This window comes from Bradyrhizobium sp. SZCCHNRI20481 (genome assembly GCF_032485055.1).
Lineage (GTDB): Bacteria > Pseudomonadota > Alphaproteobacteria > Rhizobiales > Xanthobacteraceae > Bradyrhizobium.
This window is the reverse complement of record NZ_JAUEUE010000004.1, coordinates 169,487-282,881: the sequence shown is the minus strand read 5'-3', so window position 1 is coordinate 282,881 and position 113,395 is coordinate 169,487. Positions and strand designations below refer to the sequence as shown.

General features: G+C 66.0%; 103 protein-coding genes, 2 tRNA genes and 1 pseudogene (2 of these 106 cut by a window edge). 53 read left to right on the top strand and 53 right to left on the bottom strand.

The window, feature by feature from the left end; translation table 11 throughout:
• Nucleotides 1-1,738, bottom strand: the 5' portion of a protein-coding gene (locus QX132_RS08115; RefSeq protein WP_316160681.1) for a PAS domain-containing sensor histidine kinase. It extends 1,610 nt beyond the left edge of the window; the window shows 1,738 of its 3,348 coding nt (coding positions 1-1,738); its start codon is at nt 1,736-1,738; the stop codon falls past the left edge of the window.
• A 224-nt stretch (nt 1,739-1,962) separates the two neighbouring features.
• Here QX132_RS08115 and QX132_RS08110 point away from each other — a divergent pair.
• The 5 genes and pseudogenes from QX132_RS08110 to QX132_RS08090 form a co-directional block, all read left to right on the top strand.
• Nucleotides 1,963-2,238, top strand: a pseudogene (locus QX132_RS08110) (phasin family protein); the annotation flags it as partial.
• Nucleotides 2,239-2,443: 205 nt separating this feature from the next.
• Entirely contained in the window at nt 2,444-2,878 is a 435-nt protein-coding gene (locus tag QX132_RS08105) for a phasin (RefSeq protein WP_315777729.1), read from the top strand.
• Between the two features lie 260 nt (nt 2,879-3,138).
• Nucleotides 3,139-3,215, top strand: a tRNA-His gene (locus QX132_RS08100).
• A gap of 297 nt (nt 3,216-3,512) precedes the next feature.
• Nucleotides 3,513-3,863: a hypothetical protein gene (locus tag QX132_RS08095; RefSeq protein WP_315736366.1), complete on the top strand. Its 351-nt coding sequence runs from the start codon at nt 3,513-3,515 to the stop codon at nt 3,861-3,863.
• A gap of 274 nt (nt 3,864-4,137) precedes the next feature.
• Nucleotides 4,138-4,815: a ParA family protein gene (locus QX132_RS08090; protein WP_315736367.1), complete on the top strand. Its 678-nt coding sequence runs from the start codon at nt 4,138-4,140 to the stop codon at nt 4,813-4,815.
• A gap of 111 nt (nt 4,816-4,926) precedes the next feature.
• Here the strand turns inward: QX132_RS08090 and QX132_RS08085 are convergent, their stop codons facing one another.
• The 4 genes from QX132_RS08085 to trxB all read right to left on the bottom strand — a co-directional run bounded on the left by QX132_RS08085 (nt 4,927) and on the right by trxB (nt 8,521).
• Nucleotides 4,927-5,097: a hypothetical protein gene (locus tag QX132_RS08085; RefSeq protein WP_315777727.1), complete on the bottom strand. Its 171-nt coding sequence runs from the start codon at nt 5,095-5,097 to the stop codon at nt 4,927-4,929.
• Nucleotides 5,098-5,257: 160 nt separating this feature from the next.
• Complete coding sequence (locus QX132_RS08080; RefSeq protein WP_316160677.1) at nt 5,258-6,181, bottom strand: 4-hydroxy-tetrahydrodipicolinate synthase; 924 nt, start codon at nt 6,179-6,181, stop codon at nt 5,258-5,260.
• 443 nt (nt 6,182-6,624) lie between these two features.
• Complete coding sequence (locus QX132_RS08075) at nt 6,625-7,548, bottom strand: LysR family transcriptional regulator (protein ID WP_315717522.1); 924 nt, start codon at nt 7,546-7,548, stop codon at nt 6,625-6,627.
• A gap of 7 nt (nt 7,549-7,555) precedes the next feature.
• A complete protein-coding gene (trxB, locus tag QX132_RS08070; RefSeq protein ID WP_316160675.1) occupies nt 7,556-8,521 on the bottom strand; it encodes a thioredoxin-disulfide reductase in 966 nt (321 codons plus the stop codon).
• 288 nt (nt 8,522-8,809) lie between these two features.
• Here trxB and QX132_RS08065 point away from each other — a divergent pair, with 288 nt between their 5' ends.
• A complete protein-coding gene (locus tag QX132_RS08065) occupies nt 8,810-9,289 on the top strand; it encodes an Lrp/AsnC family transcriptional regulator (RefSeq protein WP_015664493.1) in 480 nt (159 codons plus the stop codon).
• 83 nt (nt 9,290-9,372) lie between these two features.
• Here QX132_RS08065 and QX132_RS08060 read toward each other — a convergent pair whose 3' ends face one another.
• From QX132_RS08060 to QX132_RS08040, 5 genes are all read right to left on the bottom strand, one after another.
• Nucleotides 9,373-9,771: a DoxX family protein gene (locus QX132_RS08060; protein WP_315777725.1), complete on the bottom strand. Its 399-nt coding sequence runs from the start codon at nt 9,769-9,771 to the stop codon at nt 9,373-9,375.
• 256 nt (nt 9,772-10,027) lie between these two features.
• Nucleotides 10,028-10,504 carry a transcription elongation factor GreA gene (greA, locus tag QX132_RS08055; protein WP_316160673.1) on the bottom strand — a complete coding sequence of 159 codons (477 nt, stop codon included), beginning with the start codon at nt 10,502-10,504 and terminating at the stop codon, nt 10,028-10,030.
• Between the two features lie 207 nt (nt 10,505-10,711).
• Nucleotides 10,712-14,176, bottom strand: coding sequence for a carbamoyl-phosphate synthase large subunit (gene carB, locus QX132_RS08050; RefSeq protein WP_316160671.1), 3,465 nt, complete (start codon nt 14,174-14,176; stop codon nt 10,712-10,714).
• A 235-nt stretch (nt 14,177-14,411) separates the two neighbouring features.
• A tRNA-OTHER gene (locus QX132_RS08045) sits at nt 14,412-14,488 on the bottom strand.
• A 107-nt stretch (nt 14,489-14,595) separates the two neighbouring features.
• A complete protein-coding gene (locus tag QX132_RS08040; RefSeq protein ID WP_315736374.1) occupies nt 14,596-15,300 on the bottom strand; it encodes a class I SAM-dependent methyltransferase in 705 nt (234 codons plus the stop codon).
• Nucleotides 15,301-15,408: 108 nt separating this feature from the next.
• On the opposite strand from QX132_RS08040, the gene QX132_RS08035 reads away from it, so the two are divergent.
• Nucleotides 15,409-15,936: a DNA starvation/stationary phase protection protein gene (locus QX132_RS08035; protein WP_316160669.1), complete on the top strand. Its 528-nt coding sequence runs from the start codon at nt 15,409-15,411 to the stop codon at nt 15,934-15,936.
• Nucleotides 15,937-16,030: 94 nt separating this feature from the next.
• Here QX132_RS08035 and QX132_RS08030 read toward each other — a convergent pair whose 3' ends face one another.
• The 4 genes from QX132_RS08030 to QX132_RS08015 all read right to left on the bottom strand — a co-directional run bounded on the left by QX132_RS08030 (nt 16,031) and on the right by QX132_RS08015 (nt 18,717).
• Nucleotides 16,031-16,825: a sulfite exporter TauE/SafE family protein gene (locus tag QX132_RS08030; RefSeq protein ID WP_315795819.1), complete on the bottom strand. Its 795-nt coding sequence runs from the start codon at nt 16,823-16,825 to the stop codon at nt 16,031-16,033.
• A gap of 105 nt (nt 16,826-16,930) precedes the next feature.
• The gene (locus tag QX132_RS08025; RefSeq protein ID WP_315772347.1) at nt 16,931-17,824 is read right to left on the bottom strand and encodes an MBL fold metallo-hydrolase; all 894 of its coding nucleotides are present in this window, start codon (nt 17,822-17,824) and stop codon (nt 16,931-16,933) included.
• 11 nt (nt 17,825-17,835) lie between these two features.
• Nucleotides 17,836-18,288, bottom strand: a complete 453-nt coding sequence (locus tag QX132_RS08020) for a DUF6691 family protein (protein WP_316160668.1) — start codon at nt 18,286-18,288, stop codon at nt 17,836-17,838.
• A 6-nt stretch (nt 18,289-18,294) separates the two neighbouring features.
• On the bottom strand, nt 18,295-18,717 hold the full coding sequence (locus QX132_RS08015; protein WP_315736379.1) for a YeeE/YedE family protein: 423 nt from the start codon (nt 18,715-18,717) through the stop codon (nt 18,295-18,297).
• 89 nt (nt 18,718-18,806) lie between these two features.
• Here QX132_RS08015 and QX132_RS08010 point away from each other — a divergent pair, with 89 nt between their 5' ends.
• Complete coding sequence (locus tag QX132_RS08010) at nt 18,807-19,133, top strand: metalloregulator ArsR/SmtB family transcription factor (protein WP_315758820.1); 327 nt, start codon at nt 18,807-18,809, stop codon at nt 19,131-19,133.
• Here the strand turns inward: QX132_RS08010 and QX132_RS08005 are convergent, their stop codons facing one another.
• The 3 genes from QX132_RS08005 to carA form a co-directional block, all read right to left on the bottom strand.
• On the bottom strand, nt 19,134-19,676 hold the full coding sequence (locus QX132_RS08005) for a cupin domain-containing protein (RefSeq protein WP_316160666.1): 543 nt from the start codon (nt 19,674-19,676) through the stop codon (nt 19,134-19,136).
• 66 nt (nt 19,677-19,742) lie between these two features.
• A complete protein-coding gene (locus QX132_RS08000; protein WP_315758791.1) occupies nt 19,743-20,234 on the bottom strand; it encodes a PaaI family thioesterase in 492 nt (163 codons plus the stop codon).
• A 147-nt stretch (nt 20,235-20,381) separates the two neighbouring features.
• The gene (carA, locus tag QX132_RS07995; RefSeq protein WP_315777717.1) at nt 20,382-21,578 is read right to left on the bottom strand and encodes a glutamine-hydrolyzing carbamoyl-phosphate synthase small subunit; all 1,197 of its coding nucleotides are present in this window, start codon (nt 21,576-21,578) and stop codon (nt 20,382-20,384) included.
• A 181-nt stretch (nt 21,579-21,759) separates the two neighbouring features.
• On the opposite strand from carA, the gene QX132_RS07990 reads away from it, so the two are divergent.
• The 4 genes from QX132_RS07990 (at nt 21,760) to QX132_RS07975 (ending at nt 25,563) form a co-directional block, all read left to right on the top strand.
• Complete coding sequence (locus QX132_RS07990; RefSeq protein ID WP_315736383.1) at nt 21,760-22,215, top strand: GatB/YqeY domain-containing protein; 456 nt, start codon at nt 21,760-21,762, stop codon at nt 22,213-22,215.
• Between the two features lie 170 nt (nt 22,216-22,385).
• Entirely contained in the window at nt 22,386-23,993 is a 1,608-nt protein-coding gene (locus tag QX132_RS07985; RefSeq protein WP_316160663.1) for an acyl-CoA synthetase, read from the top strand.
• 284 nt (nt 23,994-24,277) lie between these two features.
• The gene (locus QX132_RS07980) at nt 24,278-25,054 is read left to right on the top strand and encodes a DUF2189 domain-containing protein (RefSeq protein WP_315736385.1); all 777 of its coding nucleotides are present in this window, start codon (nt 24,278-24,280) and stop codon (nt 25,052-25,054) included.
• A gap of 86 nt (nt 25,055-25,140) precedes the next feature.
• On the top strand, nt 25,141-25,563 hold the full coding sequence (locus QX132_RS07975; RefSeq protein WP_316160659.1) for a hypothetical protein: 423 nt from the start codon (nt 25,141-25,143) through the stop codon (nt 25,561-25,563).
• 13 nt (nt 25,564-25,576) lie between these two features.
• Here the strand turns inward: QX132_RS07975 and QX132_RS07970 are convergent, their stop codons facing one another.
• The 3 genes from QX132_RS07970 to QX132_RS07960 are packed head-to-tail and all read right to left on the bottom strand — an operon-like array spanning nt 25,577 to nt 26,861.
• Nucleotides 25,577-26,089, bottom strand: coding sequence for an SRPBCC family protein (locus QX132_RS07970; protein ID WP_316160657.1), 513 nt, complete (start codon nt 26,087-26,089; stop codon nt 25,577-25,579).
• Between the two features lie 3 nt (nt 26,090-26,092).
• On the bottom strand, nt 26,093-26,554 hold the full coding sequence (locus tag QX132_RS07965; protein ID WP_315758785.1) for an SRPBCC family protein: 462 nt from the start codon (nt 26,552-26,554) through the stop codon (nt 26,093-26,095).
• Nucleotides 26,547-26,861 carry a helix-turn-helix domain-containing protein gene (locus QX132_RS07960; RefSeq protein ID WP_315717502.1) on the bottom strand — a complete coding sequence of 105 codons (315 nt, stop codon included), beginning with the start codon at nt 26,859-26,861 and terminating at the stop codon, nt 26,547-26,549. Before QX132_RS07960 ends, QX132_RS07965 begins: the two co-directional genes overlap by 8 nt.
• A gap of 132 nt (nt 26,862-26,993) precedes the next feature.
• On the opposite strand from QX132_RS07960, the gene QX132_RS07955 reads away from it, so the two are divergent.
• Entirely contained in the window at nt 26,994-27,614 is a 621-nt protein-coding gene (locus QX132_RS07955) for a LysE family translocator (RefSeq protein ID WP_315736389.1), read from the top strand.
• A gap of 45 nt (nt 27,615-27,659) precedes the next feature.
• Here QX132_RS07955 and QX132_RS07950 read toward each other — a convergent pair whose 3' ends face one another.
• On the bottom strand, nt 27,660-28,496 hold the full coding sequence (locus QX132_RS07950; RefSeq protein ID WP_315812908.1) for a PhzF family phenazine biosynthesis protein: 837 nt from the start codon (nt 28,494-28,496) through the stop codon (nt 27,660-27,662).
• 25 nt (nt 28,497-28,521) lie between these two features.
• Nucleotides 28,522-28,725, bottom strand: coding sequence for a hypothetical protein (locus tag QX132_RS07945; protein ID WP_315758782.1), 204 nt, complete (start codon nt 28,723-28,725; stop codon nt 28,522-28,524).
• A gap of 26 nt (nt 28,726-28,751) precedes the next feature.
• Here QX132_RS07945 and QX132_RS07940 point away from each other — a divergent pair, with 26 nt between their 5' ends.
• Entirely contained in the window at nt 28,752-30,161 is a 1,410-nt protein-coding gene (locus QX132_RS07940; RefSeq protein ID WP_316160656.1) for a PLP-dependent aminotransferase family protein, read from the top strand.
• Between the two features lie 132 nt (nt 30,162-30,293).
• Here QX132_RS07940 and QX132_RS07935 read toward each other — a convergent pair whose 3' ends face one another.
• Nucleotides 30,294-31,097 carry an N-formylglutamate amidohydrolase gene (locus tag QX132_RS07935; protein WP_315777710.1) on the bottom strand — a complete coding sequence of 268 codons (804 nt, stop codon included), beginning with the start codon at nt 31,095-31,097 and terminating at the stop codon, nt 30,294-30,296.
• 203 nt (nt 31,098-31,300) lie between these two features.
• Here QX132_RS07935 and QX132_RS07930 point away from each other — a divergent pair, with 203 nt between their 5' ends.
• The 4 genes from QX132_RS07930 (at nt 31,301) to rpoD (ending at nt 37,264) form a co-directional block, all read left to right on the top strand.
• Nucleotides 31,301-32,113 carry a transglutaminase family protein gene (locus tag QX132_RS07930; RefSeq protein WP_315736393.1) on the top strand — a complete coding sequence of 271 codons (813 nt, stop codon included), beginning with the start codon at nt 31,301-31,303 and terminating at the stop codon, nt 32,111-32,113.
• Between the two features lie 59 nt (nt 32,114-32,172).
• Complete coding sequence (locus tag QX132_RS07925; RefSeq protein ID WP_316160654.1) at nt 32,173-32,571, top strand: gamma-glutamylcyclotransferase family protein; 399 nt, start codon at nt 32,173-32,175, stop codon at nt 32,569-32,571.
• A gap of 165 nt (nt 32,572-32,736) precedes the next feature.
• Entirely contained in the window at nt 32,737-34,743 is a 2,007-nt protein-coding gene (gene dnaG / locus QX132_RS07920) for a DNA primase (protein ID WP_316160653.1), read from the top strand.
• Nucleotides 34,744-35,155: 412 nt separating this feature from the next.
• Entirely contained in the window at nt 35,156-37,264 is a 2,109-nt protein-coding gene (gene rpoD / locus QX132_RS07915; protein WP_315736396.1) for an RNA polymerase sigma factor RpoD, read from the top strand.
• 146 nt (nt 37,265-37,410) lie between these two features.
• Here rpoD and QX132_RS07910 read toward each other — a convergent pair whose 3' ends face one another.
• Nucleotides 37,411-37,701 carry a DUF6881 domain-containing protein gene (locus QX132_RS07910; RefSeq protein ID WP_315810606.1) on the bottom strand — a complete coding sequence of 97 codons (291 nt, stop codon included), beginning with the start codon at nt 37,699-37,701 and terminating at the stop codon, nt 37,411-37,413.
• A 369-nt stretch (nt 37,702-38,070) separates the two neighbouring features.
• On the opposite strand from QX132_RS07910, the gene QX132_RS07905 reads away from it, so the two are divergent.
• Nucleotides 38,071-39,012 carry a DUF817 domain-containing protein gene (locus QX132_RS07905; protein WP_316160652.1) on the top strand — a complete coding sequence of 314 codons (942 nt, stop codon included), beginning with the start codon at nt 38,071-38,073 and terminating at the stop codon, nt 39,010-39,012.
• 146 nt (nt 39,013-39,158) lie between these two features.
• Here QX132_RS07905 and QX132_RS07900 read toward each other — a convergent pair whose 3' ends face one another.
• Nucleotides 39,159-39,395 (bottom strand): hypothetical protein, encoded by a 237-nt coding sequence (locus QX132_RS07900; protein ID WP_315777706.1) that lies wholly within the window; start codon nt 39,393-39,395, stop codon nt 39,159-39,161.
• A 219-nt stretch (nt 39,396-39,614) separates the two neighbouring features.
• On the opposite strand from QX132_RS07900, the gene QX132_RS07895 reads away from it, so the two are divergent.
• Nucleotides 39,615-39,989, top strand: a complete 375-nt coding sequence (locus QX132_RS07895) for a thiol-disulfide oxidoreductase DCC family protein (protein ID WP_315758818.1) — start codon at nt 39,615-39,617, stop codon at nt 39,987-39,989.
• Nucleotides 39,990-40,086: 97 nt separating this feature from the next.
• Here the strand turns inward: QX132_RS07895 and QX132_RS07890 are convergent, their stop codons facing one another.
• Both QX132_RS07890 and QX132_RS07885 read right to left on the bottom strand, forming a co-directional pair.
• Nucleotides 40,087-40,407 carry a hypothetical protein gene (locus tag QX132_RS07890; RefSeq protein ID WP_315736399.1) on the bottom strand — a complete coding sequence of 107 codons (321 nt, stop codon included), beginning with the start codon at nt 40,405-40,407 and terminating at the stop codon, nt 40,087-40,089.
• A gap of 451 nt (nt 40,408-40,858) precedes the next feature.
• Nucleotides 40,859-41,371: a hypothetical protein gene (locus QX132_RS07885; RefSeq protein WP_315777704.1), complete on the bottom strand. Its 513-nt coding sequence runs from the start codon at nt 41,369-41,371 to the stop codon at nt 40,859-40,861.
• A 277-nt stretch (nt 41,372-41,648) separates the two neighbouring features.
• Here QX132_RS07885 and QX132_RS07880 point away from each other — a divergent pair, with 277 nt between their 5' ends.
• From QX132_RS07880 to QX132_RS07870, 3 genes are all read left to right on the top strand, one after another.
• Nucleotides 41,649-42,467, top strand: a complete 819-nt coding sequence (locus tag QX132_RS07880; RefSeq protein WP_316160651.1) for a lytic murein transglycosylase — start codon at nt 41,649-41,651, stop codon at nt 42,465-42,467.
• 79 nt (nt 42,468-42,546) lie between these two features.
• Nucleotides 42,547-46,200, top strand: a complete 3,654-nt coding sequence (gene putA / locus QX132_RS07875) for a trifunctional transcriptional regulator/proline dehydrogenase/L-glutamate gamma-semialdehyde dehydrogenase (RefSeq protein WP_316160649.1) — start codon at nt 42,547-42,549, stop codon at nt 46,198-46,200.
• Between the two features lie 119 nt (nt 46,201-46,319).
• Nucleotides 46,320-47,567, top strand: coding sequence for an amidohydrolase family protein (locus QX132_RS07870; protein ID WP_316160647.1), 1,248 nt, complete (start codon nt 46,320-46,322; stop codon nt 47,565-47,567).
• Nucleotides 47,568-48,668: 1,101 nt separating this feature from the next.
• Here the strand turns inward: QX132_RS07870 and QX132_RS07865 are convergent.
• The 3 genes from QX132_RS07865 to QX132_RS07855 form a co-directional block, all read right to left on the bottom strand.
• Nucleotides 48,669-49,439 carry a hypothetical protein gene (locus QX132_RS07865; RefSeq protein ID WP_315779237.1) on the bottom strand — a complete coding sequence of 257 codons (771 nt, stop codon included), beginning with the start codon at nt 49,437-49,439 and terminating at the stop codon, nt 48,669-48,671.
• Nucleotides 49,440-49,760: 321 nt separating this feature from the next.
• Nucleotides 49,761-52,913, bottom strand: a complete 3,153-nt coding sequence (locus tag QX132_RS07860) for an efflux RND transporter permease subunit (protein WP_316160645.1) — start codon at nt 52,911-52,913, stop codon at nt 49,761-49,763.
• Entirely contained in the window at nt 52,906-53,913 is a 1,008-nt protein-coding gene (locus tag QX132_RS07855; protein WP_409999037.1) for an efflux RND transporter periplasmic adaptor subunit, read from the bottom strand. Before QX132_RS07855 ends, QX132_RS07860 begins: the two co-directional genes overlap by 8 nt.
• A 743-nt stretch (nt 53,914-54,656) precedes the next feature.
• On the opposite strand from QX132_RS07855, the gene QX132_RS07850 reads away from it, so the two are divergent.
• The 8 genes from QX132_RS07850 to QX132_RS07815 all read left to right on the top strand — a co-directional run bounded on the left by QX132_RS07850 (nt 54,657) and on the right by QX132_RS07815 (nt 67,066).
• On the top strand, nt 54,657-59,954 hold the full coding sequence (locus QX132_RS07850) for an AAA family ATPase (RefSeq protein ID WP_316160644.1): 5,298 nt from the start codon (nt 54,657-54,659) through the stop codon (nt 59,952-59,954).
• A gap of 32 nt (nt 59,955-59,986) precedes the next feature.
• Nucleotides 59,987-61,459 carry a formylglycine-generating enzyme family protein gene (locus tag QX132_RS07845; RefSeq protein WP_316160642.1) on the top strand — a complete coding sequence of 491 codons (1,473 nt, stop codon included), beginning with the start codon at nt 59,987-59,989 and terminating at the stop codon, nt 61,457-61,459.
• Between the two features lie 9 nt (nt 61,460-61,468).
• Nucleotides 61,469-62,077 carry a DUF4399 domain-containing protein gene (locus QX132_RS07840; RefSeq protein WP_316160641.1) on the top strand — a complete coding sequence of 203 codons (609 nt, stop codon included), beginning with the start codon at nt 61,469-61,471 and terminating at the stop codon, nt 62,075-62,077.
• Between the two features lie 173 nt (nt 62,078-62,250).
• Nucleotides 62,251-62,481: a hypothetical protein gene (locus tag QX132_RS07835; RefSeq protein WP_315736409.1), complete on the top strand. Its 231-nt coding sequence runs from the start codon at nt 62,251-62,253 to the stop codon at nt 62,479-62,481.
• Nucleotides 62,482-63,073: 592 nt separating this feature from the next.
• A complete protein-coding gene (locus tag QX132_RS07830) occupies nt 63,074-63,352 on the top strand; it encodes a PepSY domain-containing protein (RefSeq protein WP_315736410.1) in 279 nt (92 codons plus the stop codon).
• A 10-nt stretch (nt 63,353-63,362) separates the two neighbouring features.
• On the top strand, nt 63,363-64,136 hold the full coding sequence (locus tag QX132_RS07825) for a cytochrome b/b6 domain-containing protein (RefSeq protein ID WP_316160786.1): 774 nt from the start codon (nt 63,363-63,365) through the stop codon (nt 64,134-64,136).
• 625 nt (nt 64,137-64,761) lie between these two features.
• Nucleotides 64,762-65,103 carry a cupredoxin domain-containing protein gene (locus tag QX132_RS07820; RefSeq protein WP_315736411.1) on the top strand — a complete coding sequence of 114 codons (342 nt, stop codon included), beginning with the start codon at nt 64,762-64,764 and terminating at the stop codon, nt 65,101-65,103.
• 103 nt (nt 65,104-65,206) lie between these two features.
• A complete protein-coding gene (locus QX132_RS07815; protein ID WP_315795866.1) occupies nt 65,207-67,066 on the top strand; it encodes an outer membrane beta-barrel protein in 1,860 nt (619 codons plus the stop codon).
• A gap of 274 nt (nt 67,067-67,340) precedes the next feature.
• On the opposite strand, the gene QX132_RS07810 is transcribed toward QX132_RS07815, so the two are convergent.
• The 7 genes from QX132_RS07810 to QX132_RS07780 form a co-directional block, all read right to left on the bottom strand.
• On the bottom strand, nt 67,341-68,129 hold the full coding sequence (locus QX132_RS07810; RefSeq protein ID WP_315736413.1) for a TonB family protein: 789 nt from the start codon (nt 68,127-68,129) through the stop codon (nt 67,341-67,343).
• 26 nt (nt 68,130-68,155) lie between these two features.
• A complete protein-coding gene (gene exbD / locus QX132_RS07805) occupies nt 68,156-68,605 on the bottom strand; it encodes a TonB system transport protein ExbD (protein WP_315779223.1) in 450 nt (149 codons plus the stop codon).
• Between the two features lie 3 nt (nt 68,606-68,608).
• Entirely contained in the window at nt 68,609-69,925 is a 1,317-nt protein-coding gene (gene exbB / locus QX132_RS07800; protein ID WP_316160640.1) for a tonB-system energizer ExbB, read from the bottom strand.
• Between the two features lie 767 nt (nt 69,926-70,692).
• Nucleotides 70,693-71,382 (bottom strand): Fe2+-dependent dioxygenase, encoded by a 690-nt coding sequence (locus QX132_RS07795; protein WP_315758759.1) that lies wholly within the window; start codon nt 71,380-71,382, stop codon nt 70,693-70,695.
• Nucleotides 71,383-71,425: 43 nt separating this feature from the next.
• The gene (locus QX132_RS07790; RefSeq protein WP_316160639.1) at nt 71,426-73,957 is read right to left on the bottom strand and encodes a TonB-dependent receptor; all 2,532 of its coding nucleotides are present in this window, start codon (nt 73,955-73,957) and stop codon (nt 71,426-71,428) included.
• A gap of 86 nt (nt 73,958-74,043) precedes the next feature.
• On the bottom strand, nt 74,044-74,226 hold the full coding sequence (locus tag QX132_RS07785; protein ID WP_316160637.1) for a hypothetical protein: 183 nt from the start codon (nt 74,224-74,226) through the stop codon (nt 74,044-74,046).
• Nucleotides 74,227-74,416: 190 nt separating this feature from the next.
• Nucleotides 74,417-75,535 carry a ring-opening amidohydrolase gene (locus QX132_RS07780; RefSeq protein WP_315736418.1) on the bottom strand — a complete coding sequence of 373 codons (1,119 nt, stop codon included), beginning with the start codon at nt 75,533-75,535 and terminating at the stop codon, nt 74,417-74,419.
• Between the two features lie 118 nt (nt 75,536-75,653).
• On the opposite strand from QX132_RS07780, the gene QX132_RS07775 reads away from it, so the two are divergent.
• The 3 genes from QX132_RS07775 to QX132_RS07765 all read left to right on the top strand — a co-directional run bounded on the left by QX132_RS07775 (nt 75,654) and on the right by QX132_RS07765 (nt 78,538).
• Entirely contained in the window at nt 75,654-76,457 is an 804-nt protein-coding gene (locus tag QX132_RS07775) for an MBL fold metallo-hydrolase (RefSeq protein WP_315736419.1), read from the top strand.
• Nucleotides 76,458-76,583: 126 nt separating this feature from the next.
• On the top strand, nt 76,584-78,284 hold the full coding sequence (locus tag QX132_RS07770) for a hypothetical protein (protein WP_316160636.1): 1,701 nt from the start codon (nt 76,584-76,586) through the stop codon (nt 78,282-78,284).
• Between the two features lie 80 nt (nt 78,285-78,364).
• Nucleotides 78,365-78,538, top strand: coding sequence for a hypothetical protein (locus tag QX132_RS07765; protein WP_315736421.1), 174 nt, complete (start codon nt 78,365-78,367; stop codon nt 78,536-78,538).
• A gap of 719 nt (nt 78,539-79,257) precedes the next feature.
• Here QX132_RS07765 and QX132_RS07760 read toward each other — a convergent pair.
• The 5 genes from QX132_RS07760 to QX132_RS07740 form a co-directional block, all read right to left on the bottom strand.
• Nucleotides 79,258-79,668 carry a hypothetical protein gene (locus QX132_RS07760; RefSeq protein ID WP_315736422.1) on the bottom strand — a complete coding sequence of 137 codons (411 nt, stop codon included), beginning with the start codon at nt 79,666-79,668 and terminating at the stop codon, nt 79,258-79,260.
• Between the two features lie 126 nt (nt 79,669-79,794).
• Nucleotides 79,795-80,445, bottom strand: coding sequence for an Mpo1-like protein (locus tag QX132_RS07755; RefSeq protein WP_316160634.1), 651 nt, complete (start codon nt 80,443-80,445; stop codon nt 79,795-79,797).
• Between the two features lie 247 nt (nt 80,446-80,692).
• Complete coding sequence (locus QX132_RS07750) at nt 80,693-80,887, bottom strand: DUF2783 domain-containing protein (RefSeq protein ID WP_315736424.1); 195 nt, start codon at nt 80,885-80,887, stop codon at nt 80,693-80,695.
• Nucleotides 80,884-82,521 carry an FAD-dependent oxidoreductase gene (locus QX132_RS07745; RefSeq protein ID WP_316160633.1) on the bottom strand — a complete coding sequence of 546 codons (1,638 nt, stop codon included), beginning with the start codon at nt 82,519-82,521 and terminating at the stop codon, nt 80,884-80,886. Before QX132_RS07745 ends, QX132_RS07750 begins: the two co-directional genes overlap by 4 nt.
• A gap of 51 nt (nt 82,522-82,572) precedes the next feature.
• Nucleotides 82,573-83,115, bottom strand: a complete 543-nt coding sequence (locus tag QX132_RS07740) for a VOC family protein (protein ID WP_316160632.1) — start codon at nt 83,113-83,115, stop codon at nt 82,573-82,575.
• 139 nt (nt 83,116-83,254) lie between these two features.
• Between QX132_RS07740 and QX132_RS07735 the strand changes: the two genes are divergently transcribed.
• A complete protein-coding gene (locus tag QX132_RS07735; RefSeq protein WP_315812920.1) occupies nt 83,255-83,773 on the top strand; it encodes a MarR family winged helix-turn-helix transcriptional regulator in 519 nt (172 codons plus the stop codon).
• A gap of 68 nt (nt 83,774-83,841) precedes the next feature.
• On the top strand, nt 83,842-85,713 hold the full coding sequence (gene htpG, locus QX132_RS07730; protein WP_316160631.1) for a molecular chaperone HtpG: 1,872 nt from the start codon (nt 83,842-83,844) through the stop codon (nt 85,711-85,713).
• Nucleotides 85,714-85,738: 25 nt separating this feature from the next.
• Here htpG and QX132_RS07725 read toward each other — a convergent pair whose 3' ends face one another.
• Nucleotides 85,739-86,725 carry a tripartite tricarboxylate transporter substrate binding protein gene (locus QX132_RS07725; RefSeq protein ID WP_316160629.1) on the bottom strand — a complete coding sequence of 329 codons (987 nt, stop codon included), beginning with the start codon at nt 86,723-86,725 and terminating at the stop codon, nt 85,739-85,741.
• Between the two features lie 176 nt (nt 86,726-86,901).
• Between QX132_RS07725 and QX132_RS07720 the strand changes: the two genes are divergently transcribed.
• The 5 genes from QX132_RS07720 to QX132_RS07700 all read left to right on the top strand — a co-directional run bounded on the left by QX132_RS07720 (nt 86,902) and on the right by QX132_RS07700 (nt 93,573).
• Nucleotides 86,902-88,707 carry a long-chain-acyl-CoA synthetase gene (locus tag QX132_RS07720; protein ID WP_316160627.1) on the top strand — a complete coding sequence of 602 codons (1,806 nt, stop codon included), beginning with the start codon at nt 86,902-86,904 and terminating at the stop codon, nt 88,705-88,707.
• Nucleotides 88,708-88,834: 127 nt separating this feature from the next.
• Nucleotides 88,835-89,080 carry an acyl carrier protein gene (locus tag QX132_RS07715; RefSeq protein WP_315716519.1) on the top strand — a complete coding sequence of 82 codons (246 nt, stop codon included), beginning with the start codon at nt 88,835-88,837 and terminating at the stop codon, nt 89,078-89,080.
• Nucleotides 89,067-90,455 (top strand): AMP-binding protein, encoded by a 1,389-nt coding sequence (locus QX132_RS07710; RefSeq protein WP_315795892.1) that lies wholly within the window; start codon nt 89,067-89,069, stop codon nt 90,453-90,455. Before QX132_RS07715 ends, QX132_RS07710 begins: the two co-directional genes overlap by 14 nt.
• Entirely contained in the window at nt 90,448-91,179 is a 732-nt protein-coding gene (locus QX132_RS07705) for an SDR family NAD(P)-dependent oxidoreductase (protein ID WP_315736432.1), read from the top strand. Before QX132_RS07710 ends, QX132_RS07705 begins: the two co-directional genes overlap by 8 nt.
• Before the next feature lie 99 nt (nt 91,180-91,278).
• Nucleotides 91,279-93,573, top strand: a complete 2,295-nt coding sequence (locus QX132_RS07700) for a heavy metal translocating P-type ATPase (RefSeq protein ID WP_316160625.1) — start codon at nt 91,279-91,281, stop codon at nt 93,571-93,573.
• A gap of 10 nt (nt 93,574-93,583) precedes the next feature.
• Here QX132_RS07700 and QX132_RS07695 read toward each other — a convergent pair whose 3' ends face one another.
• Nucleotides 93,584-93,991, bottom strand: coding sequence for a hypothetical protein (locus QX132_RS07695; protein WP_315736434.1), 408 nt, complete (start codon nt 93,989-93,991; stop codon nt 93,584-93,586).
• Nucleotides 93,992-94,147: 156 nt separating this feature from the next.
• Between QX132_RS07695 and QX132_RS07690 the strand changes: the two genes are divergently transcribed.
• Nucleotides 94,148-94,864, top strand: coding sequence for an MgtC/SapB family protein (locus tag QX132_RS07690; RefSeq protein WP_315736435.1), 717 nt, complete (start codon nt 94,148-94,150; stop codon nt 94,862-94,864).
• 213 nt (nt 94,865-95,077) lie between these two features.
• Here the strand turns inward: QX132_RS07690 and QX132_RS07685 are convergent, their stop codons facing one another.
• On the bottom strand, nt 95,078-95,878 hold the full coding sequence (locus QX132_RS07685; protein WP_315777672.1) for an RMD1 family protein: 801 nt from the start codon (nt 95,876-95,878) through the stop codon (nt 95,078-95,080).
• A 155-nt stretch (nt 95,879-96,033) separates the two neighbouring features.
• Here QX132_RS07685 and QX132_RS07680 point away from each other — a divergent pair, with 155 nt between their 5' ends.
• Nucleotides 96,034-97,182: a DUF3095 domain-containing protein gene (locus tag QX132_RS07680; protein ID WP_316160623.1), complete on the top strand. Its 1,149-nt coding sequence runs from the start codon at nt 96,034-96,036 to the stop codon at nt 97,180-97,182.
• Between the two features lie 7 nt (nt 97,183-97,189).
• On the opposite strand, the gene QX132_RS07675 is transcribed toward QX132_RS07680, so the two are convergent.
• Nucleotides 97,190-97,624 carry a DUF2147 domain-containing protein gene (locus tag QX132_RS07675; protein WP_315736438.1) on the bottom strand — a complete coding sequence of 145 codons (435 nt, stop codon included), beginning with the start codon at nt 97,622-97,624 and terminating at the stop codon, nt 97,190-97,192.
• Between the two features lie 1,037 nt (nt 97,625-98,661).
• Nucleotides 98,662-99,195, bottom strand: a complete 534-nt coding sequence (locus QX132_RS07670; protein ID WP_316160622.1) for a GNAT family N-acetyltransferase — start codon at nt 99,193-99,195, stop codon at nt 98,662-98,664.
• A 105-nt stretch (nt 99,196-99,300) separates the two neighbouring features.
• Between QX132_RS07670 and QX132_RS07665 the strand changes: the two genes are divergently transcribed.
• From QX132_RS07665 to QX132_RS07625, 9 genes are all read left to right on the top strand, one after another.
• The gene (locus QX132_RS07665) at nt 99,301-99,900 is read left to right on the top strand and encodes a superoxide dismutase (RefSeq protein WP_315753699.1); all 600 of its coding nucleotides are present in this window, start codon (nt 99,301-99,303) and stop codon (nt 99,898-99,900) included.
• Nucleotides 99,901-100,077: 177 nt separating this feature from the next.
• Nucleotides 100,078-100,464 (top strand): fluoride efflux transporter CrcB, encoded by a 387-nt coding sequence (crcB, locus tag QX132_RS07660; protein WP_316160621.1) that lies wholly within the window; start codon nt 100,078-100,080, stop codon nt 100,462-100,464.
• Between the two features lie 309 nt (nt 100,465-100,773).
• A complete protein-coding gene (locus QX132_RS07655) occupies nt 100,774-100,968 on the top strand; it encodes a hypothetical protein (RefSeq protein ID WP_315795906.1) in 195 nt (64 codons plus the stop codon).
• Nucleotides 100,968-101,729, top strand: coding sequence for an ABC transporter ATP-binding protein (locus tag QX132_RS07650; protein WP_315795908.1), 762 nt, complete (start codon nt 100,968-100,970; stop codon nt 101,727-101,729). The genes QX132_RS07655 and QX132_RS07650 overlap by 1 nt, the downstream gene beginning before the upstream one ends.
• Nucleotides 101,726-102,598, top strand: a complete 873-nt coding sequence (locus QX132_RS07645) for a metal ABC transporter permease (RefSeq protein ID WP_409999051.1) — start codon at nt 101,726-101,728, stop codon at nt 102,596-102,598. Before QX132_RS07650 ends, QX132_RS07645 begins: the two co-directional genes overlap by 4 nt.
• 11 nt (nt 102,599-102,609) lie before the next feature.
• Complete coding sequence (locus tag QX132_RS07640; RefSeq protein ID WP_315777667.1) at nt 102,610-103,485, top strand: metal ABC transporter substrate-binding protein; 876 nt, start codon at nt 102,610-102,612, stop codon at nt 103,483-103,485.
• Nucleotides 103,486-103,556: 71 nt separating this feature from the next.
• Nucleotides 103,557-104,597 (top strand): CobW family GTP-binding protein, encoded by a 1,041-nt coding sequence (locus QX132_RS07635; protein ID WP_409998878.1) that lies wholly within the window; start codon nt 103,557-103,559, stop codon nt 104,595-104,597.
• Nucleotides 104,597-105,616, top strand: coding sequence for a WD40 repeat domain-containing protein (locus QX132_RS07630; protein WP_316160619.1), 1,020 nt, complete (start codon nt 104,597-104,599; stop codon nt 105,614-105,616). Before QX132_RS07635 ends, QX132_RS07630 begins: the two co-directional genes overlap by 1 nt.
• Nucleotides 105,617-105,700: 84 nt before the next feature.
• A complete protein-coding gene (locus tag QX132_RS07625) occupies nt 105,701-106,021 on the top strand; it encodes a hypothetical protein (protein WP_316160618.1) in 321 nt (106 codons plus the stop codon).
• A gap of 191 nt (nt 106,022-106,212) precedes the next feature.
• On the opposite strand, the gene QX132_RS07620 is transcribed toward QX132_RS07625, so the two are convergent.
• The 6 genes from QX132_RS07620 to QX132_RS07595 all read right to left on the bottom strand — a co-directional run bounded on the left by QX132_RS07620 (nt 106,213) and on the right by QX132_RS07595 (nt 111,195).
• The gene (locus QX132_RS07620) at nt 106,213-107,637 is read right to left on the bottom strand and encodes a homospermidine synthase (RefSeq protein WP_316160617.1); all 1,425 of its coding nucleotides are present in this window, start codon (nt 107,635-107,637) and stop codon (nt 106,213-106,215) included.
• Nucleotides 107,638-107,711: 74 nt separating this feature from the next.
• On the bottom strand, nt 107,712-108,101 hold the full coding sequence (locus QX132_RS07615) for a RidA family protein (protein WP_316160616.1): 390 nt from the start codon (nt 108,099-108,101) through the stop codon (nt 107,712-107,714).
• Nucleotides 108,102-108,196: 95 nt separating this feature from the next.
• Nucleotides 108,197-108,358: a hypothetical protein gene (locus QX132_RS07610; RefSeq protein WP_316160614.1), complete on the bottom strand. Its 162-nt coding sequence runs from the start codon at nt 108,356-108,358 to the stop codon at nt 108,197-108,199.
• Nucleotides 108,346-108,939, bottom strand: a complete 594-nt coding sequence (locus tag QX132_RS07605; RefSeq protein ID WP_316160613.1) for an N-acetyltransferase — start codon at nt 108,937-108,939, stop codon at nt 108,346-108,348. Before QX132_RS07605 ends, QX132_RS07610 begins: the two co-directional genes overlap by 13 nt.
• 179 nt (nt 108,940-109,118) lie before the next feature.
• On the bottom strand, nt 109,119-110,261 hold the full coding sequence (locus QX132_RS07600; RefSeq protein ID WP_315777663.1) for a type III PLP-dependent enzyme: 1,143 nt from the start codon (nt 110,259-110,261) through the stop codon (nt 109,119-109,121).
• A gap of 673 nt (nt 110,262-110,934) precedes the next feature.
• Entirely contained in the window at nt 110,935-111,195 is a 261-nt protein-coding gene (locus QX132_RS07595; RefSeq protein ID WP_315777662.1) for a hypothetical protein, read from the bottom strand.
• A 132-nt stretch (nt 111,196-111,327) separates the two neighbouring features.
• On the opposite strand from QX132_RS07595, the gene QX132_RS07590 reads away from it, so the two are divergent.
• Nucleotides 111,328-113,395: the 5' portion of a M3 family metallopeptidase gene (locus tag QX132_RS07590; protein WP_315777661.1), read on the top strand. It continues 14 nt past the right edge of the window; 2,068 of the gene's 2,082 nt are visible here — the first part of the coding sequence; the start codon lies at nt 111,328-111,330; its stop codon lies beyond the right edge, outside the window.

Below are 113,395 nucleotides of genomic sequence, written 5' to 3'. Positions count from 1 at the left end.
CATGATCGGTCGCCGTCTCCGTCGCCGATGGGGTCTGCTGCTGCGGCGGGACCAACGGATCGCTCACGCGCGATCCCGGCTCGAACGCCGCACTCGCGACGTCCGCGGCTGAGTTGCGGATCTCGCCTTCGAGCCGGGCCGACAGCTGACGCGCGAGTTCATGAAACGCACTGTTCTCCACCGGCGTGAGCACCGGATGCTTGGACTCGCCCGGAGCGCGGAACGGGACCACGTTCCCGGTCGTTTCGAGCCCGATGCCGTCGATGTGGTGTACGTCCGCCGCAATGGAAGCCTCACGCGATGACGCAGTGACGTTCTCCTGCTGCGGCGGCACATCTGCGGCCTGCACATGGTCGGATTGGGCAGGATCGGTTTCGTCGGCGTCCGGAGCATCGGCCGCGTCTGCATCGGCCAATGCGGGGCGACGCAGTGCGGCCAGCCGGTCCAGAGCGTCGAGGTCGCGACAGACGCCGAAGCCGCGATAGCCGGCATGGGTCCTGTCCTCCGTCAGGACAGGCAGTCCCGACAATTCGACCGCAAGCCGCTCGCCGTCCGCGGGCCAACTGACGACGAGCCCGCTCCAGGTCTCTTTCGTTTCGATCGCCGCACCGACCCGCCCGTCTGGATCGAGGCCTAGCGATGCAGTGAGCTCACGCCAGGGACGGCCGAGCTTGGCGGCGCTGTGCCGCCCGATCAGGCGGGTGAATTCGTCGGAGCCGATCGAGAACCGTCCCTCGGCATCCATCTGCCAGGAAAATCGGAGTGGGTGGCGGCGGCCGACTGAAGGCTCCGCCGCGCCGGACTCGGCAGGATGCGTCTCATCCGTCGTTTGCGGCACCGGCACCGGCGCCTCGAACAGGTCGGCCTTGGCCTGATCGTCGATCAGCAGGAACTCGGCCGGCGCTTCGTTCGACAGCGCGGGGGATTCGTAATCGGTTCGGCGTTCAGTCATTGCATCCACCGGAAGAGGAGGCGAAATCACGACCACGGGCCCAGCGGCAATGTGCACGGGGGCTGGTGATGCGGGGGCGGCATCTGCGGTTGGCTCTGATGTCTGCGCCAAGCCTGGCGCCTCCATCCCGTCGGCTAGGGCCGGCATCGGGACGGCCACCAGCCCGACCTGGTTGCCGCTGCCGATGCGGTAGAGCGCTGCGCGCTCGGTGCCGAACGTCACCTCGGCCATGCCGTCGATAAGCGCCGCTCTGCGGATCTCGGCGAAATCCGGCTCGCTCAGGTCGCGCGTGCCAAACAGGCGCTGTCCGGCTGCACTGATGCCGGCGAACTGGCCATCCTGGGTGAATGCGATCAGCGCATGTCCGCTGGCTTCCACGAGCCGCTTCAGGCGTTCCGCCAGCGGGACGCTGCGTCCGCCCCCGTCGGTGCTGGTGATCAGCACCGCGCGCGTGCCATCCGGCAGATCGATCCTGGTGCAGCCGCAGGTCGCGAGCGTGCCGAGCGGCGCGCCGAAGCCACGGAGGCGTTCGAGACGCAAGTTGCCGTTCTCGGGCAGACGCCGTCCCAATTGAGCGACCTGGCGGCGATGCGCGTCGGCGGGGCCGAGCGCCTTCGCGATCAGCGCCGTTGCGCTCGCCGCGCCGAGGGCGCGTGCACCGGCCGCATTGGCCCACAACACACGGCTGCCATCGGCCGACCATAGCCAAGCCGGCAGACTGCCGGCGGCGTGGACAGCCAGCCGGGGGTCGCTGAGGGCCTGCAATTCGAGATCGGCGTAGGTCATGGGCGACGACGGCGAACGGCTCTTGTGATGTTGATCGGCGGCCGGAACTGGTGGCGTTAAGAATTCGTTACTATCGCGCGTTTTGAGGGCCAAGGTCCACGGCGGGGCCGTACCCCTGTCCTGCTAAAGCTTGGATAACCTTAATGTGTTCCTCGTGAGCGCAGCGCACGGAATTGCGGCGAACCCGGGCATGGCTCGTTGCAATCCCCCCGTTGGGGACCACGGCGGAGGCGACGGCCGGTTCGCTCGAACAGCGCAGCGCGACGGTGCGGGCCGGGGCCAAGGACATCGGCGCCAAGGTCTTGTCCTATGCCGAAAGGAACGTTCAATCATCGCTCGACTACGCCCAATCGCTGGTGCACGCCAAGGACCTGCCCGAGGTGCTGCGGCTTCACAGCGAATTTGTTCAGGGCCAGATGCGGTCGCTCACCGAACAGGCAAGCGAAATGGGCCAGGCCATCGGCAAGGCTGCGATCGACACCACCAAGCCCAAGGCCTGAGGGGATGTTCTCCGCTCCCGTAAATTCTGGAAGCGGGCGCGACAAAGAGTTCCTGATAATGGAATTTCCATTGCGTTGCACAAAAACGACACGATATAGCTCTACGCGAGGTTGTTACCTCCCAGGGGCGGTTCCTCTGCGTGATCCGAAGTGACTTCCCGATTGCCGGGACGGTCCAGTCTCAATGTTTCGAAGGATACATGCCATGACCAATGCCACCGATCCGTTCTCCGCGTCCATCATCCCGTTTGAGGTTCCCGAGCAGGTGCGCGCGCTCGCCGAAAAAGGCGTGTCGCAGGCCCGTGAGAACTACGCCAAGTTCAAGGACGCTGCGGAAACGCACAATTCGGCCATCGAGGCCTTCTTCGCCAACGCCAGCAAGGGCGCCGGCGTCTACTCGTCCAAGGTCATGGAATTTACGAAGGCCAATACGACGGCTTCGCTCGACTTCGCCCAGGAGCTGTTCGGCGTGAAGTCGCCGTCGGAGGCGATGGAGCTGTGGACCGGTTTCGCGCGCAGGCAGTTCGAGACCTTCACGTCCCAGGCCAAGGAGCTCGGCGAGCTCGGCCAGAAGGTTGCGGCCGAGACGGTCGAGCCGATCAAGGAAAGCGCCAGCAAGCTGTTCAAGACGGCGGCCTGAGGCCGGCCTGATTCGAGCCAGGTGCGCGATACGGTCGTGCGCCGGTGAGGCTAGCGGAAGATCCAGGACCCGGACGCGTTGCGGCCGGGTTCGATGCTTTCTGGGCTCCCGCTTGAACGGGGGCTCACTCGGGCCGAAACGGCGTCAAAAAACGCCGGCATGGCCGGGGACTTTATCCGTTCTCGGCCTTGCCAAATTGGCCCGTTGCACCTAGTTTCCGGCCCGTTCGGACGCCCCCTCGCGGGCAGTCCATGGCGGATGCAGTTGTAGCTCAGTTGGTTAGAGCGCCTGTCTGTGGAACAGGAGGTCGGTGGTTCGAGCCCACCCAACTGTACCATGGCCAGGACCATCGCTGTGCCGTTCGCTGGCTCACCTCTATACGTGCTCCGCGCCCCATTGATCGTGCGCCGTGACTTGTAGCCCTGTCGCGACCTCTCGCGTACGGCTGTAGACTGGGCGTGTGCGCAGAGCTGTGCGGAAGCCTGAGCCCGGTCTCCGTATTTCGACGGATATATCGCCGGGGCGTGCCCTCGCTTGCGGTTTGCTGCGCCGGATCAGAAGCACGGCGTGGCGCTGTTGCTTGCGAATCCTGTCTCCTTCAATCACACTTTGCGGCAACGAGGGGGAGGGGACGATGAGAGGGATTGATCTCGATCCATGCATCTCTGCCGTACTGATCGTAGTAGCCGCGCTGTTAGTCCCCGTAACCGCACGGGCCTATACCCCCGAGCAGGAGCAGGCGTGCACGGGCGATGCGTTCCGGCTTTGTAGTTCCGACATTCCCGACGTCGATCGTGTCACCGCCTGCATGGTCCGCCGCAAGGCCGAGCTGTCGCCGCCATGCCGCGCCCAATTCGGGCCACCGCAGCGCCAGGCAGCGTCATCTGGCCGCGCGGAACGGCCGATGAGCATTCGTCCTGTCACCAAGCCGGTCACTGCGCGCGCCGGCAAAGCGAAGAAGTGGACGCGACCGGACGCGACTTGAGCGATGCCGATGGCCGCATTTGGCGGCACTCGGAATGACCGAGGTCCCTGGATGCGCACCTCGATGCGCAGCCTCAACATGTAAATGCGATGGGGCATGACCGGATGTTGTCGAACATCGCGGCCGGATCTGCTGTTTTGCCTGCTTTGGTGTGACTCAAAAACCAATCCGTTTCGGCAATCAGGAGTTACGTCTTATTAATCGCTAAATTTTTCTTCCGCGAATCAGTCCGCTGATTCATTTTCGCTGCCGGGGTCAATCTGGAGGCCAAGGTATGAACGTCATTGTTTTCGCATCGCGTAAGGGCGGCTCAGGCAAGAGCACCCTGGCCGCCCATCTCGCTGCGCAGATCAAGTCGAGCAAGTCTAGTCTGCTCATCGATGCGGACCCTCAGGGGTCGCTGACGCTTTGGCACAAGCTGCGCGGCACCAACGAGCCGCCGATCAAGACGGCCGTGAACTCGGTGAGCGCGATCGTGTCCGCCGCCCGCCGTGACGGCGTCGAGTGGGTGCTGATCGATACGCCGCCGACCATCTCGGCCGTCGTCGAGGATGCGATCAAGAACGCGACCATGGTGATCATCCCGGCCCGCCCCGGCGTGTTCGACGTCAACGCGGTGCAGGAGACGATCCAGACCTGCCGCGCCGCGCGCAAGCCCTACGCGGTCGTTCTCAATGGCGCACCGGCGCGCCGCGACGATGCCGAAAGCCCGATCGTGACCATCGCCCGGGAGGCGCTGGCGAAGTTCAAGGCGCCGGTGTGGGGCGGCCAGATCACCAACCGCGCCGATCTGCTGATGGCGCTGGGCCAGGGCGAAGGCGTGCGTGAATATTATGCGGAAGGGCGCGCCGCAGCCGAGATCGCGCGCCTCTGGGCTGCGATTGAGCGCTCGGTCCGGGCGATTCGCGGGACCGTGTCGGCTAACGGCGCCATGCACAAGCAGGCGGCCTGATCGCGGCATCAGATGAGGCATCGACGCGCGGTCTTCCGCGCGTTTTTTGCGTCGGGTCACACGATCTCGCGTGAGTGCCGATTTCGCGCCGCGCGAGAGGGCGCGGCGAGGTCAGGCGACCATCAGGAAATAGAAGGCGATAGCCGGCGTCAGGGTCAGGATCACGGACCAGATCCCGACCGCCCAGAGAATGTCTTCGACGCTGAATCCCTGATGCTCAGGGTATGGATGATCCTGCAAAGCCACGACGCCCCCGCGCTCTTTGACGTTTTCAACATCCATAGCGGAACATCTTTAAACACGAGGTTGCGGACTGCGCCGCTTTTGATCGCGTTTGTTAGCTCGGATTAACCACGGAGGTGTCGGCCTCCGTGGTCTCCGATGTGGCCCGCGGCCGCGCTGCGGCTTCGTCTCTCGGTCCGACGATTGTTTCGGGGAGCGCTCAGGCGACGCAGCTCTGCGTCCTTGTCGTCGTGCGGCGCTCGATCTCCTGGTCGAGGCGTACGGCAAGGCTGGCACCGATCTCCACCATCGGTAGTCGCACGTCGGGGCTCGCGATGATGCCGGTCCGCGCCAGCCAGTACTTGGCCGGGGCCGGGCTCGGCTCCGTGAACAGCAGCCGCGTGAGATCCTCGACCTGCGCCCAGCACGCTGCTGCCGCGTCGTGACGGCCGGCCTTCACGTGCTGCAGGATTGCGGCAAACGTCTCGGTCTCCAGATGCGCCGAGAGCAGGATGGCGCCGTCGGCACCGGCCTGCAGCGCATCGAAGCTCTGGGCGTCCTCGCCGGTGAGGATGCGAAATCCGGGCGGTCGGCGTGCGATCAAGTCGCGCGTCTGCATGCGATTGGCGCAGCAATCCTTGAGGCCTGCGACGGCCGGATGTTGTGCGAGCCGCAGCAGCGTCTCGTTGTCGAGGCCGACCGCCGAGCGATAGGGAATGTTGTAGAGCACGATCGGATGGGTGGTGCGGTCAGCCAATGCGGTGAAATGCGCCAGCAGGCCGCGCTGCGACGGGCGCACGTAAGGCGGACTCGAGATCAGATAGAAGTCGATCGGCCATTCCGCGGTTCGGTCGAGCGATTCGCTCACCTCGGCCGTCGCCACGCCGCCGACACCGAGACAGATCGGCAGCGACCGGCCGGTGGCGTCGAGCTCGTCCCGGACCACGCTGATCAGGCGGGCGCGCTCGTCCCAAGACAGCGCCAGTCCTTCGCCTGACGTGGCACCGAGCACCAGTCCATCGATCGGCTTGGCGGCGTAGTGCCGAACCAGATTGCGTAAGGATGGCTCGTCGAGCGCGCCATCGCGGAACGGCGTGATCAGGGGCAGCCAGAGGCCCTGCAGTCGGGTCGTAATGTTGGTCATGGTCCATCTCCTTGGGTGGCAGGAGCCGGAGACGGGACACGCAAAAAAGCCCCGTCCTCGCGGCGGGGCTGGTGATGCGGCGGTGAATTCGAGAGATTCTAGCGCGCGCGTCCACGTGTCCCCGGGAGGGGAGCTTTTTTCGACGACAGCTTGGCGTGCGAAGACGTGAACATGCGATCTAGATGCGCGGTGCAGGCGATGCTGTCAACGCCGCATCGGGCACGACACGGAAACATTCGGCAAAAAAATAGCCGGGCCCAAATGAGCCCGGCTGGAGGTACTGGCCAACGAGGCCGACACAATCACCTTCCAAGAGGGATTTCTGAACGCTCGCGCCACTGGAGGAGGGGGACAATGCGCAACGCCAACGCTCAGCACAACTTTAGTATGGGCTCAATGGCGTCGCAGCAACCATGCAAGCCGCATGTCAGACATGCACAATCTCACGCCGGCCAGCGCTGCGCTTTGCTCACGACGAAGTCACGGAACACTTGAACGCGTGCGACCGTTTTCAATTCCTCGGGATACACGAAGTAGGTGTCGAGCTGGATCGAATCCGACTCTCCGAACAATTGCACGAGACGGCTGTTTTCCTCGACGAGGTAGTCCGGCAGCGCGGCGATGCCGAGGCCTTGCTGGCAGGCGCGGACCAGGCCGAGGATGTTGTTGACCCTGAAATAGGCCTCGCGCGGACCGGACCCGTTGCGGCCGGCATCGACCAGCCAGCTGCGGTTCTGGAGATGCGGGGCGACTTGGCCGTCGGCCAGCATGATGATGCGATGATCATCGAGCTCGTCGAGTGTGCGCGGTGTGCCGAAGCGCTTGACATATTCCGGCGAGCAATAGGCGTGGAAGCTGATCGCGAACAGCTTGCGCTGGATCAGATCGGGCTGTGTCGGCTTGCGGGTGCGGATCGCCACGTCGGCCTCGCGCATCGACAGATCGAGCTCCTCGTCGGTGACGATCAGCGAGATCCGGATCTCCGGATAGAGCGCGGTGAATTCGCCGAGTCGCGGGATCAGCCAGTTGATGCCGACGCCCGGCGTGGTCGTGATCTTCAGGTCGCCGCTCGGGCGCTCCCGGCTGTCGGTCAGCTTGGCCCGCGCCGCCTGCAGCTGCATGAAGACGTCATGCGCGGTTCGGAACAGCAGGTCGCCTTGCTCCGTCAGGATCAGTCCGCGGGCGTGGCGGTGGAACAGCGAGACTGCGAGCTCCTGCTCGAGCGCGCTGACCTGGCGCGACACCGCCGATTGCGACAGCCCGAGCTGCTCCCCGGCATGCGTGAAGCTGCCTGCTTCCGCCGCTGCGTGAAACACCTTCAGCTTGTCCCAATCCATATCCGTAAATCCATCCCGTGATCGTGGCATCGTCAGTTCATTCCGCCGCGGCGCGTTCGCTCGCGGCGTGGGCGAGGAAGCGTTCGGCCTCCAGGGCGGCCATGCAGCCCATGCCGGCTGCGGTGATCGCCTGCCGATAGGTTTCATCGGCAACGTCGCCGGCTGCAAACACGCCGGGAACGGAGGTCGCGGTCGAGCCCGGCACCACCTCGACATAACCGGACGGTTTCAGTTTCAGTTGCCCCGCAACCAGCTCGGTTGCCGGCGCGTGGCCGATCGCGACGAAGACGCCGTCGGCGGGCAGCTCGGTGAGCGCGCCGGTCTTGACGTTCTTGAGTCGGACATGCGTGACCTTGGATGGCGAGCTGGCGCCGCAGATCTCATCGAGGGCGCTGTCCCAGACGACCTTGATCTTGGGATGCTTGAACAGCCGCTCCTGCAGGATGCGCTCGGCGCGGAAATGGTCGCGCCGGTGCACGACGGTGACGGTCGAGGCGAAATTGGTCAGGAACAGCGCTTCCTCGACCGCGGTGTTGCCGCCGCCGACGACGATGACTTCCTTGCCGCGATAGAAGAAGCCGTCACAGGTCGCGCAGGCCGAGACACCGAAGCCCTTGAAGGTCTCCTCCGACGGCAGCCCGAGCCAGCGCGCCTGGGCGCCGGTCGCCAGGATGACGGTCTCGGCGAGGTAGACGTCACCGGAGTCGCAGGTCAGGCGGAACGGACGCTGTCCCAACTCCAGCTTGGTCACGAGGTCTGTCTTGATCTGGGCCCCGACATGCGTCGCCTGCTTCTCCATCTGCTCCATCAGCCAGGGACCCTGGATGACGTCGGCAAATCCCGGATAGTTTTCCACGTCGGTGGTGATGGTGAGCTGGCCGCCGGGCTGGATGCCCTGGATCAGCACCGGCTCCAGCATAGCTCGTGCCGCGTAGATCGCCGCCGTATAGCCGGCAGGGCCGGAACCGATGATGACGACTTTGGCATGGATCGGAGCTTGCATGTGGCCGAAGACTCGCTGGAAAAGGGAGGATTGACGACGCAGCGAGCGGAATGCGCGGAAGAAACGCTCCGAAGCCCCATCGAAAATGTCAAATCCAAGTCTAAGCCATCTGGCAAGCTATGCAAGAATTGCAACGCATCTCGGCGAATTTTCCCTTCACGACCCGGTCAACAGGGGAAATCTAAAGTAATAAAATTGCGCGAATTGACCGGCTTGCGCTAAGAGAGTTGCCCATCGTCTCCCCGGCGCCCTGCGCCTCCTCCTGTTCCGCCAGAGCCCACAATCCCCGTGTCCAAGAATCTTGATGAGATCGATCTCAAAATCCTGAGCGAAATTCAGGCCGACGGCAGGATCACCAATGTCGAGCTTGCCAAGCGGGTCGGCATCTCGCCGCCGCCTTGCTTGCGCCGCGTGCGGACGCTGGAGGAGGAGGGCTACATCACCGGCTACCGGGGCCTGCTCGACCCGCGCAAGCTCGGCTTCGACGTGACCGTGTTCGCCTCGGTCCACCTGTCGAGCCAGGCGGACGCCGACCTGAAGGCGTTCGAAGAGTTCGTGCGGTCCGAGCCGCTGGTGCGGGAATGCTGGATGCTGTCCGGCGAGGTGGACTTCATCCTGAAATGCGTAGCGCCGGACATGGCGACCTTCCAGGAGTTCGTCACGCACCTCACGGCGGCACCTCACGTCCGCAACGTGCGGACGTCCCTGGTGCTGCACAACTCGAAATACGAGGCGGCGGTGCCGCTCGAGGTCAAGGGGCGCAGCTAGGCCCGGCTGTCCTTCCGGGCCAGCCTCGCCAAGGCTGAACCCGGAAGCTCGGAGGTCGCGAAGCGAACAGGACGCGAGAGAGTTCAGTTCTTTTTGCGCAGCAGCGCGTCCAGACTGATCGAACCCCCGCCCGAGGTCGTCAGATAGAGGCAGGCAAAGCAGAGCGCGATCGCCAGCGAGCCGTTGTTGACGACCGGGAAGAAACCTCTCGGGAAGTGGCCAATGAAATAGGCGAAGGCCATCTCGCCGGACAGGATAAAGGCGACCGGGCGCGTGAACAGCCCAAGGATCAGCAATCCGCCGAGCACCAGTTCGAGCGAGCCGGCCGCACCGTACAGCGACAGCAGCTCAACTTTGGCAAACATGTCCACGGCCGGAAACTTGAAGATCTTCGCCACGCCATATTGAAACAACAACAGGCCCGTGACGAAGCGAAACAGGCTGAGCACAGCCGGTTGCCATTTCGAGAACATCTGCTCCATGTCGATCATCCCCCAATCAAAGCCATCATGATGCGACGGACCGGACCCATCCTCCCGGCACGGCTCGTCGGTTCTGCACTAGCTCATTCCTGAAAGCCCGTCACCGGCGTGTGGCCTGCAGTCCGATGAATTGACCGTGTGCTGCCGAATGCCATTGTGCCGCAGTGCGGCCGGCCAAACGACGAAGGGCCGCGCCTTCGCGCAGCCCTTGGTTTCGTCCGAACGGTCACAGGCACCGCTCCGATGCCTCGGGTCCTCAGCGCCACTCGACCTTGGCGATCTCGTAGGACTTGGCGCCGCCGGGCGCCATGACCTCGACGGTGGTGCCCATCTTCTTGCCGATCAGCGCGCGCGCCAGCGGCGAGGTGATCGAGATCTTGCCCTTCTTGGCATCCGCCTCGACCTCGCCGACGATCTGCCAGACCGCCTTCTTCTCGGTGTCCTCGTCGATCAGGGTCACCGTCGCGCCGAACTTGATCGTGTCGCCGGAGAGCTTGGTCACATCGATGATGTCGGCGCGCGCGAGCTTGTCCTCGAGCTCGGCGATGCGGCCCTCGTTGTGAGACTGCTCTTCCTTGGCGGCGTGATATTCCGCGTTCTCGGACAGGTCGCCATGCGAACGCGCTTCCGCGATATGTTCGATGATGCGCGGACGGTCCACCGATTGGCGCTGCTTGAGCTCGTTCTCCAGCGCGGCATAGCCCAACGACGTCATCGGAACCTTCTCGACCATATCTTCTCGTCCTTCAGTCGTGCGGGCGGGGGCGCGCACGATCAGCAGCTTCAGAATAGGCCTTTGCGGCTCAAAGCAAAGCCTGAAGGCCCGGCAAGACCGTCCCGTCAAAGGCCGGTACAACATCGAACGGGGCGGCGGGTTCCTGAAAGCTTCTATTGCCGATTGTTGCCAACCGCTTAGCGGGCGTTCGCCCGCGCGCTGCGATTAGTTTTCGGAAAAGTAACTCTGCAGGGTGCGGACCTCAAGGTCTCCCCCGAGATAGGCACGGATGCCTTGCGCGGCCGCCACGGCACCCGAAAGAGTGGTGTAATACGGCACTTTATGCAAGAGGGCAGCGCGCCGCAGCGAACGGCTGTCGGCCAGCGCCTGCGGGCCTTCGGTGGTGTTGAAGACCAGCTGGATGTCACCGTTGGTGATGGCGTCCACGATGTGCGGCCGTCCCTCCAGCACCTTGTTGATCTTCTCGGTCGGCACGCCCTGGTCGGTCAGGAAGCGCTGGGTCCCGGACGTCGCCACCACCTTGAAGCCGAGCTCGTACAGCATCCGCACCACCTCGGTGATGCGCGCCTTGTCGCTTTCACGTACTGACACGAACACCGTGCCTTTGCGCGGCACGCGTGTGCCGCCGCCGAGCTGGCTCTTGGCGAACGCCACGGCGAACGAGCGGTCGATGCCCATCACCTCGCCGGTCGAGCGCATCTCCGGGCCGAGCACCGTGTCGACGCCCGGGAAACGGGCGAACGGGAAGACCGATTCCTTGACGCCGACATGCTTGAGCGCGCGCTTCTTCAGGCCGAAATCGGCGAGCTTCTCGCCGGCCATGATTCGGGCGGCGATCTTGGCGACCGGCGTGCCGACCACCTTGGCGACGAAGGGCACCGTGCGCGAGGCACGCGGATTGACCTCGAGCACGTAGATCGTGCCGTCCTTGATCGCATATTGCACGTTCATCAGGCCGACGACGTCGAGCCCGAGCGCCAGCTCGCGGGTCTGCCGCTCCAGCTCGGCGATGGTCGCCTCGTCGAGCGAATGCGGCGGCAGCGAGCAGGCCGAATCGCCGGAGTGGATGCCGGCCTCCTCGATGTGCTCCATGATGCCGACGATGAAGGTGTCCTTGCCGTCGGAAAGGCAGTCCACGTCGATCTCGGTCGCGTCCGACAGATAGCGATCGAACAGCAGCGGGTTCTTGCCCAGCACCGTGTTGATCTGGCCGGTCTTGTCGTTCGGGTAGCGCGCCTTGACGTCGGCCGGCACCAGCTCGGGCAGGGTGCCGAGCAGGTAGTCGCTGAGCTGGTTGTCCTCGCGAATGATCTGCATCGCGCGGCCGCCGAGCACGTAGGACGGGCGCACCACCAGCGGCAGCCCGAGATCGGCAGCCACCAGGCGGGCCTGCTCGACCGAATAGGCGATGCCGTTCTTCGGCTGCTTCAGATGCAGCTTGTCGAGGACGCGCTTGAAGCGGTCGCGGTCCTCGGCGAGGTCGATGGCCTCCGGCGAGGTGCCGAGGATCGGCACGTCGGCCGCCTCCAGCGCACGCGCCAGCTTCAGCGGCGTCTGGCCGCCGAACTGCACGATGACGCCATGCACCGTGCCGTTCTTGCGCTCGGTCGCGATGATCTCCAGCACGTCCTCGGAGGTCAGCGGCTCGAAATAGAGCCTGTCGGCGGTGTCGTAGTCGGTCGAGACCGTCTCCGGATTGCAGTTGACCATGATGGTCTCAAAGCCGGCGTCGGACAGCGCGAAACAGGCGTGGCAGCAGCAATAGTCGAACTCGATGCCCTGGCCGATCCGGTTCGGACCGCCGCCGAGAATGATCACCTTCTTCTTGTCGGACGGCGCGCTCTCGTCGGCGAGTTGGCCTGCGAACAGCGTTTCGTAGCTCGAATACATGTAGGCGGTGGGCGAAGCGAACTCCGCCGCGCAGGTATCGATGCGCTTGAACGCCGGACGGACGCCCAGCGCCTGCCGCTTGGCCGCGACGTCGGCTTCGGTGGTGTTGGTCAGCACCGCGAGCCGTGCATCCGAGAAGCCCATCGCCTTCAGCGTGCGCATGCCGCTCGCGTTCGGCGGCAGGCCGTGCCGGCGGACCTTGTCCTCCATCTCGACGATGCCGCGCATCTGCGCCAGGAACCACGGGTCGATCTTGCAGGAGTTGAAGATGTCCTCGTTCGACCAGCCCAGCCGCATCGCCTGCGCGACCTGCAGGAGACGGTTCGGCGTGGGCGTGCCGAGCGCAGCCCGGATCGCGTTCTTGTCGTCGCCGCGCCCGAGACCTTCGATCTCGATCTCGTCGAGGCCGGTGAGACCGGTCTCGAGACCGCGCAGCGCCTTCTGCAGGCTCTCCTGGAAGGTGCGCCCGATCGCCATGACCTCGCCGACAGATTTCATCGAGGTCGTCAGCGTGGTCGAAGCCCCCGGGAATTTCTCGAATGCAAAGCGCGGGATCTTGGTGACGACGTAGTCGATGGTTGGCTCGAACGAGGCCGGGGTCGCGCCGCCGGTGATGTCGTTGGCGATCTCGTCCAGCGTGTAGCCGACCGCGAGCTTGGCCGCGACCTTGGCGATCGGGAAGCCGGTCGCCTTGGAGGCCAGCGCCGAGGAGCGCGACACGCGCGGATTCATCTCGATCACGACCATGCGGCCGTCGGCCGGGTTGACGCCGAACTGCACGTTGGAGCCGCCGGTCTCGACGCCGATCTCGCGCAGCACCGCCAGCGAGGCGTCGCGCATGATCTGGTATTCCTTGTCGGTCAGCGTCAGCGCCGGCGCGACGGTGATCGAGTCGCCGGTGTGCACGCCCATCGGATCGAGGTTCTCGATCGAGCAGACGATGATGCAGTTGTCCTTCTTGTCGCGGACCACCTCCATCTCGTACTCCTTCCACCCGAGCACCGATTCCTCGATCAGCACTTCGTTGGTGGGGGAGGCGTCGAGACCGCGCTCGATGATGTCGAGATATTCTTCCTTGTTGTAGGCGATGCCGCCACCGGTGCCGCCCATCGTGAAGGAGGGACGGATGATCGCGGGCAGGCCGATCTCGGACAGCGCCATCAGCGCCTGGCCGAGCGCATGCTCCTGGTAGCGCTTGCGGCGCTCGTTCTCGCCGAGCGTCCATTGCCGGTCGAGCTCGTCGCGCGCGGCGCCCGTCAGCGTCTCGCGCTCGGCCAAGTATTTGTCGCGATACTGCTTCTTCAGCGCCGACGCATTGGCGAGCCGCGACTTCGGCGTCTGCAGCCCGATCTTCTCCATCGCGTTGCGGAACAGCTGGCGGTCCTCGGCCTTGTCGATCGCATCAGCCGTGGCGCCGATCATCTCGACGTCGAACTTCTCCAGTGTCCCCTGCCGGCGCAACGACAGCGCGCAGTTCAGCGCGGTCTGCCCGCCCATGGTCGGCAGCAGTGCGAAGCCGCCGGGGATGACGTGGCGTTCCTTCTCGATGATCTTGGCGACGATCTCGGGCGTGATCGGCTCGATATAGGTCGCATCGGCCAGCTCCGGATCGGTCATGATCGTGGCCGGATTGGAGTTGACGAGGACGACGCGATAGCCCTCCTCCTTCAGCGCCTTCACCGCCTGCGTACCGGAATAGTCGAATTCGCAGGCCTGGCCGATCACGATCGGACCGGCGCCAATGATCAGGATGGTCGAGATGTCGGTTCGTTTCGGCATTCAAGCTCACGGGCAAGGAACGGGCAGGAATTGGGCACAAAAAAAGGGCGCGCGTATCGCGCGTCCCCGTAAGGCCCAGGCGCGACCAGTGCTCGCGCGCGAGCGGTCTTTAGACCAGTTTCCTCTGAGCGAAAAGGGTTTTGGGCCGAAATCAACGGCCAATTTGGCGGAGAGGGGCGGAGGGGCGCCCTGCCGTCGCTGGCTCGCCGAGCCGAAGCTGCGCAGCAGCGAAGGCTGGAGGCCCGGCCTGGACTTGAACCAGGTTCAAGAGCGTTGCACCGCTCTTCGCGTCGTAGCTTCCGCCACCGGGCCGAGGGTGATCTTACCTCTCACGGCCGCGTGAGCCAGCCCGTGTTTCAGTTAACCCTAATCCAGTTGCTTGATGTTGGCAGTTGCGGCGGGCTGGTCGGCCCACGCGGTCACCCGGTTCCCGTCATCGGCCGAGCCACGAAGGTCATCCGCCAGGGATTGTGGCCGATATTCTTGGGCGCCCGGACGGCGCTGAGGTCGGCCTTCTTCAGTCTCGCCAGGATCTCGGCCTCGCTGTAGTGCTGCAGGCCGACCTTGGTGCGCAGTTGCCGGTAATCCGACAGCGCCGTGGCGACCAGCCCGACCAGGGCATCCTTGAGGAAGCCGTCCCGTGCGGCGAACATCAGCAGCGCGAGCACGTCACGGCCCATGCCAACGTCCGGACGCAGGACGTCGCCGAGGATGAACTTTCCCGACGGCTTCAGCAGCCGCCTGATCACGGCCAGGGCCGCGTCGAATTCCGCCTCGCTCATGTACTGCGCCACGGAGTTCATGACGACGAGGTCGATCGAGCCTTCCTGCATGTTGCGCAGCTCGTCCAGCGACCGCACGCGGATCTTGGTGTTGGGCGCGAAACGCGCGATCAACCGGCCGCGCACGCCCGGCGCCGGCTCGGCCAGGATCAGCGTCATGCATGCGTCGGCGACCTTGGCGGCTGATAAGGCCTCGCCGCAGGAATAGTCGAGAACGACCGCGTCGGGCGAGGGAATATACCCGACGATGTCACGCGCAATCCCCTGGAAGTGCAGGTCGCGATGCAGCTTGCTCGCATAGATCGTGTGCGTGGAATCGTAATAGTCGATCCAGTCGTCCATGGCGTGTTCCGGCAAACACAGTTCCTTGATCGGAACTGGAGGGGTCAGCGAGCGTTAACGGGTCCGATCACCCGTGTCCATCGCTGCTTCTAACAGGAAGGTTAGGCCGTGAGTAAAGCAAAGACCGACAAGACCGCCCCCGAGCTCGATACCCCGACCGATCTGTCGCCGGACGCCGTAAACAAGATCTCGACAGCTTTGAACACGCTGCTTGCCGACGCCTTTGCGCTCTATCTGAAGACCAAGAACTTCCACTGGCACGTCAGCGGACGGCATTTCCATGACTACCATGAGATGCTGGACGAGCAGTCGGACGCGATCTTTGCCACCACGGACCAACTGGCCGAGCGGGTGCGGAAGCTCGGCGGCACGACGCTGAAATCGATCAGCCAGATCAGCAAGCTGCAGACCATCAAGGACAACAACGAGGAGTATGTGCCGCCGCGCGAGATGCTGCGGGAGTTGATGGAGGACAACAAGCACATCGCGGCTGCGATGCGGAAGGCGCACGGGCTGTGCGACGACAATGACGATCCGGCCACCGCGGGATTGCTGGAGACCTTCATCGACGAGACCGAACGCCGCACCTGGTTCTTGTTCGAAGCGAGCCGCCAGGAAGGCAGCAACGCGGCATAAGCGGGCCCGCGTTGAGTTGAGCTCCGGGCGAGCTGCGAGGACGTGGGGCGCCCGTCCGGCCTCGATGCCGGCTCCGGCTCATATCCACGCCGCACTATCCGGAGTGGCCGAGTGCCGACCAACTCCGATAGATCATGTAAGCCGCCACCACGAACACCACGGTGGCAAACACCTTGTTCAGGGTGCCGCGCGTACCGGACAGGCGAGCGGCCAGCTTCGCACCGACCAGGCCACCGGCGATGCCGGCGACGAGAAAGGTCGCCGCCAGCGCCCAGTCGACCAGTCCCGACAGCGCGTAGTTCGCTGCGGTCGTCAGTCCGAACGCCGTGACGGACACGAGCGAGGAGCCGATCGCGTAGAGGATCGGCATGCCTGTCGCAAACATCAGAGCCGGAACGATCAGGAAGCCGCCGCCGATGCCGAAGAAGCCGGACAGCATTCCCGTGCCGAAGCCGAATGCCAATAGCGGCAATAGATTGTCGCGTGAAAGCTTGACGTCCAGCTGGCTGTCCGTGCCGCGCTTGCGCAGCATCAAGAGGCCGATCACGATCATGACCAGGGCGAACAGCAGCAGCAGCTTCTGGCCGTCAACCATCTTGCCGAGCGTCGAGCCCGCGAAGGCGCCGACCACGCCCGTTGCAGCAAATACCAGCGCGCAACGCCATTTGACGTTGCCGGAGCGGGCATGATTGGCGAGATTGGCCGCCGCGTTGATCGCCACGGCGACCGCGCTCGTGCCGATCGCCACGTGGGGATTGCCGACGCCCACCAGATACACCATGAGCGGCACGGCCAGCACCGATCCGCCCCCGCCGATCAGGCCGAGCGTGAATCCGACGAAAGAGCCGGACAGCGAGCCGAGCGCAAGCTCGGCAGCGGACAGCGTCATCCTGTGATGCTCCGGAGTGGCATGCCGCGCCGGTGCGCGGACGCTGCCAAATGGGAAAGCCGAGCCGCGACGTCTGCCGCGTGCTCGGCGGGGCGGAGGGGGGTCTTAGAGCGTGTTGAGCGGCACTTTCAGGAAGCGCCGGCCGTCCTGATCGGGCGTCGGCAGCCGTCCCGCCTTCATGTTCACCTGCAACGACGGGATGATCAGCTTGGGCATGTCCAAGGTGCGGTCGCGCGCCTCGCGGGCGGCGACGAACTGATCCTCGGTGATGCCGTCGCGGACGTGGATGTTGTGCGCGCGCTGCTCGGCCACTGTCGTTTCCCAGCGAATGTCGCGGCCGTTCGGACCGTAGTCGTGGCACATGAACAGCCGCGTCGCGTCAGGCAGCTCCAGCACCCGGCGGATCGAGCGATACAGCGTGCGGGCGTCGCCGCCGGGAAAGTCGGCACGTGCCGAGCCGCCGTCCGGCATGAACAGCGTGTCGCCGACGAAGGCGGCGTCTCCGATCACATGAGTCATGCAGGCCGGCGTGTGCCCCGGCGTATGCATGGCGAAGGCGGTCATTGCGCCGATCCGGTAGGTATCGCCATCATGGAACAGGCGGTCGAACTGGCTGCCGTCGCGCTGAAATTCGGTGCCTTCGTTGAAGATCTTGCCGAACGTCTCCTGCACCATCCTGATGTTGGCGCCGATGCCGATCCTGCCGCCCAGCCTTGACTGGATGTAGGGCGCCGCCGACAGATGGTCGGCATGGACATGGGTCTCGATCAGCCAGTCCAGTTGCCAGCCGCGATCCTCGATCAGGCGAATGATCTTGTCGGCGGAATGGGGCGCGATGCGACCCGAGGCATAGTCGATGTCCATGACCGAATCAATCACGGCGCAGGCCCGCGAGCCTGGGTCCTTGACCACGTAGCTGACGGTGTTGGTGGCGGGATCGAAGAACGGTGTGACCTCGGGTTTCACCGACAGGTCGACCGGATGTGGAATGCCGGACATTCAAGCCTCCCTCATTCTGAAGCGACCGCGGCGAGCGAGGGCCGGCGGCTCGCGAGAATGCGGGCTGCGGCCATTCCGATCATCATGGCCGTGACAAACAGGACGATGGTAGGCGAGCCGTAGCCGAGCGCTACGAAGGCCGGGCCCGGGCAGATGCCGGCGAGGCCCCAGCCGATGCCAAAGACGGCAGGGCCGGTTGCGATCCGCCAATCCAGCGTCTGCGAGGATGGCAGGTGGAATTGGTCACCGAGGACGGGACGCCGGCGCCGGAAAACCAATCGAAAGCCGGCGAAGGTGACCCCGACCGCTCCAGCCATCACGAGGATCAGGCTCGGATCCCAGCCGCCGGAGCGGATCGCCGCGAAATCGAGGAAGTTGAGCACCTTCTCCGGATTGGACATGCCCGAGAGCAGCAGCCCGAGTCCGAAGATGAGGCCGACGGTGAACTGGACGAAAATGATCATGGTGCCTCACAGCACGTGGCGAACGAGGAAGGTGGTCGCGACCGCGGTGGCCATGAATATCAGCGTGGCGACGATCGAGCGCGGCGACAGGCTGGCGATGCCGCAGACGCCATGACCCGAGGTGCAGCCGTTGCCCCAGACCGCCCCGAAGCCGACCAGCAGCCCGGCTGCAACCATATCGATCGGACCGACCTCCAGCTTCAGCGGCGGCAGGCTCCCGCTGACGATGCGGACTGCAAGGGCGGCCGCGACCAGGCCTCCTATGAAGGCGAGCCGGCCAGCGAGCGCGCCGTCCCAGGGCGGCAGCAGCCGCGCGGCAATGCCGCTGACGCCGGCGATGCGGCCGGTCAGGCCCATCAGCATGACGGCTGCAGCGCCGATGAGGGCGCCGCCTGCGAGCGCCGTGACCGCTGTATACTCCGTGATCATATCGTCCCTTGATTCCCTCGTCGGGCGCATGTTGCAATCGGCTATCATGTGCATTATTGCATATATACGAAATTGAAGAAGTAACAATGATGACAACACAGGCCAGGCGCAAAACCCGCGAGACCATGGTGGCGGCGCTCGACGACAAGGCGGAGGAGGCGGCCGGCCTGCTCGCTGCCATGGCGAATTCGAAGCGCCTCATGGTGCTCTGCAACCTCATCGACGGCGAGCGCGCAGTCGGCGATCTCGCCGAGCAGGTCGGGTTGCGACAGGCGGCGCTGTCGCAACATCTCGCGAAGATGCGCGCGCTCGATCTCGTCGCCACCCGGCGCGATGGCCAGACCATCTACTATCGGCTGGCGAGCCGGGAGGTCCGCGAGATCCTGCAGACGCTGTATCGGCTGTATTGCGCCTGATCAGCGCGCCTGCTGCCACAGGCGCGTGAGTAGGCCACCCGCGCCGAGCACGGGATCGGTCGCGGGCATCGGCACCTCCGGAATGGTTTTCGATGCGCGGGCGTGGTTCTCCGGCGTCGGCCGCGTGATCTGCATCTTCGGTCCGGGCGGATAGGCGCCGACGATGCAGAAATCGCTGCTGGCAGCGATGCATTGATGTCCGGTGCCGGCCGGCAGGATGGCGACGTCACCGGGCCTGAGCTCCAGCTCCCGACCGCGATCGCCGCCGAAGCGGACACGCGCGGTTCCGCTGGCAACCCCCAGCGCCTCGTGCACCGTCGCATGATAGTGCAGATAGTCGTAGACGCCGTTGCGCCACATGCTGCCCCAGCCACTGGCGGCGAACACGCGCTCGATGTCGGCCGCCGGATCGGCGCCGTCCAGATCGATGACGGCCTTGTAGACCAGGAACGGCATCGGATTATTGGGCACCAGGCCGTCATCCGCGAACACGATGCTGAGCGGTTCGATCGACTTGACGCGGGGCGAGGGGGCGGCAGGCATGGCGACCTCGGAACAAAGGATGGGGCCTCGCCCTATCAACCGGCCTGCGCGGCCGCCGTTCCAGGCTCAAGCCTTGGGCAGTTCGAACACCAGGCAAGTCGTGGTGGCGTGCGCCAGCAGTCGCCCTTGCGAATCGGCGATGCGTGCCTCGGCGGTCGCGGCGCGGCGTCCGAACGACAGCGTCCTGCCCTCCGTTCTCACGATGCCGGTGGTCTCGGTCATTGCCTTGATGAAGGAGACCTTGAATTCCAGCGTGGTGTAACCGCTGCCCTGCGGGCACATCGTGTGGACGGCGAGCCCCATCGCGGAATCCAGCAGGATCGCGGCGTAGCCGCCATGCACCGAGCCGATCGGGTTGTAGTGCCGCAAGGCCGGCACGCTGTGCATGACGACCTGGCCGGGCTCGGCGCTGCAGTCGAACGGCGCGACCGTCTGCATGATCGGCGGCTGCGGCAAGGTCCCGGCAAAGATGCCGCGCACGAAATCGAGCCCGGGCATCGAGGCCAGCACCGCCAGGGGCACCACGCCGAATTCACCGCGCAGATCCGTCTCGCTCATATCGCCGATCTCCAATGTATGATGATCATCATATGAATGTGGTGCGAAAAGATCGAGGGCAAAACAGATGCCGGCGATCACAAGATTGCGGACAGAAAAATGCCCGGGACCAGCCCGGGCATTTCGAATCGTGTCCAGCTGCCGACCTCAGGCCGCGCTGCGCTTCTTCTCGCGCATCAGCTCGGCGAAGCGCTGAAACAGATAGTGCGAGTCGCGCGGGCCGGGCGACGCTTCCGGGTGGTACTGCACGGAGAACACCGGCTTGCCCTCGAGCTGGATGCCGCAATTCGAGCCGTCGAACAGCGAGATGTGGGTCTGCGTCGCGCCCGATGGCAGCGTGTCCTGGTCGACCGCGAAGCCATGGTTCATCGAGGTGATCTCGACCTTGCCGGTGGTCTCGTCCTTGACCGGATGATTGGCGCCGTGATGGCCCTGATGCATCTTCTTGGTCTTGGCGCCGACCGCAAGCCCGAGCATCTGATGGCCGAGGCAGATGCCGAAGGTCGGCGTGCCCGACGAAATCACTTGCTGAATGACCGGCACGGCATATTTGCCGGTCGCCGCGGGATCACCCGGTCCGTTCGACAGGAACACGCCGTCCGGCTTCATCGCGAGGATGTCCTCGGCGGGCGTCGTCGCCGGCACCACGGTCACCTTGCAGCCGACGCCGGCGAGCAGGCGCAGGATGTTGCGCTTGATGCCGTAGTCGATCGCGACGACGTTGAATTCCGGATTGGTCTGTTGGCCGAAACCCACGTTCCACACCCAGGGGGTCTCGTCCCAGGTGAAGCGCTGGGCGGAGGTCACCATCGGCACCAGGTCCATGCCCTCCAGCCCCGGCCACTCCCGCGCTTCCTTCTTCAGGGCGTCGAGGTCGAAATTGCCGTCCCTGGCATGCGCGATCACAGCGTTCGGCATGCCCTTGGAGCGGATCAGCGCAGTCAGCGCCCTTGTGTCGATGCCGGACAGCCCGATGATGCCGCGCGCGCGCAGCCACTGGTCGAGATGGCGCGTCGCGCGATAATTTGAGGGGTCGGTGATCGCGGTGCGCAGGATCACCCCGCGCGCGCCCGGCGTCGCCGCCATGTTCACCGTCTCGATATCCTCGTCGTTGGTGCCGACATTGCCGATATGCGGGAAAGTGAAGGTGATGAGCTGGCCGGCATAGGAAGGATCGGTGAGGATCTCCTCGTAGCCGGTCATTGCGGTGTTGAAGCAGACCTCGCCCACGGCGTGGCCTTCGGCGCCGAGGCCGTAGCCTTCCAGCACCGTTCCATCGGCGAGCACGAGGAGCGCGGTCGGTTTATGGTCCGGCCAGGCGGCGTCAGTATCGATGTGTGTCATGAGGCCTCTACATAGTGCCCCTGGCGCGCGGCGTCAAAGCGGGAAGCGGCCGATTCACACGCGATATCGGTCAATTTGGCTGGAGTTTCGAGGCATCCGACCGGAACGGATGCGGAACCGTGTTGTTTCGGGTGGGCGAACCGCCTAGACCAGCGCCAATGGATTTTGAGAGGGCGAGATCATGCTGCGTGACGACATCAACAATGCGGTCAAGGAGGCGATGAAGGCCAAGGACGAGCGCAAGCTGTCCACCCTTCGCATGGTGAACTCGACCTTGAAGAATGCCGACATCGCGGCGCGCGGCGAAGGCAAGCCGCCCTTGACCGACGCCGACGTGCTCGCCGTGCTGCAGAAGATGATCAAGCAGCGTCAGGAGTCGGTCGAGCTGTATGAAAAGGGCGGCCGCGCCGAACTCGCCGCGGGCGAGCGCGAGGAGATCGCGGTCATCTCGGCCTATCTGCCGAAGCAGATGAGCGACGATGAGGTGAAGTCGGCCATCTCCTCCGCCGTCGCTGAGACCGGCGCCGCCGGCATGAAGGACATGGGCAAGGTGATCGGCGTGCTGAAGGCGAAGTACACGGGACAGATGGATTTTGCCAAGGCGAGCGCGCTGGTGAAGGCGGCGCTGTCGGGCTAGGCCGCGCGAAGCGCCGAGCCGCCCCACATCGTCGTGCCCGGGCTTGTCCCGGGCATCCACGTCTTTAAGACTATCATCAAGAGTAAAGACGTGGATGGCCGGGCCGTCGCCGCGCCGAAGGGGCTTCGGCCCCGCAGGCGGGTCTTCGCTCGGCCATGACGGAGAGAACAATGCTCAAGGAAACGTCCGACTACGACCAGCTCACTCGCGACTTCCGCTGGGACATTCCGGCGCAGTTCAACATCGCGGTCGCGACCTGCGATCGCCACGCCGACGGCTCCGCCCGCCTCGCGCTGGTCGTCGTCGAGGAGGACGGCGCCGCCCGGCGCGTCTCATTCGATGAGCTGCGCGATTACTCCTGTCGCTTCGCCAACGTATTGAAGGCCGATGGTCTCGCGCAGGGCGACCGCGTCGCGGTGTTCCTGTCGCAGTCGCTGGAGCTGCCGATCGTCCATCTGGCGGCGTTCCGCGCCGGTCTCGTCTCCGTGCCGCTGTTCATGCTGTTCGGCGAGGACGCGCTGCAATTCCGGCTGCAGAATTCCGGCGCCAAGGTCGTCGTCACCGACGCCACGGGCCTTGCGAAGCTTGCGCGCATTCGCGACCACCTGCCGGAGCTCAAGACGATCTATGTCACTGACGGCGACGGCCTCGGCGCCCGAGCCTTCTGGCCGACGCTGGAGCGCGCCTCGGATCAATTCCCGACCGTCGCCACGTCGAGCGACGACCCTGCCATCATCATCTACACGTCGGGTACGACCGGAAATCCCAAGGGCGCGCTGCACGCCCATCGCGTACTGCTCGGCCACCTGCCCAATGTCGAGATGGTGCACGGCTTCCTGCCGAAGCCCGGCGACGTCATGTGGACGCCGGCGGATTGGGCGTGGATCGGCGGCCTGTTCGACGCGCTGTTTCCCGCATGGTATCACGCGATCCCGGTGATCGGTTATCGCGCCAGGAAATTCGAGCCGCAGGCCGCAATGCAACTGATGGCGGACTACGGCGTCCGCAACGTGTTCCTGCCCCCGACCGCGCTGAAGTTGATGCGCCAGGCCAATGTCAAGCACGAGGGCGTCAAGCTGCGCAGCATCCTCACCGGCGGCGAGTCGCTCGGCGCCGAGCTGCTCGACTGGGTGCGCGCGACATTCGGCATCGACGCGCACGAGATCTACGGCCAGACCGAATGCAATCTCGTCGTCGGCAACAATGCAAAGCTGTTTCCGATCCGGCCGGGCTCGATGGGCAAGGCGACGCCGGGCTTCCAGGTGCTGATCGTCAACGACAAGGGCGAGGAGCTGCCGCGCGGAGAGAGGGGCATCATCGGCGTGCGCCAGCCCAATCCCTGTACCATGATCGAATATTGGCGCAATCCGGAGGCGACGCAGAAGAAGTTCGCTCGTGACGTGCTGCTGACCGGCGATCTCGGCACCCAGGATGACGACGGCTATTTCTGGTATGCGAGCCGCGAGGACGACGTCATCACGTCGGCCGGCTATCGCATCGGCCCGGCCGAGATCGAGGACACGCTGCTCAAGCACCCGGCAGTCGCGTTGGCGGCCGTCGTCGGCATTCCCGACCCGGTGCGCACCGAGGCCATCAAGGCGTGGATCGTGCTGCGGCCCGGCTTCGTTGCAAATGACACTCTGTCGCGAGACATCCAGGACTTCGTCAAGGTCAAGCTCGCTGCGCATGAATACCCGCGCCACGTTGAATTCACCGACACCCTGCCGATGACGGCGACCGGCAAGGTGCTGAGGCGCGAGTTGCGGGCGCGGGGGTAGGGCGAGCTTGCTGCCGTGCGAGCCCGATGGCGCGGCTTGCGAGGCTCCCCCCCGCTCGGTGACGAGCACGAGTCCAACAACATGCGTCGGATGTGGCCGCGCCTGATCCCAGCTCTCGCCCGGTAAGGACGGGGGAGAGGACCTGCGGCGCCGCGCGGCTTCGCATCTCGCCTCACGGGACGCCACGGCTTAGACCCTGTCCGCTGCCTACAAGTTGAAATTGAAATCCTCGCCCTACCGCTGTTAGCATCATCGCCAACAAGAACAGTCAGGAGGGCACGCCGATGACCGCATCCGTCTCGGGACGATCCGATCCCGTGGTGCGCCGCATCACGACGGCCGATATCGCCGAAGCCTTGACGCAAGGCCTCCGTGATTTTCAGGCTCAGCCCATGTTCGGCCTTGCTTTCGGGCTGATCTACGTGCTCGGCGGCATCAGCATCGTGCTGTGCGTCACCGCGTTCGGCATGGTCTACCTGGCCTATCCGCTGGCCGCGGGCTTTGCGCTGATCGGCCCGTTCGTCGCGATCGGTCTCTACGAGGTCAGTCGCCGCCGCGAGCTCGGCCAGCCGATCACCTATGGCGCGATCTGGCGCACGATAACGTCACGCGGCGAGATTGCCTGGATGGCGTTCGTGACGCTATTTTTCTTCATTATCTGGATGTACCAGGTGCGCCTCCTGATCGCGCTGCTGCTCGGGCTCAATGCCTCGTTCTCCAGCATCAAGGAGTTCATGACGGTGGTGCTGACGACCAACGAGGGTCTGCTCTTCCTGGCGATCGGCAATCTCGACGGCGCCGCCCTGTCGCTGGTGCTGTTCTCGCTCACGGTCGTATCGTTTCCGCTGCTGCTGGAGCGCGACGTCGATTTCGTGACGGCGATGATCACCAGCGTGCGCGCGGTCGTGACCAGTCCCGGCCCGATGATCGGCTGGGCCGCCGTCATCACCGTGCTGCTGATCATCTCGGCATTGCCGTACTTCCTGGGGCTGCTGGTCACTGTGCCGGTGCTGGGCCATGCGAGCTGGCATCTGTACCGCCGGATCGTAGCTCCGGCGTAAGGCCAGGACTGCCGCGACGATCGCACGGGTTTGGTTCGAACCGCGGCTCGCCAATGGTCGGCCGGTCCCAATGTCGGAGAAGGATGATGCCGGATAACGTCGCCTTGTTTGCCGCGATCGTCCTATTGCTGCCGATGTTCTATCTGCTGCTGGCCGCGCCGGCGTTCCTGCTGGTGCGGCTCGACATCGTGCCGGTCACCCGGCTCCTGCGCGGCATGTTCGACTCCTACTTCGTGGCGCTTTCGATCGCTGGCGGCATCGGCGCGCTCGCCGTGCTGGCCGACGGCCGTCCCGTTCTGGCGCTGGGCATTGGCTTGATCGCGGCGTTCGCGCTGGTCTCGCGCCGCTGGTTTCTGCAGCAGATGGACGCGCGCATCCGCGACAGGGATTCCGGCGATACGACGGCCGTGCGCCGGCTGCGGTGGCTGCATTGGGGTGGCATGCTGGGCAATGCGGTCCAGGTCGGCGCCGTCCTCGCCAGCATCCCACAGATCGCCGCGGTGTCGTAGCAGGCCTTGTCGTTTAAGGCACTGCAATCCCCATCGCCTTCAGGGCCGCCAGCATGCGCGTCGGCGGTGTCATCTTCACCGCGAGCGGCTTGCCCGTCTCGAGCACGCTCTTGAGGCTCGACAGGATGGCCGGCCAGCCCTGGCGTCCGCCGGACAGGATGTCGTCGGAGAGCGGCCGCTCGTGCGCTTCAGTCATCGTGAGACGGACGGCGTCGCCGGCCGGTTCGATCTCATAGGTCACGAGCGTGCGGCCCAGTGCCTCGACGAGGCCGGGCCAGTTGACGTCCCACGTGACGATCAGCCGGTGCGGCGGCTCGCAGACGATCACCTGGCCGCTGATGTGTTCGGAGCCGTCCGGCGCGCGCACGATGAAGGCGCCGCCCGCCCTCAGTTCGGCTTCAACGGCGAAGCCGAAGAAATATTGCCGGCTGAAATCGGCGGAGGTCAGCGCCTGCCACACTTTCTCAGGGCTGGCGGCGATGTAGATCGTGTAGACGGTGGCGGGCTTGAACTTTGCAAGATCCATCGCTCAGCCTCCTTTGCCGAGCGCTGACATCGGGATCGCCAGCGCGGTTCCGGTCTCCAGCAGACTTTTTAGGCCGGACATGATCGCGGGCCAGCCGTTGGAAACCGCATCGAGCAATCTCCCCGCCCCTTCGAAGCCTTCATGTGTCAGGGTCAGCTTGACGGAGTTGCCGTGCTGTTCGATCGCGAACACGACCTTGGTCGGCTGCTCGTTGCGAAACTCGTCTTTCAGGACGTGCTGGAAAGTGTAGGAGAGCCGGCGTGGCGGATCGAACTCCAGAATCTGGCCGACATCCGTTGTCATCCCGTCGGTCACCAGCGCGAACGGCGAGCCGACGCGCCAGTCGGAATGCAGTTCGGTGCCGAACCAGTAGCGCTTCGCGAATTCGTTTGATGTCAGCGCTTCCCACAATTTCTCGGGCGTCGTCGCGATATACGTGACGTAGACGAATTCGGGCTTACTCATCGCGCTCCTCCAATTGCCGCTTCAACTCGCTGAGCGCGGCGAGCTTGCCGCGCTCGAATTTCTTGATCCAACGCTCCCCGATGTGATGGATCGGCACCGGATTGAGATAGTGCAGCTTCTCGCGGCCATGCCGGATCGTCGCGACCAGATTGGCCGCTTCCAGAATGGCAAGGTGTTTGGTCACGGCCTGTCGCGTCATCGCGAGGCCGTCGCAGAGTTCGGTCAGGGTTTGCCCGTTCCGCGCGTGGAGCCTGTCGAGCAGGGCGCGTCGTGAGCCGTCCGCAAGCGCCTTGAAGACATCATCCATGATCTCGAGAATAGGCAACCAAATGGTTGCGTGTCAAGCCAGCAGTATTCGGCTTCTATGGTGCTGGAGCGGGGCTTCCATCGGTCGACATGTCGTGCATTAGTGAGCGCCTCATTCGCATCGAGGCGCCTCATGTCCCTGCAAGTCTATCTCGCCTTCGTCGCCGCCTGCATCGGGCTCGCGCTGCTGCCGGGTCCCGTCGTGACGCTGCTGATCGCCAACGGTCTGCGCCACGGGACCCGCGCCGCGCTCATCAATATCGCCGGCGTGCAGACCGGGCTGGCGATCGCGATCGGCATCGTCGCTGTCGGCCTAACGTCGCTGATGGCCACGATGGGCTATTGGTTCGAATGGGTGCGGCTGATCGGTGCGGCCTATCTGGTGTGGCTCGGCATTCAGCTCATCCGCTCGCCGATCGAGGGGATCTCTGCAGGCGAGGCGCCGCCACCGCCGCCGCGCGGCGGCTTTTTCCTGCAGGGGCTGCTGGTGCTGCTCTCGAACCCGAAGGTGATGGTGTTCTTCGGCGCGTTCCTGCCGCAGTTCATGGACATGAGCCGGGATCACGTGCCGCAGGTCGGTTTGCTCGGCGTCACCTTCATGTTGATTGCGGGTCTCACCGACGCGATCTATGCGCTGCTCGCGGGCCGTGCGCGAAAACTGTTCTCGGCCAGGCGGACGCGGCTGGTGTCGCGCATCTCCGGCGGTTTCATGATCGGCGGCGGCGTGTGGCTGGCGCTGACGCGAGCACGGTGAGCACGCGTTTGGCCCCGCGGCCGCATCGCGGTCTGCTGACGCGCGTTACGGGCTGATCGTTCCCTTCACCACCGGCGCGACGTCGCCGCCGATCCAGATCGTCTCGCCGTCCTGCGCGACATGGACGCGGCCGGCGCGGCCGAGAACCGTGCCCTGGGAGGCGACATATTGCTTCGGAGCAATTCCGGCTCCGATCAGCCATTGCGCCAGACTTGCATTGAGGCTGCCCGTCACCGGGTCCTCGCCGCCGCCCCACATGAAGCCGCGGACCTCGTAGTCGGCCTCCGGGCCATCCTGCGCCCGATCCCATGGCGCAACCACGCCGATCGGCTGTTGCGGCAGCGCCGCCGGATTGAAGCGGATGTCGAGCAGCGCGCGGCGCGAGTCGATCAGCACGCCGATCCAGCCCGGGCCGTTGTCGACCCACTGCACGGCGCGCACCGTGCTCGATTGGATGCCGAGCGCTGCTGCGATCTTGCTCGTCAGCTCGGCATCGACGGTGCCGGAGCGCTTGAGCGGCGGGGCTGCGAAGGCGAGCCGGTCTCCGTCACGCTTGATGCGCACGAGACCCGCGCCGCATTCCTGCACCACATGCTCGCCCTTCGGCCTGCCGCCGAGCGCGAGCCATACGTGGCACGAGCCGAGCGTCGGATGGCCTGCAAAAGGCAGCTCGCGCTGCGGGGTGAAGATGCGCACGCGATAATCAGCGCCCGGATTCTGAGCGCGTGACAGGAAGGTCGTCTCGGACAGATTGGTCCAGTTGGCGATCGCCCGCATCGCCGCATCGTCGAGGCCGTCGGCCTCGGCGATCACGGCAAGCGGGTTGCCCTTGAAGGCGACCTTGGAGAACACGTCGACTTGATGGAACGGAAGCATCGGCATGGCTGTGTCCTCCCAGGTCTCGTTGTCAGTCGCGCCAGAACGGCTTGTTGGCCTCTTCCTGGACGATCGCCGGATCAAGGCCGCAATCACGCATCTGTTCGCGATCGAGCATCGCCAGTTCGGACCGCCAGAACAGGCGCTGCAGCCAGAGTTGCGGCACCCCGAGCAAATTGCTCTTTCCATGGGCAACTTGCGGAGTTGCCCAACGCTGCGCCAGGGAATATGCCATGAGTCACCTATTGCTCTTCAATTGCGTTGTTCGAAGAGCAATCGCGCAGTACATATCTCGGTGCAATCGAAACATTGCTCTCGGTGCAATATAGCATGAATGCTTCGTATACGGTCCTGGTGGACGACATCGCCGAGGACATCGCCAACGGCAGGCTGAAGGCCGGCGACCGGCTGCCGCCGCAGCGCCAGTTCGCCTACGAGCGAGGAATTGCCGCCTCCACGGCAGCCCGTGTCTATGCCGAATTGTTGCGCAGGGGCCTGGTCGTGGGCGAGGTCGGGCGCGGCACTTTCGTCGCAGGAGAGGCGGTGCCGGTGCCGTCCTCGCTGCGGCTGGAGCCGTTCGACGGCCGCATCGATCTCGAGTTCAATTTTCCGACACTGCCCGACCAGGCGGCCATGATCGCGAAATCGATGGCGGTCTGGCAGCGGCCGGAGAAGCTCGCGCCGGTGCTGGCGCCGATCACGCAGCGCCGGCTGGCCGAGGCCGGGCGCACCGCCGCGGCCTTCTTCGCGAGCGAGCGCTGGCGCCCGCGCGCGGAGAACTTTGTCTTCGCCGGCAGCGGACGGCAGTCGCTGGCTGCGGCGATCTCAGCGCTGGTGCCGGTCGGTGGCCGGCTCGGCGTCGAGGCCGTGACCTATCCGATGATCAAGGGCATCGCGGCGCGGCTCGGCGTGACCCTGGTGCCGCTCGCGATGGACGGCGAGGGCGTCCGCCCGGACGCGCTGACCAAGGCGCATCGCAGCAGTGCGCTCAACGCGATCTACATCCAGCCGGTGATGCAGAATCCGCTCGGCCTGACGATGAGCGAGGCGAGGCGCGAGGAGATCGTGCGTCTGGTGCGCAAGCACGAGCTGATGATCATCGAGGATCTGGTCTACGGCTTCCTCAGCGATCAGGTCTCGCTGGCGACGCAGGCCGAGGAGCGCGTCGTCGTGGTCGACAGCCTTGCCAAGCGGCTGGCGCCGGGCATCGCCGTCGGCTTCCTGTACGTCCCCTCGACCATGCGCGAAAAATTCGCCGCCACGGTGCGCACCGGGGCGTGGTCGGTGACGTCGCTGGCGCTGGCCGCCGGCATGGGGCTGCTCGCCGACGGCACGGCGGCCGAGATCACCAGGCGCAAGCGTGCCGATGCGCTGGTGCGGCAGGCGATCGTGGCCGAGTGCCTCGCCGGTCATCACATCGAGGCTGATCCGCGCTCCTACCATGTCTGGCTGCATCTGCCGGAGGGCTGGCGCGCCGAGGCCTTGACGGCCGCTGCGGCCCGCGCCGGCATCGCGATCACGCCGGCGAGCGCGTTCGCGGTGGCGCACGGTCATTCGCCGAATGCGGTGCGGCTCGCGCTCGGCCTGCCGAGCCATGACGATCTGCGGACGGCGCTGTGGCGGCTTGCCGGCCTGCTCGCGCATCACGACGCCTCCGACATGACGGAGTAGCGAGCTAGAGCATGATCCGGAAAAGTGGAAACCGGTTTTCCCTCGCGACAAACGCCGAAGGCGTTTGCGCGGAGATCATGCTCAAACAAAGAGATGAGATCATGATGCGATTCCGTGGAATCGCATCATGATCTACGCGAGACCCTTGCTGCGCAGCTCGACCTCGATCTCGCCGAGAATGCGGATCAGCCGCTCGGCCCAGCGCTGCTGGCCCTCGGGCTCGGCGATCTCGTTCTGACGAATCTCGATGCCGGAGTTGATCAGCCCGCGCGCCTCGCCATGCACGGGGATGGTGTAGTCGGTGCCGTCGCCGACCGCATAGGGCTGGTTGTCGCCCACCACGAGATCGGGCTCGGCCCGCAGCGCCTTCAACAGCAGCGGCGGCAGCACGCGGTCGTGCTGGTACAGCGTGCCGATGTGCCAGGGCCGCGCGATGCCGGCATAGACTGGCGTGAAGCTGTGCAGCGAGACGAGGATGGTCGGCCGGCCGGCGGCCTTGCGCGCATCGAGCACGTCAGTGATCCGGTCGTGATAGGGATCGAAGACGACGCGCCGCCGCAGCTCGGCGTCCTCATGCGTCAGGCCCTCATTGCCGGGGATCGTGGTGCGCTCGCTGATCATCGGAATCGAGTTCGGCGCCTTCGGTGACCTGTTGCAGTCGATCACCAGACGCGAATAGCGCTGCGCCACCAGATGCGCATCGAGTGCCCGCGATACTTGCTCCGCGACCTCGGCAATGCCGATGTCCCAGGCGATGTGCCGCTCGAGCTCGCTTTCGGGCAGGCCGAGATCGCCGAGTGCGCGCGGCAGCAGGCGGCCGTAGTGATCGCACGTGAAGAGCAATGCCGACGCGCCACCGGCGTTGCGCTCGAGCACAGGCGGAACTTCGTCTGGCTGAAGGAGTAGATGAGTGTTGCTCGTGCCGGACACGGTCATGCTGCCTCTCGTTGCTTCATGAAGCGGCAGACCGATCTCGGATTGGGCAGACAGATGAGGATTTGGCCGGCGGACATCATGATGGTCGCCCAAACGTTGCTGATTCTGGCGATCATTCACAAGACAGAAGTTCGCAATGGGCCTACGGTCCGGGCTGGATGAGGCTGGCGCATCGTGCCGCCCGAACGAGGCAGGGAGGCTTCATGCTGATCAAGGTTGGATTCGAGATCGCCTATGCGGCCCCGGCGGCGACGCCGATGGTGATCATGCTGTCGATCCATCCGTCGCGCTTTCCGGACATCGTCGGCACCGAGACGATCACGACAGAGCCGAAGGTGCCGATCAAGTTCTACAACGACAGCTTCGGCAATCTCTGTGGACGCCTGGTGGCGCCGGCCGGCGGGGTCACTTTCCATGGCAGCGCCATCGTCCGCGACAGTGGGCGGCCGGACGCGATCGATCCCGGCGCCCAGCAACTGCCGATCGAACAATTGCCCGATGAGCTTCTGCTGTATCTGATGCCGAGCCGCTATTGCGAGACCGACAAGCTGGCCGAGGTCGCGTGGTCGTTGTTCGGCCGTGCGCCGGCGGGATGGGCGCGCGTGCAGGCGATCTGCGACTTCGTGCACAGCCACGTCACCTTCGGCTATGAGCACGCCCACGCCATGAAGTCGGCGCACGACGTCTATCAGCAGCGCGCCGGCGTCTGCCGCGACTTCGCCCACCTCGCGCTGACCTTCTGCCGCTGCATGGGCATTCCGGCGCGCTATTGCACCGGTTATCTCGGCGACATCGGCGTGCCGCCGGACCCCGTCCCGATGGATTTCTCGGGCTGGTTCGAGGTCTATCTCTCGGGCCGGTGGTACACGTTCGATGCCCGCCACAACGTTCCGCGCATTGGTCGCATCCTGATGGCGACCGGACGGGACGCCGCCGACGTCGCGCTGTCGACCTCGTTTGGCCTGATGACCCTGACCAAATTTCACGTCGTCAGCGACGAGATCATGGCTGCCTGAGCGGAGCAGGGCGCGGCCGGGCGCTTCGCATCACCGGCGATCGCCGCTATAGACGGGCCATGACCACCGATCTGCTCTTCGTCTACGGCACCCTGATGCGTGGCTTCGACCATCCGATGGCGCGGCTGCTGTCGGCCAATGCCGATTTCGTCGCCGAGGCCAGCTGCCGCGGCCGGCTCTACCGCATCCAGCATTATCCCGGCCTGGTGCTGTCCGATGACGCGGCCGATCTCGTCCATGGCGAGCTCTTTCGGCTGCGCCAGCCCGAGCCGATGCTGCGCGAGTTCGACATGTACGAGGCCTGCAGCGAAGGCTTCACCGCGCCGACCGAATATCTGCGCCGGTGCCTCGCCGTGACGCTGGCCGACGGCAGCGTCAGCCAAGCCTGGACCTATGTCTACAACTGGCCGGTGGACGAAGCCGGCCGCATCGTCTCGGGGCGCTTCCTGGCGCCGTGACCCGGTCTCTCCACGCGGTCATTCCGGGCTCGCCCTGCGGGCGCCCCGGAATGACCGGAGGATCGAGCTGGCCTGTGAATAGCCCGGACAAGCCGGAGGAAGTTCACATTTCGTACACGGCTGCCTATATGCCTAGGCCATCACCACAGGACCTCCGCCCCGCTCATGGCCCGCTTCACGCCGGAATTTCTCGATGAGCTGCGCGCCCGGCTTCCGGTCTCGGACGTCGTCGGCAAGCGCGTGAAGCTCAAGAAGGCCGGGCGCGAGTGGAAGGGGCTGTCGCCGTTCCAGCAGGAGAAGACGCCGTCCTTCTACGTCAACGACCAGAAGGGTTTTTATCACGACTTCTCGTCCGGCAAGCACGGCAACATCTTCGACTTCGTGATGGAGACCGAGGGCTGCAGCTTCCCCGAAGCCGTCGAGCGGCTGGCGGGGATCGCCGGCCTGGCGCTGCCGGCGGTGACGCCCGACGCGGCGCGCCAGGAGCGCCAGCGCAAGACGCTGTATGACGTGATGGAGCTGGCGACGAAGTTCTTTTCTGACACGCTGGCGTCCCGTCATGGCGCGCGCGCCCGCGGCTATCTTGCCGATCGCGCGATCCTGCCGCAGACGCAGCTCCAATTCCGGCTTGGCTACGCGCCGCCGGATCGGTTCGGCTTGAAGGAATATCTCGGCGCCCAGGGCGTGCCGGTGGCCGACATGGTCGAGGCGGGATTGCTGGTCGGTGGCGACGACATTCCGGTGCCCTACGACCGCTTCCGCGACCGCGTGGTGTTCCCGATCACAGACCTCCGCGGCCGCGTCATCGCCTTCGGCGGCCGCGCGCTGCAGAAGGACGTGCCGGCGAAATATCTCAACTCGCCGGAGACGCCGCTCTTCCACAAGGGCGACAACCTCTACAATCTCCCCAGCGCCCGCCAGGCCGCGCACAATGGCGCGCCGTTGATCGTGGTCGAGGGCTATGTCGACGTCATCGCGCTGGTGGCGGCCGGCTTTGCCGGCGCCGTGGCGCCGCTCGGCACCGCGCTCACCGAGAGCCAGCTTTCGCTGATCTGGAAGATGGTCGACGAGCCGATCCTGTGCTTCGACGGCGACCGCGCCGGCCAGAAGGCGGCCTATCGGGCCGCGGACCTTGCTTTGCCGCATCTCAAGCCCGGCAAGAGCCTCCGCTTCGCGCTGCTGCCGGAAGGACAGGATCCCGACGACCTCGTCCGCTCCGGCGGCCGCGGCGCGGTCGAGGAGGTGCTCAAAGTCGCAAAGCCGCTAGCCGAGGTGATCTGGTCGCGCGAGGTCGAGGGCGGCAGCTTCAACACGCCGGAGCGCCGCGCCGCGCTGGAGGCGCGGATCGGCCAGCTCACCGGCGGCATCGCCGACGAGGTGGTACGGCGCTACTACAAGCAGGACCTCAGCGACCGGCTGTACCGGGCCTTCGCCCCGGACGGCGGCCGGGGCTTTGGCCGCGGCTACGGTGCCGAATCAGGACGGCGGTTTGGCCCCCGCAGTCCCGGTTCCGGACAATCGGGGCGGTTATCCACAGGGGGCGGCCGCCGCGGCGGACCGCCGTCCACAGGCCCGGCGATGGCCCGCGGCCCCTACCAGGCGGCCAGCCCGCAGCTCGCCATGAGCCCGATCATGCGCGGCCAGCGCTCGGCGATCTCGCGCCGGGAGGCCCTGATCCTGCAGTGCCTGATCAACCACCCTTGGCTCCTGCACGATCACCTGGAGGAGGTCGCCGCGCTGGAGCTGGCCCATCCCGAGGCGCACAAGCTCCGCGCTGCCGTTATCGCCGCCTTCGCCCACGACCACCACCATTCGCCGGACCCGGACGAGCAGGCCGAGAAGATGCGGGCCGATCTGGAGAAGTCTGGCTTTTCTGAGCTTCTTCAACGGGTTGAGCGGGCGATCACGACCGCGGCGGTGTGGGCGACCAAGTCGGGGGCGGCGCGCGATGACGTTCTTGCGACCTGGCATCAGCTTGTTGCCTTGCATCGGCAATGGCACTCCTTACTTAGGGAATTGAAGGATGCCGAGCTGGCGCTGGGCGAGGAGCCGAGCGAGCCGAACATGGGCTGGTTGAGGGACGTGAAGGCCAGGATGGCCGAGATGGACGGTACCGAAGCGCTGATCGAAGGCTTCGGGGAACTGTCCGGACGCACCAACCGCAACGTGTAGACTGGACGCCCGGCGCCCAGTCGCCAGTTGAGCACATTTCGGCCCGGTCCGCCCGCGCGGTATCAGGTCCGCGCGAAAAGACTCGCCAAATCCATGGTTTGGCTGCAAAAACAGGGTTAATCGAAGTTTAAGAGGTCCGGGGCATTTTCTGCAGCAGATGGGTTGGTTTCGCTGTCGGACGCCGCGCCTGCATGTCGGGCGCCGGATTCGATTGCAAAATCGGTATCGCTTTTGCAAGAAACGCGCGCCGGTCCGAAAACGGGACGACACCAGCGACAGACTTCAGGGGGTGGCGACGTTAAAAGTGCGCCGCCCTTTCCGCGTCGAGAACAGTTTGAGTAGAGCAGGCGGGCGCCGCGATGCCAAGGGCGAAGATGCCATGGGCGGAGCGGGCGCGTTTCGGGAGCAATGAATGGCCACGAAGGCAAAGACGCTGCAGGTGAAGGACAAGGAAAAGGACGACAAGGCGGCCGACGCTCCCGAGAAGGACGCCGCCGATGCGCCTTCGCCGTTGCTCGACCTGTCGGACGCCGCCGTCAAGAAGATGATCAAGCAGGCCAAGAAGCGCGGCTTCGTGACCTTTGATCAGCTCAACGAGGTCCTGCCTTCCGACACCACCTCGCCGGAACAGATCGAAGACATCATGTCGATGCTCTCCGACATGGGCATCAACGTGACCGAGGCCGAGGAGGCCGACGACTCCGACGAGAAGGACGACGGCGAGGACGAGACCGACAACGAGCTCGTCGAGATCACCCAGAAGGCCGTCACCGAGGTCAAGAAGTCGGAGCCCGGCGAGCGCACCGACGATCCTGTGCGCATGTATCTGCGCGAGATGGGCACCGTCGAGCTGCTGTCGCGCGAGGGCGAAATCGCCATCGCCAAGCGCATCGAGGCCGGCCGCGAGGCGATGATCGCGGGCCTCTGCGAAAGCCCGCTGACGTTCCAGGCCATCATCATCTGGCGCGACGAACTCAACGAAGGCAAGATCTTCCTTCGCGACATCATCGATCTCGAAGCCACCTATGCCGGCCCTGAAGCCAAGGGCGGCATGAATCCGCAGATCGCCGCGCCCGTGAATGGCGAGGGCGCTCCGGCCGAGGGCGGCGACGTCCAGGCCGCGGTGGCGCCGCCGGCCGCCCCGCAGCAGCCGACCCCGTTCCGTGCCGCGCCGAACGGCGCGCCCGCCGAGGAGAAGGACCCCGGCGAGGCGGCGGCCGAAGCCGACATGGACGACGACGAGTTCGAGAACCAGATGTCGCTCGCGGCCATCGAGGCCGAGCTGAAGCCGAAGGTCGTCGAGACCTTCGATAAGATCGCGTCCGAGTACAAGAAGCTGCGCCGCCTGCAGGAGCAGGACATCGCTAACCAGCTGCAGAGCGAGTCGCTGTCGCCGTCGCAGGAGCGCAAGTACAAGAAGCTCAAGGACGAGATCATCGTCGAGGTGAAGTCGCTGCGCCTCAACCAGGCCCGCATCGACTCGCTGGTCGAGCAGCTCTACGACATCAACAAGAAGCTGGTCTCGTTCGAGAGCCGGCTGATGCGCCTGGCCGACTCCCACGGCGTGGCGCGCGAGGACTTTCTGCGCAACTACCAGGGCTCGGAGCTCGACCCGCGCTGGCTCAACCGCGTCTCGAAGCTTTCCGCAAAAGGCTGGAAGAACTTCGTCCATTACGAGAAGGACCGCATCAAGGATCTGCGCCAGGAGGTGCAGGCCATGGCCGCGCTCACCGGTCTTGAGATCGGCGAGTTCCGCAAGATCGTGCACTCGGTGCAGAAGGGCGAGCGCGAGGCCCGTCAGGCCAAGAAGGAGATGGTGGAAGCCAACCTCCGTCTGGTGATCTCGATCGCCAAGAAGTACACCAACCGCGGCCTGCAGTTCCTCGACCTGATCCAGGAAGGCAACATCGGCCTGATGAAGGCGGTCGACAAGTTCGAGTATCGCCGCGGCTACAAGTTCTCGACCTACGCCACCTGGTGGATCCGGCAGGCGATCACCCGCTCGATCGCCGACCAGGCCCGCACCATCCGCATCCCCGTGCACATGATCGAGACGATCAACAAGATCGTCCGCACCTCGCGCCAGATGCTCAACGAGATCGGCCGCGAGCCGACCCCGGAGGAGCTCGCCGAGAAGCTCGGCATGCCGCTCGAGAAGGTGCGCAAGGTCCTGAAGATCGCCAAGGAGCCGCTCTCGCTCGAAACCCCCGTGGGTGACGAGGAGGACTCTCATCTCGGCGACTTCATCGAGGACAAGAACGCGATCCTGCCGATCGACGCCGCGATCCAGTCCAACCTGCGCGAAACCACCACCCGCGTGCTGGCCTCGCTCACCCCGCGCGAGGAACGCGTCCTCCGCATGCGCTTCGGCATCGGCATGAACACCGACCACACGCTGGAAGAAGTCGGCCAGCAGTTCTCGGTGACCAGAGAGCGTATCCGCCAGATCGAAGCGAAGGCGCTGCGGAAGCTGAAGCATCCGAGCCGGTCAAGGAAGCTGCGGAGCTTCTTGGATAACTGATTGACGTTCGATCTTTGTCGTCATTGCCGGGCTTGACCCGGCAATCCATCGAGACATCAACGGCGGGCCGATCGGTCCGCTGTTTTCGTTTGCGCCCGGACGAGCGAAAACAGGCGGGGTTGTGTAATGCGTGGCCATGTTTGGAGTTACTTGCGCGAATGCCGTGCATTCCAACGACGCTCGAAAGCCTCCTGCGAAATCTCTTCGGGTACAAACTCGGGATCTCTCGCGATTTCGGCCAGCGGAGGAACGGGGATCGAGCCGAGTCGCGTGCCGTCGGTTGCTTCGGTGGCGCTTGCGAATCCCACCGTGCCATCGCGAAATATTTCGAGCTTGCGCGTTTCAAAGCGCTCCCGATCGAGCTCGCTCCACAAGTCAACTGGCTCATCCTGAAAGTCGTGAAGCCAGCGCACTCGTATATAGATGTTCTCGCCCATCGTTGGGATCATGCACCGCGAACAACCTCTGCGAACCATATCATGTGTAGCAATGGTACGGTGGGCAAAGGCGAGGCTTGCTGTGTCGACTTGCGCCATCGCTGCGTGCGCCGTGCCCACCGATCACGGGCGCCGCACTTGATGGTGGGCACGCGCCGCCTAGCGGCGTCGCTTTGCCCACCCTACGGCACCGGGGCTGAGCCACTTTCATCGTCGCCGCGGAGCCGTGCGTTGGATTGTCGCTGCAGAAAAGTCAGCCTTCGCACGTCCGCACGTGTCCGCGCTGCGGCGGGAAGAGACGGAACTTTACGCTGACGCGGCATGACACGCGGCTGCTAGTCATCGGTGTCCTCACCGATCCGGCCTTCCATGCAGCACGACGAAGTCTCATCATCTGTTTTCCACGCGCCCACCAGCTCTGCCGCGATCTGGGCGCCACTGCGTCCCTTCATTGCCGCCGAGGCGCGACTTGCCGCGCGGGCGGCTGCGACGCCCTGGACTGGGGGCCTTTACGAATTCCTCCGCTTCGGCGTGAAGCAGGGCTGGGCCTGCTTGTTCGGCGGCATCGCGGTGGCGCTGATGCTGCTGACGTGGCAGTTCTATCCGGCGACCGCGCCGCTCGCGCGCTATGATTTCCTCTTTCTCTGCATGCTCGCGGTGCAGGCCGCATTGCTCGCCACAAGGCTCGAGACCTGGGAGGAGGCGAAGATCATCCTGATCTATCACCTCGTCGGGACAGTGATGGAGCTGTTCAAGACCGCGACCGGCTCCTGGATCTATCCCGAGCCGAGCCTCATCCGGCTCGGCGGTGTGCCGCTGTTCTCCGGCTTCATGTATTCCTGCATCGGCAGCTATCTCTGCCGCGTCTGGCGCCTGTTCGACTTCCGCTTCACCGGCCATCCGTCACGGCGTTGGCTGATCGGCTTGAGCGCGGCGATCTACCTCAACTTCTTCACTGACCACTATGGGCTCGATCTGAGATTTGTGCTGTTCGGTTGGGCTACGCTTTTGTTCGCGCCCGCGACGGTTCACTTCAAGGTCTGGCGCGTGCACCGCGCGATGCCGCTGCTGCTCGGGCTTTTCCTGGTGTCGCTGTTCATCTGGCTGTCGGAGAACATCGGCACCTTCACGCGGGTCTGGCTCTATCCGCAGCAGGCGCATGGCTGGACCATGGTGTCGCCGGCCAAGCTCGGCTCGTGGTTTCTGCTGCTGATCATCAGCTACACGCTGGTCAGCCTGATCAACCGGCCGAGGGAGATGGACGCTGGCGAAAGCGCTCTGTTGCCGGAGCGCCAGAAGCAAGCGGCATAGCGCACTGCCGTAGGGTGGGCAAAGGCGCTGGCACGGTGGTTAAGCCGGGGACGGTGTGGCGCGCCGTGCCCACCGAGTGTCGCGGCAGGCACCTGATGGTGGGCACGCGCTGCGCGCTTTGCCCACCCTACGGCAGCGCGGCCGAGCTACTTCTTCTTCGCCCCGACGCGTTCCAGCGACTTGATCTGAAGCGGCGGGCGGCCGGACTTTTCGGCGATGTCGCGGTCCTGCTCCATGATGAAGCCGCGCGCGGGCTCGTCGCCGTCGAGGCCGCCGAGCAGGTCGGCCGGGACGCGGCGGTTGGAGCGCTGCGAGCCGTCCTCGTAGGTCACGTTGAAGAAGGCGAATTCGCCTTTGGGATTGGAGCCGGGTTTTTTCGCCATGGAGGCGCTTTACGGCGGCGGGGCCGGTCCGGTCAATGCCAGAAAATGCTTATCCGCTGCCCGAATTTGACTTTTTTGTCATATGGTTTTCGCCGAATCGGCAGGGCGGCCAGAGCGATCACGGACCGGCCGGCGGGGTCCCGAAACTCCTCGATTTTGCCGGATGAAAGTGCGTTCATCGTGGACGTCTCACCCCCGCCGCGAATGCAGCCCATGTCGATGCCCCAACTCACCATCTGGTACAACACGCGCTGCCCGGTCTGCGACGCCGGCATCGACTGGCAGCGCAACAAGCTCCTGGCGCTGGTGAAGTCGGGGCGGGTCGTGTTCAAGGACATCAACGAGGAGCCGCAGGCGCTGGCTGAGTTCGGTGTCGACGTCGACGACGTCCGCCGCCGCCTGCACGCCACCGACGAGGAGGGGCAGCTGATCACCGGCGCCGACGTGGCGCTGCTGCTGTGGGCGCTGACGCCCGGCGAGGGCTGGCTCGCCACGCTGTTCGGCAACCGCCTGGTGCGCCCGCTGACGCGCTTCGGCTACGACCGGTTTGCGGATGTGCTGTTCGCCTGGAACAAGCGCAGGGGGCATTGGTGAGGCGACGATTGAGAGGATCTCGCGCCGAGCTCAGCCTTTCACCTCTCCCCGCAAGCGGGGCGAGGGAGCGCACCGTCTGTGCAGCAACAGTTCGACTCTAACGCCGCCGCACCTTGACCTGGGCATGCACCCGCGTGCCGCCGCTCGGACCGTCCTCATCATCACTGCGGCCGAGCGCCATGATGGCGGTGCCCATCGCGGTTGAGCCGAAGGTGACGAAGAACGAGCCGAGCAAGAGGCCGATGGCGACGCCGGGCGAGTGGTCGGCGAAGATCAGGTGACGCAGGCCCCAGGGATCGAGCAGCAGCAATCCGCCGACCAGCACCACGGCCATGCCGAGGCCGAGCGCGAGGTTGATCGCGAGCAGGCGGAACAGAGGGATCTGGAGCAATCGGCGCTGGCGTTGATTGTGCTGCATCGGCGATCTCCCGAGGGATCGTGAACGACAATGATATCGTAGCATCGACGGCGGCAGGCTCAAGGCCCGAGCCGCCCGAGACGGACATGGCTGTGTCGCGGCGAGGGCGCGTCGTTTCGGGACAGGCTGGATCGAACGTGAGGTGCGGAGAGGGGGCTGCTTGCCGTGGTTGCCTGCTGACCTCGACGGGATACGAGCCGTGATCTCACCTCACGCCGTCAATCCGGGACGCTCGCGCCAGCGAGCGAACCCGGAATCTCGAGCTTGGTATGCAGATGCGTTCCTCAGCTCCAGATTCCGGGCTCGCTCTCTCCGCGGCAAATCAGCTTTGCTGATTTGCTGCTACGCGAGCGCCCCGGAATGACGGAACAAGGCGAAAGCGCCATGCTCAACACCACAGACTCAAAACGACGGCCGCCTCTGTCGCGTAAACCTCGGCCCACCGCACTCTTCACGCCGCCTCGCCCTCCGCCACCCCATGCTGCCTGGCGATCACGCTCTGCCAGACGCTGGCGATGGCACGTTGCGTCTCCGGGGCGATCAGGCAGTGGCCCTCATTGTCGAAGCCGCAGAAGCGCACCGAGGGATCGTGCCTCACCTCGATCAGCGCCTTGTTGATCATCTCCAGCGACGCCATCACCTGGCCGATGTTCTGCAGCCGCGTGTGATGCAGGATGTCGATCAGGCGGAACATCATGATCGGCGGCTGGCCCATCGCAATGCCCGGCCGGCCGAACTCGAAGAACACGTTCACCGCCGGCAGCGCGCTCTGGATCTGCGCCAGGACCTTCGCCGCATCCTCGACGCTGCAGGCGACGAGATGCGTGCTCTGGGCGGGGAGGGCAGGCGTCGGTGGCGCCTCCGGGCCGAGCCCGAGGCCCGACAGCACCTGATGCTCGATCCAGCGCCGCACCTCCGGTGGCGCCGAGCGGATCTGGTCGGCAGATAGCGTAATCCCGATCATGGCGTCGTCTCCATTCCGACCGTGGATCTTAGGGAGCCATGATGGCGCGGTGTTGACGAGGATCAAGCGGGGGCGATGGAAGCTGCAGGCAGGGGGTGATCACGCATCGTGCCGCGTGCGCGGTGTGCGCCTCTCCCGCAGGCGGGAGAGGGAGCGCACCGGCTCCGTGATCGGCGCTTTGCGGCACGCCGCCGCAGTTTTGACGCGAGCATTTCGCCCGTGCCATGATCGCGCTGCACCTGGAATCACGAAGCTCTGAACTGACGAAGGATCCCGCATGCTCTCGCGTCGTCTTGCCGTGCTGCTCGCGGCCTCGTTCTCGGCCCTCTCAGCGGCAAGCACCGCGCAGGCGGCGCGCTGCGGTGGCGATTTCAATACCTTCATCGCGGGCTTCTCGGCGGAGGCGCAGAGCGCCGGCGTCTCAAGCGGCACGATCAGCCAGGCGCTGTCGGGCGTGACGCTCGATCCGGCCGTGCTCGCCTTCGACCGCCGCCAGCGCTACACCTTCAACAAGAGCTTCGAGCAGTACGTCTCGACCCGCGTCGGCGCGGGCCGTATCAATGGCGGCCGTGCCATGCTGCAGCGGCACGCGGCGCTGCTGTCGCGCATCGAGCAGCAATATGGCGTGCCGCGCCAGATCCTGGTCGCGATCTGGGGGCTGGAGACTGATTTCGGCAAGGGCGACATGGGCAAGCTGCCGGTGATCCGCACGCTCGCGACCTTGGCGCATGACTGCCGCCGCACCGAATTGTTCCAGGGCGAGTTGCTGGCGGCGCTGAAGATCGTCCAGCGCGGCGATCTCACTCTGCGCGACCTCGTCGGCGCGTTCGCCGGCGAGATCGGGCAGACCCAGTTCCTGCCGTCGTCCTACATCAAATACGGCGTCGATTTCGATGGCGACGGCCGCGTCGATCTGCGCCACTCCACCGCCGACGTGCTGGCCTCGACCGCGAACCTGCTGCACAGCAACGGCTTCAAGATGGGCGCGCCCTATGACGAGGGCTCGGCCAATTTCGAGGCGATGCGCGAGTGGAACAGGGCGGTGATCTACCGCAAGACCATCGGCTACTACGCCGATCAGTTGATCGGGCGGTAGCGCTATCCGTCGCTCGCGACGTGCGCCAACGCCGCGTAGGCATGGCGAGTGACGGGGATCGCTTCAGAGGAGACGGGTCATGTCGCAGTCGCCGCCACGACCGTTCGCCGCGTTCGTTACCCGGGTCCAGCGCCAGAACGGGCTGCGCGCTGCGATCACCTCGGCCTATCGCCGCGCCGAGCCGGACTGCATCGGGCCGCTGCTCGATCTCGCCGCGCTTCCGGAGGAATCGTCGGCGCGAGCGGCCGATCTCGCGCGCGATCTCGTCCTGCGTCTGCGCGGCAAGGCGCAATCCGGCGGCGTCGAGGGACTGATCCACGAATATTCGCTGTCGAGCCAGGAGGGCGTGGCCCTGATGTGCCTGGCCGAGGCGCTGCTGCGGATTCCCGACACCGCAACGCGCGATGCGCTGATCCGCGACAAGATCGCGACCGGCGATTGGCGCGCCCATATCGGGCACAGCCCGTCGTTGCTGGTGAACGCCGCGACCTGGGGCCTGATTGTCACCGGCAGGCTGACGGCCGCGGCAAGCGAGGATAGCCTGGCCTCGGCCGTCACGCGGCTCATCGCTCGCGGCGGCGAGCCGATCATCCGCAAGGGCGTGACGCTCGCCATGCGCCTGATGGGCGAGCAGTTCGTTGCCGGGCAGACCATCGACGCGGCGTTGTCCAACAGCCGGCCGTGGGAAGCGCTGGGCTTCCGCTACTCCTACGACATGCTCGGGGAGGCGGCGACGACGGCGGAAGACGCCGCGCGCTACTTCGCGGCCTACGAGACCGCGATCCATGCGATCGGGCGGCATTCGGCCGGTGCCGGCATCTACGAAGGGCCGGGCATCTCGATCAAGCTCTCGGCGCTGCATCCGCGCTATGTCAGCATCAAGCGCGGCCGCGTCATGGGCGAGCTGCTGCCGCGACTGAAGCAGCTGGTGCTGCTCGCGCGGCGCCACGACATCGGCCTCAACATCGACGCCGAGGAAGCGGACCGTCTCGACCTGTCGCTCGATCTGCTCGAGGCGCTCTGCCTCGATCCGGATCTCGCCGGCTGGAACGGCATCGGCTTCGTCATCCAGGCCTATCAGAAGCGCTGCGCCTTCGTCGTCGATTGGCTCATCGACCTCGCGCGGCGCTCGCAGCGCCGGCTGATGGTGCGCCTCGTCAAGGGCGCCTATTGGGACAGCGAGATCAAGCGCGCCCAGGTCGATGGCCTGGAGGACTTCCCGGTCTTCACCCGCAAGAGCCATACCGACGTGTCGTACCTCGCCTGCGCCCGCAAGTTGTTGCGCGCGCCGGACGCCGTGTTCCCACAGTTCGCGACGCATAATGCGCGAACCCTGGCATCGATCGTCGAGATGGCCGGCCCCACCTACGAGCGCGGCCAGTACGAATTCCAGTGCCTGCACGGCATGGGCGAGCCGCTCTATGAGGAGGTCGTCGGGCCGGCACGGCTCGGCCGCCCGTGCCGCATCTACGCCCCCGTCGGCTCGCATGAGACGCTGCTGGCCTATCTGGTGCGCCGGCTGCTGGAGAACGGCGCGAACACCTCCTTCGTCAACCGCATCGCCGATCCGGCCGTGTCCGTTGACGATCTGATCGCAGATCCGGTCGCCATCGTTCGCGCGTCGGAACGCCCCGGTGCCCCCCACGACAAGATCAGGCGTCCGCCTGACCTGTTCGACCCGGGCCGCGTGAACTCGGCCGGCTTCGATCTCTCCGACGAGAGCGCGCTGGCGCGTCTCGGCGCAGGGCTGGCAACGAGCGAGCGCCGCGACTGGAGGGCCGTCCCGTCCGGGGCGACGGAGTGCGAATGTGCGCGCCTCATTCGCAATCCGGCCGATCGTCGTGACGTCGTCGGCGCGGTCAGGGATGCGACGGCGACAGAGATCGAGGTCGCGCTGTCGCGGGCCGTGAATGCCGGGACGGTCTGGGCCGCGACCAGCGCAGGCGTGCGCGCAACATGCCTGCGCGCCGCGGCGGAGGCGCTGGAGGCGCGCAGCCTCGTCCTGATCGGGTTGATCGTGCGCGAAGCGGGCAAGACCTTTGCCAACGCCGTCGGCGAGGTGCGCGAAGCCGTCGATTTCCTGCGCTACTATGCAAGTGAGATCGAGGGTCTCACAGAGGGCGGCATTCCCGACCCGCTCGGGCCGGTGGTGTGCATCAGCCCCTGGAATTTTCCGCTCGCGATCTTCACCGGCCAGATCGCAGCCGCGCTCGCGGCGGGCAATCCGGTGCTGGCGAAACCTGCCGAGGAAACGCCGCTCATTGCCGCCGAAGCCGTTCGTATCGTCCACGAGGCGGGCGTGCCGGCCGACGTCCTGCAACTGCTGCCCGGTGACGGCAGCGTCGGCGCGGCGCTGGTCGCGGACCGCCGCATCCAGGCCGTGATGTTCACGGGATCGACCGACGTCGCGCGGCTGATCCAGAAACAGCTTGCCGAGCGCCTCACCGTCCATGGACAGCCCGTGCCGCTGATCGCCGAGACCGGCGGCCAAAACGCGCTGATCGTGGATTCCTCGGCGCTCGCCGAGCAGGTTGTCGGCGATGTCATCGCTTCCGCCTTCGACTCCGCTGGCCAGCGCTGTTCGGCGCTGCGCATCCTCTGCCTGCAGGCGGACGTCGCCGACCGCATCCTGTCGATGCTGCGCGGCGCGCTGCGCGAGCTTGAACTCGGCAATCCCGCGTCGTTGTCGGTCGATGTCGGCCCGGTGATCAGCGGCGAGGCCCGCGAGACGCTCGATGCGCATGTCGCCACGATGCAGGCGCGCGGCCATGCCGTGGAGCGGCTGCCGCTGCCGCCGCAGGCGGCGCATGGCACGTTCGTCGCGCCGACCATCATCGAAATCGGCAACATATTCGATGTCGAGCGCGAGGTGTTCGGCCCCGTCCTCCACGTCCTGCGCTACCGTCGCGAGCAGCTCGCTGACCTCATCGACGCGATCAATCTCACCGGCTATGGCCTGACCTTCGGCATCCACTCGCGGATCACGGAGACAATTGCGCGGGCGTCGGGCCGCAGCGCCGCCGGCAACATCTATGTCAACCGCAACGTCATCGGCGCGGTCGTCGGCGTGCAGCCATTCGGCGGCTCCGGTCTGTCGGGGACGGGGCCGAAGGCCGGCGGTCCGCTGTATCTGCGCCGGCTGTTCGCGGCGCCGCCGCGCCAGCGGCTCATGGCGTCGCAGTCTGACGCGGTCTTGCGCTCTTACCTCGACGGGTTGCGCGCCAGCGGACATGCCGCGGCGGCGCTGGCATGCGAAGCGCATGGGCCCCAGGTGCTGGCCGGGCTCGAGATCGAGTTGCCAGGACCCGTCGGCGAACAGAACATCTATCGCATCACCGCGCGCGGCGTCGTCGCTGCACTGGCGAGAAGCGAGCAGGCGTTGCTGGTCCAGATCGGCGTCATTCTGATGACCGGAAACGACGCGTTCGTCGAACGCGCCAGCCCTGCTTGTGCCGTGTTGGGACCGCTCACCAGCCGGCTGCGCGGCCGCCTGCGGATCGTCGACAGCTGGCGGGCTCTCGGCGATCTGCAGGCCGTGCTTTCCGACGGCGAGGCGGATGAATTGATCGCGCTCGGCCGCGACCTCGCCACGCGCCCCGGACCGATCGTCCCGCTCGTCACGCCGCGCGCCAGCGACGGCTGCTACGATCTCGACCGGCTGGTCACCGAAGTCAGTCTCTCCACCAACACCGCGGCCGCCGGCGGCAATGCCAGCCTGATGTCGATCGGCTGAGAAGACAGGTATTCCGTCCCGGGCTGGCTCGAGGCCGCAGGACAGGATAGGGGAGAACACCGTCATCGTCGGCCCGCTCCGCCCGCTGACGCACGCTTCGCTCCGATCGAGGACTCCCGATGTCGACCATCCTGTTCAAGAATGCCGCACTGCTCGACCCGCTGCAGCCCGACCTGCTCGAGGGGCAGCACGTTCTGGTCGAGGGCAATCTGATCAAGGAGGTCTCGGACAAGCCGCTGCAGACCAGCGCCGATCAGACCATCGACCTCGAGGGCAAGACGCTGATGCCGGGGCTGATCGACCTGCACGTCCATGCGATCGCGGTCGAGCTCAATCTTGCACAGCAAGTGCAGATGCCGAACGTGCTGGTGACCCTGCGCTCGGCGCTGCTGTTGCGCGGCATGCTGCGGCGGGGATTTACCACGGTGCGTGACGCCGGCGGCGCTGGCTATCCGCTGAAGCAGGCCGTCGATACCGGCCTTACCGAGGGCCCGCGGCTGTTCGTCTCCGGCCGTGCGCTCAGCCAGACCGGCGGCCATGGCGACATGCGGGCGCGGACGGATTTCCTCTCCGACAACGCACCCTGTCCCTGCTGCGTGCGCGTCGGCGCGCTGGCCCGGGTGGCCGACGGCGTCGATGCCGTGCGCAAGGCGGTGCGCGAGGAGCTGCAGATGGGCGCCGACCAGATCAAGATCATGGCGTCCGGCGGCGTGGCCTCGCCGACCGATCCGGTCGGTGCGTTCGGCTATTCCGAGGACGAGATCCGCGCCATCGTCGCCGAGGCCCGCGCGCGGCAGACCTACGTCCTGGCGCATGCCTACACGGCGGAAGCCATCGCCCGCGCCGTCCATTGCGGGGTCCGCACCATCGAGCATGGCAATCTGGTCGACCTTCCGACCGCGCGCCTGATGGCCGAGAAGGGTGTCTATGTCATCCCGACGCTCGTCACCTATGAGGCGCTCGCCAATGAAGGCGCGCAGTATGGCCTGCCGCCGGAGAGCGTCGCCAAGATCGCCGATGTGCGCGATGCCGGCCTGCGCTCGCTCGGCATCTACCGCGACGCCGGCGTCAAGATGGGCTTCGGCAGCGATCTCCTGGGACCGTCCCAGCGCCTGCAGAGCGATGAATTCCGGATCCGCGCCGAGATCCTCGGGCCCCGCGAGGTCGTTGCCAGCGCGACCGTGATCGGCGCCGAGGTGCTCGGCATGGAAGGCAAGCTCGGCCGCATCGTGCCCGGTGCCTTCGCCGACCTGCTCGTGGTCGAGGGAAATCCGCTGCGCGACGTCTCGTGCCTGCTCGGCCAGGGCGATCACATTCCGCTGGTGATGAAGGCCGGCAAGGTGCACATCGACCGGCTGAACGCCTGAGGCAACTCGGCGCCGACGTCCACCGGGCCAATGGTCGACAGTCGTGGCGTTTGTGCGCGCTGTCATGCGGGACGTCCATCGTCTCTCCACCGCCTCGACGCTGCGGGCGCCGACATCTGCGATGAGTGCTTCTTAGAACGCAGTCATTCGGCCTCGCGGCGCTCCGTGCGTCCGAGTTGTGCGGGTCGTTTCGCCCTCATCGACGAAGAGGGCGCAGGGAATGCCGGGAGCTGGCCGCCCCCATGGCCCGCCTGCGAAAAAAATGCAGGCGGCAGGTACCACAGGTTCAGCCGAGACATCCCGGCATTCCCCGCGCGATGGTTGGGCGGCTTATACGTCCTCTCCCCGGGGACCGGCTGTCTTGCCCCCGTCACGAACGGATCATCGTCACCGTCCGCTTGGCCTCAGCACCGGGAGGCCAGGACCCTACGATTTCGCCGGCGCATCGGGCTCGTTCGTCCGCACGATTGCTCGCGCTGCGATCCAATGCACCCACCGCATCCCGCACCCACGTCTCGTGACGATCGCGAAGCGCCCCTCATGGCGGGACGGGATGCGCAGAGTCAATCATGTCTTTCTGAAAAACGAAAGTAGAATATTTTCCGTGGGAGGACTGGACAAGGGTGATGTGCTTGAGGCGGTGAGTAAAATCAGATTTTGGGCGCATCGCATCGGAGGTTGTCTTGTCGGTCGTGCGCGCCTGGCTCCGGGCCCGCACGAGTCTCGACAAGCATATCCGCTCAAGCCCAGCAGGCCGACGTCTTTGGCGGCGGCCGGAAGGTCCGAGAAGGGCGATTATCGGACGTCAGCAGTTGAATTCGACGCATCTGTCGCCATTTCTTGCGGACACGGTGCGGTCTATGACCCACTTTTTGTGATATCCCGAAACACCCGCACAAGCGCGGGATAACCACGGTGCCCGGGACTGTTATTGGCACACGCGCTCGAACGAGACGTGGGAAAGCAGCGCTTGCAAGAGGGCCTTGGGAGACCAGGGCCCTTCGCTTTTAGAGAAACTCCGCCCGACGTGATCGTCGAAATTGTTCTCACGCCGGTCGTACTCCTTCAGCGTATCGACCTTCACGTGGCGCGTGCTAGCCACTAATAATTGAGTTCGACCTGAACGCATTCATGATTTACCGGGCAATTGACGAGATAGGCTGTTTGCTGGTTGACGGCCACTTTGGATGGCGGATTGGGATAGATGTCGCCTAGGGTGCGTTGAGCGGCGTCCGCGCATTCCGAGCGATCTCCCTTAATTCGAAGCGTTATATTTGGAGGCAGAGCGCCGTCTGGTAACGACGGGTCCGTTTGGCGCCAACCTCCGGCTAGTAAGAGTTCTAGCCAAAACGGTTCGGAGCGAGCGGAAGCGGGAGAATAGACCAGCTTAAAGTAGCACTCGTTTCGCGAGCGCTGCCGAAGCAAAGCGGAGAAGCGCCACTTGTCGGCGATTGAGTGCTCCACTTGCAGTTCGCTATTTGCCTTGTTCAGAGCATTCTCAAGCCGGCTGTTCTCCGCGCCAACACGTGGATCGGCGGGATAGGAGAACGGCCACCTCCGTTCTTCGACAAAACGTGAAAGGGCGATCATCTGCGCCAGGATGAGTATGATGAGTGACCACGTAAGGCGGCTCTGCGCAATTCTTCCGACCGCAACTTGCGCTTCAACGCTCAAGGCTTTTTGTACCAAAAGCCAAGAGAACGCAGCATAACTACAAAGTACCCCGAGCATTGTCATGACTATGCCGAAACCAAGTCGGGCGTGCTCCTTCTCGGCTAGCGCCTCAATGCCGACCAGCAAGAAGATGAAGGCAAGCGAGCCGAATAGGACTCGTGTTGCACCTTGAGGCGTGCTCTCGATCGCGTCGGACATTGATGTGATGACCCTGCCTAGCCAAACAATATAGCTTACATGCCACCTAGGGGTGTGAAAATAGTGCTCTTGCGCGAAGATTGACCTTTCCAAGGTGCCATGTACGGCCAGGTGCACTTCCCTCAGGGAGAGCCAACGATATTGTCCTCATGTCTGTTTAGGGCTGAATGCGGACGCCGGTCATTCGGTCGCGAAGGTCTGCAGTTGACCAGTGGCAAGCTCGTCAACACGGGTCGGAATTTAGTCTCCTTCATCCGGCCCGCACGGTGAAGCGTCGCGCAGCCACGTGCGGCGAACGTCGCGGACGTCTCACGCCCAAGATCAGCTCGCCGCGACATCTCCGCGGGCGTGCACGCCGCGCGCGAACCGCCCGAAGCGCAGCGCCAGCGTCGGCAGCACCAGCAGGTTGAGCGCCATCGAGGTCAGGAGTCCGCCGAGGATGACCACCGCCATCGGCCCCTCGATCTCGCGGCCCGGCTCGCCGGCGCCGAGCGCGAGCGGCAGCAGGCCGAGGCCGGTCACCAGCGAGGTCATCAGGATCGGCACCAGGCGGTCGGCGGCGCCGGCGATCGCGGTCTCCAGATTCCAGGCGCGGCCTTCGACGACGACCAGATGCTCGTAATGCGAGATCATCAGGATCGAGTTGCGCAGCGCGATTCCGAACAGCGTCACGAAGCCGACCATCGAGCCCAGCGACAGCACGCCGCCGGTCAATGCGACGGCGATGACGCCGCCGACGAAGGCGAACGGCAGGTTGATCAGCACCAGCACCAGGTTGCGCCAGTGCCCGGTGACGAAGGACAGCAGCAGCACGATGCCGATCGTCGCCAGCAGCGAATTCACCAGCAGGTCGCGCCGCGACTTGGCCTGCGCCTCGGCCGCGCCGGTGAACTCGACATGCGCGCCCGGCGGCAGCTTGACCTCCTTGGCGATCTTCCGTTTGGCCGCCGCCACGAAGGATTCGAGGTCGCGCTCGGCCACGTTGGCGGTCACGGTCTGAACGCGCTGCCCATTGCGATGAAGCACGACGTAGCGCCCCGCGGTGCCGTAGATGTCCGCGACCTGCTTCAGGAGAATGTAGGCGCCGCTCGGCGTCCGGATCGGCATGTTGCCGATCTCGGTGGGGCGTGCCGTCGCATCCGGGTCGAGCTTGACGATGACGTTGAAGACGACGTTGCCTTCATAGGCCTGGCCGACCACGTCGCCCTGATAGGCGGTGCGGATCAGCTCCAGCACCTCGACCGCATCCAGGCCCCAGGATTGCAGGTCGGTCGGGCGCAAGGTCACGTTGACCTGCGGCATGCCTGGCGGCGACTGCTGCTGGATGTCGATCGCGCCCCAGACCTCGCCGAGCTCGCGCGCGATGTCGCGCGCCGCGCGCTCGAGATCGTCGAGATCGGGACCGAACACGTTGATGACGACGGCGGCGTTGAAGCCGGACAGCGTCTCCTCGATGCGCTCGGTCAGGTAGGTCTTGATGGACAGGTTGATGCCGGCGAAGCTGGCGAGCGCGGCGCGGATGCGCTGCTGCGCCAGTTCCTGCTGATCGCCTGATAGCCCCGGCTTCAGGTCGACCTCGATCTCGCTCGAATGCGTGCCGGCGGTATCGACGCCGGCTTCGGCGCGGCCGGCATGCTGTGCCACGCTGCGGACCTCCGGCACGCCCTGCAGGGCCTTGGCGATCAGCGTGCCCAGCCGCAGCGATTCGTCGAGCGAGGTCCCCGGCAGCGTCGAGACGTGGAGGATCAGGTGGCCTTCCTTCAGGTCGGGCAGGAAGGTGCCGCCGAAGAACGGCACCAGGCTTGCGCCGCCGGCAGTCACCAGCACGGCCGTCAGCATGACCGACTTAGGAAACCGGCCGAGCCGCCGCAACAGCGTCTCGTAGGAGCCGCGCGACCAGCGCACCAGTGGCGGCTCTCGTTGCTCTCGCGGCTTGCGACCGGCCAGCAGCAGCATCGACAGCGCCGGTGTGACCGTCAGCGCGACGATCAGCGAGGCGACCACCGCGAGGATGTAGGCGATGCCGAGCGGCCCGAACAGCCGGCCGGCGAGGCCCGGCAGCGCAAGGATCGGCACGAACACCAGCAGCACGGCGAAGGTCGCATAGGCGACCGCGCTGCGCACCTCGAGCATGGCGTCATAGACGACGCGCGCTTCGCTGCGCGGCGACGGCAGGCCGCGGTTCTCACGCAGCCGGCGCACCACGTTCTCGACCCCGATCACGGCGTCGTCGACGACCTCGCCGATCGCGATGGCGAGACCGCCGAGGGTCATCGTGTCCAGGCTCTGTCCCATCCACTGCAGCGCCAGCACGGCCGACAACAGCGACAGCGGGATCGCGGTGCAACTGATGACGGAGGTGCGCCAGTCATAGAGGAACAGCAACAGCACGATGATGACCAGGGCGCCGCCGATCAGCAGGGCGAACAGCACGTTCTCGGTTGCCGCATCGATGAAGGTCGCCGGACGGAACAGATCGGCGTGCAGCCTGACCTTCTCGCTGTCGAGCGCCGGGCGCAGCTCCCGCAGCGCGGCCTCGACGCGCGCCGCGACGTTGCGGGTGTTGGCGCCGAACTGCTGGCTGATCATCATCATGATGCCGGGCTGGCCGTTGATCAGCGCGCCCCCGATCGGCGGCTCCGGCGCGTTCACGACCGTCGCGACGTCGCCGAGCACCACGCTGGCGCCGCCTTGGTGCAGCAGGACCGTCCGGGCCAGCTGCTCTGGTGTGAGCGACTGGCCCTGCGTCTGCAGGATGACCCGTTGATTGGCGGTGTCGACGAAGCCGGCACCGCGCACGCCGGTGGCCTTGCGCGCGGCGGCGACGACGTCGTTCATGCCGACGCCGAAGCGGACAAGGTCGTCGGACCGCACCTGCACCTGCAGCGATCGGATGTCCCGGCCATAGGTCGTGACCTGCGCCACGCCCGCGACGGCCAGCAGCCGCCGGCTCACGGTCCAATCGGCGATCGTGCGCAGATCCATCAGCGAGCGCTGCTCGGAGGTCAGCCCGATCGCCAGCACGGTGCCGGCCGCCGGCACCAGCGGCGTCATCGATGGCGCCCGCACGCCCTGTGGCAGGCTGCCGGCGACGACCGCGAGTCGCTCGGTCACCAATTGCCGCGCCCGGAACACCTCGGTGCCGGGCTGGAAAATGACCGAGATGACCGACAGGCCCTGGATCGACGACGACCTCATGCTCTCGACGCCGGCGAGACCGTTGATCGCGATTTCGATCGGCTGCGTGACCAGCACCTCGACCTGTTCGGGACTGAGCCCGGGGGCCTCGGTCTGGATCGAGACCTGCGGCGGCGCGAATTCGGGAAACACCGCGTAATTGGCGCTGCCCAGCGAGAAGATGCCGTAGCCGAGAATGGTGCAGGCCACCCCCAGCACGATGCCGCGGAAGCGGATGGCAAACGAGATCAGCGCCGCCTGGGGGCCGGCCGCGGCGCCGCGAACGCCGTCAATCATCGTCGCCGCCGCCGCGCAACTCGCTCTTGGCCTCCTCCGACAACAGCACCTGCGCGCCGCGCAGGACGATCTCGGAGCCCGACGGAATGTCCTGCACGACATAGTCGTCGTCGGACACCGGCTGATCGGTGCGGATCGGGTGGCGCTTGAAGAGATCGGGACCGGCGCGCAGATAGACCCACGAGCGGCCCTGCCATTGCACGATCGCGGTGTCCTCGACAAAGACGCCGTCGAACGACTTGCCCGAGGGCACGTAGGCGGTGGTGTTCATCCCTGGCAGCAGCCCGCTGTCGCCAGCGGCGACGAAGTAATAGCTCACGCCCTGGATACGCGGATCCGTTCGCGGCGCAGCCGACAAATAGCGCAGATCGATGTTGGCGCTGCGGGTGGGCGCCTGCGCCAGCGCGCCGCGCGGCGGCCCGGCCAAGGTCACGCCGGGCGGCAGCGTGACCTGCACCAGCAGCTGCTCGCGTTCGATCAATTGCACGACCTGCGGCGAGCGCTCGATGATGCCCTTTCCGATGACCGCGCCCCATTCCTGCCGCGCCGTCGCCATCAGGGTCTTCACTTGCGATTCGGCGGCAGCCAGGGTGGCTTGATCGGTCCGGAACGTGCCCTCCGCCGCCTCTGCGTCCTTCCGCGGCATCGCCGCCGACTGCACGAGGTCGCGGGCGCGCTCGAATGCGAGCCTTGCGACGTCGAGTTTCGCTTGCGCCGTCTGCAGCTGCGCCTGGGCATTGGCGTAGTTGTTGGTTAGGTCGGTCAGCCTGCCGACGTCCAGCACCGTGCCGTAGGCGCGAAACTGCTCGGGATGGGATTCCGCAGCCAGCACGGCGGTCTGGAGTCCGATCTGCTTCTGTTGCGTTGCAGAAAGCTTGACCGTTGCCGGTTCACGGCCTGCCGCGCCGTCAGACTGCGCCTGCGCGCGCGACGACAGGGAAACCAGCGTGAACAGCATGGCACCGCATGCGGCCGCAGCTCTCGTCCGTTGCCTCACCATGCAGTCCCGGCCCATCGATCGGGGAAACGTCTGGACGACGTCGATGTCATTGCGACAACAGCTACTTCAGCTTCGAGGGTGTTTCAAGCAGCGCCGGCCGGGAGCCACCGCATAGGACTTCGTCGGGCCATCGCGCGCGTCCTGTCCGCGCCGCTTCCGTCGATGCGATCACGGTACCTGCGGAGGGAGCGACGCAGTGCAATGCACGCCCGGCACCGATGCTTGTGGCGCCTGTCTCGCAAGCGAGCCGCATGCGCGGCAGGTAAGTGGCCGAACCTGGACTGCAGCCGCGCTGCGGCGGGGAGATCGGGCGTTCGGCATGCGTCCCGATATTTCTTCTTGAGTGTTAGAAGTATTCTTAGACACATTCCAGCGTATTCGTCCGCAACCCAAGCTTGTTGCCGGCCACACGCGCCGCGCTACACGAAAAGCCAAGACCAACAAACTTCTTACGCACGATTTTCCTCATCGAATGACCCGGGATTTTTTCCCGATTCTCCTACGGGAGCGAGAATCGTCACATTCATCTACCTGTCGGGTCATTGATGTGACCTCACTTCGCCATACCCCTCCGCAACGAGTCGGGAGTTCCGTCGACGTTGCAGCGAGGCAAGCTTGTCCACTCTGAACCCACTCTCCGATCGCCCGGCGCACCGTGATCATGCGCAGGGCCATCCTTGTCGGTCAGCCTCTCGCCGCGCTCGTGCCGACGTCGCGGCCGACTTCAGAGAAGGATCTGCGCGATGAGCCAGCTGGTGAATGTGCGGCCCAACGAGGCCGGCGCGGGCGATCGCAAGGCGCAGAACAGTGCCGCCGATCACGGCATGCGGCTGCTTGGTGCTATCGGCGCGGCGGCCCTGGAGCCGCAGTCGCCGACCGACGCCTGGGCGTTCTCGACGAGCGAAGTGCTCGGCACGGGATCGGCCGTCGAGCCGTTGCAGGACGTGCTCGGCAGTCTGACCGAGATCATTCGTGCCGAGGGCTCCCCGGCGGAGCGGCAGCCGGATCATCCATTCGCCGACGATCACGGCTTCACGCTCGACCAGGAGGAGCTGGCGGGTCTGCCGGGCGTGGTGCTCAATACCTTCGATGTCGACGGCCCGGTGTGGCTCGCCGTCGAGGCGCTCGCCGCGACGGAGCCGCCCGCCATCGACGACGATCTCAAAACCTGGGTCGAGCCGTCGTCCGACCCCGACCGTCGTCCATCGCAGCACGAGAGCATCCTGGTCACGGTCGACGAGATCGAGAAGAACCGCCTCACCTTTGCCCGCCACGCACGGCCCGAGGATTTTTCGCCGGCCCCGGCGCTGGGCGCCTGGACCGGACGGCTGCGCCTGGAGCAGCGCCCTGACCTCGTGCAGCGGATCGAGCGCTATATCAGCGAGCCATGGACCGTCTGGGCCGACACCGAGCGCATGCGCCGCCGTACCATGGCGATCCACCAGCGGCTGCGCGACATGGCCGCCGCGACCCGCGCCGATCAGGCGATGGAGGTCCTGTGGGGCATCGCGCTGTCATCGTGGCGGCAGGGCGGGCGCGAATTCGAGTTGCCGCTGTTCGAGCGCGCGGTCGAGATCGAGATCATCGCGCGTCCGGATGCCGAGGTCAGGGTCCGGCCGCGCTTCGTCGGCGCAGCCGTCAATTTGAGGGCGCTGGATGCCGTGGCACCGGACGTGGCGCTTGCCGTGCGCGACAAGCCGGATCGCCTGGTCGAGGCGCTGGAGCAGCGCGCAGAGCTGTCGCCGTTCACGCCGATCGGCCTCGATCAGATCCTGAGCGCCGCAGGCGCGCAATCCGGTTACAAGACGTCGCGCAATTTCGCGTCTTCGGACGATGCGCCGGCCATGGAGGCCTCGGAGGCTGCGTTCACGTCGGGACGCTGGGTCATCTCCGCGCGGCGTCGGCCGGAGAGCCTCGCCCTGCGCGACATCGACTGCCTCAAGAATGCGATCGTGCATGCGCCGCAAAGCGAGTGCTGTCTGTCGGAAGCCGTGAGCGCGCTGCTGTCGCAGCCGGATGGACGAGGGCACGCCAATTTGCGCCGGCATCTGTCCAGCGTCGTCGGCGGCCCGATCGACCTTGCGCCTGCGCCCAAGCCTGCCGCCGTCGAGCAGGGAGATCTGTTCTTCCCGTTGCCGGCGGTCGTGGAGGATGTCGAAATCGTGCGCGAGCTGTCCCGGTCGGATGGCCTGATGGTCCAGTCCGTCGCACGGGACGATCGGATCACGGCGCTCGCCAACGTCGTCTGCCATCACCTCGCGCTGGGCTCGCGCGTCCTCGTCGTGTCCAGGGACGAGGCTGCACTTTCCCTGCTGCATCAGAAGCTGCCGCCGGCCATTCGCGAGCTGACCGTCAGCTCGACCGGCTCCGACAAGGACGTGCTCAGGAAGGCCGAAGCCCTGGCCGGCCGGCTGCAATCGATCCTGGACGCGACCAATCTGCGCGACCAGGTCGGTCAGATCGGCCGGCTCGAGCGCGACATCATCTCGAAGCGCACGCAGATCGCATCGCTGGACGACGAGATCGCCGAGATCGTCGGGCGCAATCTGCGGCTCGCTGGCGGCTTGCCGGAGCTGCCGTTCGATCTGTTCGATGCGCTGATCGGCGAGCAGGCCATTCATGCCTGGTTTACCGACCGGCCGAAGCGCCTGCTCGCGGCTACGGACCCGCTCGTCACGGCGGTCGACAAGGCGCGCGAAGCGCGGCTGCGGCTTGCCACTGATCTCAAGCACATCGATGACGAGTTGCCGGAGATCGCGGCGCTTCCCGATGCCGCCGCGATCCTGCGTCTGCACGCGGAGCTGCAGCACCAGGCAGGGCTGACGTCGGACGCAGGCCGCGACGAGGATCTCGCGCTCGACGCCATCGCGACCTTCGGGCTTGACGCAACCACCCGCCTGGCGGCCGACCTCGATGCGCTGGTAGCCGGCCATCGCGCCATCGCCGAGGAGACCTGGCTCGCGCGGCTATCGCCGCTCGGTGCCGCAAAGGCTGACGCTCCCGCAGGTCTCGACAAGGTCGTGGGTTGGGCGCGTGATGCCTCGTTCCAACTGTCGCGGAGCGCCGAATTCGCAAGGCGCCAGGTGCAGGCGCCGGTCGAGGCGTTCACCAGGAAGGACGCGATCCGAGTGGTCGAGCGGCTTGCGGCCGGCGAGAAGCCGTTCGCGCGCTTCTCGCCCTCGCGCCGCGCGCTGAAGGCCGCCGTCGAAGCGATCACGGTGGACGGTGCCGCGCCGTCGAAGCCGGCGGACTGGCAATATGTCGGGCGCTTCCTGCTGTGGCGCCACGACCTGCATGCGTTGCGCGCGCGCTGGACGTCGATCGCGGCGCAGATCGATGCACCCGCGCTTCAATTGGAATCGGCGCGGACGTTCGATGACCTCGAGCACATCGTCAAGAGCGTCGAGGCCGCCATCGTGACGGCCGCGCTCGCCGTCCGCAACGTGGCCGATGCCTGCTGCAAGCTGTCGATGCCGGACGGCGAGGTCAGGGCGATGCTGGCGGATGCGCAGCGGCTGGCCGCGTTCGGCGCGGCGATCCGGACCGTCATGACGCGCGTATCGGGACCGCTGGTCGAGCTTGCGCGGCTGGGCGAATTGTTCGCCCGGGCGGGAGAGCTTGCCGTCTCCGTTCAGGATGACGTGCTGTCGCGGGTCGGTGACGCCGAGACGGAGCCCGAGGAGCTCGAGACGCGGTGGACAGGCATTCTCGCGACCATGGAGAAGATCCGCGAGGCCAGCGCGGACTACGAACTCGTCAGGACCGCCTGCCGGATGGCGACTGCAGCGGGCGCGCCGAGTCTGGCGCAGCGGCTGCGGTCCGCGCCGGCCGCGGGCGAGGCGAAGGATGCGGCGACGCTCGCGGAATGGGTGGCGGCCTGGAATTGGGCCGTGCTGATGCGGATCGAAAGTGCGGAGGAGCGGCAGCTGCTGCATGACCTCGCGGCTCAGCGCGCGCGGCTGGAGACGCGGTCGCTGGCCCTGTTCGAAGCGGTGATCGGCGCCCGCATGTCGCTGGGCATCGCGCAGAATGCGGGCGGCGCCGTCAGGCAAGCGGTGAAGCGGTTCAGGGACTCGATGCAGAAGATGGCGTCGGCCTGCTCCGGCCCGACCGCGCGCCGACTTCGGTTTGCCGCGCGCAGGTCTCTGGACGGCTGGCTCGAGGAGATTCCCTGTCACGTGATGCCGGCCTGGCGTGTCGCCGAGTTGCTGCCGGCCCGGATCGGCACCTTCGATCTTCTGGTCATCGACCACGCCTCCCGCTCCGATCTGCGCGAACTGACGGCGATGCTGCGGGCCCGCAAGGTTCTGATCAGCGACGAGCTTCACGACGACGGGGCCGTGGTCGAAGCCGGCCGCAACGATACTGTTGTCAAACGCACCGAGACGAACACGCAGCGCCGCGTTCCGCCGGCGCTGCGGCGGCTGCTGATGCCGGGTGCCTCGCTGCGCGATCTCGCCGAGATCCTCTTTCCCGATCGCAGGATCGAGCTGCGTGCGCGCCCTGCCGGCGTCGGGGCAGCCGCCTCGGTCCCAGCTCCGCTGCTGCCCGCTGATACGTCCAGGCCGGCCGATGCACCGGCCGCCGAGCTGCCGCGGCCGGCCCGCGCGCCGGCGCCGAAGCAGCGGCCGCAGCCACGGCAGGTCATCACGACGCACTCGCTCGAAGAGGAGATCGCCACCGTCGCGAAATATCTGTCGATGGCCCGCCGCTCGGGGACGGACATCGTCACGGCTGCCGCGGCCAAGCCCAGCGCGCCCGCGATACCGCAGCGGGCCGAGAGCCGCGCGGCTGCGCCCAAGCCCTCGCCGGAGGTTCGCGTTCTGCGCCGGCGTCCGCCGCGCGAGCCGGCCGCGGACATGGTGACGCCGGTTGTGACTCCGGCTCCGCCTGAGCTTCCGGCCGTCGCGCAGCCGGCCGCGGCCGAGCAGACCCAACCGCGCGCGGCCGCCGTCACTGAAGCGCCGGTCATTGTCGCCGATCGGTTTGCGGTGCCGCAGCGCCCTGCCGAAAAGAAGGTGGTCACGGCGGAGATCGAGGCGGAGTCCACGAGCGCCGCGCCGGCAGAGCCCGTGAAGCCTGGCGTCGTTGCGATACCCGCTGCGGCAGCGGCTTCTGCCACCACTGAGCCCGCCGCCGCTGCTGCGGCTCCAGCCTCTGCTGCGACTTCTGCAGCGCCGGCGACAGAGATCAAGATTCATCCCTCCCTCGTCGAGATGGCGTTCAAGTCGACGGAGAACGCCGCGGCACCACGCCGCCGTCTGCCGAGCCGGCGGGTGATGGCATTTGCCGCGGCCGGACTGCTGGCAGTCGTCGGTGCGGCGGTGTCCTGGGAGCGCGCGTCGGAATGGATCCAGCTGTCCCTGAGCGGTGCGACGGCAGCGTCGGCTCTGCCGAGCGAACCGGGCGCCCATAAGGTCAATGCAGAGCGGATCACGCCGGAGGCCAAGCCGGTGGTTGTCGCCGCGGCCGAGGAGCATGCCACGGTCGGCATGAGCGTGCCGGTTAGCATACCGGCGCAGGCGTTCCTCTATCATGAGGATCCGCAGGATCCGAAGGGCAAGCGTTATCCGGGCAAGGTCACCTGGTCGATCGAGCAGAGCAAGGGGCCGCGACTCGATGCGGCGCCGGCGATCAAGGGTGAGATCGAGATCGAGAACGGCACCAAGGCCACGATCTCGCTGCGGCGGAACGCCGACATGGAGATGCCGGCGAGCCACGTCATGGAGCTCAAGTTCGACTGGCCGGATCAGTCGGTGAGCGGCCTCAACAGCCTGAGGGGCATCGGCCTGAAGGGCGAGGAGGCCGAGCGCGGGACGGCGCTGGTGATCCAGACCGCCAGGGTGACACCGAAATACTTCATGGTCGCGCTGTCTGCCAACGAGGTCGATACCAAGCGCAACCTGATGCTTCTCAAGGGCAAGCAGTGGTTCGACATTCCGATCGTCTACGAGGGCGGCAACCGGGCGCTGCTGTCGATCGAGAAGGGATCCGACGGCGACCGCGTGTTCAAGGACGTGTTTGCCAGCTGGGGTCAGTGACGGGGTTGGCGGGCATCACGAGCGAGGACAGCATGAGCGAGAGTTCAGCGTTGCAATGGCTGCGGGCTCCCAAGCTCGCCGAGGATGCGCTGCCGGAGGATTCCCGCGCGGTGGCCTGCCGGCGCTGCGGCCGTACGGTGCAGGTCTCGCTCAGCCCGATGCGTCCGCCGAGCTTCCTGCGCGTCGAGGATCAGGTCGAGTGTCCCGAGGTGCAGGAGCGCTGGACCGGCAAGAGCGAAGGCGGGCTGCTGCTGATGATGTGCGGCGCGCTCGAGCAGTCGCTCGACGCCGAATGGGAGATCGCAGAGCCGGAGAGTGCGGCTCGACGAGAACCTGCACCTGTCTCTCCGGTGCGTCCGCGCCCGTCGCCCGCGCCGGCGGCGTCCCTTCCGGACAGATGGGACGACGGCGGCGACGATGATCAGGAGGAGACGGGTGAGGGCGGCCGGCTGAAGGCCCTGTTCGCACCGGCTGCAGGAGCTCGCAAGAAGCTGATCCGTGGAGCGCTCGGCGTCGTGGTCCTCGGCATCGTCTTCCTCGGCGGCGTGCTGCTGCCGCTACGCGAGATCGGGCTGCTGATTCAGGCGCCGCCTGGGTCGGCCGGATCGTCGAGCTCGCAGCGGGAGGCGCAGTCTGCCGCGCCGCTGCCTTCGCCGCGCCGGATCCTGTTGGAAGCCGCCAGCGCGCCCCAGGACGCCTCGCAATCGCCGTCCAGCTCCTTCATCGCGCCGCGCCAGGCTCCGGCACTCGAGGCGACGCTGGCGCGATCATCCGACACCGCAGCCATCTCGCGGCCCGCGCGGGCGCCGGAAGCCGAGTCGAAGCTGCGCGTGCCCGAGCTGGTCGCGATCGCCGGCGGCAGTTTTGCGATGGGTGGCGACGACGAGTCCGAGCAGCCGGCGCATCAGGTCAGCGTGCGGCCGTTCTCGCTCGGCAAGTATCCCGTCACGATAGGCGAGTGGAGGCAGTGTGTCGCGGCGGCAAGCTGCGCCGACATCGCGACCGGTGCGGATGATCGTCCGATCACCAACCTGAGCTACGACGACACCCAGGCCTATCTCGGCTGGCTGTCGAAGGCGACCGGCAAGTCGTACCGGCTGCCGACCGAGGCCGAGTGGGAATACGCCGCGCGCGGCGGCCAGCGCACCCGCTATTGGTGGGGCGATCGCATGCGCCCGGGCATGGCCAGTTGCAGGGGGTGCAACGGCGCCGGCGAGGCCGAGACGGATCAGCCGCCGAAAATCGGCAGCGTCCAGGCCAATCCTTACGGCCTGTTCGACATGGGCGGCGGCGTCGGCCAGTGGGTCGCCGACAATTGGCACAAGAACTACAAGGGCGCGCCGGCGGACGGATCGGCCTGGCTCGAGGAGAGCAGCTATGCCCGCGTCATCCGCTCGGGATCGTGGAAGAACGGCGCCGCCGATGCGCGGGCCGGCAGCCGCGACCGCTATGACGGCCGCATCCGGCATCCGACCCTGGGTTTCCGCGTCGCGCTCTCACCATAGGGGATTTGCATGCTGCCGAGGTCTGCGCGACTCTGCCTCATCCTGACCGCATCGCTCGTGCTCGCGCCGTCATTGGCGCCGGCCAAGGGAACGAAGGCTGCGAAGGATGCCCGCGTCTATTTCATCTCTCCTGCGGACGGGGAGACGGTGACCGGGCCCGTGATCGCTCGCTTCGGACTGCGCAACATGGGCGTTACCCATGCGGGCGACGATTTCGCCGGCAGTGGCCATCATCATCTTCTGGTCGACGTCGACGAGACGATGCAGGCCGGCGAGGAGATTCCGCGTGACAAGAAACACGTTCATTACGCAGCGGGGGAGACGGAGGCGCGGATCGAATTGTCGCCCGGCAAGCACACGCTGCAGCTCGTGCTGGGCGACACCAGGCATCTCAACTTCGATCCGCCGGTGATCTCCGAGAAGATCATGATCACGGTGAGCAAGCCGAACGGAGGCGAGCAGGAGGCGCGCGCGACGCGTGGCGTCAGCGCCCGAAACAGACCGCAGATCCGATCCGTACCCGCCGAGCCGCCGGCCCAGCCCGAGCCGCCGCCGGAGACGACGAAGTCGCCCGAGAGCTCCGACTTCATCAGCCGCGTCTTCTCCGGGACGAAGTGACGATCTCTCCATTCCCGGTGGCCGGGCGCGTTGATGTGCGTCGGCTTACGCGCGACCGTGGGATGCAAGCTCGGTCGCTCCTTGTGGAACCATCGCCGAGGGCGGCGCTTGTCGCTCCATAGCGGCAAGGGCGATCCATCATCATCCTGCCTGCCGCAGCGATGGAATGAAGCATGTCGAAATTCGCGCCAAGGCTCGCGAGGCGCGCCGACGTCGCGGTCCGCAGCGGCGGCGAGAGCAAGGGCAGCTCACCCGGCCGTGGCCGCTCGTCCGGGCGCGATTCCATGGCAGATCCCGACGCGAGCTGGGACGTCGTTGCCGAGGCATCCGACAAGTCGTTTCCCTGCAGCGATCCGCCATCCTGGCCGGTGGTCGGTGTCGGCAAGGGCATCGCCCGGCCCTGAGATCAGGATCGCTTCTTTGGTATACCGCTGTTCGCACGCATGTGCGCTTGACGGTTGGTAGATGCGTGCGCACAGCCGCATTGTCATTTTCCGGTGCCGATATCGCTCCGGTCGTGTGAACGATCGCAGCGCTCAGAATATTTTTTTCTGAGGCTTAAGGTCGCAGCCGTGTAGCTGTCTGTTCCTTTCTCGCCGCACCCTGGTCACAGCCGCAATCGGGCAGGAGTGTGGTCCCGCACGCATCGCCAGTGACGCCTTATGCGCGAGGAAGGCGCGTGAGCCTCGCGCCAGTGCTGCTACATCCTTGCGAATCAATATCAGTTGCAACGTACGGGGAACTACGCACGTTGCCGATTCCGGAAAAAGATCAGCAGCCTGCCGACACGGTTCGATCCTGACTGGAACGTATATGAGTTCGCATCTCAGCGACATTGCGGCCGGATGCGGATTGTTTCGAGCCGCGCATGCGTGTTCGAGGCCGTCCGCCGCGGAATGCGATGTCCAAGTTTCGTTGAAATCTCCCTCCCCTTTGTAGCCCGCGCATCGAGCGCTGTTGGCGCCGATGGCGCAGTCTTCGAGGAGGGATTTGATAATGAAGGTCATCAAGATAATGGTTGTGGCATTGGCGGCGGGTCTTGCGTCGGGCTCCGCTGCGCTCGCCGACGGCTACAAGGATTGCACCAAGCTCGACAAGGCGTCGTGGAAGACGACGGCCGAGGCCGAAGCGAAGGCGAAGGCTGCCGGCTACGAGGTCCGCCAGACCAAGATCGAGGGCACCTGCTACGAGGTCTACGGCGTCAAGGGCGGCAAGCTCTATGAGCTGTTCTACAGCCCCGAGGACCTCGCACTGAAGCATACGAAGGCGAAGTGATCTGATGGTCATGCGTGACGCAGGCCGGGCGCAGCGGAGCGTCTCCTCCGAGACGCCGGCGAACTCAAGTTCGGGGACCGTGGCGGTCTGGGATTTGCCGCTGCGCGTCTGGCACTGGTCGCTCGCGGCCTTCGTGCTCGTCGCCTGCGTCACGCCCAACGCGTTCGACCGCCTGCATCGGCTGGCGGGCTACGCCGTCATCGGTCTGCTCGCCTTCAGGCTGATCTGGGGATTGATCGGCAGCCGCCATTCGCTGTTCGCGCGGATCAGCCTCAAGCTGCGGGCGGCGCCTCAATACATCGTGGGCATGCTGCGCGGAGAGACGGGACGCTATCTCGGGCTGAACCCGGCAGGCGCCGCGATGCTGGTCGTGATGCTCGCGCTTCTGATCGTCTCGACCATCAGCGGCGTCATGCAGGTCTCGGTCCGGTTCTTCGGCGTCGGCTGGATCGAACAGGCGCATGCGCTGTCGTCCAATGCCATCATCGCCCTGATCGCCGTGCATGTGCTCGGCACGGTGTGGATGAGCGTGCTGCAGCGGGAGAACCTGATGCGCGCGATGGTCACGGGACGCAAGCGCGTGCCCGGAATCGTGCGTGCGGCGGCGGCGCGCAGCGTCGCACGGCAGAACCCGGAGCCCGAGCCGATGGCGAACGAGGAGCACGTATCCGTCGTGCCCGATCTGCCGCCCCTGCGCGTGAATCCGACGTCGGGCGCCGCGAAGCCCGCACGCATGCCGCGGTCCCTCAGCATTCACGACAAGCGGCTGGGGGTCGGCAGGTGAGGCGGCGGGCATCGGTCGTGTGCGCTCGCCGCCGATATGGGCGGGCGGGCTCGCGTCTGATTTCACTTCTGGTGCGCGCAAGGCTTGTCCGCGCACGGCTCGAGCTGGATGGAGGCACACGCACATTTCGGTCCATGCCGCGCGGGACCAGCGCGAGCGCGTTCCTATGCGTGTATCTCGCTCGCAGTCGCCTCGACGAGCCGGCGCATGAGGATCATGCATGTGCTGCGCGCAGCGCGCGCGGTCGATCGTGAGTCTCGTGTGGTTCGCGGGGTGTGCGACGACGCTGCATGACCTGTCGTGTCTCATATCAGCACAGCCGCGATGCGAACCAAGGCGATCATGCTGCTCTCGACCGCAGAGACCGTTGATTTTCGTCGCTGTCATTCGGTGCCGCGCGTCGGCGATGCTCAAGCCGATGCATCTGCGCGGCGCCGCGACGCTACGCAACTAATAAAGTCGCGCGCTTTGTCGCACACAACGATGTTGTCAAATTTGGACACGGCAAATTGCCGCATTCGGGACTTTATAGTCGTTCTATGAAGTGTCGGAGACTCGTCGAAACAGGCGAGCGTCTGGAAGCCGTCCGGCACATTCGGGTGAATTCGGGACAGGGACATACACCATGAATCTCTTTGGGAAGGTACAGGCAGCAGGAGCCGCCGCGCTGTTGATCGCGGCGCTCGCGCTTCCGGCGGGCGCGGCGGAGACCACGATCGAGATATCGGTCAAGGACAACAAGTTTCAGCCGACGGAGATGAAGGCGCCGGCCGACACGCCGATCGTGTTCAAGGTCAAGAATCTGGATGGCGCGCCGGTCGAGTTCGAGAGCGAGCCCCTGGAGTTCGAGACAGTGATCAAGCCGAACATGGAAGGCGTCGTGAAGGTCAAGGCGCAGAAGCCGGGACGCTACGAATTCTTCGACGACTTCCATCAGGGCAACAAGGGCACGCTGATCATCGAGTGATCCGGCCTTCGGCCCCCGCGGCGCCGTGATGCCGGAACGTGTCACGCCGCGGGGGGGGGGGCCGCGCTTCGCAGGTTGCCGAACTCGACGGAGACGAGGCTTTTTGGAACGGGCAGCACGAGAGACGGTCGCTTCCAGACGTGGCATCGGTCGCGACGTCTCATGGTGCCAGGAGGAGTCGGTTGCGATCACCGTGCTGCTCGTGACGCTGTTTGGAGCCGCGCCGTCCTACGGTCAGACCGTCGTTCCGGGGAGCCAGGTCAGAGCCTATGCAGATCCCGGGGCCACCGAGGGTGGGCCGGTGGTGGTCGTGCCGAACCGCCGCCGCCAGCCGGCGCGGCCCGCGAATGGCAATGGACCGCTGGTCATTCCGCAGGTGATCGTTTCGCCTGGCGGCGTCGAGCCGGAGCCCAAGGCGGCAACGCAGGTGGATGGGGCTGCACCGCCGCGGCCGCGGTCTCCGATCGATGCTGGCGCGGGCGCGCTCCCTCAGGCCGCGCGCCGCGAACCGGCGCCGCGTCTGGCTCCGGTTCGAAACGGCTTTTTCGGTGCTCCGTCCGCCGGCCTCCTGGTTGGCGGCTGCTTGTCGACGCCCGGCCGGCTGTCGACGACGAACGTCCCCAATCGCTGTCTGGATGCGCTGGCCTTCGCCGTCAGTCCGCCGCCGGCCACCCGTGGCGTGCTGCCGCGCAACCTGCCGCCAATTCCGCGACAGGATGCGCAGCCGATTCCGCCCGTTCTGGCCGATAAGCCGAAGATGCGGCTGCCGCCGGTGAACAAGGGGCAGAAGCCGCAGGAGCCGCCGGCGCAGCCGCCGATGATGGAGGAGGACCCCTATGAGCCCAAGGGCATCACGGTGGGAAACTTCATCCTGAAGCCTGCGTTCGAAATGTCGTCAGGCTTCGACAGCAATCCCGGCCGTGTACCACAAGGCAAGGGCTCGGCGTTCGTCAGCGTTGCGCCGGTCCTGCTCGTGCGCTCTCAGTTCGAGCGGCATCTGCTCAACGCCGATGTGCGCGTCGGCTACATCGACTATGCGAAGCTCCGGCAGCTCAGCAGGCCTACCGTCGACGCCAAGGTGAATGGACGCTACGACATCACCGATACGTTTGCGCTCAACGGCGAGGGGCACGTTGCCGTCGATGCCGATGATCCCGGCACGCCGCGCTTCGCCGGTCGGTTCGCCAAGATCCCGCTGGCCTCCACCGTCGGCGGCTCGGCCGGCGTCACCAAGCGGTTCGAGGAGGTCGAAATCTCGACCAAGGCCGCCATCGACCGTGTCGCGTTCCAGAACGCGCCGCTGATGGACGGCCAGATCGTCAGCAACGCCGATCGCAACTTCGTCCAATACGGCTCGCAGAGCCGCGTGACCTACAACCTGACCCCGGAGATCCGGCCCTTCGTCGACGTCGCCGTCGACCGCCGCGTTCACGACATCGCGGTCGATGCCGAGGGCTTTCGCCGCGACTCCACCGGCACCGCGGTCGAGGCGGGCGTGACCTTCAACTATGCCGACAAGCTGACCGGCGACGTTGCGGTGGGTTATCTCACGCGCCGCTATCAGGATCCGATGTTGAAACCGGTCAACGGCTTCATCGCCGACGCCAACCTGACCTGGCAGTATGCCAAGGAGACGGCGGTGATGTTCGGCGCCAAGTCGCAGGTCGTGGAGATCACCGAGCCCGGAATCTCCGGCGTGCTCAAGCGCGACGTCACGGTCGGCGTCGAGCACCAGTTCGAGCCGTGGCTGATCGGCACCTTCCTCGCCGGCTTTGGTCAGGACGCCTTCACGGGCACGACGCGGGTCGACGACCGCTACCTGGTCGAGCTCGGCATGCTCTACAAGTTCTCACGCCTGCTGCAGCTCAGGGCCAGCGTCCGGCGCGAGGAGACGCGCTCCAACTTCCGCGAAAACAATCTGTCGGCGACCGTGGTGCAGGTCGGCGCGCGGGTACAGTACTGATCGGCTGCCCGGCAGGCGCCCGCGCGCCGCATCTGCGGTCTTCTGAGCGCGTGCCTGGAGATCACGCCTGCTGTCGTGACGCGGCCACAGTCATTCCGGGGCAGGGCCGCAAGCCTGGAAGCTGGAGTTTCGCGCCGGCTTCGCCATGTAGTATAGCCACCCAGCGACGGGTGGACGCGCGGCGGGAGTGGCTGGCTCCAGTCTCCAAAACGAAATGCAGCGCCCACGAGGTGAGCGCTGCCAACTCCGGATCTGCGTGTCAGTTCGGCCACGACTACTTCTTCTGGTTGAAGTTCACGTCGAGGCTGAAGCTGAACTGATCGTCCGTCAGTCCGGACGGCGGCGCGGGCACCGGGTCGGAGCGGCGGATCATCGCAAGCGCGGCATCGTCGAACATCGAGTCGCCGCACGACTGCATGACGGACGCAGACACCACCTTGCCGGCCCGGCTCAGCACCAGCGCGACCTTGACCGTGCCATTGTGCTTCTTGCCTTCCGGATAGCGCTTGTGCAGCTCGAAATAGGCACTGATCTTGCGACCCCAATCGTTGGTCAGCTTCTGCTTGTCCTTGCCCATTCCCGGATTGGGGGCCTTGGCCGTCTCCGCCGGCGGCGCGGCCTCGTCCAGCGCCTTGCGGGCCGATTCTTCCTGCGCGGCAGACGCGACCGACGCCTCGGCCTGCTGGGTCGCCTGCTGCTGTTCCTCCTTCTCCGGCTTCTTGGGGTCGTTCTGCGTGACGACCCGATCGGCCTCTTCCTCGGTCTCGGTCGGCTTGTCCTTGACGGCGTCGGACTCCTGGACTTCGGCGGTCTGCTGCATCTGCTCCGGCGCAGCTTCGGCCGCGTCGCTGTCGGGACCCGGCGGAAGATCGTTGTCCTCGACCTGGGGCGAGGCCATCTCGAGCGCGAACTCGGCGCCGGCGGCGCCGAGGCCACCTTCCGCATCATTGCCGCTGAGATGGACGACCGCGAGCGCGGCGCCGCCACCGTGCAACATCACGGCGCCAATCGCGGCTGAGATCCACAAGCGGCGCGACGCTCCTTGATACTTGTGTTCGACCATTCTTCACTTCCGTCGTTTCACTGGTTTCAATGTGCAGCCTGGGCGGCGGCCTGTGAGACGCCTTCGACAGTCACGAGCTTGATCTTCGGATAGCCGCCGGTCCGCAGCAGCTCCATCACGTCCATCAGCTCGCCATAGGCCACGCCCCGGTCGGCGCGCAGGAAGATGAACTTGTCCTTAGCGGCCTCGGGGATGTGCTCGAGCGTGCTGACCAGGCTCGCGCGCCTCACCTGCTCCTCGCCGACAAACAGCGTCAGATCCGGCTTGATGCTGACATAGATCGGCTTGTCCGGCTTTTTCTGCGGCGTGGCGGTCGAGGTCGGAAGATCGACCGGCACGTCGACCGTGGAGAGCGGTGCCGCGACCATGAAGATGATCAGCAGCACCAGGATCACGTCGATGAACGGGGTGACGTTGATGTCGCTGGTCTCGCCGAGATCGTCGTCACCATCACCTTCAGACAGAGAAACGGCCATGACCTACTCCGCTGCGAGCGCCATCGGAGGCGCGGAGTGGACGTGGATCGGCTCGAAGCGCTCGCCGTGATGGCTGTGGTGGCTCTGGCCGCGGTCGAGATCGCGCGACAGCATGCGGGCGGTGGCGCCGGAGGACCGGTTGACGAGCTCCATGTAGCCCTTCGTCACCCGCGTGAAGTGATTGTAGATGATCACGGCCGGGATCGCGGCGACGAGGCCGATGGCGGTCGCGAGCAGCGCCTCGGCGATGCCGGGCGCGACCACGGCGAGGTTCGTGGTCTGCGACTTCGAGATGCCGATGAAGCTGTTCATGATGCCCCAGACCGTGCCGAACAGGCCGACGAAGGGCGAGATCGAGCCGATCGTGGCGAGCAGGCCCATGCCGGTCCGGCAACGCCGGCCTTCGGCACGCACGATCTCGGAGAAACTCGACGCCGCGCGCTCGTTGACGCCGTGAGACGGCAGTTCGGACGACATCCTGATCTCGTGCATGGCGGCATCGATCAGTGCTGTCAGCACGTTCTGGCGTGATCCCAGCGCGAGCTTGGCTTCCGACAGCCAGCGTACGTCGTCGACCTTGCGCAGCGCGCTGCTCAGCTTCCGGCGCAGGACGGAGAACTCGATGGTCTTGGCGATGAAGACGGTCCAGGTCGCAAGCGAGGCGAGCGCCAGCCCCATCATCACCGACTTCACGAGAATGTCGGCGGCCAGGAACATCGACCATGGCGACAGATCGTGCGGCACGTGTGATGCCGCCTGCGCGCCGCCTTGCGTCGGCTTCTCTGCCTGATCCTTCGCCTTGTCGCCCACCGAGGCGTCAGTAACGGTTTCGGCAGCGGTCGACGGCTGGGCGTCGTTCGTTGCGGCTGCCGGCGCCTGGCTCGTTGCGGCGGCCTGCGGCGTGGTGACAGCCGGTGCCGGTGCGGCCGCCGTGGCGGCGCCGCCGGTGGCCGGAGCCGTTGCCGTGGGAGCAGGCGCGGCCGTCTGCGGCGCGGGCTGGGCAACGGCGGGGGCCGTCTGCGCCTGTCCGATGGTCACTGGCTTCGGCGCCGCGCTCTGAGCTGCGTGCGCAACGGGAGCCGGCCCACTGGCCGCGGCGGCGTTGACGGGCGCAACGGCAGGCGCCTGCGTGGCGGCCGCTGTCGCCGGAGGCTGAACGGATTTCGCTCCGGTCGCATTCGCCGGATTTGGTGCTGTGGTCTGCGGGGCGGCGGCAGCCTGGCCAGGTCTCGGCGACGTGGCCGGCTGCTCGGCATGCGCCATGGCGCCGGCCGAAACGGCTGCGATCACCGCTCCTACATGAAGAACGATCCTGAACATGTTGCTGCATACCCCTTGGTAGTTATCTTCTCTGTAATGTTTCTAGTCGTAACCCGGCTGTTTTGAGACGGCCCGTTGACTCAAAGCGGGAACATCAAGGTCGGCAGTCACTCCGGTGAGTGCGATGCCAAATGAAAAATCGAATCGTGCGGCCTATTCATCGGCCGTCGATGCCGTGCATGACGTCCTAAATCCCTGAAAGTCCTGATGCGAGACGGAGCTAGCCGTGCATGACGCCGCCGATGCGGCCGCGCGTCACGCAATTGCCTCCGTTCGGTCTTCCATCGATTCTAATTAGTCGGCACCGCCGTGATGATCCTGTTCGGTTGGCACGAGGGCATGCCGCGCGGCCTTCGGGACGGGATGCCGTCCGAAAGGAGCTTGAGGGCGTCGATGTCCGAATCAGAATGCCGATGAGATCGGCGTCGTTCAAGAAACACGCGCCGCGCGCCCCTGATCACGTCGTGATCAACGGCCATCGCGGTCGTGATGGGGGCTGAAGTTCGCGAAGCGCACGCGCTCACCGCCACGGAAAATCGCAGAGCTCGCCAACGACGATCCGCCGGCGGTCAAAGACATGGATCGACAGCTCCGAGAAACGGACCGGCCGACTGCATGTGAGCACGGATGGCGGTCTATCGCGAGCGCTGGGGAAGGCGCCTGAACGATGGGATCATCACCAAAACGAACGAGCCGGGCTGCATCGCGTGCAACCCGGCTCGTAAACGATCGAACTCAAGCAGGTCGTTGCGACCGAAGGAGAACCTCTAGTTCTCGGCCCAGTAGCGGATCAGGTTGTGATAGAGGCCGGTCAGCCGCACCATTTCCGGATCGTCGCGCCCCATCCGCTGCGACAATCCCTGGATCGTCGTATCGAGATCGAAGATCATGCTGCGCGCGAGGGGATCGCGGATCATGCTCTGCAGCCAGAAGAACGAGGCGACGCGGACGCCGCGCGTCACCGGGGTGACCATGTGCAGGCTCGAGGAGGGATACAGCACGAGGTCGCCGGCCGGCAGCTTCACCTCATGCGAGCCGTAGAGATCCTCGATCACCAGCTCGCCGCCGTCGTAATCCTCCGGCTCGGAGAGAAACAGCGTGACCGAGAGGTCGGTGCGGATGCGCAGGCCCGTGAGCTTGTCGCCGCGCACGGCGTTGTCGACGTGGATGCCGAAATGATGACCCGACTCCGCGCTGTAGCGGTTGAACAGCGGCGGGAAGATCTGCTGCGGGATGGCGGCGGCGAGAAAGCGCGGATTGGCGGTCATCGCCGAAATGATGCGGTGGCCGAGCTTGCGCGCCACCTCGCTGTCGGGCGGCAACTGCTCGTTGCGCTTGACCATGGCGGACTGGGCGCCGGCCGTCGAGCGGCCGTCCTCCCAGTCGCTGGAGTCCATGATGCGGCGAAACTCCGCCACATCGTCTTTGCTCAGAATTCCGGGGACACAGATCAGCATGAACTCATCACTTGATGTGTGCCCCCGGCTGGGTGGTCTGCGATCAGAACCGTCCGGACAGGACGATCGATGCGCTTCGTCCCGGACCGACGAGCACGAACGGCGTGGCACTCTGATAGAGAGCGTCGTAGTAGAGCTTGTCGAAGATGTTGGCAACAAACACCTTCGCCGTCCAGTTCTTGTCGAGCTTGGCTTCCGCGAACGCATCGAAACGCCAGTAGCTCGGCAGCTCCGTGCCCTGGTTCGCCGCCAGCCAAGTGCCGCCGAAGATCTTCGAGCGGTACACGGCCTGGCCGCCGATCTCCCAGGTGTCGTTGATCTGGTACTTCGTCAGCAGGCTGAACGACTGGTGCGCGGTGTTGGCGAGCTGCAGGCCGACATTGCTGGTGAACAGCGCGGTGTTCGCCGGCGGGATGTTCGACTTGGTCACCTCGGACTGCATCAGCACGATGCCGCCGAAGATGCTCCATTTGTCGGTCAGCTTGCCGCCGGCCTGCAGGTCGATGCCGCGGATGCGGTAGGCGGCACCGGCCGAGAGACACGGCACGGAGCCGATGGTGCCTGCCGGATACGGGCAGTCCGCCGTGGCCTGCGCGGCGCTGGTGATGTTGCGCGACTCGCGGGCATTCTCCTTCTCGGTCTGGAACAGCGCTCCCGTGACCAGCAGGCGACCGTCGAGCAGCTCCCACTTGGTGCCGATCTCGATCGAGGTGTTCTTCTCGGGCCCGAAGATCTGGTTTGCGCCGCCATTGGTGACCGCGGAGAGGCCGCCATATTGCGGGCTGAGACCGTCGAACTCGGCGCCGACCGGATTCGATGACGTGGCGTAGGCCGCATAGAAGCTGGCGTAGGGCACCGGCTTCAATGTCATGCCGACGTTGAAGTTCGGCATGCCGCTGGAGGCCGCCGTCGTGCCCGGCGTGTTGGCGACGCCGTTGACGGTGCCGAAGCCGTCGACCCGGACGTCGTATTTGTCATAGCGCACGCCGCCGTTGAGGATGACGAGATCGCGGTAGTTGACGCTGTCGAGAGCGTAGACGCTCGCCGAGTCGATCTTCACGTTGGTCGGGAATTGCCCCAACGACGGAATGCCGAACGGCAGGTTCGTGAACTGCGGGTTGAACACGCTCACGCCCGAGAGCGAACCGCTGCCCGCGAACGCCAAGCCCTGCTGCTCGGAGGTCAGGCCGGTGTAGCTGTTGATGCGCGCCTTTTCCTGCGAGACCTCAAGGCCGGCGAGCACGGTGTGCCTGAAGTTGCCGGTGTCGAACTTGTAGGTCGCCTCGAGCTGGTTGGCGAGCACGTCCGTCTGCTGGAAGCGGCTTTGCGGATTCGCCCTGATGAGCGCGCCGGACGGCGGATTGATGTTGGTCGGGCCTTCCGGCAGCGTGCCGATGTAGTTCAAGGTCGAGCGCGACACCCGGACCTTGTCGGAGATCGTCAGGTCGGGAGTGACCTTCACCTCGGCATTGAACGAGCCGATGTCCTGTCCGACGCGCGAGAAGTCTCGGTTGACGAAGCCATACCAGGCGTTGCGCGGCGAGCCGACCTCGGGGAACGGCGCGCCGGCGGTGAGCGTGCTCGGCCGATAATACGGCACGCCGAAGTCCGGACGGCCGGTCACCTCGTTGTGGATGTAGTTGGCGGACAGGGTGACGGTGTCGAGCGGCGTCCACTTGGTGGCGATGAAGCCGCCGTTGCGGTTGTCGGTGACGTAGTCGCGGCCGGCAACGCCGGCATCCTGGAACAGGCCGCCGACGCGGGCAGCGAAGGTCGGCGTGATCTTCTGGTTGACGTCGATCACCACGCGCTTGGTCCTGTCGGTGCCGAGCGTGGTGTCCATGTTGTAGAAGCTGTTCTCGGTCGTGGCTTGCTTGGTCACGATGTTGATCGCGCCGCCGGTGGTGCCGCGGCCGGCGAAGGACGACGCCGGGCCGCGCAGGATCTCGACCTGCTCGGTGAAGAAGTTCTCGCGCACGGAGACGCCGGCGTCACGCACGCCGTCGATGAAGACGTCGTTGCGGGCGTCGAAGCCGCGGATGAAGAAGCGGTCGCCGAACGCGTTGCCGCCTTCGCCGGTGCCGAGCGTCACGCCGGCGGTGGAGAGCACGGCGGATTTGAGGCTGGTGGAGTTCTTGTCCGCCAGGATCTCCTTGCTCAGGACGGTGACGGTCTTTGGCGTGTTGAGCAGCTTCTCCGGAAACTTGCCGGAGGCCTGCAGCCGCTCGCCCTTGTAGTCGGAAGCGGGGCTGGAATAGGGGTTGCGGTCGGGCGGCAGATTGCTCTTCGGCGCCGCGGCCTGCTGCTGCTGTTGCTGGCGGGCGGCGCGGCGCATTGCGTCGCGCGCGCGGACCTGGTCCGCGGTTGGGCGCGAGGCGGCCGGCTTGGGGCGGGCCACCGGGGCTTCGACGTTGACGGACGGCAGCGGCGCCTGCTGGGCTTCGGCACTGGAGAACGAGGCAACCGCGATCAGGCTCGCGACCGCCGAGACTTTCACACCGGAAATCTCGGGAGATGGATCCCACTCGTGCCCGCTTGCCCCTCGCAAGCTCCTTGGAAAGATTGCCTTACCCATACTCGACCACCCCATTCGTTACGCAAAACTTCAGACTTGGGTTCGTTGAACGCCCGCAACCGGCGCGTACCAGTTGCGAATGCAAGTCAAGAAGCGGGGGAAAGCGGCCCAAAGCTGGTTCCGCTGGTGGCCGGAATGCGAAAAGTTTCCATCCATTTCTGAAAATGAGACTTGTTCGCAAAGTGTCGCCTCACGGCAACAGTTGAAACCTCCTGGTTGAGCTGATCTCCATCATTCAATTGCTGATCAGAGAGTTGGTGGTCTTTCACGTCGTCTCGCGAGGTGAATCGTGCGCTTGACGATCACTTCGGTCGATCTTCGGTTCGAGCTGCTCCCCGCCGCGTCGCGAGATGCGGCGGGAATCTGGCGAATCTGTTTCCCGATCGGGACGCGTATGCGGCTCAGAACTTCGCCGTGGTGATCAGGTAGAACGCGTGGCCCGGGATTTCGACCGTGAGATCAGCGGCGCTCGGCGATGATCGCGACCGGCCCGCCGCCGTCGGGGCCCTGATGCTCGGCGCCGCCCGAGACGAACAGGTCGGTGAAGCCGAACAGCCCGGCCAGCGCGCCGCCGACGAAGGCGCGGGCGTGGCGGGTCGAAGAGACGTCGCTGTCGTCGAGCATGGTATGCCGCTGGCCGCGCAGCCGGCCGCTCTGCGCCGCCTCCGCCTTGGCGAGCACCGCGGCGATGCGGCTGCGATCGGCGGCCGGCACCTGGCCCGGCACGTTCAGGCCGAGTCGGGCGAGCGCCTGCCGCGCCGGCTCGATGTCGATGGCATCGCCCATGACCGCATGATCGATCGCCAGCGGCCCGCTCCACTTGGCCGACATGCCGGCGACCATGATCTCGTGGTCGAGCAGCTCGACGCCGCCCGATGTCGCCGCGCGCTCGCTGTAGCGCGAGACATCCGTGCAGATCGTCGCATCGGAGAGATCGGCAGCGGCGACCTCGCCGAGCGCGACGGCGACACCGAGCGCCGAGGCGCCGCGGGAAAAGCCCATCGACTTCAGCGTATCGCGCACGGCGGTGCGCTCTCCCCGCGCCTCCACCGCCTCGATCCGCTCCATCGTCAGCAGCGGGCATTTCACCTGCACGTAATGGACGTCGGCGGGATCGCTGATGCCGGCGTCAGCCATCGCCGCGCGCACGCCGGCCGCCACGAGCTCGACCTGCGGCATGCGGCCGAGATGCTCGCCCGCCAGCGCCGCCGTGCGCGCGCGCCCGAGCGCCAGCGATGCCGGGAAAGCGCGCGGCGCCACGGCGTCGCCGCCGTCGCGTGCCTCGAACACGATCATGTGCGGCGACAGCGCGCCCTCGGTGCCGCCGGACATCACCATCGCGATCTGCCGCACGGCGTCGGCCGCGAGATATCGGCCGAGCAGCGCCTCCAGCGAGCGCACGGCGAAGGCGCGGGTGAAGTCGTTGACGCAGCCATTGCCCTCGGTCTTGCCGAGAATGGCGACGATGCCGGCGGGATCGATGGCGCCTTGCGCGATTCCGGCCTCGAGCGCGCCGACATCGTCCGGGCTGCGCATCGGCAGGCGGTGAACGTAGGCGCGGCGCAGCGTGGTCGGCATGTCGAGAACTCCTGTCGGGCGTCCGGCGACACTAGGCAATCACGAAGCCGCGCGCGACGGTGTTCCGGGATGGTCCGCGTGCTATCCTCCGCAATCCCATCTCGACGACCGGTGATCCATGCCTCTCTGGACCTGCTTTCAATGCGGCGCGCAGTTTCCCGATACGAAGGCGCCGCCCGGCCATTGCGTCGTCTGCGAGGACGAGCGGCAATATGTGAACTGGAAGGGACAGAGCTTCCTCAGCCGCGACGACCTTGCTGGCCGGCATCAGGTCATCTGGCGCGAGGATGACGGCCTGACCGGCCTCGCTTTGGATCCCAGCTTTGCGATCGGCCAGCGCGCGCTGCTCGTTCCCGAGCCGGACGGCTGCGTGATGTGGGACTGCATTCCCTTGGCGACGGAGGCAGCCATTGCCCGCGTCCGCTCATTGGGCGGCCTGAAGGCCATCGCGGTGTCGCATCCGCACTACTATGGCGCGGTCGCCGATTGGAGCGAGGCATTCGGCAACGCGCCGGTCTATCTCCATGGCGACGACCGCGCCTTCGTCACCCGGCCGCATCCGGCCATCGTGCCATGGACGGGCGATCGCCTCGCCATCTCGGATGACGTCGTGCTGCTGCGGACCGGCGGGCATTTCGCCGGCGCCACCATCCTGCATTGGCGCAAAGGTGCCGGTGGCAAGGGCGCGCTGTTGACCGGTGACATCGCGATGGTGGCGATGGATCGCCGCCACGTCAGCTTCATGTACTCCTATCCGAACTACATCCCGCTCGGCGCCGCCGCCGTGCGCCGCATCGCCGATGCGGTCGCGCCGCTCGCCTTCGACCGCATCTACGGCGCGTGGTGGCAGAAGAACATCGGCGACGATGCGAAGGCGGCGTTCGATCGCTCGGTGCGGCGTTATCTCCAGGCGATCGCCTGAGCCGCTGGTTCCACGAACCCCCGTAAAGTAACGGGGCATTAGGCACAACCATAAGGTTGTATTTGAGCGTCTTGCAGTCTTTGGTCGGATGGTATCGAAGTATCCCGGGCGGAGTGGGGTACCTCAATGCGTTCGCAATCGTGCTCGTCGGTGACCGGCGCCATCGCGCCGGCCGGCCTCATCCTGCATTCAGATACTCTCCCGGGTCTGCACGATCCGGCGTTCGCGTCCACCGCCAGCCACATGCAGCGGCTCTGGGCCGTGCTGGCGCTCGTGCTCGCCATCGTGCTCGCGCTGCCGTTCCTGCTGGTCGATGTGCCGCCGGTGCTCGACTATCCGAACCACCTCGCGCGCCTGTTCGTGCTGGCGCATCCCGACGATCCCGTGCTGTCGCAGATGTACGCGCCGAACTGGCGCGTCCTGCCCAATCTCGGCATGGATGTGATCGGCGTGGCGCTGCTGCGCTTCACCGACGTTCATGTCGGCGGCCGCATCCTGCTCGCGCTCAGCCTGTTCGCGCCGCTCTTTGGCGTGATCGCCTATCACCGCGCGGTGTTCGGCCGCTTGTCGTTGTGGCCGCTGGCGGCCGGCATCATCGCCTATGACGGCGTCTTCCTGCTCGGCTTCATGAATTTCCAGCTCTCGCTTGGTCTCGCGCTCGGCGGCGCCGCCGGCTGGGTGGCGCTGCGCCGTCGCGGCTGGCTGCCCGCGATCGCGTGGGGAGCCATCGCCGCGGCGGCCGCCTTCCTCTGCCACATCTTCGGCCTGCTGTTCTTCGCGGTCCTGATCGGCGCTGGAGAGGCCGATCGGCTGTGGCGGCTGCGCCGGTCGCCCGGCCTTGCACGGGAGCTGGTGGTCGTCGCCTGCGCGCTCGGCATCACGCTCAGCCCGGCCGTGCTGCTCTACGGGCTCTGTCCGCTGGGTGAGGGCGGGCTGCAACTCGGCGCCTGGATCGGACCGCCGAAGCTGTGGCGCATCATGACGCCGTTCCTGACCACCAGCGCCGAGCTGACGGTCATAACGACCGTCGCGGTGCTGTCGGTGTTGATCCTCGTCCGGCGCCAGATCGTCGTCGCGCCGGGCATGCCGCTGGCGCTGGCGGCGCTGTTCGTCGCCTTCGTCGCGGCGCCATGGAGCGCGCTGGGCGGAACGTTCATCGATATGCGCTTTGCCGCGATGTGCGGCCTGCTGCTGTTCGCCGGCCTGCAGCCGGTCGTGTCCGGCAGGAAGGCGGCGCTCGTCGGCATCGTCCTCGCGGGCCTGACGCTGATTCGTACCGTGGACATCGCATCGGCATGGATCGATCACAGGGTCGACCTCGCCGAACTGCGCGCGGCGATCGCGCATGTGCAGCCCGGCGCGCGCGTCATCGCCGCGCATGGCCATGAGCAGCCCGTCTCCAGCCGGCGCGAGCGGATCCTGCCCGGATTCCGCTATGTCGATTCCCATATGGCGGCGCTGCTCGTGATCGAGCGACGGGCGTTCTGGCCGCTGATGTTCGCCCATCCGAGCCAGCAGCCCGTGGCGGTCCGTCCCTCTTTCGCGCGCCTTGCGCAGCCGCTGGCCGAGCCCGCCGCGTGGCGCTGGCTGCAGCCGGACACGCCGTCGGCCGACGTGTTGCAGCTCGCGCGCTATCTGGCCGGCTGGCGGTCGCACTTCGATGCCGTTCTGCTGCTCGACCCGCCGCTCCCTGAGCAGCCGGTCGCCGGCCTCACACCGCTCTATCTCGGCAGCTACATCCAACTGTTCCGCGTCGGGCAGGGCGGCACCGGCACCACGGCGGTGCAGAAGCCGGAGCCTGCTCCGCGGACGGCCTCACCGTCCTGAGGCCGGAGAGCGCCGGCTGGGCGCTCGCCAAGCTCGCTATCCTCGTCTTCGAATGGGGCTTTGCCGCCGTACAGGGACCGATGCAGGAAGCGGCCGACGAGGCCGCGCGCGCCGTCGCCGGCCAGATCGATCCGGCGACGCTGCAGCCCAACTTCGGCACCGAGCAAGGCGCGATCTGGGTCATGCTCGGCGTCGCCACCGTGAACGTCATCCTCGGCGTCTGGCGGCCGCGGTTCACGAACCTGCCGGATTGAACCAGGCATTCGTCGGACTGCGCTTCCCGAGTCTCCGCCTACTGCGCCGGCCCCGCCGTGCGCTCCGCTCCCCTCCCCGCAAGGGGGAGGGGAGCGCACCCACCCCTGCTCGAGGGGCGCTTGCGGATTTCACGAAATTTCTCTTGCTATTTTTCCGAAACAATGCTTATCTCCTCCCATCCCACCTCGTGCAGAGGGACGTACGCGTCGTCACGAACGTGGAGGTGGGCTGCGATGGACGTGACGGCTGTGCCAGACGAGCGCAGTCCGGCGCGGACGGCGAAGTCGTGTGGTCCTGGCCTCTCGACGCTGAGGTCAAGTCCGCAAGCGTTGCTTGACGGCACGCGCGGGCGATGGGGGCAAGAAAGCCGATCCCCAGGGAGAGCACGAAGGACACCGTTAAAACCGATCGCGCGGGGGAGGCCGGTTGTCAGGCCCGACCTGTGGTGACTGCCGTCTGCTTTTCTTGTTGCAGGCGGGCCATGGGCCGCGGTCAGCACCCGGCCTTCCCCGCGCCCTCTCATTTTCAGAGGGACGACTGCCGCATCACTCGGGTCCGACGGGCCGCGGGAACGCGACGACGCATGTCGATGATATCCGCAGCAAGACCTCACTCCCGCAACGCATCGCGTTCGATGAGCCGAGCATTTCGATTGGCCATGGGCGACGCCAGCGCCGCGGCGCCGACATCGTCCATGTCGAAGTCAATGTCGAAGCCTTCAGAGCTGCGTGGCGCGCAGCTCGATCGTGAGCGGCGCCGTCGTGCGCTTGGCGGCCGGATCGGCCGGCATCTGCAGCACGCGGGCGCGCTGGCCGGCGGCGAGGTCGGTGACCTTGACGATTCGGCCATTGGAGAATTCGAGCGCATCGTGATGTTCGGTCGGCTTGTTGGTGTCGACCTGGCGGAAGCGGGCGAGATGGGCGCCGACCTTGCGGCGGAAGAAGAAGCCCTTGATGCGGACATCGTCTTCGAAGGCGAGCTCCGTGCCCGGCCGCAGGCAGACGGCGGTCAACGGGTCGTCCTTGGTGCAGAAGCCGCGGGTCTCCGTGCCGGGAAATCGACAGGAGACCAGCACGTCGGCAGTTTTGGCATCGCGGGAAGCAACAGTATGGAGGCTGTAGTCACACATGGGGAGCTCCTGAAGGCCGCCAGCACTGAGGCCGCAACGGCGTAGCAGGAGAGTTGTTCCATGTTGTTGCAGCCCCTCTGTTCGAGAACTCCCGCCGCAGGACCGGCCGGCGGCGGGAACTCGCGATCAGGTGAGATGCGCAGCTTCTTCGGCCTCGTCCTCGGCGGCGCCCCAATGCGAGGCGTCCTTGATGGTCGGATCGATGAGCTCGCCGCGCAGCAGCGCCAGCGGCGACTTCCAATACAGCGCAATGTTGTGGAACGGGTCGGTCAGCACCTTGAAGGCCCAGATCAGGCCCGTCGAGACATCCTGCATTGCAAACAGCTGGATGACGCGAAACAGACCGCCGCCGATGCCGACCGCAAGCCAGAGCAGGCCGACGTGGCGGACGAAGTCCATCCGGCCGGCCGGCTCGGCGAACAGGCCGAACAGCGTCGGAAACGCGAACAGCGCCACCGGCACCAGGCCCCACACCGTCAGCAGCACGATCTTGCGAGTCTGATTGTAGCCGACCTTGACCGCCTCCTTGTAGTCGTTGCTGACGCCGTTGATGTGGTCATAGCCGTTCGGTTCGAAGAAGAAGTGCCCGGTCTGCCGCGTCAGCATCGCGAGCCAGCCGACCAGGCCGGCCATCGCCGGATCCTTGAACAGCAGCGCATAGCACACGAGGAAGATCACGGCGCTGATCAGGTGCAGCGTCTGATTGATCCGGCTCTGATGATAGTAGCGATAGTCGTCGAAGCGCTGCGTCTGCAGCGTCTTGTAGTAGCGCGACATGCGAATCCCCGTGCCGTTGTGGAACGAGGCGAAGACGTAGAGGCCTTCAGTGAAGGTGGCGTGACATTATGATGTTGTCACAATGAAACCGACCGGGAGCGGATCGGGAGCCGCAATGTGCGCAAGCGAGCGGACTCTGCGCCGGCGCACGACTCGCCGGCTGGTCTCTCTGTCTGCCGCAAAATGCGGAGAAACGGCTTTGATCCGGATCAAAGCCGGCTGCCGATGTGGCGTGTTGTGGCCTGCATCAGCCGGCGGGCGACCTTGCCAGCCGGATCGCCTCGCTCAGGATCGCGCGGTCACCGATATGGTTGGCGAGCAGCAGCACCAGCCTGGCGTTCATGCGCAGGGCCTCGTCCTCGCTGAGGTCGCGCTGGCCGCCGATCAGCTCGGCATAGAAGTCGTCGGGATCGCTGATGTTCGGGGTGAGGGTCAGGCTCATGCCGCAAGCTCCTGCTGGACCGCGCCGCGCCTGCCGCAGGCGCGCCGGACCGCCTCCGTGATCGCGTTCTCGTCAAACTGCGGCCAGCGGGCGGTGACATATTGATCGGGACGGAACAGATAGGTCGTGCCGGGCGAGGCACCGTATCGTGCCGCGAGCAGGCCCTTGGCATCAGCGATGTCGCGGCCGACGACGATCACCCGCGCCGTGATGCCGTCGATGCTGAGCTGCTCGGCCGTGACGGCGTTGTCGAAGGTGACCACCGTGAAGCCCGAGCCAAGGCAGTTCAGCAACCAGCCGGGCTGTCCCACGATCGTCACCGGCGCATCGGCGGCATTGGTGCCAGGCGTCATCGCCCCGGGGACGCTCCCGCCGTCAGGCGTGTTCAGCAACGACGCGACATAGGGCGTCGGCGTCGACAGCCGGCCGCTGTTGACCAGCGGCCGCGCAAAGCTGTGGTTCTGTGCGAGGTCGAGCACGGCGTCGCGATAAAGGCGGCTGGCTTGCGTCTTCGGCGTGATGAAGTCGGTCGCCCGTGTCGAGTTCAGGATATTGTCGTCGGCGGCAAAGGCGCGCTCCTCGTGATAGCTGTCGATCAGGCTCTCCGGCGCCTCGCCGCGCAGCACCAGCGCCAGCTTCCAGGCGAGGTTGTCGATGTCCTGCACGCCGGTGTTGGCGCCGCGGGCGCCGAACGGCGACACCTGGTGCGCCGCATCGCCCGCGAAGAGGACGCGGCCGTGACGGAAATTGTCGATCCGGCGGCAGGCGAACTGATAGATCGACACCCATTCCAGCTCGAATTCGGTGGTCTCGCCGAGCATCGCCCGGATGCGTGGGATCACGCGCTCGGGCTTTTTCTCTTCGTCCGGATTGGCGTCCCAGCCGAGCTGGAAGTCGATGCGCCAGATGTTGTCGGACTGGCGATGCAGCAGCACCGACTGTCCCGGATGGAACGGCGGATCGAACCAGAACCAGCGCTCGGTCGGATACTCCGCCTTCATCCTGACATCGGCGATCAAAAAGCGGTCCTGGAAGAACTGGCCCTTGAACTCAGCGCCGACCATGCGCCGGGTGTCAGAATTGGCGCCGTCGCAGGCGATCACCCATTGCGCCTCCATGGTGAAGATGCCGTCGGGCGTCTCCACCGCGAGATCAGCGCAGTCGTCGTTCTGCTTGAGGCTGACCAGCCGATGCTTCCAGCGCAGGTCGATCAGCGGCGTCCTGTTGCAGACATCGACCAGAATCTCCTCGAGATAGTATTGTTGCAGGTTGATCATTGCCGGCCAGCGATGGTCGGGCTCGGGCAGCAAATCGAATTGATAAGAGAGCTGGTCGCGGAAGAAAACCTTGCCGATGTTCCAACTGACGCCCTTCTCGACCATCGGCGCGGCGCAACCGAGCCGATCCCAGATCTCGAGCGGGCGTTTGGCGTAGCACACGGCGCGGGAGCCGATGCTGACGGTATCGTTGTCATCGAGCACGACGACGGGCTGGCCGCGGGCGGCGAGATCGAGCGCCGCCGTCAGGCCGATCGGCCCGGCGCCGATCACGACGATCGGATGGCGGCGGGTCTCGCCGCCGCGCTGCTCCGCCGAGCAGACGTAGGGAAATCGCGGATAGACATAGTTGCTCATGGCTGCCTCGCCTGGCGCGTTGCGGTCGGGACTGTCGGGACGAGCAATCGCTCAGTCGCTGCCTGCGAATTCCTTCTCGTGCATCCAGGCGGTGTGCCGCGGCGGCTTCTTGGTGGTCGCCCATTCGTCCACCATGGCGTGGGCGACCGACTTCATCCGCGCGATCTGGTCGGGCGTCGCGGTCCAGGCCGCGATCTCCAGCCGGTGGCCGCTCGGATCGTGGAAATAGATCGACTTGAAGATGGTGTGGTCGATGATCCCGACGACGTCGAGGCCGGCGGCCTCCGCGCGTGCCTTCGCTTCCTCGAGCTCCGCCATGTCCTTGACCTGGAAGGCGATGTGCTGGGTCCATTCCGGGGTGTTGGGATCGCGTCCCATCGGCGGCGAGTTCGGCAGCTCGAAGAAGGCGAGGATGTTGCCGTTCCCGGCATCGAGGAAGATGTGCATGTAGGGATCGGGCGCCTTGGTCGAGGGCACCTTGTCTTCGGCGATCGCGCCGAGCAGGTCCATGTTGAGGACCTTCTTGTAGAACTCGACCGTGGCCTTGGCGTCGACGCAGCGATAGGCGACGTGATGGATCTTCTCGATCTGCATGATGGTCCTCCCATGATCGTTGTTGGCAAGATAGTAACGGATGATACGATCTGGCGGCTTTGATCCAGATCAACCCGATCGGGATCGGATTGAGGTCGCCAGGGGCGAGCGCCTGGAACGGATGAGGGCAGAGGACGCGATGACGAAGCTGGCCAGCGAGATGCGGGACCGGAGGGACGGCGAGGGGACCACCGAGCGCGAGCTCAGACTGCAGCGCTATTTTCCCTATCGGCTGGCCCGCCTCGCCGAGCAGGTGTCGCTGGCGGTGGCGGAGGTCTATGCCGACCGGTTCGCGCTGTCGCGCCAGGAATGGCGGATCCTGGCGGCGCTCGGCGAGCAGCCGCGGTTGCCGACCAAGGAGATTGGCCGGCTGACGACGCTCGACAAGATGAACGTCAGCCGCGCCATGCAGAGCCTGGAGGCACGCGGCATCGTCAGCCGCAGCCGCGATCCCGCGGATGGACGGGAGCGGATCGTAGCGCTGACGGCCGCCGGCAGGGCGCTGTACCGCAGAATCGTGCCCCATGCGCTGGCGCGCGAGGCCGATCTGCTGAGCGTGCTTTCGGCCGCCGAGATCGCCACCCTGGACGCGGTCATCGACAAGCTGCTCGCGGCCGCCGAACGATCGGCCGGTGATCCCCCCGGTCGGAAGGCTTGATCGGTGCCGCCGCCGCGCTATATCGACGGTCTCTCTCCACCCTTGATAGCATGGGCCAACGCACGACGATGACCGACACCGCGACCGTTAGCCATTCCTTCCAGGCCGAAGTCTCCGAGCTGCTCCATCTGATGGTGCATTCGGTCTATTCCGAGACCGACATTTTCCTGCGCGAGCTGATTTCGAACGCCTCCGACGCCTGTGACAAGCTGCGCTATGAGGCGATCGCCAGGCCCGACCTGATCGGCGAGGGCGAGCCGCCGCAGATCCGCATCATTCCGAACAAGGCGGCGGATACGCTGACCATCGCCGACAGCGGCATCGGCATGGAGCGCCAGGAACTGATCGACCATCTCGGCACCATCGCCCGCTCCGGCACCAAGGCGTTCGTGCAGAAGCTGGCCGAGGCCAAGGACGGCACCGGCCTGATCGGCCAGTTCGGCGTCGGCTTCTACTCGGCCTTCATGGTCGCCGACCGCATCGTCGTCATCAGCCGGCGCGCCGGCGAGAATGACGTCTGGACCTGGACCTCCTCCGGCGGCGCCGGCTTCGAGGTCGCACCCGCGTCCGAGGAGGATGCCAAGCGGGTGGCGCGCGGCACGGAGATCGTGCTGCATCTGAAGGACGACGCCAAGAAATATCTCGAAGCTTTCGAGATCGAGCGCATCGTCACCGCCTATTCCGACAACATCCAGTTCCCGATCATGCTGGTGGCGGAGGAGGGCGAGCCGCGCCAGATCAACTCCGCCAGCGCCCTATGGCAGCGCTCGAAGTCCGAGCTGACGTCCGAGGATTACAGCAAGGCCTACAAGTCGATTGCGCACGCGTTCGACGAGCCGGCAATGACGCTGCACTACCGCGCCGAGGGCCGCTATTCCTATGCGGTGCTGCTGTTCGCGCCGTCGACCAAGCCGTTCGACCTGTTCGAGCCGGCGCGCAAGGGCAAGGTCAAGCTCTATGTCCGCCGCGTCTTCATCACCGATGACGCCGACCTGATGCCGGCCTATCTGCGCTTCATCCGCGGCGTGATCGACAGCGAGGACCTGCCGCTCAATTTGTCGCGCGAGATGCTGCAGAACAATCCGCAGCTGGCCCAGATCCGCAAGGCGGTGACGACGCGGGTGATCAGCGAATTGGAGCAACTCGCCGACAAGGATGCCGAGAACTTCGACAAGGTCTGGGATTCGTTCGGCGCCGTCATCAAGGAAGGCCTGTACGAGGATTTCGAGCGCCGCGACAAGCTGCTGGCCCTGGCGCGCTTCACCACGACATCAGGCGAGAAGCGCTCGCTGAAGCAGTATGTCGAGGGGCTCAAGGAGAATCAGACCGAGATCTATTTCCTGGTCGGTGACAGCATCGAGCGGCTGAAGTCCAATCCGCGGCTCGAGGCCGCCAAGGCGCGCGGCGTCGAGGTGCTGCTGCTCACCGATCCGGTCGATGCGTTCTGGACCTCGGCGAGGCTCGAATATGACGGCAAGCCGCTGAAGTCGCTAAGCCAGGGCGACATCAACTTCGATCCGATCCCGGTGACCGAGCCGAAGCCCGAGGACGAGGCACAGCCGGCCGCCGACGAGGCCAACACGATCGCGCTGATCAAGGCAAGCCTCGGCGACCACGTCACCGACGTGAAGGTCTCGACCCGGCTTACCACCAGCGCCTCGTGTCTGGTCGCCGGCAGCCATGGTCCCGACCGCGAGCTGGAGCGCATCCTGTCGCAGCAGGCGCGCGGCGCCCGCACCAAGCCGATTCTGGAGATCAATCTGCGCCATCCGCTGGTCGTCGCGGTCGCGAAGGCCGCCGCCGACAAGGCCAAGGTCGACGACCTGTCGTTCCTGCTGCTGGAGCAGGCGCAGATTCTCGACGGCGAACTGCCGGAGGATCCGGCCGCGTTCGCGGCCCGGCTCAACCGGCTGGTGCTGCAGGGCGTCGCGGCGGCTTGAGGCAGGCGGGTTGCGGGCGCGGAGGTCAGTTCTTCGCGCTCACCTGCGGGACCAGCTTGCGCCAGTGCATGATCTCGGCGCGGTAGGTCGCGGCATAGACGCCGACGTCGCCGGTGAGCGGCGCGGCGCCGACCTCCGCGAACTGCCTGCTGATGTCGGGATCGGCCAGCGCGGCGTTGATCTCGCGGTTGAGCAGCTCAACGATGGCTTCCGGCGTGCCGTGCGGCACTGCGACGCCATAGAAGCCGGAGGTTTCGAACGCCGGCAGCACGTCGGCGACCGGCGGCAGATCGGGGAAGGCGGCGGCGCGCTCGCGGGTCGAGACGGCCAGCGCCCGGACCTTGCCGCTGCGCAACAGGTCGACGGCGGAAGCGGCGTTGTCGAACATCGCGTGGATGTGGCCGGAGGCGAGGTCGGTCAAGGCCGGCCCCGAGCCACGATAGTGCACGGTGGACCAGGTGATGCCGCCGAGAGTCCGGAACAGCTCGGCCGACAGCAGCTGGACGGTGCCGGGGCCGGCGGAGCCGACGCTGAGCTTGCCCGGGTTGGCCTTGGCATAGGCCAGGAATTCGGGCAGCGTCTTGACCGGCAGCTGTCGGCTGACCAGCAGCAGCAGCGGCATGCGCGCCATGCCGGCGACCGGCGTGAGACCTCCGTCGGCGCTCGGCGAGCCGTCGATCGAGGCCGTGATGACGTTGGCGGTCGAGGTCGCAAGGATCGTGTAACCGTCCGGCGGAGCGCTCGCGACGTTCTTGGTGGCGGTCGCGCCGCCCGCACCCGGCCGGTGATCGAGCACGAAGGGCTGGCCCAGTCGGCGGGTCAGCCGGTCGCAGATCAAGAGCGACAGCCGGCCGGTGGCCCCACCCGGAGCAAACGGAATGACCCAGGTGACAGGCTGAGCCGGATAGGGCGCATCAACTCCGGCGAACGCCGTGGTCGAAGTCATGGCTGCAACGCTGCTCCAGGCGGCGCAGCGCAGCAATGCGCGTCGTGTCATCGTGTCCTTGGGCATGCCGGCCTTCGCGTTGGCATGTTCTGGGAGCGGTACGCTAACCGGCATTTCCGAGAACTTCGTAAAGGATCGCATTCGCATCAACAGCGACGCACTCTCGGCCGGTTAACCCTCCCGGTTAACGGCTGGTCAGGCCACCCGGCCTATAAGCACGCCGAATTGGGGTGAGGGCGTTCATGAACTCCGGGCAGTCGGATCGATCTGTGGAACTCAGCACGTCCCCTCGAAGGCCGTCGGCGGCAAAGATCTGGCTGAAGGCGATCGAGCTGACCTCGCGCATCGAGGCAGAGCCGGCGCGGCTGTTCGCCGACGTGGTGGACGACTGGGCTGCGAAGCAGCCCGAACGGCCGGCGCTCGTCTCCGATCGCGAGACGCTGAGCTATTCCGCCCTGTCTGCGCGCATCAACCGATACGCCCGCTGGGCGCTGGCCAACGGCATCGGGCCTGGCCACACGGTCGCTTTGATGATGCCGAGCCGACCCGACTACCTGGCCGCCTGGCTTGGGGTCAGCCGCGTCGGCGGCGTGGTTGCGCTCATCAACACCAATCTGATCGGACCGTCGCTCGCGCATTGCATCAATGTGGCTCGGCCAGTCCATGTGATCGTCTCCAAGGACTTCCACGAAGCCTATACGGAGGTTGCGCCGGTGATCGCGGGCGGGCCGCGTGTCTGGGTTGCCGGCGGCGGCGATCTCGACGTCGCGGTCGCCGCGATGGATACGCGCGCGCTCGACGCAACTGAGCGCCGCGCCGTGACGATCAACGACCGCGCGCTGCTGATCTACACCTCCGGCACGACGGGCCTGCCCAAGGCCGCCAGCATCAGCCATCGCCGCATCATGAACTGGGGCGGCTGGTTTGCTGGCCTCACCGGTGCAGGTCCCGACGATCGCCTTTATGACTGTCTGCCTGTCTATCATTCCGTCGGCGGCATCGTCGCGCCCTGCAGCATGCTGCGCGCCGGCGGTGCGGCGGTGCTCGCCGAGAAATTCTCGGCGAGCAAGTTCTGGCGCGACATCGTTCGTCACGATTGCACGCTGGTGCAATATATCGGCGAGCTCTGCCGCTATCTGCTGGCCGCCGCGCCGTCCGATTTCGACCGCGCCCATCGGCTGCGGCTCGCCTGCGGCAACGGAATGCGCGGTGACGTCTGGGAGGCGTTCCAGGCGCGCTTCGCCATCCCCCAGGTGCTGGAATTCTATGCCGCGACCGAAGGCAACTTCTCACTCTACAATGTCGAGGGCAGGGTGGGATCGATCGGGCGCGTGCCGTCGCTGCTTGCGCATCGCTTCCCCGCCGAAATCATCAAGCTGGACGCCGACCAGCGCGCACCCTTGCGCGGACCCGATGGGCGGTGCCTGGTCTGCGCGCGCGGCGAGATCGGCGAGGCCATTGGCCGCATCGGTACGGCGGACCAGGGAGGCGGCCGCTTCGAGGGCTATACCGACACGGGCGAGACCGAGAAGAAGATCCTGCGCGACGTCTTCGCGAAGGGCGATGCCTGGTTCCGCACCGGCGACCTGATGCGCCAGGATGACCAAGGCTTCTTCTATTTCGTCGATCGCGTCGGCGACACCTTCCGCTGGAAGGGCGAGAACGTCGCGACCAGCGAGGTGAACGAGGCGATCCTGCAATGTCCCGGCGTGTTGGAAGCATCGACCTATGGGGTCGTCGTGCCGGGCTGCGATGGACGCGCCGGCATGGCGGCGCTCGTTGTCGGCGAGAGCTTCGATCTCGATCGCCTCTCCGTAGAACTTGCCTGCCGGTTACCGCCCTATGCGCGGCCGGTGGCGCTCCGCATCACGTCGTCGCTGCAGTCGACCGAAACATTCAAGCAGAAGAAGCAGGAGCTGATGCGCGACGGCTTCGATCCGTCGATCGTGCACGAGCCGCTCTACGTGCGGGACGCCGGGACGGGTGCCTATTGCCCGCTCGATCGGGATCTCCATGCGCGGATCCTCGCCGGCGAGGTTCGTTTGTAGATGATTTTAATCATAGGCCGTGATGGGTATTTACCAACGGTCCCGAAAGATGGCTGGGAAGTCCGGCTTCCTTCACCTTCTCGTCCTATGGTCGGTTTCATCGTTTGAACAGTGAGCGGATTGGCCCATGTCGGTACGGTTAAGAATCATTGCAGCGATCAAGCAGATTGCGGACGAGCAGAAGGTCAAGCTGCCGCCGCTGACCGACGAACTGACGTTGCACGAGACCGGCTTCGACTCGCTCGCTTTTGCCATCCTGGTCGCCCGTCTCGAGGACGATCTCGGCGTCGATCCATTCACACTGTCCGAGGACGTGACGTTCCCCAACACGATAGGCGACTTCATCGGGGCCTATGAGAATGTCCCCGCGTGAGATCTTCGCTCTTCGCGACCATCTCGGGACCGCGCTGACCGAGCGGACGATCTCCGATCCGCGTCACGTCCTATCGCTCGCCGAGCTCTCGCGTGGAAGCTGCCTCGGCGGCCGCACCAAAGAGCTCAACGGACGTTCGGTGCTGCTGGCGACCTCCGGCCAGTTGCTCGCCGGCCTCGCGCTGATCGAGATCGACGGCGTCGCGGGGCGCCTGCTGTTGTGTCCGCCGGATCTCAAGGGCGAGCATCTCGCCAGCATCATCGCCGATGCGGACATCGACGTCATTGTGACCGATGAGGTCCAGCGTTTCGACGCCTGCGGCGTGGATCTCGTGATCGAGGTCGCCCTGCCGCAACCTTCTGTCGAGGTGGTGCAGACGGTGCGCGCCACCGAATGGCTGATGCTGACATCAGGCACATCGGGCGTGCCGAAGATTGTCGGGCATACGCTCGAGGGCCTGTGCGGCGCGATCATCGGCGACCGTCCGGGTCCTGGCGAAGCGATGCCGGTGTGGGCGACCTTCTACGACATTCGCCGCTATGGCGGCCTGCAGATCTTCCTGCGTGCCATCGTCGGCGGTGGCTCGATGGTGCTGTCGGATCCGGGCGAGGGGCTCACGGACCACATCGCGCGTCTCAACGCGCGCGGCGTCACTCACATGTCCGGAACGCCGTCGCATTGGCGCAAGCTGCTGATGAGTGGGTCGGTGGAAGGCTTTGCGCCGCGCTATGTGCGTCTCTCCGGCGAGATCGCCGACCAGGCCGTGCTCGACGGATTGAAGCAGGCATTTCCCGACGCTTCGATCGGTCATGCCTACGCCTCGACGGAGGCCGGCGTCGGCTTCGCGGTCAATGATGGGCTGGAGGGTTTTCCTGCGACGCTGCTCGGCGAAGGCCGCGGGGCCGTCGACATGAAGGTCGTCGACGGCTCGCTGCGCATCCGCTCCAGGCGCGCGGCGCACGCCTATGTCGGACGCGCTGCGGCTGCCCTGACCGATACGGACGGCTATGTCGACACCGGCGACATGGTCGAGCTGCGCGGCGATCGCTACTACTTCGTCGGGCGCCGCAACGGCATCATCAATGTCGGCGGGCTCAAGGTCCATCCCGAAGAGATCGAAGCCGTGATCAATGGCCATCCCGAGGTGCGGATGTCGCGCGCCAAGTCGCGACGCAGCCCGATCACCGGCGGCATCGTCGTCGCCGAGGTCGTGCTGACGGCGGATGCCGATCCGGCGCGGAGTAAGACGGTTCGCAACGAGATCCTCGCCGCGTGTCGCGCGCGTCTCGCGGCTCACAAGGTGCCGGCGATGATCCGCGTCGTGCCAGCGCTCGACGTCACACCGGCCGGCAAGCTGGCGCGCGCCGATGCATAATGTTCTCGTCACCGGCGGCAGCCGTGGCATCGGGCTCGCCATCGCGCGCAGGCTCGCGGGAGCGGGCTATGACGTCATCGCGGTGGCCCGCCGGGAGAGCGACGAACTGCGCGCAGCGATGGCCGAGTTCAGCGCCAGCAGCGCCGGCATTCATTTCCGCGCCTGCGACCTCAGCGTCGTTGACGACCTTCCGGCCTTCGTGAAGTCGGTCCGCGACGAGTTCGGTCCGCTCTATGGTCTCGTCAACAATGCCGGTCTCGGCACTGAAGGGCTGCTCGCGACCATGCACAATTCGGAGATCGAGGCGCTGGTGCGGCTCAACGTGCTGGCGCCGATGATCCTGACGAAATACGTCGTTCGCCACATGATGGCCGCGGGCGAGGGGCGGGTGATCAACATCTCCTCGATCATCGCCTCTACCGGCTACAACGGCCTGTCCGTCTACGGCGCGACCAAGGCGGCCGCCAACGGCTTCACGCGCTCGCTGGCGCGCGAGGTCGGCAAGGTCGGCATCACCGTGAACGCGATCGCGCCGGGCTTCATCGCCACCGAGCTGACGCAGAGCATGGACGAGGAGCAGCAGCGGCGCATCGCCGGCCGGAGCGCGTTGCGGCGGCTGCCGGAAACCGATGACGTGGCCGCGATGGTTGAATTCCTGCTCGGCGACGGCGGGCGCAATGTCACCGGCACCGTGCTGACGGTCGACGCAGGCAATACCGCCTGAGGCTATTTGCGGCGATCGGTCGCTCTCGCCGTTGATTTCGCTCAAGCGTCCGACGGGCGGCAGCAGCGATAGTGCCGGCGCAATCCGGAACCGGTATCCATGTTCGAGCGCATTCTGCGGTGGAGCCTCGTCGCAATCGCAATCGCGGGCCTCGCCGCGGGCGGGCTCGCGCATGTGCTCGGTCGCCCCGATCTTGCCGGGATCGCGTTCACGGCCTCGACCGTTCCTGTTATCCTCGGGCTGATCGTCTCGATCGTCCGCGATTTCCTGGCCGGCCGCATCGGCGTCGACGCGATTGCGCTGGTGTCGATGAGCGCGGCAATCATCCTCGGCGAGCCGCTGGCTGGCGCTGTCGTGGCGCTGATGTATTCCGGCGGCAACGTGCTGGAAGACATTGCCGTCGCCCGCGCCGAGCACGATCTGCGGGCGCTGGTCGATCGCGCGCCGCGCGAGGCGCATCGCCGCCGTGGCGACGACATCGACAACGTTCCGATCGCCAGCGTCGCGGTCGGTGATCGCCTGATGGTCCGCGCCGGCGAAATCATCCCGGTCGATGGCATGGTCGAAGCGACCATCGCCGTCGTCGACGAGTCGGCGCTCACGGGTGAGCCGATCCCGGTGACGAAGACGCGCGGGATGGCGATCCTTTCGGGATCGGTGAACGCCGGCGACACGTTCGAAATGGTGGTCACGGCCACCGCGGGCGAAAGCACCTATGCCGGCATCGTCAAGCTGGTGACGACGGCCCAGACCGCGAAGGCGCCGTTCGTGCGGCTTGCCGACCGCTATGCCCTGATCTTTCTGCCCGTCAGCCTCGCCATTGCGGCGGCCGCCTGGTTCGCCTCGGGCGATCTGATCCGGAGCCTCGCGGTGCTGGTCGCCGCGACGCCCTGCCCGTTGATCCTCGCCGCACCCGTGGCCTTCATCGCGGGGGTCGCGCAGGCCGCGCGCAGCGGCATCCTGGTCAAGGGCGGCGGCAAGCTGGAGGCGCTCGCGCGTGCCCATACCGTGCTGTTCGACAAGACGGGCACGCTGACCGTCGGCGGCGCGCGGCTGCTCTCGGTCGACGCGGCACCGGGCGAGGACGCCGATGCGGTACTGCTGCTCTGCGCATCGCTCGAGCAGGCCTCGCACCACGTGGTGGCGCACGCGATCGTTCAGGCCGGCCAGGCCCGCGGGCTGAAGCTGAAGGTGCCCGAACAGGTCAGGGAGACCATGGGCTCGGGCCTCGAAGGGCTGATCGATGGCCGCCCTGTGATGGCCGGCTCGCGCGACCTCGTGCTCGGCAGCCGCACGCCGCCGGCTTGGGCGGCGCGCGCGATCCGCCGGGCGTCATGGCGTTCAGCCCTGATCGTCTTCGTTGCCGTCGAGGGGCGCCCGATCGGGGCGCTGCTGCTGGCCGACGAGCTGCGCGCGGATACGCCGCGGGCGATCCGCTGGCTGCGCGAGGCCGGCATCGCGCGCATGGTCATGGTGACCGGGGACCGCGCCGCGGCCGCGCAGGCGATCGGCGCGGCGCTCGACCTCGACGCCGTGCTGGCGGACCGTGTCCCCTCCGACAAGGTGGAGGCGGTCAAGACCGAGCAGCGGCTGCATCCCACGATCATGGTCGGCGACGGCATCAACGATGCCCCTGCGTTGGCCTCCGCCGATGTCGGCATCGCGCTCGGCGCCCGTGGTGCCAGCGCCTCGTCGGAAGCCGCCGACGTGGTCATTCTCGCCGACCGGCTCGATCGGGTGGGCGAGGCGATCGTGATCGCGCAGCGCGCCCGGCGCATCGCCCTGGAGAGCATCTTCGTCGGCATGGGCCTGTCGTTTGTCGCGATGGGGGCCGCCGCCTTCGGCCTGCTGCAGCCGGTGCCCGCCGCACTGGCCCAGGAGGCCATCGACGTCGCCGTCATCCTGAACGCGCTCCGCGCTTTGTTCCCGGCTGGCCGCAGCAAGGCCGGCCGGATCACGGCCGAAGACGGCCGCGGGCTCAGGCATGATCACCAGGCGCTGCTGCGCGGCCTCGACCGCCTGCGCTCGATCGTCGATGCGCTCGACGAGGCCTCGCCCGACGGCGCCGTGGCGCTGATCATGGAGGCGAACGGCTTGGTGCAGGACAAGGTCGTGGCGCATGAGCGCGACGACGAAGGCTCGGTCTATCCGAAGCTCGCGCGGCTCCTGCAGGAGAGCCATGGCCTGTCGGCGATGAGCCGGGCGCATCGCGAGATCCTGCATCTGGCGCGGCTGCTCGGCCGGCTGGTCGAGGATCTGCCGTCCGAGCATGTGGACCGCTATCTGATCCGCGATGCGCAACGGGTGATCGAGGCGATCGAGACGCTGGTGCGCATGCACACGGCGCAGGAGGACGACATCTACGAGGCCGTGGTGGCGCGCTCGGCCGCCTGAGCCGTTCGCGTCAGCCCGGATGCCGCGGCAGGTCGATCCGCTCGTTGGCAAATTCCGCAGGACCTTCGATCAGGCGGCGAATCCGCCGCTGGCGCTCGTCGGCCGCCAGGTTCGGGTCGAGCATCCGATCGATCAGCCGGATCGCATTCTGCTCGATGGCGACGGGATCCCGCGACGTGAGCTGCCCTGTTGCTGCCGGCCGCGATGCATGCAGGCCGATCGTGAGCAATTGGCCGATGGCGTCGGAGCGTGTCATCTGGTGGGCCTCCGCCCAGGCGTCGATCTCGGCGGTGAGCTCCTGGGACAGCTTCACCGCACTCACCGCATCATGTCCCAGCCGGACGGCCGGGCTGTGATCCCTGCGGACGTCGGAGAATGGCGTCATGTGTTTGCCGGACGTCATCTGCCTGTTGATCATATTAGCCTAAAATATGCGGGAGGGACTGGGATTTGATTTCGATCAAGGACGTCCTAAGAAAGCGGCTTCTCGCGGCGGTTCCGCCGCCGGATGCCACGCGTGTCGCTGCCGCCAGGCGGGCCACGGAGCACAATACCGCAGACAGTCGGCAAGCCCATGCGATTCCTCCACACCTTCCAGGTCTATGATTTCCTCGACACGCTCGTCAGCCTGTTCACGGCTTTCGTGCTGGGGACGCTGATCGGCGCCGAGCGGCAATACCGGCAGCGCAGCGCCGGGCTGCGCACCAACGTGCTGGTGGCCGTCGGCGCGGCCGCCTTCGTCGACCTCGGCAACCGCCTCACCGGCGCCGACGGCGCGGTGCGGATCATCGCCTATGTGGTGTCGGGGATCGGCTTCCTCGGCGCCGGCACGATCATGAAGGAGGGCATGAACGTCCGCGGGCTCAACACCGCCGCGACGCTGTGGGCGTCCGCCGCGGTCGGCGCCTGCGCCGGCGCCGACCTGATCGCGCAATCGGTGGCGCTGACCGTGTTCGTGCTGGCCGGCAACACGCTGTTGCGGCCGCTGGTCAACGCGATCGATCGCATCCCGCTCAATGCGCAGACGTCGGAGGCGCACTATGAGATCGTCCTGACCACCGACGGGCTGCGCGCCGCCGAGCTGCGCGAGGCGCTCGACGAGCGGCTGGAGGCGGCCAAATACCCGGTGCGGGAGACCGAGGTCGTCTATCGGTCGGAGGACATCGTCGAGATCGTCGCGACGCTGGTGCCGCTCGCGGTCGATACGGTCGATCTCGACCGCGTCGTGTCCGAGCTGGCGAAGCTCGCCGGGGTCCGTCATGCGACCTGGAACGTCAGAGCGCTGGTGTGACGGCATTGGCCGACCAGCATCGCCGCACCGGCGGCGGGACGCTCGCCACACCTCGTGGCTGCCTGCCGCCGGCGGTCGTCGCAAGCTCCCCACCCACGTCATGGTTCGACATCCCCCGCATCGCTCATCGCGCCCATGCGAAAGTTCCATGTCGCGCCTGAACCATCGCTGAATGCAGCGCCGTCAGTCGTCGGGCGTGCGGCAGCTCCATCGTCAGTGCCCGCCGCGGGCGAAGATCTCGTAGAAGCCGAGCACGATCTCGCAGGCGATCAGGATGACGACGATCACCTCGAGCCGCAGCGAGCGCTTGGTGTCGATGATGTCGGCGAGCGTGGTCGCCGTCTCGGCGATCACCGCGAGCTTGCGGTTGAGGGTTTCCTCCCGTTCCTTCAGCTCATACTCGTCCTCGAGCCGCGCATAGAGCCGCTCCAGATCGGGCCGGTCCCACAACACGTCCGGCTTCTCGCCGACCGCCACGCGGCCGGAGACCCGGTGCTGCACCAGCAGCGCCTCGCCGAGCAGCTTGAGCATCGCCACCCGGCTCTTCGAGGTTCGCCCCAGCATAGCCAGCTCGCGCGCGAATGGCTCGATGGTGTCGAACACGTTGGCGATCTCGCGCTCGCTGCGGCCGAGCACGACGCTTTTCGCCAGCGCATCGGCGACGATGAGCAGTCGCTCCAGCGACAATTCCTTGACCAGGACCGGGCCGCCGACCGGGATTGGCTCGTCGGATTCGCGCGCGACCTGGACCTTGGCCGTCTCTTCCTCGTGCGGCGCGATCGGGCCGAACAGCCGCGCGCTCAGCCGGTCGAGGAAGTTGATCTCCTCGGCCACCGACAGGCCGATGAAGACGACGACGCCGTAGCGGAAGACCACGGCGACTCCCGTCTCGCCGATGCGGACCGCAAGCGGCGTCGCCGACAGCACCTGGCCTTCGAAGCCGGCGGTATTGATGCGGTCCGCGATCTGGAGCGCGCGGGCGGCGAGTTGTGGAACGGGTGAGGTGTCGGCCATGATGGCGAAAGGCTAGCACGTCATTGCCGATGGAACGATAACGCGGCGCAGTCCGTCTGGCGACACGTCCGCTGCCGAATATCGTTGCGTGAACCCGCTTGACAGGAATGAACGTAGCTCCTCATTGGACGCGCACCCCGGACGGATGCCTCTCGATGTCGAAGACCAGCGCTGCGGACTACTATGCCTCGATTCCGGTGTTTCGCGGCTTTGCGCGCCTGATGGAGCCGCAGCTCTACCAGCCGGTGCCGGATGATTGGCTGATCGGCACGGCCGACATCGTCGAGTCGACCAAGGCGATCGCCGACAAGCGCTACAAGGCGGTCAACATGGCCGGGGCGGCGGTCATCGCCGCAGTCACCAATGCCTTGGAGGGGCGCGAATTCCCGTTCGTGTTCGGCGGTGACGGCGCCAGCTTCGCCGTCAGCCCGGATGACGAAGCGGCCGCGCGCGAAGCCCTCGCCTCCACCGCGACCTGGGTCAGGGAGGATCTCGCTCTCGCGATGCGCGTCGCGCTGGTCCCCGTGACGGCCATCCGCGCGCAGGGGCTCGACGTCCGCGTGGCGCGCTACGGTCCATCGGCCAATCTGTCCTACGCGATGTTCGCGGGCGGCGGATTGGGCTGGGCCGAGGCCGCGATGAAGCGGGGCGAGTTCTCGATTCCCCCGGCGCCGTCCGGTGCGCAGCCCGATCTGTCCGGACTCTCGTGCCGCTTCGAGGAGATTCCGGCGGCGCGTGGGGTCATTCTGTCGGTGCTGGTGCTGCCGGCCCCCGGCGCGGAGGCGCAGGCCTATCGCAAGGTGATCGAGGAGATCATCACGCTCACCGAGCGCAGCCCCGATGCCGGGCGGCCGGTGCCAGCCGGCGCGCCGGCGTTGCGATGGCCGCCGCAGGGATTTGGCTACGAGGTCCGCGCCGCGCGCGGACCGCTGTTTTCGCGCTGGGCCCGCGTGCTCGGACGTACGCTGTTCGTCTATGCCGTGATGCGGTTCAACATCAGCATCGGCGGCTTCGTGCCGGATCTCTACAAGCAGCAGGTGGTCGAGAATTCCGACTTCCGCAAATATGACGATGCGCTGCGCATGATCCTCGACTGCACCGACGAGCTCGCGCAGGAGCTGGAGCGCCGGCTCGGCGCGGCGGCCTCGCGCGGCATCGTCCGCTACGGGCTGCATCGGCAGGATGCCGCGATGATGACCTGCTTCACGCCGTCCGCGATCCGGCCCGATCACGTCCACTTCATCGACGGCGCACGAGGCGGCTACGCGTCGGCTGCGACCGCGTTGAAAGCCGCGGTCGCCTGAGCGCGGATCAGCGGGAGCGGGTCCAGGTCTCGCCGCCGCACAACGATCCGACGCAGCCTTCCACCTTCAGCGTATCCGGGCCGGAAACGGAGATGTGGCTGGTGTAGCTCTGGCCGTCGTCGGCGTTGTAGATCTTGCCGGACCATTTGTTCGGCCCCTCGGGGTGAACGCCTTCGAACAGTTGCAGCCCGATGATCGGGCGGTTGGCCAGCGAGCGATTCGGATTCTTGTTGTCGACGGCCGGCTTGCCGGTGTCGGTGTCCATCGGCTCCTTCAGCCACACGACGGTGCCGCAGAGATTGGCGCCGCATTTGGCGACCTTGATCCTGGCGTCGCCCGCCTGGGTCAGCCAGGTGCCGGTCGGATCATCGGCGGCCAAAGCGGGCTGCGCCATCACGACGGTCGCCAGCGCAAGACCAGCCAAACGCAATTTCCAAATCATCTTACCCCCCGTTGAAGCCGCGTTTCCATAACAGCAAACGGCGCAGTTGCAATCGTCGAGGTGCGGTTGTCCAAGGCATGATCATCACGATCAGGTGCATTGCCGACGGGCCGTCTCAATCCGTTGTTCGATTGTCTCATGGCATGTGCCGGGAAATGGTTTTGACTGCCGCAACAAACTCCGCTGTCGTCCCGGCCCTTGAGCCGGGACCCATACCCCCAGGGAGCGGTTTGAGGCACGCCGGCCATTGGCTTTTCGCATCTCACGTCCGCCGCGGCGTATGGGTCCCGGATCGGCGCCATGCTGCGCTGGCGCGCGTCACGGCTTGTCCGGGACGACGACGGCGGGTGAGGCGGTTTCACGGTTCAAACAGCGATGGACATAGCTTTGCAGCCTCGCGGCCCTTCACGCCCGAGGTCTGCGATCATCGTGGCCCATGCAAAAATGCAGAGGGCGCAGGGAATGCCGGGTGAAGGCCTCACCCATGGCCCGCCTGCTGAAAAAATGCAGGCGGCAGGTACCACAGGCAAAGCCGAACACTCCGGCATTCCCTGCGCGACGGTCTTCACGCTTATACGCAGTCTCCCTGGTGCGCCGGGCTTGTTGGCCACCATCCCCAGCGCCATGCGTTCGCATTGCGCCAGGTTGACACCAGCTTCGGGGTGTCAGGACGCTGCGACTTCACGTCCGCGCGCTACCGTTCGTCCGCACGCCGATAAGCATGCTGCGGCAGCAACGCGGCCATCGCATCCCCACCTCGCGTGTCGTGACGATCGCGCGCAACGCCCCTCTGCGGTGAGGCGGGATGCCGGGATACAATCATGATTTCGCAAAAAACGCAAGAGGATTATTTTTTTCGGAAGACTGCCATGTGCTCCGCTGTCGTCCCGGCCTTGAGCCGGGACCCATCCTCCGCAGCGGACATCATGGGCAAAGCGCCAATGACCAGCGTGCCTCAAACATCTCCCTGCGGGTATGGGTCCCGGATCTGCGCGCGCGTGCCGCGCGCTTGTCCGGGACGACAGGGGAGAGCGGCCTCACCACGGCAGGCCGCAGAGGTCGATGGTGCCGCGCGTCGGCGCGGTGCGCTTGACGTCGTGCACGAGCGCAGACAGCGTGTCGAAGCGGATGCGGCCCTGCTCGGGCTGCTCGGCGTAGACGTCGCCGTCGATCGGAATGAAGCCGCGTGCCGTATAGAAGGGGATGCGATCCGCCGCGCAGAACAGGACGGCGTAGTTGATCGAGTCCTCGTGCCGCAGGGTCTGGATCGCCGCGTTCAGTCCCACCGTGGCGAGACCGCGGTTGCGCATGTCGGCGCGCGTCAAAACGCCGCCGATGCCGCCGACATTGACGTTCTGACCGTTCCATTTCACGAGTCGGCGATAGATGCCGACATGGCAGAGCACCTCGCCGCTCTCGTCCTGTACCAGCACCCGCAGGTCGGCATGCGCAAATGTGATACCAGCCCACGGTAATCCGGCGACCACCTCGGGCGGCCAAACCGCGTCGTAAAGCGGCTTGACCAGCGGCCAGGCGGCGTCACCATTCAATACGTCGATCTCGATGCTCATCAAAGCGGCTCGCTTTTTCCAAATTCACGGTGTTTTACGGTGTCGGAACCTTCTATAAGAAGGTCCCGTTAAATCCCGTCTTCCACAAGTTGCGGAACCGCCCCCATGACCTTTACGCTTCCCCCCCTGCCTTACGCCTATGAAGCCCTCGGACCCTACATGTCCAAGGAGACGCTCGAGTACCATCACGACAAGCATCATCAGGCCTATGTGACCAACGGCAACAATGCGATCAAGGGGACCGAATTCGAAGGCAAGTCCCTCGAGGAGATCGTCAAGGGCTCGTTCGGCAAGAACCCCGCCGTCTTCAACAATGCCGGCCAGCATTTCAACCACATCCATTTCTGGTCTTGGATGAAGCCGAACGGCGGTGGCTCCAAGCTGCCCGGCCGGCTCGAGAAGAAGATCGACGAGGATCTCGGCGGCTTCGAGAAGTTCAAGGCCGACTTCGCCGCCGCCGGCGTCGGCCAGTTCGGCTCCGGCTGGTGCTGGCTCTCGGTCAAGAACGGCAAGCTCGAAATCTCCAAGACACCGAACGGCGAGAACCCGCTGGTGCACGGCGCGACCCCGATCCTCGGCTGCGACGTCTGGGAGCACTCCTACTACATCGACTATCGCAACCGCCGTCCCGACTATCTGAAGGCGTTCGTCGAGAACCTGATCAACTGGGATTACGTCGACGAGCTCTACGGCAAGGCGATCTGATCGCGAGCCGGGCGAGACACCAGGGCGGCGGCTTCGGCTCGCCGCCCTTTTTCATGCCCGACGCGGTTTGATGCGGGCAATCCTTGCAAGGCGGAAGCCGCTGCGGCAAAAGTTTTGCATCTTTTGTGGCAAGGGCAGGGCATCCATTCTCGCGATGCCTGCTGCAGGTGAGGTCCCGTGAATCAGCTGGTCGGATATTTTCTCGTCTTCTTCGGCGGCGGCTGCGGCGCCTCGCTACGGCACGCGATCAACATGGCCAGCGCCAGGGCATTCGGGACGGACTTCCCGTACGGCACCTTTATCATCAACATCACCGGCTCCACCGTGATGGGCCTGATCGCCGGCTACCTCGCCTTCAAGGGCGAAGCGCCCCAGCATTGGCGGCTGTTCCTGATGACCGGCATCCTCGGCGGCTACACCACGTTCTCGGCGTTCTCGCTCGACACCGCGCTGCTGTACGAGCGGGGTGCGCTGGGCCTAGCCGCGCTGTATGTGCTGGGATCGGTCGGGATTTCGATCGCGGGCCTGTTCGGCGGCCTGGCCCTGGTGCGGTATCTTATCTGACAAATTGGCTGCCGAGGGCAGGTCGATCGAGGGAGAGGCGCCTCCTCTCCACACCGTCATGGCCGGGACAAGCCCGGGCATGACGAGAACCCAATTGGCAGCTCTGTCCTGGCGACCGTTTTATCGGAGAGCGGCGCGATCTCTCCTCCGTCATTGCGAGCGGAGCGACGCAATCCAGAATCCCTCCGCGCAGGCAGCCTGGATCGCTTCGCTGCGCTCGCGATGACGAGTGCGTCGAAGACCTTCGGCCCCAGAAACCCCCCGGCCGCGGTGGACAGAGGTGATGTTATAATGTAACATTATGACGAGATGACCCAGTCCGCCCTCCAGAGTCACAACCATACCCATACGCACGGCCATGCCCACAGCCACGGCCCCGCCGCGCCGCATCCGGCGCAGGCCGCGCCGTGGTCGATCCTGCGCATGCCCGTGACCACGCGGCTCGGCGCAGCGTTGGTCGCCAGCGCCGTGTTGTGGCTGATCGTCTGGCTGGCGATGCGGTGATGACGGCGATGGCACAACTGCAATTCCGCGACGTTACCTTGGGCTATGACCGCCACCCGGCGGTGCATCACCTCACGGGCGAGGTCGCGACGGGCGCGCTGCTCGCGGTGGTCGGTCCCAACGGCGCCGGCAAGTCGACCCTGTTCCGCGGCCTTGTCGGCCTGCTCAAGCCGCTCGCCGGCACCATCACGGCCGCCGGTGTGAGGCCGCGCGAAATCGCCTATCTGCCGCAGATCGCCGATATCGACCGCTCCTTCCCGATCTCGGTGTTCGATTTCGTCAGCACCGGACTGTGGCGCAGCACCGGCATGTTCGGCGGCATCGGCGCGGTCGCGCGCGAGAAGATCGCGCAGGCGATCGCAGCCGTCGGGCTGACCGGCTTCGAGGGGCGCGGCATCGGCACGCTGTCGGGCGGCCAGATGCAGCGCATGCTGTTCGCGCGCGTGCTGCTGCAGGATGCCCGCGTGATCGTGCTCGACGAGCCGTTCAATGCGATGGACACGAAGACCTCGGCCGACCTGTTGCAACTGATCGAGCACTGGCATGGCGAGCGGCGCACCGTGCTGGCGGCGCTGCACGACATGGACATGGTGCGCGCGCATTTCCCGCAGACCCTGCTGCTGGCGCGCGAGGCCGTGGCCTGGGGACCGACGGCGGAGGTGCTGACCGCCGACAATCTGTCGCAGGCGCGTCGGATGTGCGAGGCGTTCGACGATGCCGCCGCGCCCTGCGTGCCCGCGCAAGCCTCCAAGGCGGCATGATGCTGCGCGAGGTGCTGTTCGCTCCGTTCTCGGATTTCGAGTTCATGCGCCGCGCGCTCGCCGCGGTCATCGCGCTGTCGCTCGGCTCCGGACCGATCGGCGTATTCCTGATGCTCAGGCGCATGAGCCTGGTCGGCGACGCCATGGCACATGCGATTCTTCCCGGCGCGGCGATCGGTTTCCTGCTGTCGGGTCTCAATCTGTTTGCGATGACGACCGGCGGCCTGATCGCCGGCTTTGCCGTGGCGCTGCTATCGGGCCTCGTCTCGCGCTCGACGGGGCTGAAGGAGGACGCGTCGCTCGCGACCTTCTATCTGGCGTCACTCGCGATCGGCGTCACCATCGTCTCGGTCAAGGGCACCAACGTCGATCTCTTGCACGTGCTGTTCGGCAACATCCTGGCGATGGACGACCCGACTTTGCTGATGGTCGCGACCAACGCCACCATCACGCTCGTGGTGCTCGCCGTGATCTACCGCCCGCTGGTGGTGGAGAGCGTCGATCCCTTGTTCCTGCGCACGGTGAGCCGGGCCGGTGCGCCGGCGCATCTGATCTTCCTCGCCCTGATCGTCGTCAACCTCGTCAATGGATTCCAGGCGCTGGGCACCTTGCTTGCGGTCGGCCTGATGATCCTGCCGGCGGGGATCGCCCGGTTCTGGTCGCGCGACGTCACGCCGATGATCTGCATCGCGGTCGCGTCTGCGATCGTCTCCGGCTATGTCGGTCTGGTGCTGTCGTTCCAGACCCGCATTCCCTCGGGGCCTGCGATCATCCTGGTCGCGTCCTTGCTCTATCTCGGCTCGGTACTGTTCGGACGCGTGGGCGGCGTGCTTCCGCAACTGTTTCCGGGACGCCATCTCGAAGCTTGAAGTCGATGCCCATGAAACGCCTGCTGTCCGCGCTGAGCCTGCTCTTCGGCCTTGTTCTGATTGTCCCCGCATCGGCCGAGACCCGGCTGAACGTCGTCACCAGCTTCTCGATCCTCGCCGATTTCGTCCGCCAGGTCGGCGGCGACAAGGTCAATGTCGCCTCGCTGGTCGGGCCGGACAGCGACGTGCACGTCTACACGCCGACGCCGCATGATGCGAAGGATGTCGGCGCCGCGCAGCTCCTGATCGTCAACGGCCTCGGGCTGGAGGGCTGGCTGCCACGGCTGCAGCAGGCTTCCGGCAGCAAGGCGCCGATCGTCGTCGCCACCCGGGGCATCACCCCGCGCAAGCGCGGCTCGGATGCCGATCCGCATGCCTGGCAGTCGGTCGGCAACGCCAAGGCCTATGTGAAGAACATCCGCGATGCGCTGGTCGCGGCCGACCCCGCAGACGCGGAGGTCTTCAAGGCCAATGCGGAGCGCTATCTCGGCGAGCTCGATGCACTCGACCGCGAGGTCCGCGCCGAGATCGACAAGATCCCGGCCGAGCGGCGCAAGGTGATCTCGACCCATGACGCCTTCGGTTATTTCGCCGATGCCTATGGCGTCGCCTTCATCGCCCCGCTCGGCGTCTCCACCGAGACCGAGCCGTCGGCCCGCGACGTCGCCGAGATCATCCGCCAAGTGAAAAAAGCGGGGATTCCGGCCGTCTTCCTGGAGAATTTCAACGACGACCGGCTGGTCGGCCGGATCGCCGCCGAGACCGGCGCGAAGATCGGCGGGACGCTGTATTCCGACGCCCTGAGCGATGAAAAGGGCCCCGTTCCCACTTACATTGCCATGGTCAGGCACAATATAAGGGCCCTGACGAGCGCGCTGGTCCGTTAGGGTTTTCGAGCCCTCGCGGCGGCGCGCTTTTTGAGCCATTTTCGACGCGATCTGAGGTTTTCGGAGTGAGCATGTCCGACGCGAGCAAGACACCAGTGACGGTCCTGACCGGCTATCTCGGGGCCGGCAAGACCACGCTTCTGAACCGCATCCTCTCGGAAGACCACGGCAAGAAATACGCCGTCATCGTCAACGAATTCGGCGAGATCGGCATCGACAACGACCTCATCGTCGGCGCCGACGAGGAAGTGTTCGAGATGAACAACGGCTGCATCTGCTGCACCGTGCGCGGCGATCTCGTGCGCATCATCTCCGGCCTGATGCGGCGCAAGGGCAAGTTCGACGCCATCATCGTCGAGACCACCGGGCTGGCCGATCCGGCGCCTGTGGCGCAGACCTTCTTCGTCGACGAGGACGTGCAGAAGAACGCGCGGCTCGACGCGGTGGTGACGGTGGCCGATGCCAAATGGCTGTCGGACCGGCTCAAGGATGCGCCGGAGGCCAAGAACCAGATCGCGTTTGCCGACGTGATCGTGCTCAACAAGACCGATCTCGTCACCAAGCCGGAGCTCGCCGAAGTCGAGGCGCGCATCCGCGCCATCAACCCCTACGCAAAGCTGCATCGCACCGAGCGCTGCCAGATCGCGATCTCGGACGTGCTGGAGCGCGGCGCGTTCGATCTCGACCGTATCCTCGAGATCGAGCCGCAATTCCTCGAAGCGGGCGACGATCACGATCATCACCACCATGATCACGACCACGGCCATGATCACCATCATCATCACGATCACGGCCTGAAGCACTATCACGACGAGGAGATGCAGTCGCTGTCACTGCGCTCCGACAAGCCGCTCGATCCGTCGAAATTCATGCCGTGGCTGCAGAACCTGGTGCAGACCGAGGGCGGCAAGATCCTGCGCTCCAAGGGCATCCTGTCGTTTCAGGACGATGACGACCGCTACGTCTTCCAGGGCGTGCACATGATGCTGGAAGGCGATCATCAGCGGAAATGGAAGCCGGATGAGGCGCGCGAGAGCCGCGTCGTCTTCATCGGCCGCGAGCTGCCGGAAGACGCTATCCGCGAAGGTTTCGAACGCTGCATCGTGACCTGATGACGTCGTTCGACCAGAGCGGCGAGGCCGCATCCATCGTGTCCGTCACCGACAAGGTGAAGCCGGTCTCGCTCGGCATGGCGGTCACGGCCGTGCACTATCTCGGCGATCGTGCCGTCTTCGTCGGCACCGAGGAGAGCGTCGCAATCGTCGACGGCGAGGGTGAGATCAGCAAGGTCGAGGTGTCAGGCGGCGGCATCCTGTCGGCGGTGTCGGACGGATCGCGGATCGTGATCGGCGGCGATGACGGCAAGGTTTCCTCGCTCGACAAGGCGGGCAGCGTCAGCGTGCTCGTGACCGATCCGAAGCGGCGCTGGATCGACAACGTTGCCCTTCATCCGGATGGTGCGATCGCCTGGTCGGTCGGCAAGACCGCGTTCGTGCGTCCGCCCAAGGGCGAGGAGAAGTCGCTCGAGGTGCCCTCGACCGCGGGCGGGTTGGCGTTCGCGCCGAAGGGCCTGCGGCTTGCGATCGCGCATTACAACGGCGCGACCTTGTGGTTTCCCAACATGGCGGGCGAGCCGGAATTCCTCGGCTGGGCCGGCTCGCATCACGCCGTCACCTTCAGCCCCGACAACAAGTTCCTGGTCACCGCGATGCACGAGCCGGCGCTGCACGGCTGGCGCCTAGCTGACTCCAGGCACATGCGGATGACCGGCTACCCCTCGCGGGTGAAGTCGATGTCCTGGGGCAGCGGCGGCCGTTTCCTGGCGACCTCGGGGGCCGACATGGTCATCCTCTGGCCGTTCGTCGGCAAGGACGGCCCGATGGGCAAGGAGCCGGCGATGCTGGCGCCGATGAAGGCCAAGGTCACCGCTGTCGCTTGCCATCCCAAGCAGGACATCCTGGCCTGCGGCTACGAGGACGGCACCGTGCTGATGGTGCGGATGCAGGACGGCGCCGAGATCTTGGTGCGGCGGAATGAGACGCCGCCGATCGTGGCGCTGGGCTGGAATGCTGCGGGAACGTGGCTCGCATTCTCGGACGAAGGCGGCGAGGCCGGCCTGCTGCGGCTCTGATGGGGCACTGGGGCGCAGGCTCCGATGGAACCCCACAGGCGCGTGACCGTTGTTCCGCACATCATAGGATGCGGATGACAAGCCATGGCCTTGATCAACAGCAAACAGACGTTGCGCCGGGACATGCTGCTGGCAGGCGGCCTGCTCGGCCTGGGCGCGCTGGTGGCCATCATCTCGCTGACCGAGATCAAGGCCAATCATCCCGACCAGGTCGCGCAGGCGACGCCCTCGGCCTCGCCTGAGCCGTCAGCGACGCCGGCCGAATCCAAGCCCGGCGGCACCCGCCCGACCACGCCTGCGCCCGAGCCCGCGCGCCCTGACGTGGAAGCTCAAAAGGAAGGCGCGAAGCCGGCGCTGCCGCCAGCCCCGGCCGAGAAGATCGCGCCGACGATGGAGCGGAAGTAGCTGGAGAGGCCCAAACGCGGCCACAAATTCCGCTGTCGTCGGGGCGAACGCCGGGACCCATAACCCCAGGACGTCGTTCGAGGCAGGCTGTTAGCTCCATCTCCCGTCTCATACCCGCCGGGGAGTATGGGTCCCGGGTCGGCGCCACGACGGCGTTGCCGTCGTGGCTTGCCCGGGACGACAGTGGAGGTTTACCGCACCAGGATGTTGCGGAACTGCCAGGGATCCGACGTGTCGATATCCTCCGGGAACAGGCCCGGCCGATCGTTCAGCGGCGTCCAGTCGGTGTAGTAGCCCTTCACCGGGCCGAGATAGGGCGACTGGATCTCCAGGCAGCGGCGGAAGTCCATCTCGTCGGCTTCGACGATGCCGGCGGTCGGGTTTTCCAGCGCCCACACCATGCCGGCGAGCACGGCGGACGAGACCTGCATGCCGGTCGCGTTCTGATACGGCGCGATGCGGCGGGTCTCCTCGATCGAGAGCTGCGAGCCGTACCAATAGGCGTTTTTGCCGTGGCCATAGAGCAGCACGCCGAGCTCGTCGATGCCGTCGACGATCTCGTTCTCGTCGAGGATGTGCCACTTCCCCTGCATCTTGCCGGTGGCGCCGAAGATCTCGTGCAGCGACAGCACGGCGTCATTGGCCGGGTGATAGGCGTAGTGGCAGGTCGGACGATAGACGACCTTGTCGCCGTCGCGCACGGTGTAGTAGTCGGCGATCGAGATCGACTCGTTGTGGGTCACCAGGAAGCCGTATTGCGCGCCCGGCGTCGGACACCACGAGCGCACGCGGGTGTTGGCGCCCGGCTGCAGCAGATAGATCGCAGCGCCGCAGCCCTCGGTGTGGCGGCGGCCGTTCTCCGGCATCCATGTCTCGTGCGTGCCCCAGCCGAGCTCGGCCGGCTGCATGCCCTCGGAGACAAAACCCTCGACCGACCAGGTGTTGACGAACACGTCCATCGGCTTCGGATTCCTGGAGCGCTGGGTGTCGCGCTCGGCGATGTGGACGCCCTTGACGCCGAGCTTCCGCATCAGCTGCGCCCAGCCCTCGCGGCTCTTCGGCTCGACGATCTCGGTCTTGGTGTCCTTGGCGATGTCGAGCAGCGCCTGCTTGACGAACCAGGAGACCATGCCGGGATTGGCGCCGCAGGTGGAGACGGCGGTGGTGCCGCCCGGGCTCTTGCGCCGGGCGGCGAGCAGCGTCTCGCGCAGCGCGTAGTTGGAGCGCTGCTCGACGCCCATCTGCTTGTCGAAATAGAAGCCGGCCCACGGTTCGACGACGGTGTCGATGTAGAGCGCGCCGATCTCGCGGCACAGCGTCATGAGGTCGACAGAGGAGGTGTCGACCGACAGGTTGACGCAGAAGCCCTGGCCGCCGCCTTCGGTGAGCAGCGGCACCAGCAGATCGCGGTAGTTGTCGCGGGTCACGCCCTGCTGGATGAAGCGGACGCCATGCTTCTTCGCTAGCGCGCCGTCGTCATGCGGATCGATGATGACGAAGCGGCTCTTGTCGTAGTCGAAATGGCGTTCGATCAGGGGCAGGGTGCCCTTGCCGATCGAGCCGAAGCCGATCATCACGATGGGGCCGGTGATCTTCGCGTGGATCTGCGAGCTCATGAATGGTTCTCCGCGAAAGGTGCGTGGGATGGATGGATTCAGGCGGCGCGCCGCCTTCAGACGCTGCGCCGCTTTTAGGTGCTGCGCCGCTTGGCCGTGACCTCGATCTCGACCTTCATCTCGGGCTTGAGCAGGCCTGCGACGACCACCATCGTGGCTGCCGGACGGATGTCGCCGAGCACGTCGCCGCAGACCGCGAAATGGGCATCGGCGTCGTTGACGTCGGTGAGGTAGTAGGTCGCGCGGACGATATCGGCCATCTCGAAGCCGCCCTCCTGCAGGGCGGCGGCGATGGTCTTGAAGCAGTTGCGTGACTGGCTCGTGACATCGGCCGGCATCGTCATGGTGGTGTAGTCGTAGCCGGTGGTGCCGGCGACGAAGGCGAAGTCGCCATCGATGACGGCGCGGCTGTAGCCGAAGCTCTTCTCGAACGGTGATCCGGTAGAGATCAGACGGCGGGACATGGCGGACCTCGTGGTGGGATTTTCGGGGGTTAAAGAGCTTTTGCTGCACCTGCGCAACCCCTGAGGGGCTGCTGCGGCGTCCGTTGCCGGCATGCCTAACGCGGGCGGGTGACGTCAGGTCCGGCGGGCGGCGTGCTGCTCCAGCGCCGCACCACGATGTCGCGGACGATCATGATCCCGAGCAGGATCAGCACCAGCGTCGGCAGCAATGTCCGCCGCCGCGGCGCGTGCCCGTCGCGGGCGGTTACGCCGCGCATGATACCAGCCGCTCCTTGCGGCTGCGGCGGGCCTTCCGCTCCCGGGCGCCGGTGGCGCGGATCGGGCCTGCGGCGCCATCGAGCGCACCCTCGACCAGCTCGAGCCCGAGCAGGCGCTCGCGCGCGAACGCGCCGGGCAGCTCCAGCTTGGCGGTCTGCGCGACCGAGAAGCCGAAGCGGGCGTAATAGGGCGCGTCGCCGAGCAGGATCACGGCGCCATGGCCGCGCGACGCCGCGATCATCAGCGCGGCGTTCATCAGCGCAGCGCCGACGCCGAGGCTGCGCGCCTCACGCGCGACCGCCAGCGGTCCCAGCATCAACGCATCGCGTCCGCCGGCGCTGACGTGCCACAACCGCAGCGTTCCCACCAGGGCGCCGCCGCGCACCGCCGACAAGGCGAGGCCTGCGGCGGGCGCGCGTCCGTCGCGCAGGCGCTGGCAGGTGCGCTCATGGCGGTTGTCGCCAAAGCAGGCATCGAGCAGCGTCTCGCGCGCCGCGACGTCGGAGGCTCGTTCGCTGCGGATCGCGAACGAAGCGGCAGTCCGATGGGGCGCAGTGGTAACGGAGCGAAAAGCGGTCATGGCACGTCAGTCCCCGGCCTGCGCCGCGAGCCACCGCCCGCGCGCAAACACGTGATGTCAGGTTGAAGGTGACGGTCTATCGCTCCCTCCCCCGCTTGCGGGGGAGGGTCGGGGTGGGGGCGGCCCCACCCGAAGCTTCGCGTCGTCTCACCCGCAAGCGGGTGGCGAAGCAAGCCGGATCAGATGTGATAGGTCTTCAGCGGGGGGATGCCGTTGAAGGCCACCGACGCGTAGGTCGACGTATAGGCCCCGGTCCCCTCGATCAGCACCTTGTCGCCGATCGAGAGCGTCACCGGCAGCGGATACGGCAGCTTCTCGTACATCACGTCGGCCGAATCGCAGGTCGGGCCGGCGAGCACGCACGGGGTCATCTCCGCGCCCTCATGCGGGGTGCGGATGGCGTAGCGGATCGACTCGTCCATCGTCTCGGCGAGGCCGCCGAACTTGCCGATGTCGAGATAGACCCAGCGCAGCTCGTCCTCGTCGCTCTTCTTCGAGATCAGCACCACTTCCGACTCGATGATCCCGGCATTGCCGACCATGCCGCGGCCCGGCTCGATGATCGTCTCCGGGATCTGGTTGCCGAAATGCTTGCGCAGCGCACGGAAGATCGAGCGGCCGTACTGCACGACCGGCGGCACGTCCTTCAGGTACTTGGTCGGGAAGCCCCCGCCCATGTTCACCATGGTCAGGTTGATGCCGCGCTCGGCGCAGTCGCGGAACACCGTCGAGGCCATCGCCAGCGCGCGGTCCCACGCCTTCACCTTGCGCTGCTGCGAGCCGACATGGAACGAGATGCCGCACGGCTCCAGGCCGAGCCGCTTGGCCAGGTCCAGCACGTCGACCGCCATCTCCGGATCACAGCCGAACTTGCGCGACAGCGGCCACTCGGCGCCGGCGCAATCGTACAGGATGCGGCAGAACACCTTGGCGCCCGGCGCGGCGCGCGCGATCTTCTCGACCTCGGCGGCGCAGTCGACCGCGAACAGGCGGATGCCGAGCGCATAGGCGCGCGCGATGTCCCGCTCCTTCTTGATCGTGTTGCCATAGGAGATGCGGTCCGGCGTCGCACCGGCGGCCAGCGCCATCTCGATCTCGGCGACGGTCGCCGTGTCGAACGACGAGCCCAGCGAGGCGAGCAGCGACAGCACTTCCGGCGCCGGGTTGGCCTTGACCGCATAGAACACGCGGCTGTCCGGCAGCGCCTTGGCGAAGCTCATGTAGTTGTCGCGCACGATCTCGAGGTCGACGACGAGACAGGGCTCGTGGTCCAGACCTTCCTCGCGGCGGTTGCGCAGGAATTCCCGGATACGTTCGGTCATAGCACCCTCCAAACGGTCCCAGCGACGAGACCCGTTCAAAATGATCCCGACACGGGTGCCTTGGCGTTGCCGCCCGATGGAAAGGCGACAAAACCTCGAACCCGTAGCCGAATTGTGCTGCCGTGGATTGGTTGGGAATTTCCCGCCCGCACACCTGGCAATGAAGGACAAGCCTTTTCAGTAGCCCGCGCCGGCTTTGGACTGCCGGTAGAGACCAAAAAAGCCCGATCCGTCGTTGCTTTAAGTCGCGTCCCCCGTTGAGAGCGGGGTGCGCCGGTTCGCCTCCGGCTGCCAGTCACGGTTGCAAAAGATGGGGTGACCTTCAGCGGCATCTCTTGAGAGAGATGCTGGGCTCTGGAGCATGGCGATCTCGATCATGGTGATCTTGATCGCAACGATCCGAGGGCCCCTCGGTTCCTCATCCCTTGGCGGCTGTCCGGCCTCTTGTCCGGATACCTACCGACTGACACACGACCACAGGCACGTGCGAAATTGGGCAGAAGCGGAAATAAGCGTTTTGAATTTCGTTCGCAAGGAATTTTTGGGCGCCGGGAAAGATTTCCCTAATCTGTGCTTACGCGACACACATGCTGCGCAGATGTCTGAACGAACGTTAAGCGAGCTTAAAGTTTCGTAACGCGTTCACCCTTGCAGGACAGTGTTTTCGCGTGACTCACGCGCGCTTGGTGAACGGCTCGATGCGCTGCGCGCCACGGATGAAGCCGATCATCACGAACACGCCGATCGCGAACAGCACGGCCTGAACGATGTGCGCGCCGCCATCGCCGAGCCCGAACAGAATCGCGAGCGCCCAGCCGCCGGCGAAGGCCGCACCGAACACTTCGGCACCGATCAGGATCGCCGCCGAGATGACGGTGATCACGGTCGGCCAGGCGATCTGGCGGCCGGCTTTGGAGGTGGTCTCTGCGTTCATGGTCCAGGGTCCTGTTGCGGGCCGCAATCTCTCCGAAAAGGCCCGGCCCTTCAAGGGGAAATGACCCAAAAAGAGCCGGCTCCGTGGTATGAGGGGCGCATCGAACTTCCGGGAGAGGACGGACCCCAGCCGATGTCAGACACCACCGCTGTGATCGACGCCCAGACCAATCCGCTGCTCGTGGCCTGGGAGACCCCGCACCAGACACCGCCCTTCGACGCGATCAAACCCGAGCACTTCCTGCCGGCCTTCGAGCGCGCCTTCGCCGACCACGCCGCCGAAATCACCGCGATTACCCATGATCCGGCCGAGCCGGACTTCGCCAACACCATCACGGCGCTGGAGCGGTCGGGCAAGCTGCTGTCGAAGGTCGCGGCGGTGTTCTACGATCTGGTGTCGGCGCATTCCAACCCGGCGATTCTGGAGATCGACAAGGACGTGTCGCTGCGGATGGCGCGGCACTGGAACCCGATCATGATGAATGCCGTGCTGTTTGGCCGCATCGCGCTGCTCTACGACAACCGCAAGGACCTCAAGCTCACCGGTGAGGAGCAGCGGCTCCTGGAGCGCACCTACACCCGCTTCCGCCGTGCCGGCGCCGGCCTCTCGGACGATGACAAGGTGCGGATGGCCGAGATCAACGAGAAGCTCGCCCAGCTCGGCACCACCTTCAGCCACCATGTGCTCGGCGACGAGCAGGACTGGTACCTCGAGCTCGGCGAGGACGACCGTGCCGGCCTGTCCGAGAGCTTCGTGGCTGCCGCCAAGGCAGCGGCGGACGAGCGCGGCATGCCCGGAAAGGCGATCGTGAACCTGTCACGCTCCTCGGTCGAGCCGTTCCTGCAGAGCTCTGCCCGCCGCGACCTGCGCGAGAAGGTGTTCAAGGCCTTCACCGCGCGCGGCGACAATGGCAACGTCAACGACAACAACGCCGTCATCGGCGAGATCCTGTCCTTGCGCGAGCAGGCCGCCAAGATCATGGGCTTTCCGAACTTCGCCGCCTATCGCCTCGAGGATTCCATGGCGAAGACGCCGGAGGCCGTGCGCGGGCTGCTGGAGCGCGTCTGGAAGCCGGCGCGCGCCAAGGCGCTGGCCGACCGCGATCAGCTGCAGGAGATGATCACGGCGGAGGGCGGCAACTTCAAGCTCGCGGCTTGGGACTGGCGCTATTACGCCGAGAAGCTGCGCCAGGCGAAGGCCAACTTCGACGACGCGGCGATCAAGCCGTATCTTTCGCTCGACAACATGATCGCAGCCGCCTTCGACTGCGCCACGCGGCTGTTCGGCATCACCTTCGCCGAGCGCAAGGACATCCCAGTCTGGCATCCGGACGTCCGGGTCTGGGAGATCAAGGACGCGCAAGGCCGCCACAAGGCGCTGTTCTATGGCGACTACTTTGCCCGCTCGTCGAAGCGCTCCGGCGCCTGGATGACCTCGCTGCGCGACCAGCAGAAGCTCGATGGCGACACCGCGCCCTTGATCATCAACGTCTGCAACTTCGCCAAGGGGGCCGACGGCCAGCCGTCGCTGCTGTCGCCGGACGATGCCCGCACCTTGTTCCACGAGTTCGGCCACGGCCTGCACGGCATCCTGTCCAACGTGACCTATCCCTCGCTATCGGGCACTGCGGTTTTCACCGATTTCGTCGAGCTGCCGTCGCAGCTCTACGAGCACTGGCAGGAGCGTCCCGAGGTGCTGCAGACCTTCGCGCGCCACTACCAGACGGGCGAGCCGCTGCCGCAGGACCTGCTCGAGCGCTTCCTGGCCGCGCGCCGCTTCAACCAGGGCTTTGCCACCGTCGAGTTCGTGTCCTCGGCGCTGATCGATCTCGAATTCCACACCCAGCCGGCGGCGGCGTCGAAGGACGTGCGTGCGTTCGAGCGGGCGGAGATGGAGAAGATCGGCATGCCGCCCGAAATCGCGCTGCGCCACAGGCCGACTCAATTCGGCCATATCTTCTCGGGAGACCATTATGCGGCGGGCTATTACAGCTACATGTGGTCGGAGGTGATGGATGCGGATGCCTTCGGCGCCTTCGAGGAAGCCGGCAACATCTTCGATCCGACGGTCGCCAAGCGGCTCCACGACAATGTCTACGCCTCGGGCGGCTCGCTCGATCCGGAAGCGGCCTACATCGCCTTCCGCGGCCGCGAGCCCGAGCCCGACGCGCTGCTGCGCCGGCGCGGTCTGCTCGACGTTG

Bases quoted from the DNA above. Each gene is read 5' to 3' on its own strand.
- QX132_RS07860 (WP_316160645.1), bottom strand. From the start codon at position 52,913: ATGATTGACGGCGTTCGCGGCGCCGCGGCCGGCCCCCAGGCGGCGCTG.
- greA (WP_316160673.1), bottom strand. From the start codon at position 10,504: ATGGTCGAGAAGGTTCCGATGACGTCGTTGGGCTATGCCGCGCTGGAG.
- QX132_RS08005 (WP_316160666.1), bottom strand. From the start codon at position 19,676: ATGCCTGCCGCCCCCTCGCCCCGCGTCAAGTCGATCGAACCGCTCAGC.
- QX132_RS07925 (WP_316160654.1), top strand. From the start codon at position 32,173: ATGACCACCGATCTGCTCTTCGTCTACGGCACCCTGATGCGTGGCTTC.
- exbB (WP_316160640.1), bottom strand. From the start codon at position 69,925: ATGTTCAGGATCGTTCTTCATGTAGGAGCGGTGATCGCAGCCGTTTCG.
- QX132_RS07775 (WP_315736419.1), top strand. From the start codon at position 75,654: ATGCCTCTCTGGACCTGCTTTCAATGCGGCGCGCAGTTTCCCGATACG.
- QX132_RS07960 (WP_315717502.1), bottom strand. From the start codon at position 26,861: ATGGATGATGTCTTCAAGGCGCTTGCGGACGGCTCACGACGCGCCCTG.
- QX132_RS07765 (WP_315736421.1), top strand. From the start codon at position 78,365: ATGCAGGAAGCGGCCGACGAGGCCGCGCGCGCCGTCGCCGGCCAGATC.
- QX132_RS07795 (WP_315758759.1), bottom strand. From the start codon at position 71,382: ATGCTGATCTGTGTCCCCGGAATTCTGAGCAAAGACGATGTGGCGGAG.
- QX132_RS07670 (WP_316160622.1), bottom strand. From the start codon at position 99,195: ATGAGCATCGAGATCGACGTATTGAATGGTGACGCCGCCTGGCCGCTG.
- carA (WP_315777717.1), bottom strand. From the start codon at position 21,578: ATGACACACATCGATACTGACGCCGCCTGGCCGGACCATAAACCGACC.
- QX132_RS07680 (WP_316160623.1), top strand. From the start codon at position 96,034: ATGTCGAAGACCAGCGCTGCGGACTACTATGCCTCGATTCCGGTGTTT.
- QX132_RS07885 (WP_315777704.1), bottom strand. From the start codon at position 41,371: ATGATCGGGATTACGCTATCTGCCGACCAGATCCGCTCGGCGCCACCG.
- QX132_RS08040 (WP_315736374.1), bottom strand. From the start codon at position 15,300: ATGGACGACTGGATCGACTATTACGATTCCACGCACACGATCTATGCG.
- QX132_RS07675 (WP_315736438.1), bottom strand. From the start codon at position 97,624: ATGATTTGGAAATTGCGTTTGGCTGGTCTTGCGCTGGCGACCGTCGTG.
- QX132_RS08030 (WP_315795819.1), bottom strand. From the start codon at position 16,825: ATGACGCTGTCCGCTGCCGAGCTTGCGCTCGGCTCGCTGTCCGGCTCT.
- QX132_RS07890 (WP_315736399.1), bottom strand. From the start codon at position 40,407: ATGCAGCACAATCAACGCCAGCGCCGATTGCTCCAGATCCCTCTGTTC.
- QX132_RS07650 (WP_315795908.1), top strand. From the start codon at position 100,968: ATGACGGCGATGGCACAACTGCAATTCCGCGACGTTACCTTGGGCTAT.
- QX132_RS07825 (WP_316160786.1), top strand. From the start codon at position 63,363: ATGCGTGACGCAGGCCGGGCGCAGCGGAGCGTCTCCTCCGAGACGCCG.
- QX132_RS07630 (WP_316160619.1), top strand. From the start codon at position 104,597: ATGACGTCGTTCGACCAGAGCGGCGAGGCCGCATCCATCGTGTCCGTC.
- putA (WP_316160649.1), top strand. From the start codon at position 42,547: ATGTCGCAGTCGCCGCCACGACCGTTCGCCGCGTTCGTTACCCGGGTC.
- QX132_RS07750 (WP_315736424.1), bottom strand. From the start codon at position 80,887: ATGAGCCTGACCCTCACCCCGAACATCAGCGATCCCGACGACTTCTAT.
- QX132_RS07610 (WP_316160614.1), bottom strand. From the start codon at position 108,358: ATGCGCGGCGTAACCGCCCGCGACGGGCACGCGCCGCGGCGGCGGACA.
- QX132_RS08080 (WP_316160677.1), bottom strand. From the start codon at position 6,181: ATGACCAACATTACGACCCGACTGCAGGGCCTCTGGCTGCCCCTGATC.
- QX132_RS07910 (WP_315810606.1), bottom strand. From the start codon at position 37,701: ATGGGCGAGAACATCTATATACGAGTGCGCTGGCTTCACGACTTTCAG.
- QX132_RS07955 (WP_315736389.1), top strand. From the start codon at position 26,994: ATGTCCCTGCAAGTCTATCTCGCCTTCGTCGCCGCCTGCATCGGGCTC.
- QX132_RS07655 (WP_315795906.1), top strand. From the start codon at position 100,774: ATGACCCAGTCCGCCCTCCAGAGTCACAACCATACCCATACGCACGGC.
- QX132_RS07700 (WP_316160625.1), top strand. From the start codon at position 91,279: ATGTTCGAGCGCATTCTGCGGTGGAGCCTCGTCGCAATCGCAATCGCG.
- QX132_RS07725 (WP_316160629.1), bottom strand. From the start codon at position 86,725: ATGCCCAAGGACACGATGACACGACGCGCATTGCTGCGCTGCGCCGCC.
- QX132_RS08015 (WP_315736379.1), bottom strand. From the start codon at position 18,717: ATGATCACGGAGTATACAGCGGTCACGGCGCTCGCAGGCGGCGCCCTC.
- QX132_RS07980 (WP_315736385.1), top strand. From the start codon at position 24,278: ATGACCGCATCCGTCTCGGGACGATCCGATCCCGTGGTGCGCCGCATC.
- QX132_RS07975 (WP_316160659.1), top strand. From the start codon at position 25,141: ATGCCGGATAACGTCGCCTTGTTTGCCGCGATCGTCCTATTGCTGCCG.
- QX132_RS07720 (WP_316160627.1), top strand. From the start codon at position 86,902: ATGAACTCCGGGCAGTCGGATCGATCTGTGGAACTCAGCACGTCCCCT.
- QX132_RS07810 (WP_315736413.1), bottom strand. From the start codon at position 68,129: ATGGTCGAACACAAGTATCAAGGAGCGTCGCGCCGCTTGTGGATCTCA.
- QX132_RS07635 (WP_409998878.1), top strand. From the start codon at position 103,557: ATGTCCGACGCGAGCAAGACACCAGTGACGGTCCTGACCGGCTATCTC.
- exbD (WP_315779223.1), bottom strand. From the start codon at position 68,605: ATGGCCGTTTCTCTGTCTGAAGGTGATGGTGACGACGATCTCGGCGAG.
- QX132_RS07820 (WP_315736411.1), top strand. From the start codon at position 64,762: ATGAATCTCTTTGGGAAGGTACAGGCAGCAGGAGCCGCCGCGCTGTTG.
- QX132_RS07615 (WP_316160616.1), bottom strand. From the start codon at position 108,101: ATGTCCCGCCGTCTGATCTCTACCGGATCACCGTTCGAGAAGAGCTTC.
- QX132_RS07855 (WP_409999037.1), bottom strand. From the start codon at position 53,913: ATGGTGAGGCAACGGACGAGAGCTGCGGCCGCATGCGGTGCCATGCTG.
- QX132_RS08020 (WP_316160668.1), bottom strand. From the start codon at position 18,288: ATGATCATTTTCGTCCAGTTCACCGTCGGCCTCATCTTCGGACTCGGG.
- QX132_RS07685 (WP_315777672.1), bottom strand. From the start codon at position 95,878: ATGGCCGACACCTCACCCGTTCCACAACTCGCCGCCCGCGCGCTCCAG.
- QX132_RS07985 (WP_316160663.1), top strand. From the start codon at position 22,386: ATGCTCAAGGAAACGTCCGACTACGACCAGCTCACTCGCGACTTCCGC.
- QX132_RS08025 (WP_315772347.1), bottom strand. From the start codon at position 17,824: ATGTCCGGCATTCCACATCCGGTCGACCTGTCGGTGAAACCCGAGGTC.
- QX132_RS08085 (WP_315777727.1), bottom strand. From the start codon at position 5,097: ATGGATGTTGAAAACGTCAAAGAGCGCGGGGGCGTCGTGGCTTTGCAG.
- rpoD (WP_315736396.1), top strand. From the start codon at position 35,156: ATGGCCACGAAGGCAAAGACGCTGCAGGTGAAGGACAAGGAAAAGGAC.
- QX132_RS07745 (WP_316160633.1), bottom strand. From the start codon at position 82,521: ATGAGCAACTATGTCTATCCGCGATTTCCCTACGTCTGCTCGGCGGAG.
- QX132_RS07950 (WP_315812908.1), bottom strand. From the start codon at position 28,496: ATGCCGATGCTTCCGTTCCATCAAGTCGACGTGTTCTCCAAGGTCGCC.
- QX132_RS08105 (WP_315777729.1), top strand. From the start codon at position 2,444: ATGACCAATGCCACCGATCCGTTCTCCGCGTCCATCATCCCGTTTGAG.
- QX132_RS08010 (WP_315758820.1), top strand. From the start codon at position 18,807: ATGACAACACAGGCCAGGCGCAAAACCCGCGAGACCATGGTGGCGGCG.
- QX132_RS07760 (WP_315736422.1), bottom strand. From the start codon at position 79,668: ATGTGTGACTACAGCCTCCATACTGTTGCTTCCCGCGATGCCAAAACT.
- QX132_RS08000 (WP_315758791.1), bottom strand. From the start codon at position 20,234: ATGAGCGAGACGGATCTGCGCGGTGAATTCGGCGTGGTGCCCCTGGCG.
- QX132_RS07705 (WP_315736432.1), top strand. From the start codon at position 90,448: ATGCATAATGTTCTCGTCACCGGCGGCAGCCGTGGCATCGGGCTCGCC.
- QX132_RS07640 (WP_315777667.1), top strand. From the start codon at position 102,610: ATGAAACGCCTGCTGTCCGCGCTGAGCCTGCTCTTCGGCCTTGTTCTG.
- QX132_RS07870 (WP_316160647.1), top strand. From the start codon at position 46,320: ATGTCGACCATCCTGTTCAAGAATGCCGCACTGCTCGACCCGCTGCAG.
- QX132_RS07880 (WP_316160651.1), top strand. From the start codon at position 41,649: ATGCTCTCGCGTCGTCTTGCCGTGCTGCTCGCGGCCTCGTTCTCGGCC.
- QX132_RS07935 (WP_315777710.1), bottom strand. From the start codon at position 31,097: ATGACCGTGTCCGGCACGAGCAACACTCATCTACTCCTTCAGCCAGAC.
- QX132_RS08060 (WP_315777725.1), bottom strand. From the start codon at position 9,771: ATGGAGCAGATGTTCTCGAAATGGCAACCGGCTGTGCTCAGCCTGTTT.
- trxB (WP_316160675.1), bottom strand. From the start codon at position 8,521: ATGCAAGCTCCGATCCATGCCAAAGTCGTCATCATCGGTTCCGGCCCT.
- QX132_RS07740 (WP_316160632.1), bottom strand. From the start codon at position 83,115: ATGCAGATCGAGAAGATCCATCACGTCGCCTATCGCTGCGTCGACGCC.
- QX132_RS07965 (WP_315758785.1), bottom strand. From the start codon at position 26,554: ATGAGTAAGCCCGAATTCGTCTACGTCACGTATATCGCGACGACGCCC.
- QX132_RS07945 (WP_315758782.1), bottom strand. From the start codon at position 28,725: ATGGCATATTCCCTGGCGCAGCGTTGGGCAACTCCGCAAGTTGCCCAT.
- QX132_RS08090 (WP_315736367.1), top strand. From the start codon at position 4,138: ATGAACGTCATTGTTTTCGCATCGCGTAAGGGCGGCTCAGGCAAGAGC.
- QX132_RS07695 (WP_315736434.1), bottom strand. From the start codon at position 93,991: ATGATCAACAGGCAGATGACGTCCGGCAAACACATGACGCCATTCTCC.
- QX132_RS07905 (WP_316160652.1), top strand. From the start codon at position 38,071: ATGCAGCACGACGAAGTCTCATCATCTGTTTTCCACGCGCCCACCAGC.
- QX132_RS07990 (WP_315736383.1), top strand. From the start codon at position 21,760: ATGCTGCGTGACGACATCAACAATGCGGTCAAGGAGGCGATGAAGGCC.
- QX132_RS07845 (WP_316160642.1), top strand. From the start codon at position 59,987: ATGAGCGAGAGTTCAGCGTTGCAATGGCTGCGGGCTCCCAAGCTCGCC.
- QX132_RS07620 (WP_316160617.1), bottom strand. From the start codon at position 107,637: ATGAGCTCGCAGATCCACGCGAAGATCACCGGCCCCATCGTGATGATC.
- QX132_RS07645 (WP_409999051.1), top strand. From the start codon at position 101,726: ATGATGCTGCGCGAGGTGCTGTTCGCTCCGTTCTCGGATTTCGAGTTC.
- QX132_RS07830 (WP_315736410.1), top strand. From the start codon at position 63,074: ATGAAGGTCATCAAGATAATGGTTGTGGCATTGGCGGCGGGTCTTGCG.
- QX132_RS07665 (WP_315753699.1), top strand. From the start codon at position 99,301: ATGACCTTTACGCTTCCCCCCCTGCCTTACGCCTATGAAGCCCTCGGA.
- QX132_RS07625 (WP_316160618.1), top strand. From the start codon at position 105,701: ATGGCCTTGATCAACAGCAAACAGACGTTGCGCCGGGACATGCTGCTG.
- QX132_RS07895 (WP_315758818.1), top strand. From the start codon at position 39,615: ATGCCCCAACTCACCATCTGGTACAACACGCGCTGCCCGGTCTGCGAC.
- QX132_RS07865 (WP_315779237.1), bottom strand. From the start codon at position 49,439: ATGTCCGACGCGATCGAGAGCACGCCTCAAGGTGCAACACGAGTCCTA.
- htpG (WP_316160631.1), top strand. From the start codon at position 83,842: ATGACCGACACCGCGACCGTTAGCCATTCCTTCCAGGCCGAAGTCTCC.
- QX132_RS07835 (WP_315736409.1), top strand. From the start codon at position 62,251: ATGTCGAAATTCGCGCCAAGGCTCGCGAGGCGCGCCGACGTCGCGGTC.
- QX132_RS07850 (WP_316160644.1), top strand. From the start codon at position 54,657: ATGAGCCAGCTGGTGAATGTGCGGCCCAACGAGGCCGGCGCGGGCGAT.
- QX132_RS07900 (WP_315777706.1), bottom strand. From the start codon at position 39,395: ATGGCGAAAAAACCCGGCTCCAATCCCAAAGGCGAATTCGCCTTCTTC.
- dnaG (WP_316160653.1), top strand. From the start codon at position 32,737: ATGGCCCGCTTCACGCCGGAATTTCTCGATGAGCTGCGCGCCCGGCTT.
- QX132_RS07690 (WP_315736435.1), top strand. From the start codon at position 94,148: ATGCGATTCCTCCACACCTTCCAGGTCTATGATTTCCTCGACACGCTC.
- QX132_RS07735 (WP_315812920.1), top strand. From the start codon at position 83,255: ATGACGAAGCTGGCCAGCGAGATGCGGGACCGGAGGGACGGCGAGGGG.
- QX132_RS08075 (WP_315717522.1), bottom strand. From the start codon at position 7,548: ATGCCACGATCACGGGATGGATTTACGGATATGGATTGGGACAAGCTG.
- QX132_RS07930 (WP_315736393.1), top strand. From the start codon at position 31,301: ATGCTGATCAAGGTTGGATTCGAGATCGCCTATGCGGCCCCGGCGGCG.
- QX132_RS07600 (WP_315777663.1), bottom strand. From the start codon at position 110,261: ATGACCGAACGTATCCGGGAATTCCTGCGCAACCGCCGCGAGGAAGGT.
- QX132_RS07840 (WP_316160641.1), top strand. From the start codon at position 61,469: ATGCTGCCGAGGTCTGCGCGACTCTGCCTCATCCTGACCGCATCGCTC.
- QX132_RS07595 (WP_315777662.1), bottom strand. From the start codon at position 111,195: ATGAACGCAGAGACCACCTCCAAAGCCGGCCGCCAGATCGCCTGGCCG.
- QX132_RS07790 (WP_316160639.1), bottom strand. From the start codon at position 73,957: ATGGGTAAGGCAATCTTTCCAAGGAGCTTGCGAGGGGCAAGCGGGCAC.
- QX132_RS07715 (WP_315716519.1), top strand. From the start codon at position 88,835: ATGTCGGTACGGTTAAGAATCATTGCAGCGATCAAGCAGATTGCGGAC.
- carB (WP_316160671.1), bottom strand. From the start codon at position 14,176: ATGCCGAAACGAACCGACATCTCGACCATCCTGATCATTGGCGCCGGT.
- QX132_RS08095 (WP_315736366.1), top strand. From the start codon at position 3,513: ATGAGAGGGATTGATCTCGATCCATGCATCTCTGCCGTACTGATCGTA.
- QX132_RS07780 (WP_315736418.1), bottom strand. From the start codon at position 75,535: ATGCCGACCACGCTGCGCCGCGCCTACGTTCACCGCCTGCCGATGCGC.
- QX132_RS07970 (WP_316160657.1), bottom strand. From the start codon at position 26,089: ATGGATCTTGCAAAGTTCAAGCCCGCCACCGTCTACACGATCTACATC.
- QX132_RS07755 (WP_316160634.1), bottom strand. From the start codon at position 80,445: ATGTCGCGCTACTACAAGACGCTGCAGACGCAGCGCTTCGACGACTAT.
- QX132_RS07605 (WP_316160613.1), bottom strand. From the start codon at position 108,939: ATGACCGCTTTTCGCTCCGTTACCACTGCGCCCCATCGGACTGCCGCT.
- QX132_RS07770 (WP_316160636.1), top strand. From the start codon at position 76,584: ATGCGTTCGCAATCGTGCTCGTCGGTGACCGGCGCCATCGCGCCGGCC.
- QX132_RS07710 (WP_315795892.1), top strand. From the start codon at position 89,067: ATGTCCCCGCGTGAGATCTTCGCTCTTCGCGACCATCTCGGGACCGCG.